This is a genomic window from Acinetobacter endophylla (assembly GCF_053543775.1).
Genome location: NZ_JBLVOM010000312.1, coordinates 1 through 113,128, shown reverse-complemented (window position 1 = coordinate 113,128; position 113,128 = coordinate 1). Strand labels below are relative to the sequence as shown.

Sequence of the window (113,128 nt, the reverse complement as noted above, 5' to 3'; positions counted from 1 at the left end):
CATATAAGCCCTTTCGTGTACAGGACTATCACCGTCTACGGTCGCACTTCCCAGAGCGTTCCACTAGAACTTATATGACTTAATGGGCTCTTCCCCTTTCGCTCGCCGCTACTGAGGGAATCTCAATTGATTTCTTTTCCTAAGGGTACTGAGATGTTTCACTTCCCCTCGTTCGCCTTGCAACACTATGTATTCATGTTGCAATACCTACCTTATGGTAAGTGGGTTTCCCCATTCAGACATCTCCGGATCACAGGATATTTGCCGCCTCCCCGGAGCTTTTCGCAGGCTATCACGTCTTTCATCGCCTCTGACTGCCAAGGCATCCACCACATGCACTTAATTACTTGACTATACAACCCCAAACAGTCGTTTATCCTTACAAGTAGGATAAGCAACAGATTGTGATGATCTCTCATCACGCTCATACAGTTGGCGTTTGTGCACTTAAGCACCGTACAGCTTCAATTAGATTCATATACCAAAACGCTTGATTCAGTTAATTTCGCTAGTAACTCATTTCTTTCATCTTCACATCACAGTAATAAATCACTGCTAGTGTTAATGTCAGTCATGAGTATGAACAAATTATTTCAACTCAAATATATTCTGTTAATGATTTTTCCAGCCTTCGTCAGGTCAGGAAACTGTGATAAATCACAGAGGTTATCAAGTGCGCGTATCATAACGCTTGTACTTGTTAATCTCTAGGATCTAAACACTTGATCGCTTAAGGACTAAACTAACAATCAATACTGTATTGATTACTATGTCTAACGTAGCTTTTGTTAACTTTCAAGTGATAGCATTATAGCTTTGCTTTATGCATTACGATATGAAGTATGGTGGAGACTAGGAGAGTCGAACTCCTGACCTCCTGCGTGCAAAGCAGGCGCTCTACCAACTAAGCTAAGTCCCCAGCTTATCAATAAGTCAATGTATCGTTCCGTTCTGTTTGCTTCAGCACTTTCATGCTTCGTTAGTCAGATTTGGTGGGTCTGACAAGACTTGAACTTGTGACCCCACGCTTATCAAGCGTGTGCTCTAACCAACTGAGCTACAGACCCTCAGATACATCGTATGAAGAACAACTTGTTGTGGATTCTTACCAATCGTCAATCTTTCGTTAAGGAGGTGATCCAGCCGCAGGTTCCCCTACGGCTACCTTGTTACGACTTCACCCCAGTCATCTGCCACACCGTGGTAAGCGTCCCCCCTAAGGTTAGACTACCTACTTCTGGTGCAACAAACTCCCATGGTGTGACGGGCGGTGTGTACAAGGCCCGGGAACGTATTCACCGCGGCATTCTGATCCGCGATTACTAGCGATTCCGACTTCATGGAGTCGAGTTGCAGACTCCAATCCGGACTACGATCGGCTTTTTGAGATTAGCATCCACTCGCGTGGTAGCAACCCTTTGTACCGACCATTGTAGCACGTGTGTAGCCCTGGTCGTAAGGGCCATGATGACTTGACGTCGTCCCCGCCTTCCTCCAGTTTGTCACTGGCAGTATCCTTAAAGTTCCCGGCTTAACCCGCTGGCAAATAAGGAAAAGGGTTGCGCTCGTTGCGGGACTTAACCCAACATCTCACGACACGAGCTGACGACAGCCATGCAGCACCTGTATGTAAGTTCCCGAAGGCACCAATCCATCTCTGGAAAGTTCTTACTATGTCAAGACCAGGTAAGGTTCTTCGCGTTGCATCGAATTAAACCACATGCTCCACCGCTTGTGCGGGCCCCCGTCAATTCATTTGAGTTTTAGTCTTGCGACCGTACTCCCCAGGCGGTCTACTTATCGCGTTAGCTGCGCCACTAAAGCCTCAAAGACCCCAACGGCTAGTAGACATCGTTTACGGCATGGACTACCAGGGTATCTAATCCTGTTTGCTCCCCATGCTTTCGCACCTCAGTGTCAGTATTAGGCCAGATGGCTGCCTTCGCCATCGGTATTCCTCCAGATCTCTACGCATTTCACCGCTACACCTGGAATTCTACCATCCTCTCCCATACTCTAGCCAACCAGTATCGAATGCAATTCCCAAGTTAAGCTCGGGGATTTCACATTTGACTTAATTGGCCACCTACGCGCGCTTTACGCCCAGTAAATCCGATTAACGCTTGCACCCTCTGTATTACCGCGGCTGCTGGCACAGAGTTAGCCGGTGCTTATTCTGCGAGTAACGTCCACTATCCAAGAGTATTAATCTCGGTAGCCTCCTCCTCGCTTAAAGTGCTTTACAACCAAAAGGCCTTCTTCACACACGCGGCATGGCTGGATCAGGGTTCCCCCCATTGTCCAATATTCCCCACTGCTGCCTCCCGTAGGAGTCTGGGCCGTGTCTCAGTCCCAGTGTGGCGGATCATCCTCTCAGACCCGCTACAGATCGTCGCCTTGGTAGGCCTTTACCCCACCAACTAGCTAATCCGACTTAGGCTCATCTATTAGCGCAAGGCCCGAAGGTCCCCTGCTTTCTCCCGTAGGACGTATGCGGTATTAGCATCCCTTTCGAGATGTTGTCCCCCACTAATAGGCAGATTCCTAAGCATTACTCACCCGTCCGCCGCTAGGTAATGTAGCAAGCTACATTTCCCCGCTCGACTTGCATGTGTTAAGCCTGCCGCCAGCGTTCAATCTGAGCCATGATCAAACTCTTCAGTTTAATACTATGTAGTGCCTTAAAGGGCACCAATCTTGGCTCATCAATTTTCTGACAAATATTTCTCAAATAAACTTCGAGTAATTTCTACCATCAATCAATGAAAATAATTTCGATCAATCAACCAGTAAAAATCCACACAAGTTGTTCTTCATAATCTCTTAATGATCTTCTTGCTAATTCGTCACCAGCAAGCTAGGTCGGCTATATTACTCTTTATTTCTAAAGAGTCAACAGGTTTTATTGATTATTTTTAAACTTCTTCAAGACTTCTAGATTTCACCCTTTAGGCTAAATCCTTGTTTCTCAACAAGTTTTAATCAACATCACCGCCGATGGATGTGCATTCTACAGCATTTCAGAGGGCTTGCAACACTTCTTGCAAAGATTTTTTACCGTGTGTTTATTTTTCAAACCAATAAAAATATAAGTAACTGTTATATATCGTTAATTTATTTTCATTATTTTTGAATTTTATTGAGCACATCCAACAAAACCCATCTATTAACATAATAAGATATTGTTTTATTTGAATTTAAATTATAAAAGTCTTTATCACACGACTTATATCGTTCAATTCACATTCTATTTTTGTTTGATTCTTCAACAACCTGGCGTTTATATACATAAAACTTGTTTTATCTGGTCTTCTTCCAAGATACATAGGCCCGATTTAAATATGGAAATTTATTGCAACGCTAAAAATTAAAAAGCCATCGCTATTGAGCAATGGCTTTTAGAATATTAAGCAATAATTAGAATTTCATACTGACACGTGCCCAGTAATTACGTCCCATATTATTAAACTGTTCGGTTATTGGTAAACCTGTACCGGAAGCACCCATTTTATTTAAGTGCTCGGTATAAGTCCGGTCTAGAACATTATCGACTCCGACTGATACATCCACGCTATCCATGACATGGTAGCTACCGTTTAAAGACAAAGTGCCAAAGCCTGCGCTCTGCTTGTTGTCATAACCCACAATATTACCTTCGTTAAGACTGATCCGGTTTTGACCATCCACTACACGCCATAGCAATCCAAAATTATATTTGTCTTGAACATAGCGCAAGTTAACACGGGCTTCCAAAGGAGAGATTTGTGGTAACGGCGTATTATCTGTGGTGTTTTCACCCCAAGCATACATGGCACTGATATCTGCCTGAATTGCATCAGTAAACTGATAACCAATTCCAGCTTCTGCGCCTGCAATGGTTGCATCGATATTTCTTGAATCCGCACTATTCATTTTTGTTGGCTGCATCCCCCCCATATCATTATTCATAGGATGACTATGCCCAGAGTTTCCAGACTTAGGATAAGTCATCAGAATAAAATCCTGAATCACACCGGCATAAGCCGATACCCAAGAATTAAACGCGCCATGATGATGTTGATAACCCAGATCGAGTTGTAAGGTCTTTTCCGTTTCCAGTTGCTTAAATGTATTTGCAGTTATTCCATGATAATCGGTCTTAAATAATTCCCAATAATCAGGCACACGCTCCACATACCCCAGTCCGATATAGGTTTTACCATCATCATGTTCTGGATGGGTATTTTCAAAACGAATGAAGCCGCTTGGCAAGGTTTCCTGACGGTTCTGTCCAGTTTTTAAGGCATCAATGTCCACTTGATCGACCCGCACACCAGTAACCAATTTATTGTTATCACTTAGTTCATGACTTAACTCAGCAAAAACCCCATAGGACTGGAATTTCATATCTGTTGTTACATGAGAGTTCATCATGGGTTTAGTCGAATGGTACATGCCGCCCGCATGTTTATTTAATTGAGAATCTACACCACTGACTAACTGTAGCTTATCCCACTCATGAGTCATTGATAGTCGTGAATTTAAAGTTCGACGTGTAACGGTCATGGCTTTATTAGGTTCATCAACTTGACGTAAGCTAAAATTATCCATGACATGGTCATTAAAATTGTAGTTGACCTGCGCTTCTACTTTCTTAAGTGTCTCTGTTAGGTTTTGTTTTTGTACACGCAAACCTAAACTTTCACGTGCAAATTGAGAGCCATCCATCGTACGGCCAGCATAAACTGATTCACCATCTGCCTTACCGCCACTTAGCTCGACCCAAGTATCTTCATCTGGTGTCCAGCCAATCGCCAAATCAGTATTCCAGCGTTCCCAGTCTGAAGGAACTGTATTTCCATCCCCATCTTGATAACTATTCGATACCGAACGATTGGTATTCAGACGGATATATTTCTGTTCATCGCCTGCTGCGACTTCGACATTATGATCAAGGCGCCCGAAAGATCCCATCAAGACACTGGCCTGACCACGATAGTTTTGATCTTGATCAAACTGTTCCGGTGTACGTTCGAAAATCACCGTTGCCGCAGAGCCAGTATTGGCATATTGCACCGTCTGCGGGCCTTTAATCACCGAAATACGGTCATAGCTTTCCGGGGAAATATAGGAGGTCGGCGAATCCATCCGGCTTGGACAGGCCCCCAGGTTTTCCGTGCCATCAGTCAGGATTTTAATTCGTGAACCAAACATGCCGCGAAACGTCACATCACCATTGGTGCCGGCACCGCTATTGACCGAACTAAAGCCGACAATACTTTGTAAATAATCCGCACCATCACTGGCAGGAATCGGTTGAATCGGCTGTTTAGGGTCGGCGCGGACAATCAGCCCATTGGCATCATTACCTGCTGCTGACGTCACTACAATCGGGGCAAACGTCTGCACCGGCATGGCATCATTGGCCATCACCACCGAAGAATAACAAGCAACACAAATCGCAGCCGCAAGTGGCTGTAAAGAAAATTTAGGCTGAGCCATTTCTCTATCTCACTAAATACATAAATTAGGCACGGCTTGAGTCAATACCAACCCAAGCTGAAAAATGCAGATTTATGCAGGTAGTGGTGGCGCTCGCCCCTGAGGAATTAAGAAGAGTTGCTGAAGGACAAACCAGACATGCTTAAAGGTTTTTTGATAAGCAATTAAACGGACATGAATCCGGTCAAGAACCTGTTTGATGTCCAGATCAGGCGGTAAGACTAAATTGGCATAAACCGTACAGTACTGACACTGATGATTGGCATCATGATGATCATGTTGAAGATGATCGGATTGGACAAGGTGGCTATGCTCGCCAGCGCTATACTGCGCATGGGCATCTGTGGCGATAAAAAGCGCACGCGTGATGATTTCACAGACCGGAGCAACTTGATATTGCTTCGGTAACAAAGGCTGTAAAAATACAGCAATCTGTAGAAACACAGCTGCAAATGCAAATAGCAGCCCCGCGCGTAAAAACACAGGCTATTCCTAAAACATGCTTATGTCGATTATAGCAAAGCCCAATCAGAATTGGGCTTTGCTAGACCATTTAAATAAACTTTAAAATGATCCTAGCGTTTCACTGCCACCTTGTCTTTATTACGTTGGCGGACCAGTTTTTCCACTTTTTCACGTGCACGTTGACGTTTTAATGGCGATAAATAATCGACAAATAATTTGCCATTTAAGTGATCCATTTCATGTTGGATACACACAGCGAGAAGTCCGTCAGCATCGAGCTCAAATGCTTGACCTTCCAGATTAATTGCCTCAATTTTTACGCGTGACGGACGATCAACTTTATCGTATATTTGAGGAACTGATAGACAGCCTTCTTCGTAAGGCTGCGTTTCTTCAGTCAATGGTGTGATTTTGGGGTTAATAAACACCATCGGTTGATCTTTATTTTCAGACAGATCCATAACAATCAGCTGAATATGACGATCCACCTGAGTCGCGGCAAGTCCGATACCTGGTGCTTCATACATGGTTTCAAACATATCCGCAGCGAGCTGACGAATTTCATCAGTCACTTCTTCGACAGGTTGTGCAATGGTACGAAGACGGGGATCCGGGAAACTTAAAATAGGTAATAAGGCCATACTGCGTCCTCAATTATGCCATTGATCAAAAAACCAAATGAAGGGAATGCTTCATCAAAAAAATGTGTGTAAGATCGTTATTATAACGCAACTACGCACATAATTTTAGGAATTATGATAATGAAAAAGGTTTTGAAGGGCATGCCATTTTTTAGTGCCTTGGGGTTTAAAAATCAGATGCTGGCACTTGCCGTTTGTGTAGGCGTCAGTATGGGGACCATTCATTCTGCCGAGGCAGCACCTGCACGCAACGTCAATCCACCGGCATTAAAAGCCAATGCACCGAACGTTTATGTGGTGAAAAAAGGCGATACGCTTTGGGACATCTCGAAACGTTTCCTGAAAAATCCGGTACGTTGGCCGGAAATCTGGGCCAGCAATAAGCACGTGAAAAATCCACACTGGATTTTCCCGGGTGACCGCCTGTTAATGTGCGATTACCAGGGCCGTCCAATTATTGGTAAAGACGAAGGTGATGGTTGTGAAGGTATTATCAGCCGCTATCTTGGCAGTACTTCTCTGCAACCCCAGATTCGGGTTGAATCTTTAAATAATACCATTCCAGTGATTCCGCTTGAGCATATCAAGCAGTGGCTGGAACGCTATACCCTTCTGGCACCTGATTCAGTTCAGGGCACACCCTACATTCTCGGAACTGCAGATCAGCGCGTACTGGCTGGCAAAGGCCAGAAAGTTTATGCACGTGGTCACGGCCTGGTAGTGGGTCAACGCTATGCGGTGTATCGTGAAGCTGAACCGTATGTATTTACGGATGCAAATGGCAAGAAATATACGTCTGCACTCGAGCTGCAACAGGTGGCATCTGGTATTGCGGTACGTGGCGAAGGTGATGTCACCACACTTGAACTGACAGATAGTTACAATGCAGAAGTACGTCGTGGTGATCGCGTCTTGCCTGAATACGATCCAATGTTACCGACCCTGTTCTATCCGACCAATGCAGAAAATATTGCTGCCGGTGGTCAGATTGTGCGTGTATTGGGGTCGATTGGTACAGCAGCACGTCATAGTGTCGTCACCATTGACCGTGGTACGGCACATGGGGTTCAGACGGGTCATGTCTTTAGCGTGAATCAAAAAGGTGAAGTGGTGACTGATCCGAAAACCAAAGAACGGGTGCAATTACCGGGCGAGCGTATTGGTCAGGTCATGGTATTTAAAACCTTCGATCAATTGAGCTACGCTTATGTGCTGGAAAGTGAATTACCAATCAAGGTTGGTGCCAACATTCAGCCGCCACTATTAGAAGACTAAGCTTTTAAACGGGATGATGTGGATTGATCGGCATCATCCCTCTTGTTTGAACTCATACCCATAATAAGAAGACACCGAAATAGGTCTCACCATGTTGAATACATTGTCGACAGCGCAAATCCATGCCATTACGCTGTGGTATTTACTGCAACACTCCCTCAGCAGCTTTTATAAAATCAGTCAGCATTATGCAGACCTCGCCCATGCAATTGATGGTTCTCAAACCGAAACCTGGCGTAAGTTGGGCATTCATAAAAACCACATTCAGCGCCTGCAAGATTTCCAGTCAAGTGAGTCGCAGCTCCATTTTCAGCGCAGTCTTGAGCAGATCCAGTTGCACAGTGACTTTGTGCTTTTACATACAGATGCCGAATATCCACAGCAATTGAGCCATTATGCGCATAAGCCGCCAATCCTGTTCGGGCAAGGGTATGCAGATCAATTGCTGCAACCGCAAATCGCGATTGTGGGGAGTCGCAAGCCAAGTCTGCACGGCCGGCAAGTCGCTTATGACTTTGCTTTTTATTTGAGTGAACAGGGTTTTTATATTAATAGTGGCCTGGCACAAGGGATTGATGAAGCAGCACATCAGGCCGCATTACAACATCGGCGAACGATTGCAGTGATGGGCACAGGCATTGAACAGACCTACCCTGCCGCCCATCAAACACTACGTCAGCAAATCATCGAACATGGAGGTACGGTCATTACTGAGTTTTTGCCATTTACTCCCCCCTTACAGCAGCATTTTCCACGGCGTAACCGAATTGTCAGTGGCTTAAGCCTCGGGGTGATTGTGGCAGAAGCCGCCTTGAAAAGCGGTTCATTGCTGACCGCACAATGGGCAGCGGAACAAGGCAAGACCACATTCGCCATCCCGGGGCATATTTACAGTGAACATCATCAGGGCTGTCATAAACTGATTCGTGAAGGCGCGATTTTAATTGAGCATCCACAGCAAGTAATCGAGGATCTGGCCTTAGCCACCCAGTGGCAATCAAATGCAAATCATTTAAAAAAAGACAGTCCGCCTGAGCAAGCAAGTACCATTCCACCGCATTTAATTCATCTTTATAATCAACTTGATTGGGTCGGACAGACCCTGGATCAGCTCAGCCTTCAGTTACAGCAAGAGGTCTCTGCTCTGACCAGTCAACTGATGGAACTGGAGCTGCTTGGCTTTACTACTCAACAAGCCGGCCTGTATCTACGTTGTCGGATTCTGAAATAAGGTTCACAATAGTGCTTTGTTGTTTAATATAAGGTATCCACATGATCACTACCTCTGTTGCCGAAGCAGCAGCATGGCTTAAAGACGGACAAGTCTTGGCATATCCCACAGAGGCTGTTTGGGGCTTGGGTTGCGACCCCTATAATAAACAGGCATTTCATCAAATTTTAGAATTGAAGCAGCGCCCGATTGAGAAAGGTGTAATTTTGTTGGCAGCTCATCTTTCACAGGTAGAACACCTGCTGCAGGATTTAAGCGAAGAAATGCGTGAAAAAGTGATTGAATCCTGGAGCAATGACAGGCCTGCTGAGCGTGCGACCACCTGGCTGCTTCCTGCAAATAAAGATATTCCTGACTGGATTAAAGGTCATCATCCTAAAGTAGCCGTCCGCGTGACCACTCACCCGCTCTGTGTCGCATTGTGTCAGGCCTTTGGCGGTTTTATCGTTTCTACCAGTGCCAACCCTGCCGGCATGGAACCTGCCCGCTCACTGCAGGATGCGATCCGCTATTTTGACCAGAACCTGAATTATCTGAATGGTGACCTCGGTTTAAGTCAGCAACCAAGCCGGATCATTGATGCAGTGACTGGCGTAGTTATTCGTGTCTGATTTAGTCGGGACACTCAAGCCCGACTAAAGTTTTAAGACAAAAAAAAGCTCAGCCATATAGGGATGGCTGAGCATAAAAAAGGATGTGCATAAATCACATCCAGAGGGTTCAGAAAATCTCTGGGAGTCTGATAAAACAAGGATTTTCTTGCTTGATCATTCTCGATGGGCGCATTATGAAAGAAACTGAGTACAACGACAAGTATAATAAAACAATCAAATAATACATATTTTCTATTAATAGCAAACAATTTTTGACCAATATTCAAAATATCTTGCTCTTTCTATTCTCTTTTTAAAATAAAACGATATTTTTCTATTTGTTTTAACATTTGAAAATTAGCATTTAAAAGGGGATTTCAATTAAAAAAAATTGTTCAAAAGATCAATATTTAATCAGAAAAAATTCTTAATCAGCTCTTTTAATTCCTGATTAAGCGGATCTTCCGGGATATTGTGCCCAGAGGATTCCGAGTAAAATGATGCCACCGCCGATACTGTGATACATGGTCCAGGCTTCGCCCAGCCACAAATATGCGACTACTGCGGTAAAGACAGGCATCAGATTCATAAAAATACTGCTGCGATTGGGACCAAGTTGTTGCACAGCCATCATCCAGAACAAGGGTGCGGCAATAGAAGGAAAAATTCCGGCATAGATAATGCTGGCTGCATTAGCATGATTGATGCTATCCAGACCTAAAATCAATACCAAAGGAATATGATAGAGAAAGGCCATAAAAATCTGGATATACAGGCTCACTAAGAGTGGAATCTGAATCTGCCATTTTTTCAGAAACACGCCATAACAGGCATAGAAAAATACTGCGATCAACATCAACAGATCGCCAATATAACTTTCACCGACAGTTAAAAACTGCAGGCCCTGCCCTTGTGCCATGACATACATCAAACCAATAAAGGACAAGAGACTTCCCAGCACTGCAGCCTGTGTCGGGCGAATCTTTAAAACAAAAATACCCACGATAATGGTAAAAATAGGAATAAAGGCATTGATCAGGCCCATGTTGGTGGCAGTAGTGTAGTGTGCCGAGCTATAAGCCAGCCCCTGATACAGCACCATTCCCAGCGCACTCAAAATGGCAAAATGTCCGAGATGCGGACGAATCTGCGGCCACGCTGCTTTGACTTTGGGCAACATGAATGGAGTTAAAATCAGTAAGGCCAAGGCCCAGCGGTAGAAACTGATACTGATGGGAGAAATATAATCTGCCACATAACGGGTAACCGTCATATTCAGAGACCAAATCAAAACTGCGGCCAGTGGTAAGGCCATGGCCCACCAGACTGCCTTTTGTTGCTGTGTCATACTTTCATCCATGAGTCGCTGGTCTTGTTATTAAGCTATGCCTATTCGCGCATCCTAGCATAATAGATTTTTCACATAATATTGAGGCAATTTGCAGCTTTAAGTAACTGAGCTCACCTGTTTTTACTTGTACTGAAAGCGAATACCCGTTAAAACAAATACCGTTCAGTCGCAATAAACAGGAAATCTAATGACTCGCTCTGTATATGACATTCCAGTCAAAACCATTGAAGGAACAGAAACCACTTTAAACCAGTACCAAGGTAAGGTTTTGCTGGTGGTTAACGTCGCATCTAAATGTGGCCTGACGCCGCAATATGAAGGCTTACAAAAACTGTATCAGGACAAAAAAGCGGAAGGTCTGGAAATTCTGGGCTTCCCTGCCAATAACTTTTTGGAACAGGAACCGGGTAGCGAAGCCGAGATTCAGGAATTCTGCTCAGTGAATTATAAAGTTGACTTCCCGCTATTTGCTAAAATTTCTGTCGCGGGTGAAGACAAGCATCCTTTATATGCCAACCTTACGCAGGCTGTACCGGAACGTATTGGTGAAGGCCCTTGGTGGAAAGATCTGGTCGATTATGGTTTAACCCCAAATCAGCCACCAGAAGTGCTCTGGAACTTTGAAAAATTCCTGATCAATAAAAATGGTGAAGTAGTGGCACGTTTTGCTCCAGATATTACTGCAGATGATCAACGGATTGTCGATGCAGCGAATGCAGAAATTGCAAAATAATTCTCGATTATTCTCATAATCATCAAGCTTGAAATAAGTATCTATTTTCTTGGTAGATACTTATTTTTTTATTTAAAAACGATTATTTAATTGCATTAAAATTCACCTAAAACATTTTCAAAATGATTGCAGGTCAAAAAAGCCAATTTGGTAAGGAAAGCGAACTTCAGAGTTCTTTTTTAATAAATTTTTTCCTATTTTTAAATAAGGAAACATTCGGAACCCAGAAGAATTGTTATGAGTTTGCAACAATCTTTTTTATCTCCATAGTTTGTCCTTATATTAGATACTATTAAAATTCCATCATCTGTATCGAGACCCTGATTCCATGTCCAAGATTCTTGCCAATGCTGTCCTTCCTTTCGCATTATTTAGCTCAGGAATTTTACTGATGGGCTGTGAACAGGCCGTCGAAGCACCGGCTGAACAGGCAGATACCACGACGTCCGATCTGGAACCAGCCTCTCAGCAACAGAGCTCAACAGCGCAAACCGAACTTAAATCGGGCAATATGTTTTATATGGTTCGTGATGTAGCCGACTTGCAGCTCAAGGCCGGCAGTTATGTGGAACAGTTAAAACAGACCCAGACCGAACTGCAAACGGCGGTCGAAGCCAAGGATACCCAGCAACTGCAGTCCACTGCGACTCAGCTTCAACAGCAACTCAGCAGTTTTAATCAGGTGCTGGGCAACCTGAACTTGAAAAGTCAGGAAATTGACCAGATTCGTGACAACATCATGACCGCTAATCAGCAAGTTCTGGCTTCTCCTCTTTTAAACGGCCAGGTAGATTTCAGCCAAGTAAACTTGAAAAAGATTGAATCGCAGATGGTGAATGTGCAATCCGAAATGGTCAAACTGGCCGGCTTGCTGATCCAGAATCCAGATCAGGAATCAGAGAGCAATACTGATCAGGACAATACTTAAAATACCTAAAAATCTCATTTTAAGGCGCTTAATCGAAAAGCGCCTTTCTTAACTGCGGTGCAGGCTATACACTGCAATGGATTATAAAAATTATATTTAGATCAGGAATTTTCATCTAATCAGATCATCAGGAGTTCAATCATGTCGAATTCAGTGCTGTATTCTATGGTTCCAGTCACATCCCGGCTTGATCTGAAAGATCCTTTTATTTTTACCGTTCATCATCAAGATCATTATCCACAAGGCAATGCCGAATTAGGCCCAGTTTCCCCGCCACAGCAGCATGAATATGACATGTATTATGGCGAGAGTATTCCCGGTTTTCCGGAGCATCCGCATACTGGCTTTGAAACCATTACCATTGTCGAGCGCGGTTATGTCGATCATTTTGACTCGCTGGGAAACTCGGGACGTTATGGCGCGGGTGATGTGCAATGGCTGACTACCGGCAATGGGGTACAGCATTGCGAGATGTTTCCTTTAGTCCATCAGGATCAGGACAATCCTCTGGAGCTGTTTCAAATCTGGCTGAATTCCTCACCGGAACAGAAAAAACAGCCAGCCGATTATAAAATGTTGTGGCGTGAACAGATTCCACATGTATTTTCAGCCGATGCGGGCGGACGTAAAGCGGAGATCCGGGTCATTTCAGGACAGTTTAAACAGACTCAGGCACTGGATCGTCCGCCACATTCATGGGCAGCCATGCCAGAGAATCAACTCAATATGTATTTAATCACTTTAAAGCCGGAAGCAGAATTAACCATTCCTGCCAGCACTGCTACTGCAACGCGTTTTTGTTATTTTTATCAAGGTAAAAGCCTGGAACTGGAAGGACAGAAGATAGCGCCGAAGCATCTACTTGAACTCAAACCGGATGCAGATATTCAGCTCAAAGGTGGGCTGCTGGAATCACATATTTTATGGCTGGAAGGTGAACCGATCGGTGCACCGGTGGCTATGCATGGGCCTTTTGTGCTGAATAGTGCGCAAGAGCTAGATACTGCTTTTCGCCGTTATCGCGAAACCCAGTTTGGTGGCTGGCCTTGGCCAAGTGCTGAACCGTCATTTGCACCAGAACATCCGCGCTTTGCCAGTTATGAAGGCGGCAAACGTGAAGAATATCCAGACCAACCAGACAAAGAAGCCACTGAATAGTGGCTTCTTTGACATCAGATCATATTATTTTTTCGGGCTTCTGACGACAACTAGTTTCTTCTGCACAAATTCTCTAAAACCATCAATCGATAGTTCATGCCCATAACCGGAATTTTTAATTCCACCAAATGGTAACTCAGGCGTGGTATCAGTAAACCAGTTGATCCAGATCATGCCAGTTTCTACCCGTGACGCTAGCTTTTTCGCCCGCTCGATATCCTGTGAATGAATCACACCACCCAGACCATAATTGGAATCATTGGCAATTTCGACAATTTCATCATCATCCTTCGCCACATAGATTTGTGCCACTGGGCCAAAAAATTCTTCATACCAGGCTTCATTTTCACGCGTGATATTTTCCAGAATGGTTGGTGCATAGAAATTGCCTTGATGTTCTACAGCTTTGCCGCCAGTGACCACAGTCGCGCCTTGTGCTACTGCCTTTTCGACCTGCTCGCTGAGTTTTTCCAGCGCATCTTTTGAAGACAGCGGTCCTAAAGTGGTTTCAGGATCGAGCGGATCACCCAGTTTTAACTGTTCAAAAGCTTTCAGCATGCCGGCCTTGAATTGTTCGGCAATTTTTTCATGCAGAATAAATCGCTTCGCCGCCGTACATACCTGCCCGGCATTATTGACACGCGCCTGACAGCCTAACTTGATCGCGCGTTCCAGATCTGCATCATCGAGTACGATGAACACATCATTACCGCCCAGTTCCAGCGTTGATTTTTTAAGATGTTTTCCGGCCTTTTCAGCGACTGCACTGCCCGCACCTTCTGAACCTGTCAATGCCACACCACGCACACGCTTGTCTGCAATCACCTCAGCGACCTGATCACCACTGATAAACAGATTGGTCCAGACACCTTTGGGTGCGCCTGCATCCAAGACCAGTTGTTCAAAGGCTTCCGCACATTGCGGTACAATTCCGGCATGTTTTGCCAGAACCGGATTACCGATGGCACAGTTCGGTGCAAACACTCGCATCAGTTGATAAAACGGAAAGTTCCACGGTTCAACTGCCATAACAATGCCCAATGGATGATGCTCGACCCAAGCTTCGCCCAGTTCCGTTTCATAGGACACGGGCGCTAAAAATTCTTTGGCATGATCAGCATAGTATTCTGCAATTTTGGCACAGGTTTCGATTTCGCCTTCACTCTGCTTGATCAGTTTCCCCATATCCAGAGTCATGAGCTTGGCCAGTTCAGACTTTTGCTCTCTTAAAAGCTCGGCTATGTTCTTTAATACTTTAATTCTTAAATCGGCCTGCTTCGACCATTCTGATTTTAAAATCTTTTCCGCACCATCCAGTGCATTTTGAATATCTTGATCGCTATGGGAGGGGTAGTCTTTCAATTTTTGATTGGTAAATGGATTAATAGATTGATAAGCCATGATTTTCCCTTTTTCAATTATAAGTTTCGCCTGTTCAAAACCCAATCGCATCAAGTTATAACAAGCGAGTATCTGTTCGAATTATTTAACTTATCATTGATTTATTTATGGCGTGTGCCTGCTTACAGATTGGTTCAAAACATTACTGAGAAAGGGTAAAAGTTATATCGAGTGGTACAAAATAAAGTTTTCGGTGGTGTATCAAAAAGTATGCTAAAAAAAAGCAGGTTGAATTTTGATAAAATAGAGAAATGCAAATAACTCTAGAAATCAAATGTCCAACCTGCCTCAGTGACAGTATAAAGAAAAATGGCATCAAAGTAGATGGGAAACAAAACTACCAATGCAAAGACTGCAAACGTCAGTTTATTGGTGACCATGCTCTGAGCTATCTAGGATGTAATTCTGGCATTACTCGTAAAATATTACAGTTAATGGTCAGAGGCAGCGGTATACGAGATATCGCTGAAGTTGAGCGCATTAGTATCGGTAAAGTCTTACGGACTTTAACTGAATCGGCCTATCAAATTCAGCCTAAACAAAGTCATTATGAATCTCTCGAAGTAGATGAATTCTGGACTTTTGTTGGAAATAAAAATAATAAACAATGGCTTATTTACGCCTACCATCGAGAAACAGGTGAGATTGTTGCTTATGTTTGGGGTAAGAGAGATTTAGCTACAGTCCAAAGGTTGAAGACAAAGCTTAAACAATTAGGTATTCACTACACCCGAATTGCAAGTGATCATTGGGACAGTTTCATCACTGCTTTTAAAAACTGCAAGCAAAGTATTGGTAAGTTATTTACTGTAGGAATTGAAGGTAATAATTGCAAAATAAGGCATCGAATAAGGCGTGGTTTTAGAAGAAGTTGTAATTTCTCCAAAAAGCTTGAAAACCATTTTAAAGCCTTCGACTTAACCTTCTTTTACATCAATAATGGCTTCATTTAATGTCAGCATACTTTTTAAAACACCACCAATTACTTTTCTTAGAATTACAGCTTGAATCTGCCAATACAAAATTATGACCTGTATCTGAGGGATACATAGACCATGGAATGAAATGATCGACTGCATAACTGCCTTTTTTCATTGGTTTATTGCAGTAGAAGCATTTACATTCTTGTAGTTCTACCAAGATATTTGCCACTGCATTCAACTGGTTCCTATTCGGCTCAAACATAAATTGTTCAAGGTTGGGTAACTGATTCAAAATTGGCGCATTGCTACTGTTCTTACGGATATAGTCAATCCAGCGTTTCTGACAAAGCTCTTCAATGATCTCACTGAATTGCCTTAAACAGAACATAACTTGAGGAATAAGTATAAGTTGCTTTCTACATTGATCAAGTAGGTATAAAAACTCAAAATTTTGACCATTCATATTTTGCAGGTAACGGACTGGCATGTCTTTTACCGTGCGTGCCACATCTTTCACTAGCTTCAACCATACCAATGAATCTTGCCTTAATAGTCCAAGAGATAAATAGCTCTGCCGAAGCTCAATAATTCGATTTACAATCGCTGCTTGCTTACCATTATTCTGATTTAAGATCAGTTGTCCTTGATCATTAAAGGTATACGGCACTGCTTGCTTCCAATACAACTCGATAAACTTTTCAGCAATCTCTGTATACTCAAGTGATAGACTTTTGCCTGAGTCTTCACCTTTTTCAATAGCCAATCGGCTAAGACTAATCAAGAGAGCGAATTTATAGGTACTACTAAAACTCCCTGATTGTAAAATCAGCTGAATATTTTTAAGGAACTTAAGCTGCTCCTGCGCTGTAGGAATAAAATTAGGCATATTTTTTCCAAAGCAAATTGAGCCATTTTTCTTGTCTATCAGGTCGCTGATCTACCGTGATCCACTGCTTAATTTGTTGAACATGATCAAACTGGCCTCGCAAAGCCCCTGCTTGTTCTTCATCTAAATCGGTAAATGCTCGACCGTCCTTTTCTCGATCACTATCGCCATACTTAAATGACATATATAGCACACCATTTGGTTTTAAGGCTGTTATCAACAGTCCAATGACCTTAGCTAAGCGATCACGCTCACAATGCAATAATGATGCACATGCCCACACGCCATCATAAACTTCATGCTCATCAATCTCATAAAAGCTCTGCAACTTCACTTGAATACCGGTAAGTAAGGTTGCTCTTTCTACAAGCTCTTCTGAGTAATCTATTGCATCGACTTTATAGCCTTTATTTTCAAAAGCTAAAGTGTCACGCCCAGCCCCACAGCCAACATCAAGGATATACGCTCTCTCAGGCAACTCAGCTAAAAATGGCTGATATAGGCTTTCCATATCAACTTCAAACGTTGAAGCTGTAAATTCTTCTGCATGTTTATTGTAGTAGTCTATTGTTTTCATTACGGAAACTTAGGCTAAAAGACATTTTCAGTCTACAAGAAAACAAAAAAATAAGGGAGCTAAGAGCATCCCTTATTCCCGACTCGCCAACTTACTTTCAATCCATTGATGGATCTCATAAGCTGACCAGCCGATACGATTTTGAGTAATTTTAACTTTCTTTGGAAAGGTTGGATCATAGTAAGGTGAGTCCTCATCCATCATCTCGTAGATGGTAGAACGCCCCACACCGACAAATTCCATGACTTGCTTGATACTAATCAGTTGATTCATTTGAAAAGTTTGACCTACAAATGCATTCATGATGTTTACTCCTATCTCATGATTTCGAGCAACTCGCTCATGAGATACGGCAATCTTGTAAGGTTTTACCTTGTCTGATTTAATTCAAAGCCGTCACAGATCCTTTCAATCCCTGTTGAATATCAAATGCAGTCTGAGTCTCTTCGATCTGCTGACCTCCGACAGGCTGATAAAATTCTTCAACCACATCCAAACCTTCTTCCATATCGACCTCCATCCTTCCATTCCCAAAACCCTTCCTTGCGGTAAAGTCTAAAGCTTCCTGATAAAACCCCGCCTGCTTGCTCTGTTCATCAATTTGCTTCGCCTGAATAATCGCTTCATTCAAGCTAATCCCTTCTCTTAAAGTCAGATCCACGTAATAGACCGGTTGACGATAACTCTGTGTCGTACTCTTGCCCCGCAATATCAATTGCAAGGGTAGACATGACAACAAGCCATTTGATGCTGCATGGTAATAACTCAGCCGTGCAGCCAAAGTTCGAATACTGTTAAAGCCTGTAGTTCTAAAGATGAAGGTGCCAAATTCATCCGAATCATCCAAGTTCACATGCAAACGCCCGTAAGGCTTGCAGTTCCCTCCTTGAGCCAATGGACATAAATCAGGGGATGGACAGGGATGTTGCTCTACACCTTGATTGGTTAATCGCTGGCAGGTTTCTCCATTACCAACACAGACTGGCCGTCCGGTCTGTCGGTCAAATAAGGTGTATTCAGCGCGCAAGTTCAAATCAGGATCATTAAAGATCATTCTGACGGGGATTGAGCGTAGCTTTTGATTGGGAGTATTCGCTCTAAGCTGATCATCTAATGGATGTTTGACCCAGCCTTCTTTGCTTTGAATCTGGGAAGTAATGGTGAACTGGTCATCCTTTTCAGGCAATCGCTTACCATTCTTCTCGATCATCCGACCGATACTGATCCGTCCCAGGATTGGTGGGGTAATTGCTAAACCTTTAATCATGTTGATATTCCTTAATGTATTAAGTTACAAATTTGGGTCTATGTATGTAGGTCGGAACAAGGACCAAATAAGTTACCCAAAGAATGTAGAGCCAGATAAAGTGCTACAGAGATCGCGACCGATTTGCTCTCTACCGAAGGGTAGAGAGCGGGGAGCGATTTTTGTGAATTTTCGATTTGGTGCTGTAGATCGGGCTTAGTCGGTATAGATGTTGAATCGACGACTGCCCTGCTTTTCAAGTGGATAAAGCTGGAGGAGTTCAGGCTGGTGCTGAAGCAATGCCTTGGTATTGAGGCTGATGGAGTCCTTGGCTTTCTTCCAGACCACTGAGCCATGAGCAAAGACAGCCCTTTCTTTGTCTTGCATCATCATCTGAATTTCATGTTTAAGCTGGTCAAAGCGTTCCTGCTTATGCTGAATCTCTTCTTTCATTTTGATGAGCTGATCAAACATCAAATTGGCATTTTCATTTTGCGAGAGATCTTCAACGCTCAGAGGGACATGCGCTGGATAAAGTTGTTGAATCGCTTTAGCTGCGGATTCACTGGCATCGACTGATGGCGGTATATCCTTTTCCACACATTCCCAGAAATATCGTTCTGCTTTAACAATATGCTCAATCACCGATTCAGACCGTGTCACTTTGAAGATCTTGGTTTCATGCCCACAAATCAAGACACAAACATGCGCTGCCTGTTTACCAGTCACTGCCAGTTGATGTTGCACCTGACAAAGCACGTATAAAGGCACACCATCACGCCACAATTTTGCTCCATGCTCACCTGCGGTTTTGCATTCCAGGATTTGAACGTCCTCACTGCCGACCACGCTGTAATCCAGATTGGCTAACATAAAGTGTTTATCGGGATCAGGATGCTGAAGTATCGCATTGATTCTGCGTACCTTGTTATTGGTGTGCATGCTATAGAACTCTGCCACCAAAGATTCCAGCTGCTTACCCCAATACAGCGGTGCTACACCTGAGCTTTCATCTTCTATGAATTGAGTCTGTCGTCCAGTTTTAATCAGCCAGAGTTCCAGCATCGACATATAGGGATTGAGACCACAGGCAGTCGCGGCATCACTGCTGCCAATGCCTTGCTTACGAACTTCGAGCCAGTCCTGATACTCCATCCCTTTGGTGTTAACCAGCCGCTTGGCTACTGTTGAGCGTTTGGTGGTGATGGTTGGATTGACTACGATCTTTGATCCTATAGTCGTAGGCTGATGTGAAATAGATACAATTTGATTCATGGGATTATCCTTATAAATTCTGATCTCTGTAAAAGAAACGCATAAAAAAGCCATACCCGACACAAGGTCGGGTATGGCGATTTGTTTGCTGTTTTAATTGAGAGGGGTTACATGAGTGCTATGACTAGCATTTGTTTGGGGTGACTTGATTTCAACATAAGTGAGTAAGTTAATTTCAGGCGATCAAAGCAAGCGCTTGCTCCAATCCTCGTTGTTTCACACCAGCACCTGCACCGAACCAAGCTGAATCAAGTCGGTGATCTTTACTCATGGCACGTCGTTCATGATCCACAAATTCTGTGATTGAACACAGTAAGCCATAAGCCGTGTCTTTGGCTGATGATAAGTCAGCGCCACGACCTTGACCATTAAACATCTCTAAAGCTTTATTCATGGCACGACCATTCGGTTCAGGCTTTTTCTCCTGAACTTGCTGCGCGACATTACGATAGAACTGAATAATGTTTTCTTCAGGATCGGAAATTGACATGGTGCTGTTGTTGAACACGGCATCAAAGTAGGCTTTGGCTTCTTGCTGACTTATCTTACGCTGTGTGAGCTGTTTCATCTCATACATGTGCTCATCCCATGCACGAACTGAAACACCCAATTGCTGCTTCACTTTCTCTGCATCAAACTTGGTACTATGCGGAACCTTCACCATACCTACACTACTGCTTTGTCCACGTAGAGCAATTGCTAAAGTGTTGTTACAGACCACTCGGATACTGGTGAACTGTGCTGTAGTTGCCAAAGTGCCATCACACGCAGTAGCCAGCAGAATATAACCATTACTGACATCCTTGACCTTTAATGCGGTACTTTGACCTGTACGTGCCAAAGCCCAGAACTTCTTCCCACCTTTCAAAACCCCTGCGGTTTCTAGCTCAAAGCCTGATTGCTCAGTCAGATCTCGGTAGAACTCCAGAATCTCTTTGGGTTGAACTTCCTGATAACGCTGACTAACCACAGACAAAGGCGCATGGGTATCTGAACGGTATAACACTCGCTGTTCTTCAAATGGCATGATGATGCTCTGACCACGTTCATTCTGTGCCATATAGCTGACATTCGAGGATTCAATCCGCCAGTCCATCCCAGCTTGCTGTGCCCAGACTTCCAATGGTTGATTCGGACTCAGCTGATTGCCTAGACCATGCCAAGGGGTTTCGCCAACATAGGCGATTTGTTCGATTTGATGTGCCATCGTTCTTATCTCCTAGGTTATTAGCGGAAGTTCTGCTGACATTGATTACAGTGATAGTAGGTCATAGTGATTGGCTTTTTAGGCTCATCAAACACACTGCTAAATAAACCACCAATCAGTGCACCAGCAAGCCCTCCAAGCAGTGGTGATACAGGTAAAGGTAAACCCTTTGAAATGGATGCACCGATGGTTGCGAATGATGCAGATGCTGCTAAGCCTGTAGAATCAGATCCACTCACCTGCTGATTGACAACCTGAATGACATGATCCGATAAACAATAAGGACAATTTAAGCTCATAATATATACCTCTAGAAATGACAAAGGCTCACCGATTGGCAAGCCTTGCAAAGTTAAAAAACTCGTTTTCATCTAGATAATGTATATCTGAGATTATTTTCAGATCAGATTATATAGCATCTCTAATCTTTGCTTTCTACAGATATTAAAGGCGACATCATGACTAGTCCTTACCTCTTCCTCCGCTTCTTCATAAGTCCAGTCTCCTGAAATATAAAAAAGCTCGATCAATTGCTCTTCATCTAAAGAACGAGTGAAAGCCTCTTTGTCACTGAATGTGTCTTTACCAGGAACCCATAATTTTTTGATTTGCTCGATATGACCTATAGTTAAATATTTCAGCTTATGTGTTTTCATTTCACTTTTGAGGATAATTGGATTTTCCCTATTATCCTCAAAAGAATCATGATTACAATATCTTATATTTTATTTTAGAACTTAATAAACAGAATGACTATTCACTTTTCCATTTTAGTCGTTCTAATGTCTTATCTACCCCTCGTCTCGAAGGTTTATAGAATCTGCCATGACCAAAGGTCTGCATATTCTTTACTTTTATCCTGAGATATTGTTCAATTTTAGCTGGCTCAGTAAAATAACGTACTATTTTTAGAACATTAGCTCGTTTTCCCTCATCCTGTCTATTTACACGACCAAGAGCATCATTGCCCGTAGCCTTGTAACTATCACGATTTTTGGCAGTATTACAGTTATACCCTATTCCCGTCTCATCTGTGATCTTCTTCCAAGTATCAATAATACAGTCTGCAACGTAACGATCTGCTTGTACTTTATTACCATCATAGAACAACAGGAAGTGAGCGTGATATCCTTTTTCAGTGCCTTGTTCTAGGGCATAGATATATCCCTGTAAATCATTGAAATGGCGATCCCCATCCTGTAATCGATCCAATAGTCTTCGAATATCTTTTCTGAAATCTGATATATCAATAAAGGTACGTTTATCCTGTCTATAAGAAAGATCAACACGAATAATAGCCAACTTAGAATAATGTTCCAGTAACATTTCCGTGTACTCTAGAGCCTTAATTCGATTTCTTAACTCATCCTGTTTAAATCGCTGTACCTCCCGTTGATGCCTTTTTTCAAACTTATCAAAAACAGACTGAACATCATAAAAACTCAGCTCAGCTAATATTGAGCTATCTATAACATCTGACTCCAAATTTTGTTCTAGTTCCAACATGAGTTCGATCATAGCTTCGTTATAGGCTGAATATCTTAAATCTGGATTATATTGGTCTTGCAGTTCTTTGAGTAAATCAACTAACCCGGACCAGTAACTATCCCATGGTTCTGTACGATTAATGGTATCTTCTACAAAGTTCTCAATTGCAGTAATAAGAGGAGAATGATTGATTCGAGTTTGTTCCATTGCTATGTACCTGTGGTTAATACATAGCAATAGGGCTAATCAATAAGAAATTACTTATAGATTATAATTAGATAAGAGCTCTATATAATGAGAGTGTATATAAAATCATATATTTAATAGATATTATTATATAGCTTTATATACCTCTTTAACCTTGGACTATTTTTTGTAAGTTGTACTAACTCAAGCTTAGAACTGACACATGTAATTCCTAATAAAACATAGTAAATATCCTATCTATATCGAAGCGACAATTTTTTTGTAATGCTACAAAATATTGATGATCATTATTAATCATCTGTTGATGTCAAAGGCTTCAGGTTGAGTAATGCATTTCGCACCCTTTCCTTCTTAATCTCATCAATTCTGTCCCAATCTTGTTTTTGATCATCAACAATTGCTTTTGAATTTTCATTATTTCGAATCCCCTCCTTCTGAAAGACCTGAGTATCAGATTGTTGTGATTGCTTATCTACTTCACTTTTCTCAATTGGCTTTCGATTTCTCCCTCTCAAAAATAGCTCAGGTCTTTTATGATTGCTATGTCCTGTATTTTTATATCCACCGAAGTATTCATATGCAGTATAGAAATTCACAAGATCATTTATCAGCTGTGGAATAAGCTTGTCTCTTTTATTTACAACAAAATACTGAGATCCGCTTTCTTTAAACCACAAACTAGGAATTATTCTCAAGACCGGTAATTCCTGGGTATCTTTTTGCTTAGCAGTATACCTCTTAGTAAATTCCTTCCAATAGTTCTCGAATTCAAATTTTACATCTTCTACAACAGCCTCTGTACGAAGGTAAAAAATAGCCGTGCAGTCAATAGAGTAGTATCTCCCATCAAGAAGAACAAAGTATCCAATATAAGCATCTAAATGTGCTCCTATACTCTTTGGAGCTCGTTTTACTTTCTTTAAAAACTGAGTAACAATGATTTTTAAGCTACTAATATCCAATCGACTTTCACTATTATCAATTTTAAAGCGCAGTAGAACTGTAGTTTCTTTAAAACTATTTTTTAAATAGTGCCTTGCTGATATCGCGTTCTTTTGTGCCAACTTCTCCATATAACATAGTTTGCTTGGAGGTATTGAGATATTGCTTTGCTTCACTATTTCTAGCTCTCGTGCTATTAGATCTGCCACCTCAGCCAGATTTCTATCATGTAATTGGCGTTTTAAAAATGACAAGCTTAAATTTCTCTGAAGCAATGAAGTATTGTAGATAGTCCAATTAGCTATTCCAGAAAAATCGATATCCCTACTATTATCTAACAGAGCTAAATACATCCTGACCATATTCGGCCATTTAGAAGGATTAGGGTTAATCGACAGTCCTGCGGCTAAATTGTCAATAGATCCATCCTCTAAATAAGCTAGGAACAAATTGACTCTTTGTAATATTTTTATTTGCCAGTTCTCTAATTCTTCAGAGTATTGTAACTTTCCATAAAACTGATGAATGGACTTCGCATATTCAGGGGCATATTTAACTAAACTGGTATCCTCCCATACTGAGTTAAAATCATATGACTTTTTCTCTAGATCATCTTTTTCTTGTCTTTTTGACTTTCTCTTATCATTTCGATCTTTTAAATGACAATCAGCTTTTCTTGTAATTAGACGTACAGGAACAGTAACTAATTTACTCTCGACAGTGTAATTATCAGGACTAATAATCTTTCCCATTCCATAAAACAATCCTACAAACCACTTCAGCATAAGAGACATTTTTTTACGATTGGGGAGTTTGAATTCTTTTATTTCTTTTACACCTAAGTGATCAAGAATTTGATCAATCGCAATGATTTTCGACTGAATAAAAGGAGCAATCTTACTACCATGAAAAAATGTATCTAAATCACTATGTAATGACTCCTTGATTTGATTGGTATCTATTTGATGTGTTGAACTGTCTAGAATAAATCCAAGCATTAATCGAACTTCACCATTCAGCTCTATCTCACCTTTTATAAGGATAGATAACCAAGGTAAATGATTCCCTAATTCAAGATCATTTAACTCCTCTACTAACAATTGTATTTTTCTTTCGACCGAAGCTTTAGCTAATATGTGATCTACTTGACTAGTTTGAGTTAGATTTTTAATCTCCTTATCAGAAAAATCTCGTACCTGAAATTTTACCAATACAAGTGCTTGTCTAATTTTCTTAACGCCATTTAGCACATCCAAAATTTCACAGGCAATTTTCTCATCTTTATTTTTATCTTGATCGAAATTAAATTTATAGTTGTTTTGATCACTTAAATAATGCTTATATTGATCAATCGTCTCAAATACATTCTCATGAGGAAAGTCTTCAACTTTCCACCTGTCAGATTGAATCTCACTTCTGAAGATACATGATCTTTCTTTATCTATAAAATCAATAAAAGCATGAATTTTTTGTAGTAACTTGTAATACGTAGTTGTTAGTTTCATAAGTGCAACATCTACTACTAGACCATTATAAAACTCAACTATCTGCTTTTTTCTCGCCTCATTTTTTGAAAGACAAGCGTCTTCCCAATCTACTTTCGTATAACCAATAAATTCTTCAACTAACTCTAAACGCTCATACAGTGTTTCTAAAGTTTCGATAGTCTCCAGAAATATGCCTTTATGAATTTTCCTATTTTGAGTAATTGAAAGCTGATAACTATCAGTATAGTAACGCTTCAAAAAACCAAAAATTTCTTTATCACTCAGTTTTTCTAATTGCCCAATTTCGGGGAGCTCCCTAAAAACTTTAAGATTTAATTTATTCATGATTGAAATATTCTAGTATTTTTAGATAATAGTTAAAAATTAACACCTTTGACCCTTATATTTCAAGCTTTCCGTCTTCTATCAATAAAAAATAAAAACTGTTATACCCCATTTATATACTTTTAAACCCTATGCTCTAAAATTTAGACTCCTATTTAAAAACTATTAAGACATTGCACCTACTGAGGTTTTAGTTATAACGATGAAAAAAAACCACGCTTTTTAGCGTGGTTTTTGTGACTTTTTTTAGTCATTTAATTCAGCCAATCCTTCACTTCCCCCTCATACCACTCCATCATTCTCACTCGCTCATCCCAATATTGCGCTCGGTTATATGCCGAGCGAATTCTATTTTGAGGCACATGAGCAAGTTGGCGCTCAATGGCATCTGGATTAAACAGATTCGATTCATTTACGATAGTACTGAATAAAGATCTAAAACCATGTGTGGTCATTCGTCCCGCATAGCCTGAACGTTTGATCACAGCCAAAATAGACTCACTACGCATCGGTTCTTTATTATTTAGACGATGGGGAAATAACAGCACTTGATTATGTGTTAAACGTAAAGCTTGAAGCTCAGCAATCATCATGTCCGTCAACGGTACACGATGCGGAAGACGGTTCTTCATTCGTTCTTCAGGGATATCCCACTTACGTCCTTCCAAATCAAATTCTTCCCAGCGTGCTTGCAGCAACTCACTAACCCGAACACCTGTCAGCATAATCAGAATAATCGCATGATGTGTCTGAGCATCACTTGGGTATGCTCTTACCCTTCTTAAAAATTCAGGCATTTCAGAAGCAGTAAGGGAAGCCAGGTTTTTGACTCTTTTATTCTTGAGAGCATAAACTAGATCACCTGCCGGATTATCATAACGATAACCATGCGCAATTGCATACTTCATGACCATGCCGCAACGAGATAAGGTACGTTTTGCAATTTCAAGTGAGCCTCTAGCTTCAATCTTCTTAACGATCTGCAGAATCTCAGGTGCCTGAATTTGATTAATACGCTTATTAGCGAGAGCAATATAAAGCTCATCCAATGAAGCTCGTACATTACTAATATGTTTCGATGACCAGGTTTCTTTTTGATTATTGAACCAATCCTCTGCGACTTCCTTAAAACAAGGATGCTCCTGCTCGACCTCAGTTGTATTTTTGAGTTTATATCTCAGATCAAGCGCGATCTCCCTTGCACGCTTTAAACTTAGCTCAGGATAGATACCTATTGCTTTGGACTTTCTTTGTCCATTTTCCGTATATCTGAGAGACCAATATTTTTTGCCATTCGGATCGATTCGTAAAGACAGACCATTACTATCAGAAAGGCGGTACTGTTTTTCCTGCGGTAGTGCTTTTTTACATTGCACATCAGTAAGTGACATATCTTTGTCCCACATAATTAAACTTATTTAGTGGGTCAAATTGTCCCAATTTTGACCCTCATAAAGCAAAAATAGGGTCAAACAGCTTAGAATAGGGTCGGACAATACAACCAATAAAAAAGCCTTTAAACATTGAGTTTAAAGGCTTTTTTAGATTCCGATGGATTACTTCGGAAAGAATTTTGGTGGAGGTGGCGGGAGTTGAACCCGCGTCCGCCAGCACTACGCTCGAGAATACTACATGCTTAGATATCGTCTATTGTTTTAACTCTTTGTGACCCGACGAACAGGGTACAAATCGCGATCCTCTTGATTTAGTACAAAGCCCCGAGGCTTGGCTTTATACGGACTTGTGTGCGTGCGCTTCAGTCGGACTCTCTAACCACAAGTATTCGGAGAGGCGGACAAGCTGCCCTTAGGCAGCTAGAGCGTATGATTCGTCGTTTGCGACTAAAAAATGCAAATTTGATTTACGAGAGAAAATGCGCTCTCGGCATGCATCTATGAGTTTCATCACCAGCGTCGAAGCCAGAAACACCCCCAAAGTACAAGGCAATCATAGCATAAATGTCAAAAATTACGATGTATTTTCTGAATATTTACACAACTTGATGCGCTTAATTACATTATTGCGCTAATATTTTACTTTTCAAGCCAAATAACAGAAAAATTATGAGCTATTTACTGGCACTAGATCAGGGAACTACGTCAAGTCGGGCCATTATTTTTAATGAACATGGACAAGTTCAGGCAACGGCTCAACGTGAAACGCATATCCACACCCCACATTCGGGCTGGGTGGAACAGGATGCTCAAGAAATCTGGAGCTCACAGATTGCCGTGGTACAACAAGCTTTGGCGACTGCAGGTATTCTGGCAAAAGATATTAAAGCCCTTGGCCTGACTAACCAGCGCGAAACGACCGTAGTCTGGGATCGTAGAAACGGCAAACCGCTCGCTCCGGCAATCGTCTGGCAGGACCGTCGTACATCTGACTGGTGTAACCGGCTGATTGAACAAGGCCTGATGTCCAAAATTCAGCAAAAAACCGGCCTACGGATTGATCCTTATTTTAGTGCGGGAAAACTGGTCTGGTTTTTAGAGCATGTCGAGGGGGTACGGGCACTTGCTGAACAGGGCCATGTGGCATTTGGCACTATCGATAGCTGGCTGATCTGGAATCTGACCCAAGGTGCAGAGCACGTCATTGAAGCCAGTAACGCTTCTCGTACCATGTTAATGAATCTGCAGCAACAATCGTGGGATGAAGAGCTACTCGAGCTGTTTAATATTCCGGTTTCGGTCTTACCGAAAATTATCTCTTCTGACTGTTATGTCGCTGACACGGCTTCTGGCTTACTGGGGGCCAATATTCCCATTACCGGAATTTTGGGGGATCAGCAGTCTGCACTCTTTGGCCAGTCCTGTTTTGAGGTGGGCAGTGCTAAAAACACCTATGGTACTGGCTGCTTTATGCTGTTCAATACCGGACATAACATTCAGCTTAGCCAGAACAAGCTGCTTTCTACTCTCGCCTGGCAAGCCCAGGGCCAAACTACCTATGCGCTCGAAGGCAGCGTATTTATGGCTGGTGCTGTAGTGCAATGGTTACGCGATGGCCTCGGAATTATTCAAAAAAGCAGTGATGTGGAAAAACTGGCGCATCAGGTCGAGCATAGTGACGGCGTGGTTCTGGTTCCCGCATTTACCGGACTGGGCGCGCCGCATTGGGATAGTGAAGCACGTGCCTTACTCTGTGGCATGTCACGCGGTACGACCAAAGCGCATATCGCTCGTGCCGCATTAGAATCAATCGCCTTTCAGGTATCGGATGTGCTCAGTGCGATGCAATCTGATATTGCACATCCTCTTAAAGAACTGCGGGTTGATGGTGGTGCCAGCAGCAATGACATGCTGATGCAATTTCAGGCCGATATTCTGAATGTACCGGTACTGCGTCCGAAAATGCTGGAAGCTACTGCTTGGGGCGCGGCCGCTATGGCCGGATTAAAAGCTGGCGTATTTTCAAACCTGGATGAAATTTCCCAGTCCTGGCAGCTGGACCGTGCTTTTGAACCCAAAATGCAAAATGACGAAAGAGAAATGCATTTAGCCAAATGGCAAAATGCCTTGAAACGGGCTAAATCTGATCTCTAAATCCTCTAGGTTCATATTTGATCATCATAAAAAAGCACTGTTAAACAGTGCTTTTAACTCCCTCAGTTCACGATTTCATTAATAGGCATAAGAAGCAATCGCTGTTGCAATCGCCTTATCTTCATCATTGACCATGGTCATGCGCATGGTGCAGCCCTTACGCCCCAAACGTAAGGTTTCTGCACGCGCGATAAAATATTTGCCACGTCCAGGCGCCAGATAATCCACCCGCATATCGACCGTCGCCAGACGCGATACTTTTTTAATGGTATCTGCAATCGTTTCCGGTTCAGCTTTTTTATACAGCTCGCCCATGGCCACAATACCACCGACACTATCCAGTACAGTTGCAGCCAGACCGCCATGCAGAATCTGGAAAGCCACATTACCAATCATGAAATCCTGCATTTCTACATAGGCCTCAATCTGGCCCTCGACCACCCGCATGGTCATGCCGTTATGCTTAAAAAAAGGAGAGCTATTAAAAGCATGTACCAGCTGGTTCAGGACTACATCAATATCCACTTTCGAGCCCAGATGTATATTACCCGTCCAGTTTCTCTCTGTCTTACTCATCACTCTGCCCGAATCCACCACAATAAAAAACCGCTAATTTATGCCCAAAAATTTGAGTTAGGGCTACAATAGAGGCCTAGTTTAATACTGATTACTGAGATTTTTATGACTTATACGTTCAATCGTCCCGCGTTTCCTGCAACTCGCATGCGTCGTATTCGTAAAAATGAACATTTACGTTCGATGGTTCGTGAAACCCATCTCGCGGCAGATCATCTCATTTATCCAGTATTTGTCCTCCCAGGACAAAACCAGACCCAAGATATTCCAAGTATGCCGAATATCCAGCGCCTGTCAGCGGACTTGTTGTTAAAAAAATCAGAACGTCTGCTGGAACTCGGTGTCAATAAACTGGCGTTGTTCCCGGTCACCCCACAAGAAGATAAAAGCCTGACTGCAGAAGCCGCATGGCGTGAAGATGGTCTAGTGCAAAACACCTTGCGTTTATTGAAAAAAGAACTGCCGGAAATGGTGCTGATTACTGACGGCGCATTAGACCCGTATACCACGCATGGTCAGGACGGCATTATTGATGAGAACGGTTATGTCTTAAATGATGAAACGGTCGAGTGCCTGATTAAACAGGGCTTGAGCCATGCCGAAGCCGGTGCAGATGTGTTTGCTCCAAGTGACATGATGGATGGCCGGATCGGTGCGATTCGTCAGGCCTTTGAGCAAAATGGTCATATCTATACTTCGATCATGGCCTATTCAGCCAAATATGCATCAAGTTTCTATGGCCCGTTCCGTGATGCAGTCGGTTCTGCCAGCAACTTAAAAGGCGGCAATAAATACAATTACCAGATGGATGTCGGTAACCGTGCTGAAGCCCTGCATGAAATTGCGCTGGATATTCAGGAAGGTGCAGACATGGTGATTGTTAAACCGGGCATGCCTTATCTGGATATCGTCCGCGAAGTCAAAGACACTTTTGGCGTACCAACCTTTGTCTATCAGGTCAGTGGCGAATACGCGATGCTGGCTGCGGCAATTCAAAATGGCTGGTTATCTGATAGCGTCATTTTAGAATCATTGATGAGCTGTCGTCGTGCCGGTGCAGATGGTATCTGGACCTATTTTGCTGAAGAAGCTGCGCTTAAACTGAAAGACATGAAGTAAAAGGATTTCGGCGCAATGCATATTGCCATTATCGGCGCTGGCATCACCGGTCTGATGTCGGCGCTGGAACTGCTTCAACAGGGATGTTCTGTTACCCTTTTTGATCAACAGGCCGCCGGGCAGGCTGCATCCTGGGCTGGAGGAGGCATCCTCTCCCCGATGTATCCGTGGCGTTATCCCGCTGCTGTAAATGCTCTGGCCCGACATGCCAAACCGCTGTATCAGGACTGGAATCAAAAACTGCAACCTGTCACTGGCATCGATTTCCAGATTCATGAAACAGGTATGCTGATTTTTGATGAATCCGATTTTGAAATCGGTTTAAGTTATGCCGCAACACATCAAGAGCCGCAGCAACAGGCAAAATTACTTGATCAAGCTAAACTGCAACAGATCAATCCCAGAATTAATCAGAGCAAATTCAAACAGGCGATTTATTTCCCTGAACTGGCCAATATCCGTAATCCACGGTTATTACAGTCGATCATTCGCTATTTGAAGCACCATCCTCGTGTCACCTGGCAAGAAGACTGTAAAATCACTCGGCTCAATATTCAGCAAGGCTGTGTAAACAGTATCTCAGATGAACATGGCCGGCTTTTTCAGGCAGATCAGTATGTGTTCACAACCGGAGCATGGTCACAATACTGGTCACAGCAACTTGGTTTGGAAATTCCGGTACAACCGGTGCAAGGTCAGATGCTGCTGTTTAAAACGCCAGAAAACTGGCTGCCGACCATGTGCATGCATAAGGTCATGTATCTGATTCCACGACAAGACGGGCATGTTTTATGTGGGTCCAGTATGCGTCAGGTCGGTTTTGACACCTCGCCTTCTAGCGAAATTCGGCAGGATATTTTACAGGCGTGCATCGAGATGGTGCCGGAACTGGCAGATTTTCCGCTGGTCAAGCAATGGGCCGGATTAAGACCCAGCTCACCCGATGGTATTCCTTATATTGGCAAAATTCCCAAGCTACAAAATGCCTGGGCCAATTTTGGACATTTCCGGAATGGTTTATGTATGGGGCCGGCCTCAGGCAAACTGCTCGCTCAACTCATCCTTGAACAAACGCCAATCGTTGATCCAGATCCTTATGATCCACTCCGTTTATTAGAGCCCAGTCGCTTAGCGCTTTAGGATATTATCCAGCGCCTCTTTCAGGGTTGGATAATGAAACTGGAATCCAGCCTCCTGCAAGGCTTTGGGCTGTACATACTGACCGTTTAATACCAGTTGGGATTGTTCTCCCAGCATTATTTTCAGACTGCATGCGGGTAATGGCAATAAGGGTTTGCGCTTCAGAATCTGGGCCGCAGTTCGTGCAAACTGGGCCTGACTGCTTTTTTCTGGCGCGACCACATTAAAGATCTGCTCGGTCGTATCCTCAAGCATCAAGAATTCAATCGCACGCAGTACATCCTCTAAATGTACCCAGGTCACTGGCTGACGTCCATGACCAATCCGCCCGAAGAGATTCAATTTAATCGGCAATAGCATCTGCGGAAGAATCCCGCCACCTTTGCCAAACACCACAGCAAAGCGAACAATCTTGGTGTTCTGGTTCGTATAGGACAAGGCCAGCTGTTCCCACTTCGCACAAAGTTCAGACATAAAAATATCTTGTGGCGGGCTTTGTTCCGTGCAGAACTGTTCCCAGCGCTCAGCCGGATCAATGCCATAATAACCAACGGCGGATGTCGAAATAATCCGTTTCGATTTAATCTGATATTTTTCTAAATAATCAAATAACTGTTTGGTGGTGTCTAAACGGCTATCCAGCAATTTCTTTTTACGCGCTGCTGTCCAACGGCCCTGACCGATGCTTTCGCCAGCCAGATTCACCACATAATCAATCTGATGCTGTTTTAATTCATCCAGCTGGTTAATCCAGTGGAAGTCTGGATGTAGTTCAGGTTTATTTTTCTGACGGGTCAGACCAATCACCCGATAATCACGCTCCAGTAAAAAACGCACGAGATGACTGCCAATAAAACCACTCGCTCCCGTCACCAGCACTACAGGTTTATACATTAGTCATTCTTCGCCTTATTATTTTCTTGGTTTAAATTATACGCCACTCATCTTCAGCTTTTTTAAAGCAGGAATATTTTTGTAGTGGAGAATTTGTATCTTTCATCATTCAATTAATTTATGAAGATCAGGTCACAAAATGATTCATCTATACTTACTGAGGTGGATGGCCAAACATTTTCTCTGCCATACGCTGGGCCTGCTTGCCATAAAACCAGTAGGTCAGCAGATACAGTGGAATTGCGATCATCAGGAACATGATCAGCACAATACTCATAAATTGTGGCTGCTGTAGATACAACAGAAAGTCCTGCCAGGCATTCGGATTGGAACGGGTGGCAATGACAATACCGAGCAAGAGGAATAATAAATTATAGCCCCAGTAAATCAGGCTAAAACCCAAGGTGAATTTTTTACGCTCTGCTTGGGTCGGCGCACGTTTTTGCTGTTTTAGAAATTTAAAAAGCACCCAAATCATGGCCACCAGATAGGGAACAATCGTCAAAACTGCGCCCATGCCCATCGGCAGCAAGGCTGCCAGTACACCGCAAATACAGGTAAAAATAAAACATATAACGAAAAACCAGATAAAATAACGACTTAGCGGCAACATATGCATGACTCAGTGATCTTCAACAAGCTAGTATAAAAAAAATCAGGTTTTTTTTCATTTTATTGTCAACCATCCACTACAGGGTGACGTTATATAGGGTACAAGGTACAAAAATTTGGACTGGCATCCACGAATTTTTGCTGACCTTTAGAGCTAAAGCAATAAGTCCAGTGTACAGGGAAATTTTGAATAGCAGCCAAAATCTTCATGTAACACAAATTTGACCGACGATTTCATCATCACTCGAATCGTCGGTTTTTATTTTTTTAAAATCCTTATTTTTTTAAAATCTGATAGCTTGCAGAGCCTTCGATATCTGATGATTTAGTTGTAATCCTTTGCTTATTTTCATACTGATCAAAATAAATTCAGCCCCCACATCACAAACAATTCGCTGAAATATCGTTTTCAAGTAGATTTTTACCTGTGCTTTTTCCTATAGTAGCAAGGCAGATATTAGGGGTTCATTACATGGCGGTTCATTTTCTTCACACTTCCGATTGGCATCTGGGACAATTTTTCCATAACCATGACCGTGAATTTGAACATGCGCAGTTTTTGACTTGGCTACTTGAGCAAATTAAAAAAAAGCAACCGCATGCCTTGCTGATTGCCGGCGATATTTTTGATGTGATCAATCCAGCTTCCAGTGCGCAAAGACAGCTGTACCAGTTTCTGGCCGATGCTCATGACTTGGCGCCGCATATGCAAACCCTAATGATTGCAGGCAATCATGATTCCGGTTACCGGATCGAACAGGTTGAACCCTTGCTGGCCAAATTTAATGCCAAAGCAGTGGGAATTGTAGGCCGCACGGCAGAAAATACCCTGAACCTGGATCGTCTGCTGATTCCTATTTATGATCAGGATAAAAATATCATCGCTTGGTGTCTGACCCTACCCTATTTACGCAGTGCCGAAATTACCGGACTGAATGAACATACCAGCAATAACCAGAACGCGATCAGTTATCTACATCAACAACTGATTGCCGAAGCCAGAGCCCGCAAACAGCCACATCAGGCACTAATTTTAATGTCACATGCGCACATGCAAGGTGGTGAGACCTCCGACTCTGAACGTCCGATTATTGTCGGCAATGAAGAGGCCCTGTCGACGGCGCTGTTTGATGACATGATTGATTATGTCGCGCTAGGGCATTTGCATAAACCACAAAAGGTTGGTCAGCCGCATATTCGCTATAGTGGCTCCCCAATTCCGCTGTCATTTAGTGAGATTAATTATAAGCATCAAATAGTTGAAGTCAGGATTGACCCTGAACAAAACCCGGAAAACCGCTTTCAGTACGATGCCTTAAGCATTCCGCGTACTGTCGAGCTGTTCCGCATTCGTGAAAAGCTGGAAAATTTAATAGCTACAATTCAGGCCTTGCCTGCCGGAGAAATCGAGCAGCTTTCTGCACGGCATTTTCTGGAAGTGGAATACACGACCGATGCGCCGCCTCCGGTAGACCTGCGTCAGCAAATAGAACAGGCCCTACCTGCTAACCGTTACCGACTGCTGCGCATCAGCCGGATTTACCAGCAACAGGTCGACCTTAGTTCAAGCCAGTCTAAAATTGATCTGGCACCCCCTACCCCGGAATCGCTATTTTTCAATATCTGGAAAAAAATGGGCTATGAGCAGGATCATTCGGTACAACGGGATTTTCAGGAATTACTGAATGAAGCCCAACACGAACTTGCACAAAAACAACAAGCCTAGGATCGGCCATGAAAATTTTACGTCTAAGTCTTCATAATCTGGCCTCCCTCACCGGCACTCATCATATTGATTTTGAATCGAGTCCTTTGGCTCATGCCGGCCTGATTGCCATCACCGGCAAAACTGGTGCCGGGAAATCCACCCTGCTCGATGCCATGTGCCTGGCGCTATATAATGAAATCCCCCGCCTAAAAGGTGCCACAGGCAGCCTCAAAGATACTGGCGGTCAGGATGTGTCCATCAAGGATTCCAAGAATATTCTGCGCCGTGGCTGCGTGCATGGTTTTGCCGAACTGGAATTTATTGCACTCGACAGCAAACGCTATATGGCACGCTGGGAAATTAAACGGGCACGCCAGAAAGTCGATGGCAATCTAAAAGTAGACCGCTACGTCAAATGTCTGGATGATGACACGACACTGACGCAAAAAATATCGGAAGTCACCCCCCTCATTGAAAAACTGGTGGGCTTAAGTTTTGAGCAGTTTACCCGCGCAGTTTTATTGGCACAGTCGGAAGTTGGTGCCTTTCTTAAAGCCAAAGATAATGAACGCGCAGACTTGCTGGAATATCTCACCAATTCACAGATTTTCAGTCTGGTTAGTCAGAAAGCTGCAGAGAAATTCAGCGAAGTCAAAAACAAGCGCAACGATCTGGAAAAGCTGATCGGGCATATTGAAATTCTGTCTGAAGAAGACATCAGCGCTTTACAACAGCAGCAGAGCTCTTTGTCTTTACAACTTCAGAATTTGCAGCAATCAGAAAAACTGCTGGAAAATGAGAAACAATGGCATCTGGACCGACATAAACTCTATGCAGAAGTCCATGCAAAAAAAGAAGTCTACGAAGTACAGCAGGATGCAGTAAATAAGTCTGCAGGACAGCAACAGCTACTGGAGCAGCTGGATGAATTCCAGTCGATCCGGGATCAGTTTGTCAGTCGTACCCGTCTAGCCCCTCAAAAAGAGCTGATTCAGCACCAGCACACCCAATTTACGCTGGAATTTGAAACGCTCAAACAGAGCTTTGTAGCAGAAGAAGCCAAACTTACAGCCTTACAACAACAGCAGCAACAGTTTCAGCAACACTTGGCAGACCTGAAACCGCATCTGGAAGCAGGTTTAAGACTGGATCATGCAATTGAGACGGTATCAGAGCAGTACAAAAAACTGCATGCAGAGCAAAGCCAGTTTCAAACTCTTCGTCTACAGCCTTTAGAAGAACAACTGCGACAGCAACAACAGACTTTGAATCAACTACAAGCTCGGCAAGAAAAAGTTGCACAGCAATTGGCTGAATCTGGCTTTTTAAATGTATTCGATCTGGAGCCGCAAAGTACCTTGCAACGCATACAAGACTTTATGCGTCAGTATCAGCAACTGCAGCAACAGAATCCGGACAGCCTGAAGCTGCCTTTGCCTGAACTGGAAAAAACCGTTACAGCACTTTCAGAAAATCTGAACCAGTGGATACAACAGCATCATAGTCTGGAACAGCTGGAAGAGCAGTTCAAAACCATTCAGGAAATGCGTCAGCAACGCCAAGCGGAACAGCGTCAGCTCGACCTGTTGCAAAAGCAGGTGCAACAAGTCGTTCAACAATCACAAGAATTTGAAAAACTGCACTCTGCTGTAGATAGCCAACAGCAGCAACTGAAAATGCAGCAAGAGGCCGAACAGGCACTGCATCAGCAGATTCAGGCTGAACAACAGGCCTATGAACACCTGGAACAAATACTAGCCCAGCAACGTTTATTGCATGCACAAAGTGTGCAGGATCTTCGTGGCCAGTTAAAACCGGATGAGCCATGCATGGTCTGTGGGAGTATCGTCCATCCTTTTGTCGATGCCGCCCATGAACGTCTGGAACAGAGCCTAAGCCAGTTACAGGAGCAACAGTTACGGCAGGCAAAACAGCAGCTCGATCAGCAACTGCAATCTCAGCAGCAGCAACGTATTGAAATATCCAAAGCACAAACAGTAATTGAGCAGCAGCAACAGCGTTGCCAGATCCTGCAAAACCAGATTCAACAATCCTCTGCTGACTGTAAATCTCAACTACTTAAACTGGAAGTGATTACCGAGCAGCACAATGATCTTCCTACATTCATCCAGCTACTGGCAAATCACACTCAAAGTCTGGTCCAGCAGCTAGAACTGTCCCAACAGCAGGAACAACAGCTCCAGCAACAATTACAACAATGGCGTCAACAACAACAGCAATTGCACCAATTACAACTGGCTCTACAGCAACGTCAGCAACTCGACCAGCTGATCCACCCAGTTTTAAGCATCCTGCCCGAGCAATACCAGTCGCAACCGCCTATGCTCTGCTTACCTCAGTTGCAACGACAATTAGAGCAGCGCATGCAGCAGTTGGCAGTACAAAAGCAGCTGGAATCCGACCTGCATCAACAGCAGCAGATCTTGGACAAAAGCCAGTATCGACTACAATTGGAACAGCAAAATTTTGCTCAATTGAGCCAGTCTGTAGAGCAGTTGATTCAGCAAGGCAAAGACTTGCGTCAACAACTGGCTGAACTGACCAAAGCGCATGCAGGACAAGTCTACCGTGTCACTGCAGAATGGCGTGATGCGCTGGATCAGCAAGCCAAGACCTTAGCGCAGGCTTTAGAACAACAGCGGCAATGCACGGTGCAGGCCGAAAAACAGTGGCATCAAACCCATTTAAAATTGCAAGAATTTATCAGCCAACTTCAGCAGATCGATCAGCAATTGGCTCAATATCAGCAAGATATTCAGGCATGGCAAGCAGCACATCCGCAAGTGACGGCAGCTCAAATTGAACAATGGCTCAGTATTGATCTGAGCAACCATCAACGCATTCGTCAGAATTTGGCCAGCCAGAAACAGGCACTCGAAAATGCCAGAACAGCCTGGCAATTACTGGAAGAACAATATCAGGCTCATTTAAAACTGCAGCCAGAACATGAATTTGAGGACATTGCACAAAAGCTGAGTACGCTGCATCAGGAAAAAATAACGCAGCAGGAAGTGCTCAATGAAACTGATGCCAAACTGCGTATGAATGCCAATAATCAAAACACCTATGCCAAATATCAGCAGCAAATTGAGCAGATCAAAGCAGAAGAATACCGTTGGGGTCGTATTTACGACCTGATCGGACATAAGGAAGGTACCAAATTCCAGAAAATTGCCCAGGAACATCATCTGGATATTCTGGTGGAATATGCAAATCAGCAGTTGCAACCGTTGGCACCCCGCTATCAGTTACACCGTATTCCGGATAGCCTGAGTCTGGCGATTATTGATCTGGACATGAATAGTGAAGTCCGCCCTGTGCTGTCCCTATCGGGGGGTGAAACCTTCCTGGTTTCATTGGCTTTGGCTTTGGCGATTGCCAATATGGCCTCCGGCTCCATGAAACTGGAATCACTGTTTATTGATGAAGGTTTTGGTACGCTAGATCCTGCTTCGTTACATATGGTGATGAATGCACTGGATCATTTACAAAGTCAGGGTCGTAAAGTTGTATTAATCTCGCATGTGCAGGAAATGCATGAACGTATTCCGGTACAGATTCAGGTCAAACCGGTTGGTGCAGGTGCAAGTACCATTCAGATTATAGGCTAAGGATCATGAACACTGCCCCGGACAAGCTCTCGCACTATTTCAGCCTACAGCTTGAGAGCCTACGGGGTATCAGTGCCATTGTGGTGTTATTCAGTCACTGCTTTCAGGCATTTATTGCGCCTTTCGATACCAGCATTTATTCATGGATACGCCTGCTTGGGCAGGCTGCAGTCATGATTTTCTTTGCCTTAAGTGGCTATCTGATCGGCTATTCAATCCAGTACAACATTCATCAGCATGGTCAGTTCAATCTGCACCATTATGCCCGACAGCGTGGCCGCAGAATTTTACCGCCCTTTCTGTTTGCCATGGGGTTGACCCTGGTTTTATATCTGCTTGCTCCACTATTATTTACCAGCCACACGCATGCTTTTCAACACAGTTTTGGCATGATGATCCGGACTGACTATAGTATAGACATGATGGAGTTTATTGGCTCGCTGCTATTTTTGAATAGCTTTGTGACGCCAACGGTTTCAGCCAATGCTGCGCTCTGGAGTCTGAGCTATGAAGTGTGGTTTTATGTGCTGGCCGGATTCTTACCTTTTTTAAAAAATTCGGAAATCGCCAAAATCGGGTTTTTTATGGTTCTGGCTATACTATCAGTACTGAACATCCAGTTTTTTATTTATTTTCTGGTCTGGCTCACTGCCTTTGCTTGTTCATTTCGATATATCCAGCTACGTTTTTTAAACCGCTTACAATCAGTCAAATTAACCCTATTCGGCTTGGCATTTCTAATCGCCTGTTTTGATGCTTACCAGTTTCAGGTGATTGATGAGGCCCAGCAATACCGCGCTGCGAATTTTGCCCCTTTTAATTTCTGTGTGGGTCTGGCCTTTAGCTGCTGGCTGGTACAGCTCCAGCATCGACGCAGTCATTATCATCCGGTCTGGGTTCAATCCGCAGACTTTTCCTATACCTTGTATGTCACCCATTTCCCATTACTTTTATTTATTTTGGGCTGTATTCCGGCAACTTTGGCCTATGGTCTGGGCGGAGCAATTTTAGCTTTGCTTGCCAGCATGTGCAGCTTAATAGTTTTTGCCTGGTTAATGGCCAAATGGCTCGAACCAGCCAGAAAAAAAGCGTTATCCAATACCCTGCGATAACGCTTTGCTGCAAAAAACTGACATTAGTAGTTTATACATCTTTTTTAGGCCGTGCACCAAATAGGGCTGTGCCAACACGAACCATGGTAGAACCCGCAGCAATCGCTTCGGTCATATCCCCAGACATGCCCATACTTAAAGTATCCCAATCTTCAGGGTGTGCATGCTGAACTTTGACTGCATCAAATAAAACTTTGGCATCAGCAAAGGCTTGAGGATTATTCGGTGCAGGAATCACCATCAGGCCACGTAAACGCACATTCGGCAGTTGGCTGATCTGTGCCACCAAATCTGCGACTTCTTCCGGCTGGCAGCCATCTTTGGTATCCTGGCCATCAATATTCACCTGAATACAGATATTCAGTGCGGACTGATTATCTCCACGCTGATTTGATAAACGCTCGGCAATAATCAGGCGATCGACTCCATGTACCCAGGCAAAATTTTCCGCCAGAGCCTTGGTTTTGTTGCGCTGCACATGACCAATAAAATGCCATTCAATCTCCAGCTCTTTCAGTGCCGTGATTTTTTCCAGTGCTTCCTGCAAATAGTTTTCACCAAAAGCACGTTGCCCTGCCTGATACATCTCTGCCAGCACGCTACTCGGCTGGGTCTTGGAAACGGCAAGCAGTTGCACCGTATCTGCTTCGCGGCCGGCCTGAATACAGGCAGTTTCAATTTGCACTAAGACCTGATTTCGTGACTGTTGCAACATATTCATTGATGGGGTTCTCATTTCATTCATCTTTTTTTCCCTTGCCCATGAACTAAGTGTTGGTTAAGCTGTGGGAAAGCCTTATTATTCTATCAAAATAATTAACATTTTAATGAACTCGGGGACCTTATGGATATCACAGAATTGTTGGCATTTTCTGCTAAAAATGGTGCGTCGGATTTACACTTGTCTGCGGGCTTACCGCCAATGATTCGTGTCGATGGGGAAGTTCGTCGCATCAACCTGCCAGCATTAGAACACAAAGAAGTGCATAAACTCGTTTATGACATCATGAACGATAAACAGCGCCGTGATTTTGAAGAAAATCTGGAAACTGACTTTTCTTTTGAAGTGCCTGGCGTGGCACGTTTCCGTGTCAACGCATTTAACCAGAACCGCGGTGCCGGTGCGGTATTCCGTACCATTCCCTCTAAAGTACTGACCCTTGAAGATCTGGGCATGGGACAGATTTTTAAAGATATCTGTGAATATCCACGTGGTCTGGTACTGGTCACAGGTCCAACCGGTTCGGGTAAATCAACCACCTTGGCGGCGATGCTGGATTATATTAATGACAACCGCTATGACCATATTCTGACCGTCGAAGATCCGATCGAATTTGTGCATCAGTCCAAGAAATGTTTGATTAACCAGCGTGAAGTGCATCGTGATACGCATGGCTTTAATGAAGCATTACGTTCTGCATTACGTGAAGATCCGGATATTATTCTGGTCGGTGAGATGCGTGACCTTGAAACCATTCGTCTGGCTTTAACTGCGGCAGAAACGGGTCACCTTGTTTTCGGCACCCTGCATACCACCTCAGCGGCCAAAACCATTGACCGTGTGATCGACGTATTCCCTGCTGAAGAAAAAGACATGGTACGTGCCATGTTGTCTGAATCCCTACAAGCCGTAGTTTCACAGGCTCTGCTGAAGAAAAATGGCGGTGGGCGTGTGGCGGCGCATGAAATCATGATTGGTATTCCGGCGATTCGTAACCTAATTCGTGAAAACAAAGTCGCACAAATGTACTCAGCAATTCAGACCGGTGCCAACTATGGCATGACCACACTGGACCAGACCCTGAAAACACTGGTGTCCAAAGGTTTGATCAGCCCGCAAGTTGCACGTACTTCAGCCAAACAGCCAGAAGCATTTTTATAAGAAAATTGAATTGTATTGGGGTTTATATACATGGATTTTAACGGCTTACTCGATTATATGGTGGAGAAAAAAGCATCGGATCTGTTCATTACTGCCGATGTCGAACCATCCATCAAGATTAATGGTCAGATTTTACCGATTGGCTCAGTAAAATTACCGGGTGCGGCAGTAGGACAACTGCTCAATTCCATCATGACCGAAAAGCAGCGTAAAGAATTTGCTGACAGTCGTGAATGTAACTTTGCCATCAGCACGCCGGATAAAAGTGCCCGCTTCCGTGTCAGTGCCTTTCAGCAACGCGATCAACCGGGGATGGTGCTGCGTCGGATTGAAACTGTTATTCCCACGATGGATGAACTCAAGTTACCGCCCATTTTAAAAGAACTGGCGATGACCAAACGTGGCATCATTATTTTTGTCGGGGCAACGGGTACCGGTAAATCAACCTCGCTGGCATCTTTGGTCGGTTATCGTAATGAAAATTCCAAAGGTCATATCATTACCATTGAAGATCCGATCGAATTTATTCACCAGCATAAGGGCTGTATTATCACCCAGCGTGAAGTCGGCATCGATACTGATTCATTTGAAATTGCCCTGAAAAATACCCTGCGTCAGGCACCAGACGTGATTCTGATCGGTGAGATCCGTTCACGTGAAACCATGGATTATGCGATTGCCTTCGCCGAAACCGGTCATCTTGTCTTCGCTACCCTGCACGCCAACAACGCCAACCAGGCAATTGACCGGATTATCCATTTCTTCGAAGCAGACCGGCATAATCAGCTGTTCATGGACTTGTCCCTGAACATGAAAGCCATTGTGGCACAGCAACTGATTCCAACCATCGATGGCAATGGTCGCCGTGCAGCGATTGAGATTCTAATTAACTCGCCACTGATTGCCGACCTGATTCGTAAAGGTGATGTGCATGAGATTAAGGACCTGATGAAGCGTTCCCGTGAACTGGGCATGCAGACCTTCGATCAGGCGCTGTATGATTTGTATAAAGCCAAACAGATCAGCTATAAAGATGCGCTGAAACATGCGGATTCACCCAACGACCTGCGTCTGCAAATCAAATTGTCGGAAGAAGGTGGTAGCCACTTATTACGTGCGCATTCCAATATTACCTTTGATGGTCAGTCCTGATCATCTTGAAAACATAAAAAAACAGGCTTCGCATGAAGCCTGTTTTTTGTTTGAACCAACGCTCAAATTATTTTTTACGGAAAACTTCCTGACAGGCAGGCGCATCGCAGTAGCCATACAGATTCAGTGAGTGACCGGTTAATTCAAAACCAAATTTCTCGGCAACGTCATGCTGCTCTTTTTCAATCGTGTCATTAATAAATTCAACAACTTTGCTGCAATTTAAACATACTAGGTGATCGTGGTGATCTTCCTGCATAATTTCAAAAACTGAATGATTATTTTCAAAATTATGACGTTCGATGATGCCCGCTGCTTCAAATTGCGTTAACACACGATACACAGTTGCTAAACCTACATCTTCGCCCTGATCGAGTAAAGTCTTGTAAATATCTTCCGCACTTAAATGATGTTGTTTTGAATTTTCTAGTAATTCTAATATTTTAATTCGTGGAAGGGTAACTTTCAGCCCAGCTTTTCGTAAATCTTGGTTTGAAATAGTCATGTAAAAAGGTCTCTCAACAAAATCAAAGTTGGAATATGCAACAAAGTTTAGATGCAGTATGATCTATCCTTGGATCAAATGCATCATAATTAATTTGGGATAGTTTAGCAAAATGCAAAAAATCATGTTGACGTTATTCGTCACTTCATTGCTCGTCGGCTGTTCGACATTAGGTGTTTATAAAGTAGATATTCCACAAGGAACCCCTTTAACCCAAGCACAAGCCGCTAAAATTCAGGTAGGAATGAGCCATCAACAGGTGCGTTTCTTACTGGGCAGTCCAACAGTAAGCGATCCACTGAATCCTTTACGTTGGGACTACATCTATAACTATACCCCAGGAACCTACGCTAAAAAAGCCAAGATCCCGGCAGCCCAAGGCCAGCATTTGAAAATCTACTTTAACCAGTCTGGTATCGTGGAACGTGTTGAAGGTCTGGAGACGATTCCAGAATCTCAACCCGGCTTACCAGGATCAAAAGAAGCAATTTTAAATGCTCCTCCACTATAGTCGGTTTCTCATGAAAAAGCCCCTGAATCATCAGGGGCTTTTTTGATTAAGGTGATTGATTGAGCAGATCCTTGAGACTACTGCTCATTCCAACCCCTTTCTATTCGGAAGATGGTTTCAGCTTTCTTAAAAGATTGCCTCTGGCATAACGACCCACCGGATTTTTCTCGGCGCGTTTACGTCGGATATCTTTAGGATTGATGGTCAGTGCTCGGTAAATTTCCACCCGATCCCCTGCTGCCAATAGCTGCTGATGATCTTGCAAACGCACGCCAAAAATGCCCAGAGATAACGGTTCAGGCAATTCGACCTGCTCACGGATTCTACTTTGCTGAATCGCATCCAGTGCCGTCATGCCAGGCTGAAATGGCACGGCTAGATGAAATTGTTTTTCTGACGTCGCATACGCTACCCAGATCATCGCCTCACTCATCAGACGAATTGTCCTAAGACAGCAATGATTGCCAGAATAATCCCGACCGGCAACACCACACGTACTGCAATACGCCAGATGTTATAAAACGCTTCAGAGCTAAAATTCATTGATTTACGCAAATGACTGATCTTCATGATCCAGCCGGCAAACAGTGCATAGATCAAACAAATCAATAGGCCCCAGACTAACAAGACCACATTGAAAATTGGGCTTAGATTTGGAATAGCCCAGATCAGTGTAACCGCCGCCACAATCGCCCATTGAATCGCAGGATGAAGCTGGCGTTGCTGTAATTGTTCACGTGCCATTTGCAGAATTAATGCGGCAGCTGCCACCATTGCTGCGACCAGAGTAAATGCAGGAATTTGTGCTTGTACGGCAAAGAAAGCAAATGCAATGACAGCAACGAGCTGCGCAATCCAGATCGGCAATACCGTCTTGCTGGCGACATCCTGTTGTTGTACAGCGCTCAGGCTAGATTGCCAGTACAAGCCCATGCCCAGACCACTTGCCACCAGTGCCAATACCGTGGCATTGCCCCATTCCGAGAACTCGACTGGCGTGATTTGCCATGCAGGTAGCACCGTTCCCATCACATTGGCTAGAACCAGAGACGCCAGTACGCCAATCGTTGTAAAAGCTAATAAAATTTGACGCGGCAGCAGTGACAAGACCAGCGCAGCAATTGCCAATCCGATCAACAAAAGGTTCGGTGCAAGATCAAGTGCAACAACCGCCAGAACATTGCTGGCATTGTTCAACATAGCACCTGCCAAAAACGGAATAAAAATCACACTTAACCAGCCGACAATACGCCATTTCTGTGACGCATCCGCTTCACGGGTCAGCGTCGAAAGCGCCTGTAATGGCGTTGTTTTAGAGCGCTTGGCCAAAGCAATTTCCAAGTAGCAGACTGGAAGTGCCAGAATCAGCATGGAGGCCAACCAGAGCATCCAGAAATCCATCTGACGATCAATCTGTATACCGGTTATCGGTGCGAGCGTCGCGATGATAATAAACGATAAACAGAAAGCCATCAGCGGCGATAACCATTTTGACATAGCATTGTCCTGCATGATGCATTCCTATAAAAATCTAGCGCTATTTTGCCTTGTGGAGCGGTGAAAATCAAAAACAAAAAGCAAACCACCATGACAGTGATTTGCTGCGCAAAAATTATAATTAGATTTTAATTTTTGTTATCTCGTTACGTCTTTTATTATGAAAAGAAACGAGCCAACCAGTTTTTACCTGTTTTCTTTTCTTTTTCCTTGATGATCCCCATCATATTTTCTTTCACGGCACCGACATAATCGGCGTCATCATGCTGAATATGGTTAATCAGCCATTTCGATAATACTTCGTGCAGCTCTGATTCAATGGACTGTCCCAGTTCAAAACGGTCACGATAAGACTCGATTTTTTTAATAAACAGGTCATGCACACGTTTATGCGGCACCCGATATTTATAGCCGGCTTCTTCCTGAAGAGATTCCTCAAAGGTGAAATGCGACTGGGTATAATCAATAATATTGTCGAGAATCTGTTTAATACGGGCACGCTCGGTATTGGCATCAATTCCATCAATTTCGTTGATATAATCGAGAATTCGTTTGTGCTGATCGTCAATCACATCGATACCAGTATTATAATCTGGAACCCATTTCATTTTCATTACGACCACCTATAAATATTAAGGACTTATAACGTGAAAATGAGCATATAGCGTATTGATTCAAATAAAAATGAAGCAAATTAGTCGGCTTTCCGCCTAAATCCGGCTTTTTCATTTTAAGTTTCTGTTATATATAATTAAAAATAATTTATCCTGAGTAAAAGGCTAAGATATTAATTAACCAAAATCCGCAATAAACCTTTATTTATTCTTAGATTTTTTCTTATTTTTTAAATATAAAAAAACGGAGTTTAAACTCCGTCTTTAATCGCATTTCAATATTGATCAGCTCGCGTGACGCGTTTTAAGGAAGGATCAAGACGTTCACGTTCCAGACGTTCAACATGCGTCAACTGAGAACGTACTTTCGCCCCATGCTGAAACAGGATCATTTCACCGGGCTGGAAGGCAGTCCATTCTTCATTCTGGGTCAATGGTTCAGTGGTAATCACTGCGACGCGATCTTCAGGGGTCGTGACCTGACTAAAGTCCACTTCGACATCAATATCAATCAGCTGAGCCGGTCTAAACGGGTATTCACGTACCAGCCAGTGGAGTTTAGTAATCGCATAGCTAAACAGCGCCTGACCATTCGACAGGCAGAAATTAAAGGTGCCATGCTCCGCGATTGCAGGTGAAATTTCAGCTAGAAGATCGAAAACCTGATCCAGTTTCGGCTCATGATAGCCAAAGCGTTTCACCAGTTGATCCAGCAGGTAACAGAAGGCACGCTCACTGTCGGTATTTCCGACTGGGGTAAAGCGCCCTGACAGTTCAGGAAAATAATCATATAAATCGCCATTATGGGCAAAAATCCATTGCCGCCCCCAAAGTTCACGGCTAAAAGGATGCGAGTTTTCCAGATTAATTTTGCCTTGGGTCGCTTTACGGATATGGGCAATCACATTGCGTGATTTGATTGGATAGTTACGCACTAGCTCGGCAATCGGAGATTCAACCGCAGACTGGTTATCGACGAACAGACGGCAGGCTTTATCTTCAAAGAAAGCAATCCCGAAACCATCCGCATGATCAGAGGTAATGCCCGCCCGCTGGGAAAATCCGCGGAAGGAAAAAGTAATATCCGTCGGGGTGGCACAATTCATTCCGAGCAGTTGGCACATGGTCTGGTTTCAGCTCTCTATTTACTTAGAAGCTTATTGTGCATGACTGTTCCTGTCATTTCAAATATCTGGGTTTGATAAATTCAAATAAAAAAGAGCCTCTATTGAGACTCTTTTTGGCAAAAAATGGATTATGAGCGATGCGGATTGGCACGGTTGGTAATGAGAGTACCAACACCATGATCGGTGAAAATTTCCAGTAAGCTGGCATGTGGTACACGACCATCCACGATATGTGCACTCACGACACCGCCTTTTACCGCATCCAGAGCACAACCCACTTTCGGAATCATGCCGCCATAAATCACGCCGGTTTCAATCAGACGATCGACTTCCTGAGTGGTCAAGCCAGTCAGCAGGTTTTTATTTTCATCCAGAACACCGGTGATATTGGTGAGTAGAATCAGTTTTTCTGCACCTAGGGCTTCAGCGACTTTACCAGCGACCAGATCGGCATTGATATTATAGGTATTGCCTTCTTCATCGACGCCTAACGGAGCAATGACTGGAATAAAGTCACTATTGGTGAACATTTCCAGAACATCCGTCTTCACACCAACAACTTCACCGACCAGACCCAGATCAATTTGCTGAACTGAACCATCTTCAGCCACTTTTTCCATCAGCAGTTTTTGCGCACGAATCAGGTTGCCGTCTTTACCGGTAAGACCAATCGCACGACCACCATGCTGGTTGATCAGGTTCACAATGGATTTGTTAACGCTGCCGCCAAGTACCATCTCAACCACTTCCATGGTCGCAGGATCAGTTACACGCATGCCGTCGATACGGTCTGACTCGCGGCCCAGCTGTTTCAGCATGGAATCGACTTGCGGGCCACCGCCATGCACCACGATCGGATTAATACCGACTGTTTTTAATAATACAATATCACGTGCAAATGAACTTTCCAGTTCAGGATCGGTCATCGCGTTACCGCCGTATTTTACCACCAGGGTTTTACCCGCAAAGCGTTGAATATACGGCAAAGCTTCTGTCAAAATCTGTGCTTTGTCGATGCCTGTTTGTTGATTTGGCATTCGCCTCTCCTTATTGAGCATCTAAAATGTCTTGAGCGATCTCTGGATAACGGTCACGCAACATGGCTACAAACAGATGACGAATTTCATTTAGACCTTGGGCATTATTGGCATCAAAGCGCACTGTGAAATACTCACCTGTATTGGATGCTCGAATGATGCCAAAACCATCCTCAAAATCAAGACGTATCCCATCAATTTTACTGATTTGCGCATGAATTCTTGCGGATTGTTGTTCAACGAAGTTTAAAAGCTCAACAGGACGTACTTGACGCGTTGAAATATAAAGATCTTCAGTACCATGTCGTTTTGGATAAGCCGCCAAGGCCTGCGCGAGAGTTTGCCCCGTTTGGTCGAGATATTCCATGACTCTGAGCGCTGCATAGAGGCCATCATCATAGCCCCAGCCGCGACCATCATTAAAGACATAATGTCCGGCATATTCCCCACCAAAAATCGCCTGATGCTGAGACTGGTTCAGATAAGTTCTGAGAAATGAACTGCCGGTACGAATCATCACCGGTTCCCCGCCCAGACGTTGCACTGTATCGCGAACCAAAGTTGAACATTTCACATCATAAACAAATTGGCGTGGTGCTGAATCGCTTAGGCAAATTTCGGCAAACAGACATAATAACTGATCGGCTGTGATAATCTGACCCTGTTCATCAACCAGAACCAGGCGATCGCCATCACCGTCCAGGGCAATACCGAGATCAGCCTGCTGTTGCATGACAGTTTGGCGTAAAGTCTCAAGATGTTTGTCCTGCGAAGGATCCGGCGCATGATCCGGAAAATGTCCATTGGCATCACAACGTAAAGCAGTCACTTCACAGCCCATTTTTCTGAGTACCAAGTCGGCACAACGTCCGGCGGAGCCATGCAGACCATCCAGAATCACTTTAAATGAGCGCTTTAATTGAATATCTTCTAATATTCCCTGCTGATACTGCAGGCAAAACTCTGGAATAATCTGATGCGGCAGTTCGGCTAAACCAAGTAGCTGGCTATCGCAATGCGACTTTGCCAGTTGGGCCACCTGTTGAATCATCTCAGGACAAGGTGGTTCACCATCAATAATCCATTTAATCCCATTATCTTCTTTAGGATTATGACTGGCGGTGACCATAATGCCATTGCCATCAAACTGGCGTGCGGTGAAATACAGCATCGGGCTGGAACAACAGCCTATAATAGTGGCTTCCAGCGAATAGTCTTTAAAAATACGGGCAATGATGTCGGCAAAAGCCGGACTACTGATGCGTGCATCATAACCAATGGCGACACGTGTCTGTCCCGCAGCCTGATACTGCTGGGCTAAACCGTGGGCAATTGCATCAATGATCCCGGCACCTAATAGACTGACTTTACCGCGTATGTCATAGGCACGAAAGATATGCATGGGGAATGGATGATTCATAGATCCCATAAAACTGTCTTTTCACTATTCGTTAAAATAAGGAGATTTAAAATGATGATTTCATCATAATGACTTTAAACATTTGTTTTTGTTTTAAGACCTGCTATTTTTAAACGATTTCAATGTAACAATCAATTATAAAAATATAATCTACAACTTTAGAATTATAGGGTTCTTGTAATTAAACAATGATTATTCAATTATATTTATTTTGAGTTTCATCTAATTAGACATTTGATAATTACATCAATTTTGGATTTAAATAATTCTACTTGGCCGAAAAAATAAGGTTTTATTTTTTAAATATATTTCAACCAATTCATTTTTTTTAATATTTAATCTAATCAACTAAAAATGGCTTACATCCAGTTAATGAATGTAAGCCATTATTAAAACTTAGTTTTTACCCGTATGACCAAAACCGCCAGCACCGCGTTCAGTCGCTTCGAATTCATTCACCAGATCGAATTCAGCTTGTACCACAGGAACCAACACATACTGCGCCAAACGTTCACCTGGCTCTAAGCTGAATGCCGTATGACTACGGTTCCAAACGGATACCATCAATTCACCCTGATAATCAGAATCAATTAAACCTACCAGGTTACCCAACACGATCCCATGTTTATGGCCCAAACCCGAACGTGGCAAGATCAGACCAGCAAATGCAGGATCTTCAATATAGATTGCTAAACCAGTTTTTACCAAAACCGTTTGGCCTGGTTCAATGATTGTGGTTTCTGCAACACACGCACGCAAATCCAGCCCCGCTGAACCTGTCGTAGCATAAGTCGGTAATGGCCATTCCTGACCAAGACGCGAGTCAAGGACTTTCACCTGAACTTTCATGTATTCATTCCTGTTGTTTCATTTAAAATAAGAGCAAGTCTTGTACCTTATCGTTTGATAAGATTACGCAAATTATCAAGATAATGTTGGGCTTGTAATTTTGGATCGATGTTACCGGCCAGCTTTTTCTTGCGGCCTAACCATTCCAGCTCATCTTCCGGTAATTCATCCAGGAAACGGCTTGGGGTCATTTGCTTCATCTGCCCACCGGCCTTGCGCTGTTCTGCCAGAGTAATGGTCAGTCCCTGACGTGCACGGGTAATCCCCACATACATCAGACGGCGTTCCTCTTCGACCGTTTCTGCAGCGATCGAGTTTTTATGTGGCAGAATTTCTTCTTCCAGCCCGATCAGATAGACATAAGGAAATTCCAGACCTTTAGACGCATGCAAAGTCAATAAATTGACTTTATCGGTGTCCTCTTCTTCCTGCTGCTGCTCGAGCATGTCCAGCAGCACCATTTTACGAATCACACTTTCAATATTTTTTTCATCAACATCTTCAGCGCGGTTAATCAGGCTTTGAATGCTGCTATAGAGCACTTCGATATTGTCGAGCTTGGTCTTTTCCTGCGCTGGTGTGGCTGCAGTTTCCTTGATGTAATCGATATAACCGGCTTCAATCATCATCTGGCGGATAATTGGCACTGGTTCATCATCATCCAGTAAATTGCGGGTAAAACCCTCAATAAAATCGGCAAACTCAGCCAATTGAGTCGTGGCCTTTTTCGGAATCGCCATGGTCAGACGCTGATCCGCAGCCGCAGCCAGAAGCGACAGATTATTTTCCTGAGCAAATAGACCGAGCTTTTCCAGCGTTACCGGACCAATTGCCCGTTTTGGCGTATTGATAATTCGTAAAAATGCACTGTCATCTTCAGGGTTAATGATCAAGCGTAAATAGCTCATCATGTCCTTGATTTCGGCACGTGCGAAGAAGGACTGTCCGCCAGATAATTTATACGGAATCTGCATCTGGCGCAGATGGGTTTCTAAAATACGCGCCTGGAAATTGCCGCGGTACAACACCGCATAATCTTTCCAGCTTTTACCGTTCATCAATTTATGCGTGATCAGGTCTTTAACCACGCGTTCTGCTTCATCATCATCATTGCGGCAGGTAATCACACGGATCACTTCACCATGGCCTTTGTCCGACCAGAGCTTTTTATCAAAAATATGCGGATTATTACCAATGACAGTGTTGGCTGCTTTGAGAATACGACTGGTCGAACGATAGTTCTGTTCCAGCTTAATCACTTTCAGATTAGGAAAATCCTGCTGCAGCAAGGCCATATTTTCCGGTTTAGCGCCACGCCAGGCATAGATTGACTGGTCATCATCGCCTACGGCGGTGAACTGTCCCATCACGCCAACCAGTAATTTCACCAGAATATACTGTGCTGTATTGGTATCCTGATATTCATCCACCAGCAGATAACGCACGCGGTTTTGCCATTTGTCACGGACTTCAGCATTTTCCTGCAGCAAGCGCGTCGGCATTACAATCAGGTCATCAAAATCCACGGCGTTATAGGCACGCAAATTACGTTCATATAATTGATATAAATGCGCAAACTGCACATCTTCGGCAGTTTCACAGGTAGTATGTGCCTGCTCGGGTGGAATCAGATCATTTTTCCAGTCCGAGATCATTTTCATGGCTTTGGCAATCAGTTCTTTGCTTTCTGCACCGGATAAATTGTCACGCTGCATCAGATCCATCAGAATGCGTTTACAGTCGTCAGCATCCAGAATCGAGAAATTATTTTTCAGTGGGGTATGTTTCAACTCCAGGCGCAGCATATTCAGGCCAAAAGTATGGAAGGTCGAAACTGAAACGCCTTTACTTTCTTCACGCGTCAACAATTTGCTGACACGCTCTTTCATCTCACGTGCTGCCTTGTTGGTAAAAGTCATCGCAGTAATACGATGTGCGGGAATCCCGCAATGCTTGACTAAATACGCGATTTTTCGCGTGATCACTGAAGTCTTGCCTGAACCCGCTCCTGCAAGTACTAACAAGGGCCCTTGAGTGTATTTCATGGCTTCAAGTTGCTTGTCATTTAACTGACTGGCGAGTGACATATGGCTTCCTCTTCTAGATTCGGCTCCGATTATAGTCATCTCTGCGTCAGTTGCCTAATTTAAAATACGATTAATCAGATCAATATTCAGATATAAAAAAACCACCCGAAGGTGGTTTTTTCTTAAGCGTTCAAGAATTATTGAACTGCATATACCGCGATTTCTACACGACGGTTTTGCTCTTTACCTGCGGCAGTTGTATTGTCTGCAATTGGGTTCGCTGAACCTAAACCTTGAGCATTAATACGTGTACGTGAAACACCTTGGCCTGCCAAGTAAGTCGCTACAGAGTTTGCGCGTGCTTGAGACAATGGCAAGTTAATTGAGTCATTACCCGTGCTGTCTGTATAACCAGTTACAAGAATACCGCTCTTGTTATCTTCAGTTAATACTTGCGCTACTTTGTTCAAAGTGCCATAAAAGTTTGGTTTGATATTTGACTTGTTCGTGTCAAATGTAATGCTGCCCGGCATCACAAGGTTAATCGAACCATCTGCATTACGGTTAACGTCTACACCAGTACCAGCTGTTGCTTGACGTAATTTTTTCTCTTTATTATCAAGATAAATACCTGCTGCACCACCTACAACAGCACCAATTGCTGCTGCACGGTTGTTTTGACGGCTAGTATTTGCATTACTTTTAGAAACGCCGTAGCCAGCTGCAGAACCAATTAAAGTACCTAGAGCCGCTTTATCATATTCTACACCACCGATGTTACTGCCAGTTGATTGACAACCTGTTAGTGCTACGGCCCCTGCTACAGCTGCTGAAATTACTAGTGCACGCATCGCATGACTCCTTGTTGTATGCTTTGTTGTATAAGCGAGATAATGATTTAAATTGAATGGTGTAACCATTGAATTTTTGTTAATAATAAATCGTTTAGTAATATTTTGTAATGTTTATATGTAACTAAATCAAAGTAGTTCATCACAATATCTTCATAGTTTCCTGTTCAGGCTTTTTTATTTGCCTAACTGTCTCTATATTACTCAAAATATGAAAAATTTAAGCGATTAATCTGTGGGGACTGTTTGGATATGTCATCGAATAGCAACAAGCAACCGACTTTAAAAAAACTGGCACGTGGCCTGACGGTCACTTCAGTCATGACTGGCAGTACTTTTTTTCATGGCCCCCCGGTGCTGGCCTTGGGTTTAACCAAAATTTTTAAAAAATCCGCAAAAGTGGATGAAACCAATATCAAGATTACCAACAGCTGGTTAGGGGTCAACAACTGGCTAATTGAGCATGTGCTGAAAAACACGCAATGGCAAATCAGCGTAGATGAATCACTGGATTTGAATATGCAGGGCCGTTATTTGATGACCTGTAATCATCAGAGCTGGGTCGATACTACTGTCAATCAATACTTCGGTCTGACCCGTATGCCCCTGACGCGCTTCTTTACCAAATGGGAACTTATTTTTATTCCTTTTGTTGGTCAGGCCTTTAAAATTTTGGGTTTCCCAATGATGAAACGGCATAGCAAGGAACAGATTGCTAAAAATCCTGCGCTGAAATATCGGGATATGGAAGAGGCACGTAAATCCTGTGAACAGCTGATCAGTCAGCCTTTTACCCTGTTAAATTATCTGGAAGGCACCCGCTTTACCCAAGAAAAACATGATCAGCAGCAGTCTCCCTATACACATTTACTGAAACCTAAAGCCGGTGGCCTGGCATTAGCGCTCAGTATTCTCGGCGATAAAATTGATGCGCTAGTCGACATGACCATTGTTTATCCTGACGGTATTCCGGGCTATGGTGAATTCTGGTTAGGTGAAGTACCACGTATTGCGGTAAATTTAAGAAAAATTGATATTCCAGACTGGGTACTGGGCGGCAATTATGAAGATGATGCTGAATATCGTGCACGCTTTCAAAAATGGATTGATCAAATCTGGACCGAAAAAGATCAGCTCATCGCACAAATGCAGCAGAACTTTGCCCAAGCCCCGGTCGGATCTGTAACTGAGTAATTATGAAGAACGACAACCCGGACATTACGTCCAGCTCCTTTAAATTTGTTCGTAAAGGAACCTGGGGCTGGAAAATTGCACTGATTTACGACATTTTCATGATGGTTTTAATCATCATCAATCTGTTCTGTCTCAGTGCCAACGCCATTTTAATGAGCGATTTTGGTCAGTGGTTGTTTGACTTCATTCGTTTACCGGAAATCTTGCAGTTTTATAAAAGTGATTTACGCCCTTGGGTCATCATTACCGAGGGCTGGTTTACCACCTTCTTGGTCTGTGAATTACTGGCACGCTGGGTTATCGCAATTGTCCTGCGTCATCATCGACGCTGGTGGTTCTTCCCTTTTGTACACTGGTATGAAATTTTATCCATTATCCCTCAGCTACGTTTTCTGCGCCTGCTACGTGCAGTTGCAATTGGCTACAACCTGCATAGTCATGGTTATAAAGTAATTCCCAACCGCTGGTATCGCCAAGGTAACTTTTATTACAACATGCTGATGGAAGAGCTTTCTAGCCGGGTGGTACTGACCGTACTGGACGGTATTAAGCGTGAACTGACCACGAGCACATCACATAAACAGTTAATTGATGATTTAGTGGAACATCACCGTAAATTACTGGCCATTGCCTTGGCAGATATCTTGCAGGAATCTTTAGGCAAGGAATTACAGGCACAACGTTCCATGATCGCTAAAAATGTAGGGCAAGTAGTGAATCAGGCGATTGAAGATACTCCAGAACTAACCCAATTATTACGTTTGATTCCAATTGTTGGCAGCCGGATTGAACAGCAAATTCAAAGTATTGGTCAACGTTTGGGCGAAAATATCACGCAAGGACTGATTGAACCATTTACCCACACAGGTCAAAAAGAAAATCCGACTTTTACCCTAATTTCAGATAAAATCAGCCAGATTCAGATTGAACATAATCCACATATTGATAAATTGGTCGAATCGGCTGTTTTTGAAACACTTGAAGCAATCCGGAAACAGGTGAAAGTCAAACAGTGGCAACAGATTTTAGAAGAACATGAGCAAAATCAGAGCTCAATAGATAAGTAAAGTTTAAAGTACAGAATCAGATCAATCCGTCCGGTTCTGTTCGCATAAAAAAATAACTGAGATCGCTAGAGAATTACTGCAATTTGTTCTAGGATTTGCACTATTTACAACATTGCTTCGACACAAAACCAGCACGTCAGAAGTATTTAAGGAAGAATTATGGCTGATATACGGATAAAAGGCAGAATGGTCAATGCGATACGCATTAGCCTAGATACCAATGATCATGATGCAATCCGCCAGCAACTTAGCCCAAAATTACAAGCAGCATTTCCACCCGGCACTTTGGCAGTCATTGAAAGTTCAGTTGAACAGGAACTCATTGCGCTGATTCAACTATTAATCAGTCTGGATGTACAGCCTATGGCTGTTACTGAAGGCTTACTTGGAGATCAGGCACGTGCCATTCAGTTCCCGGTACTGCCACCTGATCGCCAGTTAGAAGAAATTAAAGCCACCAAAGAACAGGTCGTGGAAGTTAAACCAGAACCTACAGCGGTGAGTGATGATCAAGCCCCTGCTGCCCCTATCGTCGCGCATATCACCTCATATCATGATGAAATCCTGCGTACCGGCCAATGTATCGTGCAGCATAATGGCGACATTATTATTAATGCCGGTATCAACAGTGGTTCAGAAGTGATTGCTTCTGGCAATATTCATGTCTATGGCAGCGCACGTGGCCGTGTGATTGCGGGTGCGGGTGGTAATACTGCGGCACGTATTTTCTGTCATAGCCTCGAAGCAGAACTGATTTCGATTGCAGGAACCTATTGTGTGGCGGATGATATTCCACCGCATGTAGTTAAAAAATCTGTGCATATTTACTTGAATGATCAACTAGAGCTTGTATTTGAAGCTCTACAATTTTAATGTATAAATAAACACCAAAAACCCCATTTTAAACAGGGGATTTGAACCATAACAGGAGTGGATTCGGTGGCGAAAATTGTTGTCGTAACGTCAGGCAAAGGTGGTGTAGGTAAAACTACAACGAGTGCATCTTTTGCAACAGGTTTAGCCCTACGCGGTCACAAAACTGTTGTTATTGATTTTGATGTAGGTTTACGTAACCTTGATTTGATTATGGGCTGTGAACGCCGTGTAGTTTATGATTTTGTGAATGTTTTAAATAACGAAGCACGATTACAACAAGCACTGATTCGCGATAAAGATATTGAGAATTTATATATTTTACCTGCTTCCCAAACACGTGATAAAGATGCCTTAACCGATGAGGGTGTAGCACGTGTAATGGATGAGCTTTCGCAGGAATTTGACTATATTATTTGTGATTCACCTGCCGGTATCGAGCGTGGTGCCATTCTGGCCATGTACCATGCGGATGAAGCGATCATTGTGACCAACCCTGAAATTTCTTCAGTCCGTGACTCTGACCGTATCATTGGTATGCTCGATAGCAAAACAAAAAAAGTAGAACAAAACGAAGGTCGCATTCGTAAGCATCTGTGTATTACCCGTTTCAATCCGGAACGTGCCGATAAACAGGAAATGCTGACGATTGATGATATTTCTAAGGATATTTTACGTGTACCGACCCTAGGTGTTATTCCTGAGTGTCCAAGCGTTTTACAAGCATCAAATGAAGGTAAGCCAGTGATTCTTTTCACTGAGGCTTCAGCGGGTCAGGCTTATGATGACCTGGTGGCGCGTTTCCTTGGTGAAGAGCGTCCTTACCGTCATATTGAGGTAAAACCTAAGGGCTGGTTAGCACGACTATTTGGAGCGTAGACATGGCAGGATTCTGGAGTAAACTTTTTAGTGGCGAGGATAAACCATCAAGCGCACGGACTGCTAAAGACCGTTTGAAGGTGATCGTTGCATCCGAACAAGGCTTGGGTCGTCGCTTGAGCCAGGACAAAATTGACCAGATGAAAACTGAAATCATGCAGGTGGTCAATCGTTATGTTCGCGGTGTCGATGAACAGCATATTCAAATGCAGGTTCGTTCTGAAGCCAATATTGAAATGCTTGAAATGAATATCAATTTACCTGAAGAACGATAATCTGATTTTTGATTGGTCAAGTAAATTGATTCAAGGCAAAATATGAGAGTGGTAGAAATAGTAGTTTAGCTATATTCCGCCCACTTGAAGCATAGCTTCAAGTCTTGCGACTAGGCAAAGCAGTGCTTTGCTAATCTAGTCTCATATTTTGCCTTTTTTCATGCCGAAAAAACTACATTAGATCAAGGAAATTGCGATGGCATTATCTCAACCAGCGACATTTAACGAAGAATGGTCAGATGAGCGTGTATTTGCCTATTTAAATCAGCTTCCTCCTGCAGGTGTTAATGCTGATTTTCACGTGCTGTATCACGCTTTCAAGCATATGCGTCCATTCGATTATGAACGCCTGTTGACGAAATTTGTCGCTGATGGCCGTGATGTCAATGCAACCAATCCGGAAGGACAGCGGATTCATGACGTGATTGCCACTTTCCCGCGTCAAAGTGCCGAGTTTCTGGATGTATTAGCGAAGTTTGCCTGAGTCAAAAATACATAAAAAAGCCTGCTTTGAAAGCAGGCTTTTTTATTGAAGATACACTGAAACTAAACCAGAATCTCGCGTTTGCCGTTGGCCCCCATGCCGCTGACAATGCCATTTTCTTCCATCTGGTCAATGATCCGCGCAGCACGGTTGTAGCCCAGACTGAATTTACGCTGTAAGGATGAAGTGGAAGCCTTACGGGTTTCTAGTACAAATGCCACACACTGGTCATATAACGCATCGCGATCTGATCCACCGTCGCCACCATCTTCAAAACCGCGACCCGATGGCTCTTCATCAAACGGTGTCAGGATCTCGTCGACATAGTTTGGTGAACCACGTTCACGCCATGCATCACAGATCCGGTTGACTTCGTCATCAGCAATAAACGCACCATGTACACGCTCAGGTTCAATCTTACCCGGGCCGAGGAATAGCATGTCACCGTGACCGAGCAAGTCTTCTGCACCACCCGCATCCAGAATAGTACGCGAGTCGATCTTGGAGTTCACTCGCAATGCAACACGCGTTGGAATATTAGCTTTGATCAAACCTGTAATCACATCTACTGATGGACGCTGGGTCGCAAGCAACAGGTGAATACCGGCCGCACGTGATTTTTGTGCCAGACGGGTAATCATTTCTTCGGCTTTCTTACCGACCTGCATGATCATATCCGCGAATTCATCCGCGACAATTACAATCGAAGGCAACGGGGTTAAACGCGGTGCACGTTCACCCACAACAGAATCGCTCGCTTTCCAGGTTGGATCGATCAGGTCTTCACCATTGGCAATCGCCTCTTCCACCTTGCGGTTATAGTCACTCAGTTTACGAATTTTCAGGAAAGACATCAGCTTATAACGGCGTTCCATTTCATTGACACACCAGTTCAATGCACTCACCGCATCTTTCATGTCGGTCACAACTGGCGTCAATAAATGTGGAATATCGTTATAGTTAGCCAATTCCAGCTGCTTTGGATCAATCAGAATCAAACGCAATTCATCTGGGGTATATTTCAGCAACATCGATAAAATCATCGAGTTCACCGCCACCGATTTACCTGAACCCGTGGTCCCTGCCACCAGCATATGCGGTGCTTTACCCAGATCAGCAATCACCGGATTACCGGAAATATCCTTACCCATTGCCATGGAGAGGATGCTATTCGGATCAGTGAAAGCTGGAATAGTTAAAAGTTCAATTAAACGGACCATTTCACGGGTACTGTTCGGTACTTCAATTCCAATATACGGCTTGCCCGGAATGACCTCAACCACACGCACCGATGCCATCGACATCGAACGTGCCAGATCACGCGAAATATTGGTCACTTTAGAGGCTTTTACCCCTGGCGCCAGATCCAGTTCAAAACGTGTTACGACTGGGCCTGGCTGTGCTTCTACCACCTTGGCTTTGACATTAAATTCTTGCAACTTGATTTCAAGAAGTTCAGATAAACGTGCCAGCTGCTCTTCGGTAAAATTCACTTTTTTATTGGGATCAACTTCATCCAGTAAATCCAGACCTGGAAGCGGCGATAAATCTTTACGGCGCTCAACCACCTGCATGGCACGTGACATCGGACGGCCTGAAGCATCAGTTAAAGGCGCATCAAAATCAAACTCGTCTTCATCCTGTGGCTTGCCAGCCGTTTCTTGCCAGGCTTCTACAAATTCTTCTTTAGATAAAGCTTCGCGTACTGCTGCATGAGTTGCAGAAGGAGGAGATACTGGTTGCTCTATACCCTGATGCTGAATTGGTGCCTGTACAAATGCAGAAGATTGGGCATAGCTTGATGCACGTACTGGTGGGCTTGGCTCATCTTCTTCAATCAGCAAATCACCCAGGTCATCCAGATCGGCCTGTAATGCGCTATTTTTCACGACATGTGCAGTCGCCATAGATGCAATGACAGGCGCAACATTGGTCATGTCTTCTACAATTCTTGCCGTCTTTTCGGCTGGCGCTGTATTGAATGGGCTATGCACATCAGTCGCAGTTTTGCCTTGCGGAACCGCAGCCAGAAGTTCATCAAAGATTTCATCATCATCCCAGTCCAGGCCTGTATGTGAAGCCGATGCGGTTCTGGTGTGAGCATGAGTCTGTGCTGAAACAGGTTGAGGAGCGGCTATATGTGAGACTGGAGAATTAAGCTGTTCTTCTTCGGCTGCTTTGAGTAAGGCATCAATATCCTGTTTATGGCGCTGATCTTCATTTGAATGTAAGGCACGCCACACCTCGCCTGTCGCTACCACACGATCCGGCTGTTGAGGCACTTGCTGTGCTTGCTTAAGTGTCTCGACTGGCTCAGCAGCCTGCTGCTCAGCTTCAGGAATATCATCATAAAACTGCGGTTGTTGTGATTCTTTATCGGCAAAATCATCAAATAAGCGTTCAGCCACCTGATCACGTACCACCGGATCTATTTCTACCAGTTGATGCTCAGGCGCAGGTGTTACTGCAACCGCTACTTTTTTTGCACTAATGACTGGCTCTTTTTTGGCGACAGGTGCAGTCCGATCAAAATCAGACATGCCTTCAGGCACATTACGGTAGAACAGGTCTTGTAGATAAGCAGGCGTTGCTTTGAGGCTGCTCCAGGTCTTGTTCCACTTCACGCCAAAAGCCAAGGTAAATAACACCACCCAAAGCACCAGCAGGAAGAATGCTGCACCATAGACTGTCAGCAATTGTTCAAGACTCTGACCTAATTCATAGCCAATAATACCGCCGGAAGAATTATCCAGCGTATCAGCAGGGACTTGCCAGAATAAAAACAACAGCGCTGAGGTGGTCAGCAACAGGAAGAATTGTGCAGCATAGCGAAATGGCCGGTTCAGGAAGCTACGCGGCCACCAGACCTGAATCGCTTCCATAAACAGATAGACAGGGATCAGCAGACTTGCCCAACCGAGAAAGCCAAACAAAAGGTCTGCAATCCAGGCACCCGCTACCCCACTGGCATTCGAAACGGTCTGCGTATCACTGGAGATATGCATCCACCCCGGATCAAATGGCGTATAGGTCACTGTTGCAAGAAACAGATAAATCCCAAATGAGACTAAAAATAATGTCATTACTAAGCGCTGTGCATAGGCACTCGACACCGCTGTCATATACTGTCCTGTAACCAATTCTTCATGAATATTCTTTTGCTTCAATGCTTGAAAAAAGCGACGCAATAAAATACATATTATGCACCTGTTCTGTGAAAAAAGATGCACTATTGTGCAAGCACAATGTTACTTATGCTATATAGCCCAAATCGATTTCAATGATCAATAATATCGACTTTAATCTCACACCACTGTTATACAGTTTCACGTATAATTCAATAAATTTCTAAATAAAAAAGGATACAGCTGATGAGCGCACGTCACTCACGACTGATTATTTTAGGTTCTGGCCCTGCAGGCTATAGCGCAGCAGTATATGCAGCGCGTGCAAACTTGAAACCTACCCTGATTGCAGGCTTGCAACTGGGCGGTCAGCTGACCACGACGACTGACGTCGATAACTGGCCGGGTGATCCCGAAGGTTTGACTGGTCCAGCATTGATGGAACGTATGCAGGCACATGCAGAGCGTTTTGGCACTGAAATCGTGTATGACCATATCAATGAAGTGGATCTTAGCCAGCGCCCGTTCGTATTAAAAGGCGATATGGAAGAGTTCACCTGTGATGCCCTGATCATCTGTACCGGTGCAACTGCCCAATACCTCGGTCTGGAATCTGAAGCAGCCTATATGGGTCAAGGTGTCAGTGCTTGCGCGACTTGTGATGGTTTCTTCTATAAAAACCAGAAAGTCATGGTTGTAGGTGGTGGTAATACCGCTGTTGAAGAAGCGTTGTACTTATCCAATATTGCGTCTCACGTGACTCTGGTTCACCGTCGTGATTCATTACGTTCTGAAAAAATCTTGCAAGATCATTTATTTGCCAAAGAAAAAGAAGGCAAGATCAGCATTATCTGGAACCATCAAGTCGATGAAGTATTAGGTGATGCGCAATCTGGCGTGACCTCGGTTCGTCTTAAATCAACTCAAGATGACTCTACTCAAAACGTCGATGTGACGGGTATGTTTGTGGCGATTGGTCACAAGCCAAATAGCACCATGTTTGAAGGTCAGTTAGAGCTTCGTGACGGTTATATCCAGGTACAAAGCGGTACTGCAGGTAATGCAACCCAAACTTCGGTACCAGGTGTATTTGCAGCCGGTGATATTGCGGACAGCATTTACCGTCAGGCCATTACTTCTGCCGGTTCAGGCTGTATGGCTGCGCTTGATGCAGAAAAATATCTTGATGCGATGGGCAAACTAGACTAAGCAGCAAGAATAAAAAAGCCGTCCATTATGGACGGCTTTTTTATTGCTAGAATGAGATGATGATTTATCTATAGATTTATGTCGGGTCTGCCATGTCTTTACTTCCTCCCTCAGAATTCATTTTTCCCAATCCGATCGAGATTGATCCTGAAGGTGAAGGACTGATTTGTATTGGTGCAGACCTCTCCCCTTCCACACTTTTTGAAGCTTATACGCATGGATTATTTCCCTGGTTTTCAGAAGGTGATCCGATTTGCTGGTGGAGTCCGGAACCACGCTGCATTATTCGCCCCGAAGATTATCATCCAAGCAAATCCCTGCTACGTAATATGAAAAAGCAGGATTATAAAATTACGGTCAATCATGCTTTTGAAAGAGTGATTCGTTCCTGTTCATTGCCTCGTGCTTATGCAGACGACACCTGGATCAGTGAAGATATTATCGCAGGCTATTGCGACATGTTCGACGCAGGATATGGCTATAGCATTGAGGTCTGGGATGAAGATCGCGTCGTCGGTGGACTTTATGGTGTGACCATTGGTCAAGGCTGTTTTGGTGAATCCATGTTTAGTACGCAAACCGATGTTTCTAAAATGGCTTTCTACACTTTAATGCTGATTGGACAGGAAAATCAGCTGCCCTGGATCGACTGCCAACTGGTCAACAATCACCTGTTAAGCCTGGGTGCATGCACACTTTCTCGCCAAGCCTATCTTAATTCTTTACAAGATATTGTAAAAAAGCCTGCTATCGATTGGAAAAAGTATCAGGAAGGTGTATTTTCAAGTAAAACAATAGCGCAAAACGCGCGCTTAAGTGAATGAAAATAACAGAGGGTAGTTGTTATGAACTCTTATCAGCCAAAGGCCCTACTGAACGATTTACAGTACTATATTACGCCGCCGCATGATTGTAGCTATTTGCCCAACAAGTCAGCGCGCATGGTTTTTCTGGATCCTGCACATCGTATTGATGTAGTAACTTTATCGGAACTGTCACGTACCGGTTTCCGCCGCAGTGGTGATTTCGTCTATCGCCCCGAATGTCATCTGTGTCGTCAATGTCTGTCTTCGCGTGTACCCGTTGCTGAATTCCGCATGAACAGTTCACAAAAAAAAGCCGGGAAACGGAATCAGGATCTGGTGATGAAAATTACCAGTCCAGAGCACGCCGGTGACCTGCATTATGCGCTGTATGAACGCTATATCAATGAACGCCACGCAGATGGCGATATGTTCCCACCCACTCGGGATCAGTTCGAAAAATTTTTATTACAAAGCTGTACCGACAGCTTCTTTCTAGAGTTATGGCAAGGTGAGCGTCTAATCAGTGTTTCAACCTGCGATCTGCTGGATGATGGCATCTCTGCCGTCTATACCTTCTTTGATCCGGATGAAAATCGCCGCTCACTCGGTGCTTTTGCGATCTTGAAACAGATTGAACATGCACAAAAGCTGGGCTTGCAATTTATCTATCTGGGTTATTGGGTACCGCATTCTAGCAAGATGAATTACAAATCTCAGTATCTGCCACTGGAACTCTTGATCGATGGACAATGGCGACGTTTAAATCATGCCCTGAGTGCCACGGAGATTCAGCACTTGGGAAACTCATTAATGACGACCTTACCCAGCGGATGGAATCACCAGATTATTAAATAAGGTCGTCAGCTTTTATGATTTAAACAGACTGGCAAAATCATCCGTACATGCTTTCACCATAATGATGGCATGTTCACGGCTTCCGTTGGCATTTGGATAATAGTTCTTACGCAGATCAATCTGATGAAATCCTGATTTTTCATATAGCTTGATCGCAGCCAGATTACTCTCGCGCACTTCCAGGAAAATCTGCACCGGATTATTTTTTAGCATGGCCACTGAAGCCTCCAGCAACTGATAGCCCAAGCCCTTGCCTTGCTGTGCCGGATCAATTGCCATGAGCAATAAATTGGCTTCATCCAGCACCGGTTGTAAAATACAAAATCCGACCACCTGCCCTTTTATTTCAATCACGGTACTTTGATAAGCTGTTACAGCATCTTCGAACTGTTTTAAAGTCCAGGGATGTGATTGAACCGACCTTTCAATCTTTGCCACGGCTTCTACATCCGCTGCTTGCATTAAACGAATCATCTTCGTTCATCTTATATAGAATCAACCTTCGCATTATAGAAACTTCATCCAAAAAATCGAGCAAAAAAAAGAGCGATTTTAATCGCTCTTTGATCTTCAGTTCTGTCACAGACCCAATTTGGCTTTCCAAGTCGCCAACAACTGATCTGTATGATGATCATTCGGATGGAATCCCGGTTTAAAATACATCAGCATTTCTTTCGCCATACCCGTAATGACACCTTTAGAAGGACTATAGGCATAGGTATAAATGGCTTTTAAGGACTCAAGATTAAACTGCTGATCCTGTTTAAGCAAACGGGCAAGGAAATAGCTTTGCACCACAAATAAGGTTGCCATTGCGATGACCAAGGAAGACGTACGCAGTGCATAGGCTTTTAGGCCTTTGCCAAAAACCCCCTCAAAGACATCATAAGCGACTGCTTTATGTTCATTTTCCTCGATGGCATGCCATAACCACATGGTTTTCATGGTTTCATCTGTCATCAATTCCTGAATGTGGCTATTGGTCAAAAGCTGTGAGGCAATGGTTGCAGTGAAATGCTCAAGTGCCGTGGTTGCAGTCAAATCTACCATTTCTTGGGTAATTCCCACAGGCTTACCCAGTTTAGCCATGACTTTACGTGTCGTTTGAATGACTTTATCGGTATAATGATCAAGCGTCTCGACATCATGCCCATGTTTTTGCGCAGATGCATTAAAGCCGATATGCTCGTGAGTATGCATGGCTTCCTGACCAATAAAAGCGGAAATTTCTTTTTGTAATGCTTCATTATTGGCAATTGCAGGATGTTTACGCACCGCACGGACTGAATCTATAAAAAACTTTTCTCCCGCTGGAAATAGCGCAGATAATGCCGTCATAAAATGAGTGAGACCTGCTGAACCATTCATCCAATATTCCGGTACAGCATCAAAATCAAAGTTCATGCGACGAACTGGAAAACTAGCACCGGCACGATTGGTAATATTTACTTTCGCATTCATGTGACCACTCCCATCAGGCCAATCCAGGCCCGAAAATTTAATATTCATATTCTTATCTGTATATTACGTGGTAATTTTTTTTACATAAGTGCAGTTTAGGTCAAGCCGATATCAGATAAGGACAGCTTTTAAAATCATTGTCAGACAATTTATTTTTAGTTTTATAAAAGTTTAGATCAAAAAAAAGCGCCTCAAAGAGGCGCTTTTCTTACACAATCAGCGATTATGCAGTTACTTTAGCAACTACACCAGCACCAACTGTACGACCACCTTCACGGATCGCAAAACGTAGACCTGGGTCCATTGCGATCGGGTGGATTAGCTCTACTGACATCTCAACGTTGTCACCAGGCATAACCATTTCCACGCCTTCTTTAAGCGCGATCGCACCAGTTACGTCCGTAGTACGGAAGTAGAACTGTGGACGGTAACCGTTAAGGAATGGAGTGTGACGACCACCCTCTTCTTTAGAAAGTACGTATACTTCTGCATCGAATTTAGTGTGTGGCTTGATCGCACCTGGTTTAGTCAATACTTGACCACGTTGTACGTCTTCACGCTTAGTACCACGAAGAAGAACACCACAGTTCTCGCCCGCACGACCTTCGTCAAGAAGTTTACGGAACATTTCTACGCCAGTTACTGTAGTAGTTTGAGTATCACGGATACCAACGATTTCTACAGACTCACCTACTTTAACGATACCAGTCTCTACACGGCCAGTTACTACTGTACCACGACCAGAGATTGAGAATACGTCTTCAATTGGCATAAGGAATGGAAGGTCAATTGCACGCTCTGGCTCTGGAATGTAAGAGTCAAGTGCTTCAACAAGCGCAACTACAGCTGGCTCGCCGTATTGGCTGTCATCACCGTTAAGCGCAAGAAGAGCAGAACCACGAATTACTGGAGTGTCATCACCCGGGAAGTCGTAAGTAGAAAGAAGTTCACGAACTTCCATTTCAACTAGCTCAAGAAGCTCTTCGTCGTCTACAAGGTCGCATTTGTTCAAGAATACAACGATATAAGGTACACCTACCTGACGAGAAAGCAGGATGTGTTCACGAGTCTGTGGCATAGGACCATCAGTCGCAGCACATACAAGGATCGCACCGTCCATCTGAGCAGCACCAGTAATCATGTTTTTAACATAATCGGCGTGGCCCGGGCAGTCTACGTGTGCGTAGTGACGAGTTGGAGAATCGTATTCTACGTGTGAAGTATTAATTGTAATACCACGTGCTTTTTCTTCTGGTGCAGAGTCGATTGCAGCGTAGTCTTTCGCTTCGCCACCGAATTTCTTCGCACATACAGTTGCAATTGCAGCTGTTAAAGTTGTTTTACCATGGTCAACGTGACCAATTGTGCCCACGTTAACGTGTGGCTTATTACGTTCAAACTTAGCCTTAGCCATGTTAATCTTCCTCGTTTACGTCGAACACAATTCTGAGTAAAACCCAGCTCCGACATATCGTTTAAAAAAACCGAACACCAAATACTTGAAAAGCAGACTAAATAGCCTGCTTTTGGAATTTCTTTGCAACAGAGTTGCTAAACTGTAATCTGGAGCTCTTATCGAGATTTGAACTCGAGACCTCTCCCTTACCAAGGGAGTGCTCTACCACTGAGCTATAAGAGCAAATATTAGTACTTCAATGGAGCGGGAGACGAGGGTCGAACTCGCGACATGTAGCTTGGAAGGCTACCGCTCTACCAACTGAGCTACTCCCGCACGATGTTGGTACAAACCACTTATTGAAGTCTTAAAATTGGTGGTGAGGGAAGGATTCGAACCTTCGAAACTTTCGTAGCGGAGTTACAGTCCGCCCCCTTTGACCGCTCGGGAACCTCACCATTTTTTACACTTACATCAGTGCTGTTCATTACTTCACACTACCAAACCTCTAAGATGGTGCCGGCACACGGATTCGAACTGTGGACCTACTGATTACAAGTCAGTTGCTCTACCAACTGAGCTATGCCGGCGTTTCTTAGTGTTTCGTACGTTTCGTATCGGAACGGTGTGCAGTTTAGCAAAACTCAGAATCCTTGCAAGTGTTTTTTTCAAAAAAAACCTCAAAAACTCATAAAATCAAACCATTTGATGATAATTCAACCGCTTTGATCACTGCGCGAGCTTTTATTTGGGTTTCATTCCACTCAGATTCAGGATTTGAGTCGGCAACTAACCCTGCTCCAGCCTGAACATAGACCTTATTTTCGCGAATGACACAGGTACGAATCGCAATCGACATGTCCATTTCGCCATGCCAGCCTAAATAACCAACAGCGCCACCGAAAATTCCACGTTTTACCGGCTCAACTTCATCAATAATTTCCATGGCACGGATTTTTGGCGCGCCTGAAAGTGTGCCTGCGGGGAAAGTTGCCTTAAAAACGTCCAGAGCATCGACATCATCACGTACTTCACCCTGCACATTGGAGACAATATGCATCACATGTGAATAACGTTCGATCACCATTTGATCAGTTACCTGCACTTTGCCAATTTTTGCAATGCGTCCCACATCATTACGTCCCAGATCAATCAGCATGACATGTTCAGCAATTTCTTTTTCGTCAGAGAGTAAGTCCTGCTCAAGTGCCAGATCTTCTTCTTTGGTTTTGCCACGTGGACGGGTTCCCGCTAATGGACGAACTGTGGCAATACCATTTTCCAGACGGGACAGAATTTCAGGAGAGGAACCGACAATATGGAATGGCGTGTTATTTTCCAAGGTCTGCCCTTGCACCAGGAACAAATACGGCGATGGATTGAGATGACGCAGCGCACGATACACCTGTAGCGGGTCACCGTCGAAGTCAGACACCATCCGGTGCCCGGGTACGACCTGCATTACATCTCCAGCACGAATATACTCTTTGACCTTTTCCACCGAAGCAATGAAGTTGTCATGTCCGGTGAGGGACTCAAAATGTGGCGGCGTATGTTTTTCAGCTTTAAGGCTGATGGGCGTGGCCAGAATATTTTCCAATTCATTTAATTGTTCATGTGCTTTTTCATAAGAACCCGGGGCAGTGGCATCCGCATGTACAATTAAGAACAAGGTATCTTTCAGGTTATCAAAGACAATCACTGTTTTAGAGAGCATCATCCAGATATCTGGCAAGCCGACCGGATCCGCTTCCGGCACATTTTTTAATTTCGGTTCGATATAACGCACCGCGTCATAACCAAAGTAACCGACTAATCCACCAGTAAAACTCGGTAGGTCCGGTAATTCTGCCTGGGTTGGCACCTTAAATTGCGCCTGAAAGTCGCGAATATATTGAAATGGGTCCGCACAGTGCTGCTTTTCAATCGAATCATCTGCGTGCTGTACCGTCAACTCGCCTGCATTGCAGGAAAATACCGTGGATTCACCTAGTCCAATAATCGAATAGCGTGCCCAGTTCTCACCACCTTCTACAGACTCGAATAAATAAGCCTGCTGATGCTGTTTAAGCCGAGCAAAAATAGAAAGTGGTGTATCGGTATCTGCCAGACGCTGACGATAAACAGGAATGAGGTTATAGCCTTGCGCAGCAAGTTGCTGGAATTGTGCTTGAGTGGTCATGCGGTTTTTCTCTTTAAATTAGGGTTACTCAGTATGTAAATAGAATTGAACTGAGCGACGCCATCGAAAAACCTTACAACTATTCATTTTCTTTCCTTAGTACGCGTATTAGGCAAGTAATTCTCTAAGATCATCCACAATCTGCTGTGGCTGACAATCTGCAATATTTTCACCATGATTATAGCCATAGCTGACTACAACACAATCAATCCCGGCGCGGCGCGCAGCTTCGACATCATTGGAAGAATCTCCAATAAGCAAAACCTGTTCTTTACTTACGCCATAATGTTCAACACAGTGCAGCAACTGGCGTGGGTGCGGTTTACGTTCAGTAAAACGGTCACCACCAATGGTATCGGCAAAATAATGAGCCATATCCAAGGTATCTAAGATACTGCGGGCAGGAAGTTCAGGCTTATTGGTCACACAAATCAGGGTTTTACCTTGGGCTTTAGCCCAGTCCAGAAATTTCAGGATTCCCGGAAAAGGAACGGTATCGACGCAGGGATCGACATTATAGATATCCAGAAAAGTCGTTAAGAGTTCCTGATGCTGTGCCGGTGTGACTTCACCCACCAGATGCTGGAGTACACTTTCACAGAATATCGACGTGCCCTTACCTATCCAGGTCCGTACCTGCTCTTCAGTTACCAGAGGCAATTGCAGCACATTCAGGCTCATATTCATGGCGCGATACAGATCATGTGCTGAATCCACCAAGGTACCATCCAGATCAAACAAGATCAGTTCACGCTTTTCTAATTGTGCAATAGACATCCCGACCCTCTTTTATAATGTGCGCAGCCACAAAAAAGGCATGCGCTATGCATGCCTTGATTGTAACCAATCATCAGCTTATTTGAACAACAACCAAGCCATAATTGCCAAAATAATCAGCACAATCACTGAAATCAAACCTACAGATACATTTTTCTGGGTTTCTTTTTCCTGTTCTACACGTGATACAGGCTGCTCAACCGGAATTGGGGTAGGCTCTGGTTTTACCGCATTAATGTCCACGCCTTCCGGAATAGGTGCCGGTTTTGGAATACCGACATTGGTTGGCATGCCATCACGGGTTAATTGTACCGTAGCATCACGATGTTTCAGTTCCGGCATTCCCTGATCATTCATTTGCTGTGCAGGTGTAGGCTCAGCGACTTCGACCTGTTCCACGACTTTTTCTGCCGTTGCTTCAATTTCTGCTGGAACCTCTACTGCAGCCGCAGGCGCCATTACTGAAAATTTCAAGCTGGCAAACTGAACAATGTCATCCTGCTTTAATAAGGTTTCTTGCGCAATCTGCACATCATTGACGAAAGTGCCATTCGATGAACCCAAATCCTGCACCCAGAGCGCATCATCCTTTAGTAAAAATGCCGCATGTTTACGGGAGATTTCCGCAGCCTGTAACACGATATCTGCCGCCTGATGACGCCCCACCAGCATGTCACGGTCAATGCTAATTTCCTGTCCTGTTAAGTCGCCTGTAATCGCGTGTATTTTCCAAGTCATGAAAGTTACTTCTCTGTTCTCTTTGACATTATCATAACATGCTGTCTGCAAATGCGAATGACTTAGCTTTTGGGTCTAAGTGTGGTTGTTGTAACGGTATTTTTACTTTTTTCTACCTGTTGGACGGGTTCTACCACTTGTCGCTGAATCACTGGTTCTATCGCTACCGGCGTAACAACTACATTGGCTGGCTGCGCCTGAACGGGTGCGGTCGGCACAGTTTGATAAGTCGAGTTTTGCAATGGCGTTCTGGATACTGGAATTCGCTGTTGATACACATCTTCAACACTTTCTGGCAGCTTGGCAAAGTTCCCGTCCGAATCGAGTGCGAGTTGCAGACTATATAGCTGACTATAGCGTTGTTGGGTCAGTTTACGCACTGCATTTTTATCGCCTACAATGGTTGGATGGATAAAAATCAGCAGGTTACGCTTCTGATTGGACTTACCTTCTGAACGGAATAAACGTCCCAAGCCTGGAATCGCACCCAGACCAGGTACAGCCTGACGCCCATAACTGGTGTTATCTGAGATCAAACCACCAAGGACAATGGTTTGTCCATGTTCGGCCAGAATTGAGGTTTTGATCGCTCGCTTGCTGGTGACCAGATCCTGTGCCTGCCCTTTACTGGCCTTGACATCAGAAACTTCCTGTTCCACTTCCAGGCGTACCGTACCATCTTCGCCAATATGCGGGACCACCTTTAAAGTGACCCCGACATCCTTGCGTTCAATGGTGGTATAGGGATTAGCAACTCCAGCAGCACCTGTAGACACTGAGCCTGTCACAAAAGGTACGTTTTCACCCACCACAATATAAGCTTCTTCATTATCCATGGTCACAATCGACGGCGTAGACAACAGGTTGGATTTAGTGGTTTCTTTGAGTGCCTGAATCATCGCACCATACAGACGACGGGAACCATCACTGCCTTCACGATAATCACCGAGTACCAGTGAACTGCCCGCGCCCACGGCACTTGCAGCACCTGCACCACCACCGGTGAGATAACCGGCCGCAATATTTTTCAGACTAGTCCCAAAATTATCGAAGTTCACCAGCCCAATCCCACTGCTGATATCACCCAAGGCCCATTGCACACCGAGTTGATCCGCATCGGTTCCTTCCACTTCAATAATCGCGGCTTCGATCAGCACCTGTTGACGACGGATATCCAGCTGGTCAATTGCTGATTCAATTTCTCGCATCAGTTGTGGATCCGCTTTCACCACCAGAGAATTTTGCGTGGTATCGGCAATAATACTGACGCCATTACCATTAAAACTGGTAATTCCGCCCTGCTCATTATTCATGCCGGTATTCAGCTGAATGCCTGAAGAGGTGTTGCTACTCGAACCCGTACTGGTATTGTTGTTATTTAAATTGCTGCTGGAACTGAGTGAAGACGAGGTCGAGGTTGTGCTACCTGAATTTGAATTACTACTGTTCACCGCCTGCCCGCTCACCAGCCCCTGCAAGATTTCCGCAAGATTTTTGGCACTGGCATATTTCAGACGAAAAACTTTTAAACCGCCCAAACGATCCGCAGCCGGCACATCCAGAGTTTCGATCACTTGACGCACCCGTTTGCGCGTCGTGGGATCACCTTTGATGATGATCCGGTTGGTACGAGTATCTGCAATCACCCGCACCCGTGAACCGCGGACATCTTTAGCTCCACCGGTGGCAGTCATGGACTCGATCAGTCCAATCATTTCTTCGGCCTGACTGGATTGTAAACTGACCGCTTCAATATCATTTTGACCGGTGCCATCCAGATTACGAATAATGGTTTCCAGCTGGTAAATATTGCTGGCACGATCCGACACAATTAAGGCATTCGTACCCGGCACCGCCGCCAAATGGGCAAACTGCGGCATTAAAGGACGTAATGCAGGAATCAAGTCATTCGGATTGGTATTTTCCAGCCACAACACTCGGGTCACAATCTGGTCACCACTGGCACGGCTTCTGGCATCATAGGGAATGCCTGAGCTTTTGACATTGCTGTCCGGAACCAGCTTGATGGTGTTACCCGAAGGAATCGCCACCACACCATTGACATTCAGTACGCCTAAAAACAGGTCATAGACTTCATTTTTATTCAGGGCTTTATTGGAGATGACCGTCACGTTGCCACGTACCCGCGGATCGACTGCGAAGTTTTTGCCGGTAATATCGGCCACTTCATTAATGAATGCAGTTAAGTCAGCATCTCGAAGGTTGATTTTCCAGGTTTGTGCATAACTCGCCGTACTGACCATAGCCATTAACGGTGCGGCCACACAGAATGCCCATGCTGATCGATTATTATTAAATAAAGCCATAAACTTTCGTGTTTCCTAACCCTATGCGTGATGACACATCACTTCAAATCTTGTTGTATGGTCATCACCTGATCACCACGTTTTATTTCGAGTTTGACCTGACCTTCACGTCGGGCCTGTTCCAGTAATTGTGCTTCGGTCTGTCCCTGGCTCAGCGTCTGGCCATTTAAAGACAAAATCCGGTCGCCCGGTCTTAAACCCAGGCGATTACGCAGTGCAGCCGGCGTCCGTGAAGTCACTTCATAACTACCATCTGCTGCACTCACCCCCATATTCTGTAAATACTGGTCTTTGTTTTCCTGCATCTGCTGGATGGCCCGACCAATTTCATTCTGTGGCGAAGGCTGCTCAGGCATACCACTATTAGAAGGCATAGCAGGCATTGAACTTGAAGATGCTGATGTTTCCGGCACAATCGGCTGATTCAAGCCATTTTCCAGACCTTTGAATAAGATTTCCTGAGTAGCACCTGTGGATCGACGCAAAATAACCCGATCCCAATGCACTTCAGCCAACTCAAAACCGCTATTGGCCAACATTTCCCCGACACGGTAACGATCGACCTGATCATTGATTTTCAGTACCGCAGAAGAGTTATAACTTGGACTGGCGACCATCACCCCTTGTAAAATGATATTGGCGGTTTCAACCACACCCGCAGACTGCCCAACTTCCTGAAACAGCGAAAATGCACCGATATTCGGAATTTGCGGCTGTTGCGAACCCAGTTCAACCCGATCCAGCTGCATGGCCTGGGGTGGAGCTATCAGCAACCAGAACAAAGCCGCCAGCTTCCAGCATAGATACAGGATGAGCAGTAACAAAACCACAGGTGCAGCACGATTGAGCTGTTTCAGTTCAATATTTTTTAAATCATTCAGAGAAACTGTCATCAATTCAAGCCTCCCATTAAGGGTTGGCGGGTACTGATCACATAGGTATCTAATCCGGCTTTACCTTCATAGGAAGGCGCATTCATTAAAAAGCGTTGGGTGAGCTGGATATCCAGCATCAGACTCGGATCAAGCTTGATATTCAGCATACGTTGATCGCGACTATCCCGAACACCAATTAACAGCTGTCCGCTTTCATCTGCGAGTTGTCCAGTCATGGCGGGTACATTCATGCGTTCCTGACGCTGGGCAAAGGTATAAATCAGCTCACCACCCACCCATTGCATTTGCCCGGCCACCTGACTAAAGCCCTGATCTTTTTTATATTTAAAATCCAGATCTTTAAACTGAATCGCAGTACTCGGCCATTGCCAGTCTGCAACTTTTTTTAAGGTTTCAGGCGCGACCTGCCCTTCAAGATTTTTGACAATTAAAGATTTATTCAGACCATAGGCCATGATCCCGGAAAGCTGGGTATTGCCACTATGCAAATCCATATGTGCTCCAACTCGCAGCAACAGCAAATCCAGCGGCCGTACTTTCCAGTTCAGACTGCCCCGAAGATTGCCTTTTTTCCAGTCCGCACTTCCCTGCCAGATATTTCCGTTTACATTATGCAACGTCTGGTTATTTTTATAAAATTTTGAAATTAACCAGGCTGCTGGCACTTGTAATACGACAAAAATAAAAAATGCAACAAGAGCAAGGATCAACCATCTTAAAGTTTTCGGTTTACTGCTCATCCCCACCACGACCAATCGCTCAAGTCCAAATCCCCCATTTATAATTTTCCCCTTATACCCACACATTATGCACACTTTTCTGCCAACGCCAATTCATAGATATAAAAAAACCAAGCAGGTATGCTTGGTTTAATGATCATAGACTGTCTGTATGACAGCCTAATGACCAGATCAAATGAAGGCTTAGATCAGGAAATCGTCCAGCTTTGCGCCTTTTTCCAATTCAGCCACCAACCAGCGCGGCTGTTTACCACGGCCAGTCCAGGTATCGTCCGGATTGCTTTTGCTACGGTAACGCGGTTCAACCGACTTACGTGACGATTTCTTACGCTTAGATGCACCAAATTCAAGTAACTGTTCAACCGTCATACCCACTTTCTCAGCAACTGCCAAGATTTGCTGATAAGCGTCTTCAATTTCTTGATCTTTTTTTGAAGCAATCAGCGATTCTGCTTCTGCTTGTAAACGTTTTAACTCTTCTACTGATAAATGCGTAATATCTGGCATAATGCTCTCCGAAAAATAATATTATTCATTTTATTAAATAATAGACCCATCATATTTATATTAAATAAAACATTCAATATAAAACCTTAAAGCAATAACAATAAAGTTTAAAAAAAATTACAAAATAAAATGCTTCATTCATTTTTAAATTTCATGTTGAACGCTTAATTCAAGTGCTTTGATTTTTTCGCGAATATGTTCCGGAATTTCTGTTTTCTGCATGGTCTTTTTATCGACACAGACAATCACTGCTTCTGAAGTAGCAACAATACTTTGCTGTTTTTCACTCCATAATAGATATTGCATTCTAACTGCACTATTTCGAATTTCTTCAATACGTGCTGCCACTTTTAAATGATCAGGAAAAACCACGGGTTTTAAATAACGGCACTGATTGGATGCCACTACGGTAGATACCGATTCAGTGAGAATTTCTAATTGGGTTAAATAAGCTAGACGTGCACTTTCGACATAACGGTAATACATGGCATTATTGACATGTCCAAAGGCATCCATATCGCCCCATGCAACTGTTTGTTCATAAATAACTGGATATTGTTTTAATTCTGACATCATTATTCTCAAGTCTTAATTTCTATAAAGTTTACATTCGATTCAAATACTGCATTTAACTGCTGTAGCAAGTCCTCCCGATCTTGTAAGGCAGCTTTAATTCTTAAATAACTCATCCGGATATCATCCGGATATAAGTCGAGCAATTGCTGAGCTTGATCTGTATAGCCTGTAGCTTGCAACACATGCCATTTCGCAAAGCTTAAAATCGGTAATGCCGGATATTTGGCTTCCCAGTGCGAAATCTGTTGTGCAATCGCATCATAATCTGGATTTTGCCGCAATAACTGTTGCTGGAACCACAAATAAAAGACATCCTGATTAAATTGCTGTTCCATTAAATGAATCGCAAGCACTTCATGCTCGGCACTCATTTCTGGCATTCTAAATAATAATTTCAACCATAATAATTTGACCGAATAGTCACGATCAAATATCTGAGGTTTTAAATCTAAATAACGTTGCTGTAAATAAAATAAATCGTCCTGTGTGGCTTGGTCATAGGCCAGTAATAATTGTTCCAGCCATGATTTTTTTACTTCTTGGTCTAAATGCCCATATTGAGTCGAGCGTAAATATAACCAGGGAAACTGCATGGCAAATACTCCCCATAATGCAACAAGGCGCTGCTCATAGGCTGTTTTAACCTGCATTAACCAAGGTGATAATTCATGCTGATTTAAAAACTCCAAATGGGTAAGTGCTTGTTCACCTTGCTGTTGTGATAAATAAATTTCAATCCGTTGCAATTCTGCCAATTCAAATGCCATGGGATTGGATTGGTTTAAAGCAGTTAATGCATGGGTATATTGCTGTTGTCCCCAAGATAAACGTGCATCAATAATATGCTTGAGTAAACCCGACTTGGTGAAAGACTGCTGAATAAAATCCCGCTGATCCTGAGCAGCGTTTAATAACCAGATGACTGCCAATTGTTCATAAGGGTGCAAGCGGGAAAAACTAAAGACTGTTTCAGTTTTACGCTGTTCACGGCTGCGATACTGCTTGATCGCATACCAGATGCAATGCATCAAAAAACTTACACTGACCAAGGATGCGGCCAAAAACCAGAGGGTGGTTTGTAACTGCCACTCGCGCCAATACAGATAGACATAGCCAGCCCCATGTCCATAACTCAGGATACTCAGCACCGCAATGCCAAGTAAGCAGACAAATAAATAGGCCAGCAGAATCTGTTTCATAAGCAATTAGCCCACTAGGGTGCGTGTGTTTAATAATGGAATCGGAGTAATCGGGGTGGCCTTAATTTGATTCAATTGCTGAATCCATTTTTGGCTCTGTGCATCCGGCAATTGCTCCAAGACTTCAATCACGGCATTCAGTGCTTGCTGAAAAGCGACGGATTGGTCTTTTTGCAAGGTATTTTGTGCGATGAGCAAGCGCAATTGGGCCTCTTTCAGTACCAGATGCCGTTGCATCAAGACTATGCTTGGCTGATCTGCGGATTCAATCTGAACCCAGCGCTGCCAGAAAGAGCGTTGAGTTTCTGGACGCTGACGATATGGTGTCCGAATTTCTTTTTCAATTTCAGTATCCATCTGCACCAAAACTTCTTTTACTTTATTTTGCTGCACTAATCGGCTGTTCACGAATTTTTTCAGCATGTCCTGATCTTTTGCAATTACTTGCTGCAAACTACTGACCAAGGCAGGCGCTAAAATATAATCATCCAGCTCATTGGATAACTGATTTAATTTCTCAATCGCAGTGGCGTATTGTTGCTGTTGCAGTGCAAATTCGATCAGATCCAGATGTTGCTGTACTAAGGCAATATCATTCTGTGTTTCATTAGCTACCGCTTCACTTACTGGCGCTTTTGCTGAAGTAGCCCTAGCACTTTCCTGCTGAGCAGAAATCTGGCGTTTTAAAGCCACGAACTGATCATTGAGATTGGCATTTTGCTGCTGTAACTGATTGATGCTTTGATTGAATTCAGTCTGTGCTGTATTCAGAACATGAAAGTCATAGCTAAGCTTGATGAGCCACGCCATACTCAAGATGAACACTACAATGAATAGTTTCTTCATGCGTTCCCTAATATCAGCCTCATTTTCTGCAAGATCGTATTTGCCTCTAAATCATCGACTTGTACGAATTGAAAACTTGCCTGATGCTGCTGTTGATATTCCCCAAGAATAGTGGCCAAACGTGGCCCCAAAACCAAATAACAGGCTTGCTGTATGAACTCTGCACTATCCTGCATAATTGCCAGCCAGTTTAACCAGCTTGCCTCACTAGTGATCAGAACTGCAAAACGCTGCTGCCTCTTAAGCAGCGACAAGTTCTCTGCCAAAATCGTTGCCGTCGTTTCAGGACATTGCCGCCGGTACAAAATAAAGTTTAAAACTTTAATATTGCTGGCACGTAAATGATCCATCATAAATTGACGACCGCCTTCTCCGCGCCAGAAGGCTACACCTGAGCCAGAAGCCAGTTGCTTCAACACAGGCAATTGCAGCATGCCTTCCGAGGTTTCGACCTCAGGCACATGACTATGAATGCCGTAGCTCGCCAATGCCTGTTCAGTGGCTTTGCCCACTGCCACCCAATGCACCTGCGCCAAGGCCGAGAGCTTAATACCCGCCTGTTGTAAATATTGCATGCCAATCTGAGCGGCCGTCGGGCTAACCACCACAATAATCTGTGCCTGCTCCAGCTGCTGATACAAACTCGACAGCTCATCGGAATAAGGCATGGCATGCAGTTCGAGCAAAGGCAATTCTAAAACAGACACTTGCGCTGCCTGTAACTGCTGGGTCAAACCTGCAGCACGATCACTGGGGCGGGTATTAATCAATAACATCAGTGTGAATAGAGTGCTTTCAGCAACTCGCCAGCACCTTGATCAAGCAAGTCTTTTGCCAGCTTCACACCCAATTGCTCTGCATCTGCCGTTTTTCCAGTCTGCTGTGCCCGGAGCAAAACTGCTCCATCGATACTGCCTACACGACCTTCGATTGAAATCACACCCTCTTTGAGCGTGGCATAACCGGCAATCGGCACCTGACAACCGCCTTCCAGATAGGCATTAAAGGCACGTTCGGCACGTACGCAAGCATCTGTATCTGCATGCAGGAGTGGCTGAATCAAGTCCAGCACCGTCTGATCATGAGTACGGCATTCTAAGCCCAATGCACCTTGTCCCACGGCCGGCAGACTGACTTCAGGCGTCAGAGTATGACGAATACGTTCTGCCAGACCTAAACGTTTTAAACCGGCACTGGCCAGAATAATCGCATCATACTGACCAGCATCCAGTTTGGACAAGCGTGTGCCGACATTACCGCGTAAATCGATAATGTCCAGATCCGGACGCTGTTTTAAAATCTGGGTTTTACGACGTAAACTTGAGGTTCCGACTTTGGCACCTTGTGGCAATTCTTCAAAACTAGTGTAGGTATTCGACACAAAGGCATCTAATGGGTCTTCACGTTCGCAGATTACTGCCAGACTCAGACCTTCAGGCAAGGCCATCGGGACATCTTTCATGGAATGCACAGCCAGATCTGCACGACCATCCAGTAAAGCGGCTTCTAATTCTTTTACAAATAGTCCTTTTCCACCAATTTTAGCCAGTGGTGTATCTAGAATTTTATCGCCCTGTGTAACAAAAGTGACTAACTCGACCTGCAAACCAGCGTGCAAATCTTGTAGGCGCGCACGGATGTGTTCCGCTTGCCAAAGCGCAAGTGGACTTTGTCGAGTTGCAATTTTTAGGGTCTTCATAAATTTCAATAACAGTAAATGAGAACAATAGTCTAAACTTAACCTGCTCACTTGAAAATGCAAGTGAATTTATACAAGTTTCAACTGAATGCTCTCATTCATCCCCTGCTAAAGCTTTTGAATCCGATCTCGTAAAAATGGTAAATGTCGCCGACTGACCGCCAAACGGTCGTCCAGCTCACGACAACGTACCTGATACTGACCTGAACTGACCACTTCCAGACCATCCAGATAATGCACCGAGATCAAGGCATTACGATGAATCCGGATAAACTGGCTCCCAAACTCCTGCTCCAACTCCTTTAAGGTTTCATCAATCAATACACTGCCGTTTTTATGACGCACAGTGACATATTTCTGATCCGCCAGAAAATAATAGATATTTTCAACTGGCACCAATTCGACACCACGATAGGTCTTTGCCGCAATCTGCTGGCGGCTGATATTGATTTCGTCCATATTTTCTTTTTGTTTTAGTTGGCTCATTTGAGCTTGGGTAAGTTTAGTTAAGTGCTCTAAAACCTGTGCCAATTCCTGTTGCATCACCGGTTTAAGCAAGTAGCCTTCGGCATTTGATTTAAATGCATCCAGCGCATGTTGGTCATAGGCCGTACAAAAGACAATGGCCGGCATTGGATCCAGTTGACGCAAATGTTGCGCACAAGCCAGTCCATTCATTTCAGGCATTTGAATATCTAATAGGATGACATCGGGTTCGTATTGGTGAGCCAGATCAATCGCTTGACGGCCATGGCTTGCTGTCGCCACCACATCATGCCCCAGTTGAGAGACCAAACGTGATAAACGCTCGACGGCCAAAGGCTCATCATCACAAATCAGGATGTCCATTTCTCCTCCTTACCCAGTTAACATCATCAGATGAATGATAAAGCTAACTGCGATTTCTTTGATTTATTTTTATTTATATTGATATCGCACTACCGTCGTAAACATCCCTTCGCCGGCAAAGGTTTGAAAAGTCACACTGGGTCCATAATAAGCTTGCAGACGCTGTCTGACATTTTCTATTGCAATACCATGTCCCTTTTTTAAAGTTTTATTATCCTGTGCATAAGGGTTGGTTATGATGATATTAATTTGATTTTGCAATATTTCAACCAATATGCTTATGGTACTCTTTGTAAGAATTTTTTCAACTCCATGGAAAATACTATTTTCTAACAAGGGTTGTAAAGTTAATAATGGAATTTGAACTTGTGAGTATAAGTCTTTGTTTTCTAACTTCCATTCCACATGCAAACGCTCACCTAGACGGATCTGCTCAATCTCCAGATAGCGTTGGCACAGATCAATTTCCTCCTGCAGGTTGACCAGTTTTAATTCCTGAAAACTGGCACGAAATAACCGTGACAAATTCAACAGCATGTGCTCGGCTTTATCCGGATCGATACTGATCAGGCTGATCACACTATTCATGCTGTTAAACAGGAAATGCGGCTGAATCCGTGCCTGCATGGCCTGAATTCTAGCATTCAGCTCGCTATGCTGCTGCTGCTCCCATTGTTCACGCAAGTAAAGATAACGAAAACAGAAGGTTCCCAGTAAAATTCCCAGACTTAAATGGAGTCCAACCTGATCCAGCGCAATCACCAGGTTTAAATCTTGAAAATTAAAATTCTGTCCAAAATGTATCAAGATATTCAGGTTCACCGTGGTCAGCAATACAATTGCCTGTAACAGCAGAAATCCGGAAGTTAACGCCAGTTTAATGCCCATACGCTGAAAGGACTGATGGAACAGTTCAACCAGTGCTGCAAAACATAACAGTATCCAGTTGATATACAGCATATATTGCAGCAGGTGTATCCCATTTAATGCCTGCCAGGATTGCGCTTCTGCAAGCGCCAGAATCATGGCGAGAATATTGCCGCCAGCAAACAGTTCCAGCAAATAGCGTAAATTGCCGATCTGGCTAAAAAAATAGGAATTTTGCGTTTGTTCGTTCATCGATGTAAAAGATTGAGCAGATGTGATTTCGGCAATGGGCTTTGAATTTGTTATACTCTTTTTCGTTCTACTGCTTTTAATCTGATTGAGCCGACATGACCACATCTTCTAATTCCTCTAATCCATCACACGCCCAGACTTCGGGTATGTGGGGCGGTCGTTTCTCTGAAGCGACTGATGCTTTTGTTGCTGAATTTACAGCATCTGTTCAATTTGACCAACGTTTTTATAAACAAGATATTGCAGGCTCGATTGCCCACGCAACCATGCTGGCAAAAGTGGGCGTACTGACCACGCAAGAACGCGATGACATTATTGAAGGTCTGACAGCGATTCAAGCCGATATTGAAGCTGGTAACTTCGAATGGCGCATTGATTTAGAAGATGTACACATGAACATTGAGTCACGCCTGACTCAGCGTATCGGCATTACTGGTAAGAAATTACATACTGGCCGTAGCCGTAATGACCAGGTGGCAACAGATATCCGTCTTTATGTGCGCGATGAAATCGATGGCATCCTGGAGTTACTGAAAAAATTACAAAAAGGTATTTTAAGCTTAGCGGCTAAAAATACCGACACCATCATGCCGGGCTTTACCCACTTGCAAACCGCTCAGCCAGTGACTTTTGGTCACCATTTGATGGCTTGGTTTGAAATGCTGGTACGTGATTCAGAGCGTCTGATTGATTGCCGTAAGCGTGTCAACCGTATGCCACTGGGTTCTGCTGCACTTGCGGGAACAACTTACCCGATTGAACGCGCCTATACCGCTGAACTGTTAGGTTTTGAAGCCGTTGCTGAAAACTCTTTAGATGCAGTATCGGATCGTGATTTCGCAATTGAATTTAATGCGGCTGCATCTTTAATCATGATGCACTTGTCACGTATGTCTGAAGAACTGATTCTATGGACGTCTGCACAGTTCAAATTCGTGAACATTCCAGATCGCTTCTGTACTGGTTCATCCATCATGCCGCAGAAGAAAAATCCGGATGTACCTGAACTGGTACGTGGTAAAACTGGTCGTGTCTATGGCGATTTGATGAGCCTGCTGACTTTAATGAAAGGCCAGCCTCTAGCCTATAACAAAGACAATCAGGAAGATAAAGAGCCATTGTTCGATGCGATCGATACAGTTCGTGGTTCACTCATGGCATTTGCTGACATGATTCCTGCACTGGTTCCAAACATTGCTGAAATGCGCGAAGCAGCGCTGCGTGGTTTCTCAACTGCGACTGACCTAGCTGATTACCTGGTGAAAAACGGCGTTGCATTCCGTGATGCGCACGAGATTGTAGGTAAAGCGGTTGCACTCGGTGTACAAGAATCTAAAGACCTGTCTGAATTGACACTCGAACAACTGCAACAGTTCTCTGACCTGATTCAAGCAGACGTATTTGAAAAAGCCCTAACTCTTGAAGCTTCGGTGAATGCCCGTAATCACATTGGTGGCACCGCGCCTGCTCAAGTGAAAGCAGCCATTGAGCGTGCACATGCGCGTTTGGAACAACTTTACGCATAATTTTGGAGTATGGATATGTCTCGACAAGTTTTTTGCCGTAAGTATCAGGCAGACATGGAAGGTTTAGACTTTGCTCCATTCCCGGGGCCAAAGGGTCAGGAATTGTTTGACACCGTGTCTAAACAGGCTTGGCAAGAATGGCTAAAACACCAGACTACGCTAATTAATGAAAAGCGTTTGAACGTGTTTGAAGCAGATGCGAAAAAGTTTCTTGAAGAACAGCGTGAAAAGTTCTTTAACAATGATGCATCCCTAGAAAAAGCCGAAGGGCTGAAGCCTGAGTAAAAAAGAAAGCACTGCTTTTCTTTTTTACGTAAGACAAGGACGAAGTCCGCGTAGACTTTAATCTAAAAGAATCTCCAACTTTGGAGATTCTTTTTTATGTGTTGTTCTAAACATTACTCAAGACCAGCTAAGCACGTAGTTTTGAATGTGAAGAGCTCCCAATGCAGGAACTTTTCACATTAAAGCCCTGCCTTTCTTTTTTACACAAAACAAGAATGAAGTCCGCGTAGGCATAAATCTATCCCCTATCTCAGGGGATTTTTTGACTAATTCTAACAAATCTTACTAACTCACACTTAGAGCACAAAAACAGATTTTTACTTATTCTATTTCGTTTATCTAGTCAGCCACTATCCTGCTGAAAAACATTCAGATTTGTATCAAAATAATAGATTGTAAAAGTAATATACAGAGTAATCACAAAACACAACATTCTGCTACAAGAAGCCACATGATTAAAAAAAACTGTCTCTCTATAATGATCCCTAAGAAGATGAGATATCTTTGAATAACTATAATAATAAGCAACAAATACCCCGATTTCATCCCAGTTCTTCCCCCAAAGGCTGGGTATTTTTTTGCCTGCAATTTGCCGATTGGCTTGATAATTTAAGCGCATAAAAAAAGCCCCCTTTCAAGGAGCTTCTCTTTTCATTTCGATTAAGGCTGTTTCAGATATGGCCAAGCCGCTTTCAGATAAATGAACATCGACCATAAGGTGAGTACCACTGCGGTGTATAGCAAGGCATAGGCCAGCATTTCCAGCGGTGGCCAATTTAACAGAAATACGGTGATGGCGATCATCTGGAAAGCAGTTTTGTATTTCCCCACCGTTGAAACCGCAACATTGGTCCGTGCACCCAACTCTGCCATCCACTCACGTAAGGCTGACACAGTAATTTCACGCGAAATAATCACAATCGCAGCAAAAGCCATCGACATGGAAGGCTGCCATTGCACCAGCACAATCAGTGCAGCTGCGACCATCAATTTATCTGCAACTGGGTCGAGAAAACGTCCAAAAGCAGAAGTCTGGTTTAATGTACGTGCCAGATAGCCATCAAACCAGTCCGTTACTGCAGCCACCACAAAAATCGTGGTCAAAATAATATGCCGCGTCATGTCGGGGTTATGGGCATCAAAGCCCATTGCAGGTGGCCAGTAAGCCACCAATAAAAATACCGGAATAAGAGCGATACGCGCCAAGGTCAAGATATTTGGAATATTCAGGATACGACCTGTAGTCATAGACACCGCCAATTTTTCCCCTCATGTACGATGAAAATGCACACTTTTTTAGAGGTTTGATCCATCATTAATAGGCTTCACTTTATACGAATTGACTTGCAGTGTCACTAGGCAAACACCGTCACTGTTTGTCTTGCCATCGCAATCAGGCGATTTTCGGCATCCCAGAGATAGGCATGCTCCGTCGCATAACCATCCGCAGCATAGTCGGTAAATACTTTATATTTAAACCAATCATGCAATTGATGTTGAACCGGATGCACATAGGTCACTGTCCAGGTCAGACTACTCGCAGGCGCCATGTTTTTAAACATCGGCAACACCCCAGGTGGCCAGATATCAAAAATAGCCATCAAGTCTGCGACCAGAAATTCACGGTTGTGATGCTTTTCAGGATGAAACCGGCACCAGCCACCAAAGTCCGGACGAGGACTGGCACTACAAGGTAGATTGACATCCGCCCAGGCTACTTCGAAATGGTCATAACAGTCTGGCATACCATAGCCAACAGGAATCTGAAACAGCTGCTCTGGCGCAGCATAGTCGGGTGCCTGAACTTGTTGCTTTACCTGAATCTCTGAATCACGGGAAATACCAAAACTGGCAATCAGAATACTTTGCACCGCGTCGTCCTGCCATAAGCGCACTTCAATCGTGGTCACCGACTTGCCCTGCCGCAGGATTTCGGCACTCAGTCGTACTTTGGCTTGCTGAATCGGGCCGACAAAGGTCACACTGCAACTCAGCAAATGCTTGGCCGGATCATTGATGTGAGTGACGGCTTTTTGCATCATCATCGCGGCAGCCAGACCACCATACAGAGTACGACCCTGTAACCATCCCTGTGGAAACTCTACCCATTCCTGTTCGGCAATTTGTGCATAAAGTGCATGCAAAGACATGTTGATCCCTCAGTAAGTCTTGATGCTCAGTATATTCGGCAAAATTCTTCAGGTTGTGAATGTCACGTGACCCAAGCGTCAATGCGCACTTTGGCCCTTGCATTTAAGCCACGCGTCATTCATGCAGCACTTTATAAATCATCCGGGCCATGACTGAACCCAGTCCCGGTACCAGTTGCAGATCTCTTTCTGAGGCTTTCAGTACGCCCTGAATCCCGCCAAAATGGGTCAGCAAATCCCGACGGCGTTTTGGTCCGAGCCCCGGAATAACTTCCAGCACTGATGAACCTCGTTTCTTGTCACGTTTAGCACGATGCTTGGTAATCGCAAAGCGGTGTGCTTCATCACGTACCTGCTGAATCAGATGCAGCGCCTTATGATCCTCCGGTAATTGAATTTTACTGCCATCGGTAAAGTGCAGGGTTTCCAGACCGGGCTTACGTCCCTCACCTTTGGACACACCGACCATAAAGGCCTCTAAGCCTAGTTCCTGCATGACTTCCATCGCCATATGCAATTGCCCCTTGCCACCATCAATCAGCAGCAAGTCCGGTAACAGGGCTTTCTTATAACGACGGGTCAGCGCCTGACGCATGGCGGCATAGTCATCACCTGCCTGAATATCATGAATGGAAAACTGGCGATAGTCGCGCTTGCGCGCGCCCCCACTATCAAAGACCACACAGGAGGCCACGGTATCTTCACCCATAGTATGCGAAATATCGAAACACTCAATCCGATCTACAGGACGGCCGACCACCTGCTCCAACTGATGAAAACGCTCATTTAATTCTATATGATTGGCCAGCTTGCCCTGAATCGCGTGCTGTACATTCATCTGCGCCAGTTCCAGCCATTCGGCGCGGGTTTCGCGGACTTTGGACTTGATCTGGATTTTCTTGCCAAAATGCTGCGACAGTGCCGCTTCCAGTTCTTTACGGTCAGCCACTTCCAGATTGACAATCAGTTCAGCCGGGATTTCATCGGCTACCTGAAAATAAAAATTGGCAATAAAATCGGCCAGCATCTGCCCTAGGTCATCACTAAGCATATCCGGGAAATAACTTTTTCCACCTAGCATTTTACCATTGCGCACATGCATGATCTGCACACAGGTCACCCCGGCCTGATAGGCAATCGACAGGATATCGGCTTCGCCTTTGAGCTTATAGATCGCCTGCTGCGACTGTACGTCTCTTAACAATGCCATCCGGTCACGATAGAACACTGCTTTTTCAAATTCCAGCGCTTCAGCGGCCGCTTCCATTTTTGCGATCAGTTCCTGATTCAGCTCCTTGGTATCGCCCTGCAAAAATCGGATCGAGTTATCGACATCTGCCTTATAGTCTTCCGGAGAAATAAATCCGACACAGGGCGCAGAGCAGCGTTTGATCTGGTATTGCAGACATGGCCGGGTCCGGTTGGCAAAAAAACTGTTTTCACAGGAACGCACATTGAACAGTTTTTGTAGCACCACCAGAGTATCCCGGGCGGTATACGCACTCGGATAAGGTCCAAAAAACTTGCCCACCTGGTGCTTGCCCTTGCCGCGCCCACTGGCTAAACGCGGATAGGGTTTATCTGCCGAAACAAAAATATAGACATAAGATTTGTCATCACGCAGCATGATGTTATAGGGCGGATGATGCAGCTTGATCAGGTTCTGTTCCAGCAACAAGGCTTCAGTTTCAGAACGTACCACCAGGGTCTGGATATCATAAATCCGTGCCACCAAGGCCTGGGTTTTGGGATGATCCAGCGTTTTGACAAAATAGCTGGAGACCCGGTTTTTCAGGTTTTTGGCTTTACCCACATACAATAATTCACCGTCTTTGCCATACATCCGGTAGACCCCGGGCAGGCTGGTCATATTCGCCAGGATTTTTTCAATATGGGGGCGTGCGTTTTCGTTCACCTAAAGCCTATTTTTCACCTACAATCTGCAGATATATGTGATGATTGTTGCGTCATTTTCAAGCAAAAACACAAAATTCCCCTGAAGCTGCCACTTAATCTTAAAGTTCCTGTCGGGTTATCCCCCCAATCTATAATCCTCACGACATAAACTGATTGTTAAAAGCTATAAGTTTCAACCTTTAACTTTGTTATGCTCAAAAAGTCTAGTTTTGAGATGATTCGCATGACCCTGCAGCAATCGGGCATTCATATTGTTCAACCCTCCACCTCCACCCATCACCCGTCTGAACGTGCTCGCCTGATTGGTAAACCGCGTTTTCATTTCGAGCCGAGTAAGGTAATGCAACTGCTACGTGAACGGATTATTGGGCAGGATGCAGCCCTGAATGAAATTGAAAAAATGTTGCATGTGGTCAAGGCAGATTTTTCCAGTCCGGATCGCCCTTTGTCGGTTACCTTGATGCTGGGCCCTACTGGCGTCGGTAAAACAGAAACCGTGCGTCTGATTGCCGATGCGATCTATGGCCGCCCGGATGCCTTTTGCCGGATTGATATGAATACTCTGGCACAGGAACATTATGCGGCGGCTTTGACCGGCGCACCGCCCGGTTATGTGGGATCAAAGGAAGGTCACAGCCTGTTTGATGAAACTGCGATTGCCGACAGTCATACCCGTCCCGGCATCATGCTGTTTGATGAGCTGGAAAAAGCCAGTAACGAAGTGATTCGCGGCTTGATGAACGTGCTGGATACTGGCCGGCTGACCTTGAAAGCGGGCACTAAAACTATCGATTTTCGCAACTGCATGATCTTTATGACCAGCAATGTCGGGGCACAGGCGGCGCAGCAATATCTGGACAAACTCAGCTATCTGCCTGAGAAAATGCAGGCACTGTGTCTGAAGCGCGTTCCCACCCAGCGCATCATTGAAAAAGTCATGCAGCGTAAATTCGACCCTGAATTTCTGAACCGGATTGACCGCAGCCTGCATTATCAGGCGGTACAGCATGATGCCCTGCCACGTCTGGTCGAAATTGAACTGGATAAACTGAACAAGCACTTGCAACATCAGCAACGCAGCGTGCATTTAAGCGCTTCAGCCAAAGCCTATTTCTATCAGGACCATGATATTCGTTACGGCGCCCGACATTTGGGCCGCAAGATGCGTACCGAACTGGAGCCGATTCTGGCGCTGTATTTTTTAAACCAGCCTGAGCAGTTCAGTCTGCATCTGGACTGTGTCGATGGACAGCTGGTGGTTCTGCCTGAGCAAGCAAAAGCTTAACTAAGGCAGACTCGATATCAGTTTTTATTCGGCTGAAGCACCTGTATAAAAGCAGTTTGATCTTTGGGTGAAACCAATATAAATTTCTGCACGCCGCCTTCCGTATAGTCAATCCGCAGACGCTTTAAGGATAAGGCTGGCGCAATGATAGAGTGGTCTGTGGGCTGAATGGATTGGATTTCACTTAACGGAATCTTCCAGCTTAACCACAGGCTTTTTATGGTCAACACCCCATTGTCTACCACATAGCGCGTACTCCAGAGCGGCCACCATAGAATAAGAATGGTCAGGATATAAACCGCAGTGTGCAGCGGATATTGCTGCATGGTCCCTTTGGCCTGCATGGTTAGCAGCAGTTGCAGCAGCAGGCCACTCATACAAATCACAAAAGCCAGCAGCCACCAGTCTTTTTTAGAACGAAATACGTGCATCGATATCCCCCATATCTAAGTGCAAGATCATCATAAACAATTCCATAGCAGATGACAGGGATTCAACCCGGCAGGATGGAAATTATTTTAAATCACACATCGACAGGATCGTTCCCATTTTCGATCTCATCAGAAAAGTTCAGTAACTCAAATGATCTAATACACTGTTATTTGTGCTGATTAAATACTATCAGCAAAGACCTGAAAGCCCTGCGCTCAGCATACTTCGAGGCTAAAAATGGCAAGTTCAAGGATAGAAATTGACTGAATTGACAAAACTCCGCTAGAAATACACCTTGAAAATCAGTCACCCTGCTCCATATCTATCAGGCTGATTGATAAAAAATAATGAATTGAAACAGAATCTTTGGTTCATCGGGCTATAAGAAACTGAAAGGAAAAATTATAACCGGTCGGATCAAGCCGGCAGAAATTGATGACCATTGCGTCACGGCTTGATACAACTTGTTATGTTCTTTTTGGATATAGTTATCGTAAGATTAGCGAAGTCAAAAAGTGCGCGGGACATGCGCACTTGCTTCACAACATCAACTTAGAAGTCCTCCAAAATAAAGGAGATCAGGGCATGATCCACGCTGGCAATGCCATTACCGTCCAAATGCTTGAGGACGGGATTGCAGAATTCCGCTTTGACTTACAAGGTGAGTCCGTTAACAAATTCAACCGTGCAACGATTGAAGATTTCAAGGCTGCTATCGAAGCCGTCTCCCATGCCGATATTCAAGGTCTGATTGTGACTTCAGGCAAATCTACATTTATTGTAGGTGCTGATATCACTGAATTCGGCGACAACTTTGCTCAGGGTGAACAAGCGATTGTTGACTGGGCAATGCCAGTACATGAAATTTTTAACAGCTTCGAAGACCTCGACATTCCTAAAGTGGCCGCCATTAATGGCATGGCACTCGGTGGCGGTTTCGAAATGTGCCTGGTGTGTGACTACCGTGTCATGTCAGAGCAGGCGCAAGTGGGCCTGCCTGAAATCAAGCTGGGGATCTTCCCGGGCTTCGGTGGTACAGTACGTTTAAGCCGTCTGATCGGTATCGACAACGCGGTAGAATGGATGGCAATGGCCAATCCTAAAAAGCCTGCTGCCGCACTGAAAGACGGCGCAGTCGATGCTGTCGTTCATGCTGACAAGCTACAAGATGCTGCACTTGATCTGGTAAAACAGGCGATTCATGGCCGTTTAGACTGGAAAACCAAGCGTCAGGAAAAACTCGATCCAGTTAAACTCAGCCCGATCGAACAGATGATGGCGTTTAACTCATCGAAAGGCATGGTTCTGGCAAAAGCTAATCCGGCTCAATACCCTGCGCCAAAATTATTACTTGATTCATTACAAGCCGGTGCGAGCCTGCATCGTGATGACGCGCTGAAAGCGGAAGCTGAAGGCTTTGCCAAAGCAGCGGTAACACCACAAGCAGGTGCCTTGATCGGTTTGTTCCTGAATGACCAGATCGTGAAAAAAACCTCGAAGCGCTATGAAAAAGGTGCGCATCCAGTGAACCAGGCGGCTGTTCTCGGCGCAGGTATCATGGGTGGTGGTATTGCTTACCAGGCGGCAAGCAAAGGCACACCGATCATCATGAAAGACATCGGTAACCCGCAACTTGCTTTGGGCATGAAAGAAGCCAACGGTTTACTGACCAAACAAGTTGAACGTAAGAAGATGAAGCCTGCTCAAATGGGTGAAACTCTTGCTCGCATCCGTCCAACTTTAAGCTATGACGAGTTTAAAGAAGTGGACATCGTGATCGAAGCCGTGACTGAAAATCCAAAAGTCAAAGGCATCGTACTGAAAGAAACTGAAGCGAAAGTTCGTGAAAACACGATCATTGCATCTAATACTTCTACGATTTCAATCACGCGTCTGGCTGAAAATCTGGAACGTCCTGAAAACTTCGTGGGCATGCACTTCTTTAACCCGGTACACATGATGCCACTGGTTGAAGTGATTCGTGGTGCGAAGACTTCTGATGAAGCGATTGCAACAACTGTGGTGCTTGCTCAGAAAATGGGTAAAACACCAATCGTGGTGAATGACTGCCCGGGCTTCCTGGTGAACCGCGTATTGTTCCCTTACTTCGGTGCATTTGACCTGTTGCTTAAAGATGGTGCTGACTTCCAGCAAATCGATAAAGTCATGGAAAAATTCGGCTGGCCAATGGGCCCTGCTTACCTGATGGACGTTGTCGGTATCGACACTGGCGTACACGGTGCAGAAGTGATGGCTGAAGGCTTCCCGGATCGTATGAAACCTGATTTCAAAGGTTCGATTCAGGTGATGTACGAAAACAACCGTCTGGGTCAAAAGAACGACGTTGGTTTCTACAAGTATGAACTTGACCGTAAAGGCAAAAAAGCCAAAGTGGTTGATCCAACTGCGTATGAGCTTGTGGCCTCTGTTGCAACTGCGGAAAAACGTGAATTTGACGCTCAGGAAATCATTGACCGCATGATGCTGGCTTTCTGTAACGAAACGGTTCGTTGCCTGGAAGACAACATTGTAGCCACTGCTGCTGAAGCAGATATGGCGATGATCATGGGTGTTGGTTTCCCTCCATTCCGTGGTGGTCCATGCCGTTACATCGATCAAACCGGTGTAGCTGAGTATGTTGCGCTTTGCAATAAGTATGCGCACCTTGGTAAAGCTTATGAAGCGCCAGAAATGTTGCGCGAAATGGCTGCTAACAACAAAAAATTCTACGGTTAAGGAGCAACGTGAATGGCTACTTTAAATCCACGTGACGTTGTCATCGTTGATGGCGTACGTTCAGCAATGGGTAAAACCAAAAACGGTATGTTCCGCAATGTACGTGCCGACTCGATGTCTGCTGAGCTTGTCCGTGCCCTATTGGTACGTAACGAATTCGACCCGCATGAAGTTGAAGACGTAATCTGGGGCTGTGTGAACCAAACCCTAGAACAAGGTATGAACATTGCCCGTAATATCGCATTACTGGCAGACCTGCCGAAAACTGTTGCAGGTCAAACGGTGAACCGTCTTTGTGGCTCGTCTATGCAGGCGATTCACACTGCGGCTGCGCAAATTGCGACGAACCAAGGTGATATCTTCATCATCGGTGGTGTTGAGCACATGGGCCATGTGGGCATGATGCACGGCATCGACCTGAACCCTGAAGCGTCTAAGCATTATGCTAAAGCGTCGAACATGATGGGTCTGACTGCTGAAATGCTGGGTCGTATGAACGGCATTAGTCGTGAAGAACAGGATGCGTTCGGTGTGGAATCACATCGCCGTGCCTGGGCTGCGACTGAAAACGGTCTGTTCCAGAACGAGATCGTTGGCATTGAAGGTCATAATGCAGATGGCTACAAAATCCTGTGTGATATCGATGAAGTGATCCGTCCGGATGCGAACCTTGAATCGTTCAAATCTTTGCGTCCAGTCTTCGATCCGAAAGGCGGTACAGTAACTGCAGCGACTTCTTCAGCATTGTCTGATGGTGCTTCTGCAATGTTGCTAATGTCTGCTGAACGTGCTCAAGCTTTAGGTCTTAAGCCACGTGCTGTAATTCGCTCTATGGCGGTTGCAGGCTGTGATGCGGCGATCATGGGTTATGGTCCGGTTCCAGCAACGCAAAAAGCGTTGAAACGTGCTGGCCTGTCAATTGCTGATATTCAGACTTTTGAATTGAACGAAGCATTTGCTGCACAAGGTCTGTCTGTTCTTAAAGGCTTAGGCATTTATGACAAGCAAGACATCGTGAACCATAACGGTGGCGCGATTGCATTGGGTCACCCATTGGGTTGTTCTGGTGCGCGTATCACAACAACATTGTTGAACGTAATGGAGCAACAAGATACGCAAATTGGTCTTGCGACGATGTGTATTGGCCTTGGTCAAGGTATTGCAACAGTGATCGAACGTGTTTAATGCTTAATTAAATACCGAGATCAAAAGAAACCCCGCTTATTGCGGGGTTTTTTGTAAGCAAAAGATTCAAACAATTGATTTAAATATATTAATGCCTACCTTCATGTTATAAAAATGATATTAAACAAAAATATGAGGGTTAAAATTTGTCAAATCGTGAACTTTTTTCTCAAGAAGAGCAAGAAAATTTCAATACACAATTCTTTGAAAATGATCAGGCACATGAAAAAGCAAATGAGCTTGGATTTTTTGATTGCAACTTGCTATTTAATGCTTTGGAAATTATCGATAATGCTTTTGAATTAAAAGATGAAAATAATGATATGAAGTTTGTGTCACGTTCTGGTGACTTCAAACAGGCTATCGGGCTGGCGTTAAAAAGGTCCCTTAATACAAATTGGCAATTCAAAAATATAGATGGTCAAAGATGTTTAGTTTCAGACGAAGAAAAGAAAATTATTCTTTTTGCTTCTGCTAATCATGCACTAGGATATAGTGACTCACAACTAACTACTGCCTCCCCTAAAGGAATAAAGACTAAAGATAAAGTTCATAAGAATTATGGCTCTTATACTGATAAAGACTTATTTAAAACTTGGATATGTTTTTATCCCTCAAGAAAAGACATTCGCTACCTTCAAGATGATAGATCTCAAATAAAAATAGAATTAGCCTTTCCAACATCTTATACAATTGTGAAAGAGTCAGGAAAAGATAAATTTTTAGTTAAAAATTATTTAATTAGACTCATACTAAACAATCAAAATCCTAATAATGATTTTAATCCAAAGTTAAGAAAACCTAGTCCTGATCTCACTACATCTAGTACAATCACTGAAGAGGATTTACCTATTAACTTGAAAGCCGGCTAGAGGAAATGCAAGTAATTGATCGAACTAGATTAAAGGTTGCGAAGGATTTGCGACGCTTGTCCAATAAAGATTTTGCTAATCTTTTAGGTTGCTCTGAGCCTAAAATTCGTAAAATTTTAACAGATGGAAAATATCCTATTAGTTGTGAAGATTTTCAGCAAATAACTGAAAAATTGGGTTTGCCTGCTAGCTTTTTTTTAGCGGACGATAATCTCGAATTAGTCAATTCGTCCGACATTTTTTATAGGTCAGCAGCTAGAATTAAGGCTGAATATAGAAATGCAAATGAAGCCTATATTCTGTTAGCAAAAAAAATTAACCTTTACTTTGAGAGTAAATTAACTCTTCCTAAATTTAGTTTCCCTGATCTTGAAATTTTTGAATCTAATCACCCAGACTATCCATCAAGTGTTGCAAATAATTTAAGAGGTTTTTGGGGATTAGGCATCCAACCCGTTAATAATATTATTGCGCTACTTGAGCTAAAGGGTTTTCGCGTCTTTCGCCTACCTTTTGATATAAAACAAATGGATGCACTTTCTTTTTTTGATGAACAAAGTGGCAATCCTTTTATATTCTTAAATGATTTTAAATCATTTGAAAGACAACGCTTTGACGCTGCTCATGAACTTGGTCATATGATTCTGCACAAAGATGATAATGCCGAATACAATCGAACAAAAGAAAGTGAAGCAGATCAATTCGCTTCAGAATTTCTGATGCCTTATGAAGGCTTTACCAGTAATTTACCAAAAAATTTAAGTATTCAATCTATGATTGAGTATAAAAAATATTGGCGTGTCTCACTTAAAGCTGTGAATTATCGTTGCCATAAATTAGATTTGATTTCTGATTGGATTTATAAAAACAACTCAATTCGTATAAATTCTTTTGGATATCATTTGAATGAACCTGATCCAACTTATGGTGATCAATCTCTGTTTTACTCAAAAATTTTAAAAACTTTAGCCACTCAAGATGGTTTTAGTATTTCTAAAATGCTAGATGGAATCGGCATTTCTCGTTCAGATTTCAATGATCTAACATTTTATTCAATAGATAAATTTGAAGAATCTAAACCTAGACCTAAACTTTATGTCGTTAGTTAAAGCTCTTCGGAGCTTTTTTTATTTAAATTAAAATGTTATCTATTTGTAAAATTGGTTTATTTTTCAGTCACTTAAATCTTGATTATGAATCACTTAAATTTTATAAGCGTATGATCAAGCCTCTTTTTCCTATTTCCTTAAAAGGGTTTATATGAACATGCTTAAAACAATGATCGCAACTGCAATCGTAGCGACTTCTGCATCTGCAATGGCAACTGAAGCTCAAGTTACACCAGCAATTGTTGTAACTAAAACAACCCAAACTGTTGCCAAAGAAGCTGCTGCACCTGCACAAGCGAAAGTTGAAGCTGCTCAAGCGACTGTTGCTGCAACTCAACAAGCGGCTGAAACTAAAGCTAAAGCAGTAAAAGCAGAAGCGACAACTCAAGTAGAAACGGCTCAAGCTACAGCAGAACAACACGTTGAAGCTGCGAAAACTGAAGCAGTAGAAACCAAAGACGCTGCTGCTGAAAAAGCAGAAGTAAAAGCCGAGAAAAAAGGCTGGTTCTCTTGGTTTAAAAAAGCGGCTTAAGCTTTTTAAAAGCATAAAAAAAGATGTCAGCCTGACATCTTTTTTTTGTTTTATGTAGTCTCATTTAAGCTCAAGAATTTAAAAAAATCCTCAATCTTCTATTCAACCTTCTGCGCCAGCATGGTGGCAAAGTGCTGTTTAATCCGCTGACCCTGCTCATCGACACGATACAGCTCACCGACATTTTCATTATATTTCACAATATGCCAGCCCTCATAATACCCTCGCAACTCCCCCGGCTGAAAAGCAAATGGAAAATCGACTTGTGCCGGAATATCTGGCGTATCCATGGCACAGACAATCAGGTTATAGCCACCTGGCACGGTCGCCTGCTGCATCTGTGCAATAAGCGGTGGAATGGTTTTCGCCTCAAGAAACATCATCACCACGGTACAGTAGATAAAGTCATATTGGCCTGCAATGTTGGTATCCGTGTTAAGGTCGCGGCGCTGTACTTGCACATGATCAATCTGCTCAGTCTGCACGATCTGTCTTAAAGTCTGCAAACTGTTTTCGTTGACATCCCAGGCATCGACATTAAAGCCGTTCTGGCTCAAATAAAGCGCATTACGCCCTGTACCGCAGCCGACGTCCAGCGCACGGCCACCTTTTAAATAGGGCATCGCTGCCAGCACTTCAGAATGGGTAGGATTTAACTGATATTTCTTGATAAAGTAATCCTCAGGCTGGCAGTAAAAACGTAACTGACATTCGACATCTTCACTGGCAGAGACAATTTTGTGCCAGGCCTCAGGCTCAATAAATGGCGGTTGCTGCTCTGGTGTAAACACATGCTCGGATTGCACTGCACCAGATTCTTCCAGCATGGCAAAACGCAGCTCACCTTTTAATACTGTCAGTTTCGCCCAGGTGCCGGCTTTAGTATTGTGCTGATTCTTAAAGCCCTGGGGAATACTCTGCTGGTTCCAGACTGGAAGTTCCTTATAACATCTCAACTGTTGCATAATTTTTGCCCTCCATATCATCCATGCTCCGCCTGCCATTCTTTTGGCAGCAGTAATTAATTCAGCATAGCCTGTTCAAATCGGAATTGGAATCAGCGCCTGTTCGCGCTGTGCCGATGCAACAGCAAGATCAATACCAGTTTTCTATCAAAATAAAAAAGCTGCCTCTCTTGAAACAGCTCGGTTGTATATCAATCAGGAATTTGATGACTTGATTAATGCAGCAGTTCCGACTTTAGCCAGTTGATGTATTTATCCTGATCCATAAAATCCGGTGCGCTCCCCAGATCCAGACTGAAATACTGCTGATTGAACTGAATCACAATCTGTTCGGTATAGTGCCAGTCCTCGATCAGCGTGAAATATTGATCCAAGAACAACCGGTTCTTGTCCCCGTTATTCATCCTTTGTAATTTTGGACATGTTTTATTTGCGACAAACTCACCGTACACCTGCTGAATATCAGCAAAAACCTGAATTGTTTGCATGACTCACCTGCTTAAATGTTATGTCGTGATCTGTGCGACCCTTTCAATTTAGCAAGCGAGTTTGAACAGCAGATGACAGTCCTATGGCAATCCTGTCATCTCAGTCAGGCTACAACTTGTTTTCAACCTCTTTCTGGTTAGCGCTCGCCACTCGTTCCGTCTGTTTATTCAGGTGCAGCATTTCTTTATACAGCGCATTAAACTCTTGCACGGCTTTATCGTCATAGAACATAAAGGTGTTATTTTTCTTTTGCCATTTATGCTTTTTCAGTACTGCAAATAAGGCATCAGCCTTGGCCAGCGTCTGTTTTTCAATTTCAAAAATGACATGTGCATTACTATTTTGCTGACTGTCTTTCAGGGTCAGGCTCAGTTGCTGGCGATAACGGTTCTTAATATCCAGTTGCTGTGCCTTGTCGATCAGCTCGGCATCGCGCTGCTGGATTTTCTGCTGATAGCTATTCACAATTTGATGGACTTGCTTGAGCATGGCTTCAGTTTCTTTATAGCCTTGTGCCTGATCCTTAGCCAAGCGGTCGATATTCAGAAAATTCTGCCAGTTGGCGGCTTTTAAGTCGCGTAGATACTGATTACGTTCCTCGGCACTGTCGCGCAATTGCCCCAGCATAAATTCAGCCATGATGGCATAGTCACCATCCAGACGGTCATCCTCAAGTTCAATCTGAATCGGTTTAGACCAGTCCTGTGCCTGCTGCGCAATACTCTCGGTTTTTTCTTCAAGCACAGTTTCATATTCGAGCAGCTCGGCCTGATGTTTTTGCTGAACTGAATTCTGATAAAACAGCCCAATAAAAATTGCCAGTGTCACAGCGGCTACAATCATAAAAACACGCGGCATGCACATGCTCCCCTGCTGCAGGTTATGTATAGATTTCCTTTTTATCAATATGCTTATTTTTTAAGCATAAATCAATTCTTCTATACAAAACCCCTATGCAAAGGCACGGACTGTTCCAAAAGGAAATCAGATCGAAATCCTGTTTTAAGCTCGCGCTGAATCGTTTGACTTTATCTAGCAACCGTTCGCCGAACACCATTCATTCAGCAGCGTCCGGTCAATATTATTCAGGTTGAACTGTTCTCGGGCAGCCTGAACTGATGTTGCATCACGGTTAATGCCAAATGGCACCAGCATCAGATAAATCCCATCACGTGGGTCAGCAGAGCGCAAACCATCTGCGATGGCCTGTACATACTGTTGCAGCCCCGGTGGCAGGCTATCCAGTCGTGCCGGATTGCTGCTCGGTAGAATGTCGAGATCACCCGCGAAATCAGCATTGACCGAGTAGTCCTGCAATTCACGTTCAATCTTCATCATTCGCATCTTTAACGCCTTTTTCTGGCTGGATTGTTCTTGCAGCGGCAGCATGAATTCCGTTTCTTCACGCAATTCACGATCTGCCATCACGGTCAGTGTCGGTAAAGTGACTGACTCTGGGGCGGCATGCGCATTGACCAGATGCAGCAAAGAAAACAGGCTTATTAATACAAGGAAAGTTGTGCTAAGGGGACGCATAAGGAAAACCTCCGCATCATCATTTCAGGGGGAGAGACCTTATTGTTCCTTAAACTTGTGTAAATATGATCAGCATTACTGTGAGGATTGATACACGGTCATGTCAGCCTGATTACTGGCGCATATTTCGAGCTGGTTTTAAGCGGGCGATTAGAAATTAATGCTCCTTTTACCGTAAATTCAAGCAATAAAAAATCCCCGACTGGCGGGGATGGATAGGTAGTATTGAACAGTATTTCAGGGCTGCCTCGGTAATTGCATAACAGGCGGTAAATTCAGGTGATTTTCAAGCAGGTCGATATTCACCCTGTCCAGATTGATCTGGATCTTCATATTGCGATCTGGCTGCATGCTATTACTCCGATCAATGCCAAAATTCTCCAGAATGGTATACAGCCCCTGGGTTGGATCACTGGATTGCAGTCCTTGGGCAATGGTCAGCACATACCGCTGTAGTGCCGGTGACAGTGAATCTAAATCAGGTGCTTTTATGGGCTGGATCTCGAGGTTTGCCACCATCTCGGGATTAACCATGAAATTCTCTGCATCCCGGGTTCCACGAATCACCTGATGCTGTAAGGCGCGCAGATTCTTTTCTTCCTGTACAAAAGGCACATAGCCGGTTTCATTACTCATTTCAGGTTCAGCCATCACGGTCATAGTGGGCAGAGTCACAACCGCTTGCTCGTCCTCGGCTTGTGCTCCGATGCTGTAAACACCGAGCATGAGTCCGAATATAGACATTTTCATGATATTCATTGATCTGCCTTTCCCCTATTATTGATGGCCCAAATACTGCAACTGATGATGATCCAGTCAATTTCCAATATTCTTATCTACTAGATTACATTGATTACTTGGATAACTCATGCTTGCTCAGATGAATGGCAACTCATGTGAATCATCCCGGAAATAGCAGAGCACAGACTCATCGCCTGAACACCAGATAGTGAGGCAAAACCACTGTTTTCAGCTGAATGACAAAGTGACAGGCGAAAAAAAACCTCAAACACTGTTTGAGGTTTTTTCGAATATGGTGGCGAGACCCAGGATCGAACTGGGGACACACGGATTTTCAATCCGTTGCTCTACCTACTGAGCTATCACGCCGATGCGGTGTATTAAGCCGTATCTGGCCTCATTAGTCAATCAAAATTATGAAAAAAATATTTGAGTGGCTGATTTTTGGCCTAAAAAAAATCCCTGATGGGATCAGGGATTGAAAACTTTGAAATCGTTTTTAAATATGGTGGCGAGACCCAGGATCGAACTGGGGACACACGGATTTTCAATCCGTTGCTCTACCTACTGAGCTATCACGCCGATGTCGCGTATTAAACAGTTTCGGCTTGAAATCGTCAAGAGCAGAGAGAATAATTTTCGTTAAATGTTTACTTTTCCATCAACTCGCGTCAATTTGAGTCAAAAATCGAACAGTGTTTACCAAAGACCTCAGCAATAAAACAGATTTAAGCGCTTATTTACATAAAAAAGCAGCCTAATGGCTGCTTATGGTTGATCGATTTTCAGATTTTTTCTAGATTGGCCAGACAACGATGAATGGCCCCACAGCCCGGCACAAAGTTTTTCACGCCTTTTTCTTCTTCCATGCGGCAAACTTCGCTCACCAGCCTTTCTGCAACGCCACGACCACGGTTGGCCGGATGTACGACGATATTTTCCAGAATCCGGCTTTCACCCTGTCCGGTGCACCAGATTGCCCCAATAATTTTGCTATTAAATTCTGCGCTATAAACTGAGGTATACTGTGCAAGGTTTTGCTCTAGTTGTTCCATGGCATCTGCCCCGTCACTAAATTCAGGGCTCGTGTCATACAGTCGCTCAAGCTGGCTGCGCACTTCGTCATTTTCTAAAGAAGTATAAGCATGTACGGTGATAGGCATTGATAAACCCTCCTGAGCAATCTAATATGCGGTGACTTCGTCACGGCGAAAATATTTTCTACATCAATCATTTTGACGTATTTGAGGAACGTGTCTATGACAGATCGTATCAGTGAAGTGGTAAGAAATACCAACGAAACCAAAATTCGAGTTCGTTTGAATCTCGACGGTACTGGTCAAGGCACCTTAAACACGGGTATTCCCTTTTTAGATCATATGATTGATCAAATCAAGCGTCATGGCCGGTTTGATATTGATATTCATTGTGATGGCGACTTGGAAATCGATGACCATCATACTGTGGAAGACTGCGGTATTACGCTGGGTCAGGCTTTCGCGCAAGCACTAGGTGATAAAAAAGGCCTGAAACGCTATGGTCATTTCTATGCGCCACTCGATGAGTCTTTAAGCCGTGTCGTGGTGGATCTGTCTGGCCGTCCGGGTCTGTTTATGGATATTCCATTTACCCGTGCCATGATCGGCCGTTTTGATGTGGATTTATTCTCTGAATTTTTCCAGGGCTTTGTGAACCATTCCTTGATGACGGTACATATCGACAACCTGAAAGGCAAAAACAGCCATCACCAGATCGAAAGCGTATTTAAAGCATTTGCGCGTGCGCTGCGTATGGCCTGTGAAGTGGATCCACGTGCTGCCAATACGGTAGCTTCAACCAAAGGTACACTGTAATGACCCGTATTGCCCTTCTTGATTATGGCATGGGAAATTTGCACTCTGCGGCAAAAGCGTTAGAACATGTCGGTGCCACAGTGGATGTCACCAATGATCCAAAACTGATTGCTCAGGCAGACAAGATTGTCTTTCCGGGTGTAGGTGCCATGCGTGACTGCATGCAAGGCATGCACGAAGCCGGCATTGATGAAGTGGTACGCAATGCCGTGTTTAACAAGCCGGTACTGGCTATTTGTGTCGGTATGCAAGCCTTGATGCAACATTCTGAAGAGAATGGTGGTACCGATGCACTGGGTATTTTCGAAGGTGCGGTTAAGCATTTTCCGGAAATGGCGGGCTTAAAAGTGCCGCATATGGGCTGGAACCAGGTGCATCAGGCTGATCCTGACCATCCGATGTGGAACAATATCGAACAGGATGCACGTTTCTACTTTGTACATAGCTACTATGTAGAGCCACAAGATTCAGACCTGGTGGCAGCTACTTGTACCTATGGCATCGAGTTCTGTACTGCAATTCATAAAGAAAACCTGTTCGCGACCCAGTTCCATCCGGAAAAGAGTCATACCGCCGGTTTACAGTTATTGAAAAACTTTGTGGACTGGAAAATCTGATTTTCCTTTCGCCTAAAAAGCTCGCAGATTGCGAGCTTTTTTATTCATTTAGATTAGTTCACTGCTAGTGATTCTGACTATTTTTTAGTCATTGAAATTGTTATGATGTTGAAGTAACTCATTATATTTAAAAATAATTAGACTCAGGGAAAATACAATAATGAATCCACACTATCCAAACAATGAATCAGCTTTAAGCCCAAATGGTCGTTTTGGCCGCTTGTCTTATCTCGGCTGGAACATGCTAATGACCTTTTCGCTCCTGATCATCATTGGGATCATTGCAGCTTTTTCACCTGGCCTATTTATGGATAGCTCTGCCTTGGCAGGCTCATCCATGGTTGCAACTGTTCTCATCGGACTCGCTTACTTGGTCATGCTTTATTTTAGTTTTGTTTTTACTATTCGCCGTCTACATGACCGCAATCATACTGGATGGTTATCGCTGCTGATCTTGGTTCCGCTACTCAATCTGATTTTTATCCTTTATCTGATTTTTGCCAAAGGTGATGACAGAAGCAATCAATACGGCCCGCGACGTACCACCAAAGCTTGGGAAAAGGTGTTGGGATTGATTTATGTACTTATTTTTCCAATCGGTATTTTAGCCGCGATTGCAATCCCAGCTTATCAAGACTATGTGACGCGTGCTCAACAGGCGCAGATGGAACACAGTAGCTATCACACTGATTAATCCTATTTAAATTTTGTATAAAGCTCATTCTTTATGGGCTTTATTTTTACCTAGAACAGGAAAAGTGATTAAGCTGAACGCATTCATTTCATGATTGAAGCTTATGCAACAGCTGCTGGATACTTTACCAAGCAAGGAACAAATTCAGACCTTTCCTGTATTTAAAAATCTTCCGATGCAACAGATTCAGGTGATTAATCGTCTGGAACAGTGTCATGCCCTTGCACAGGAGCTAAAAAGCCATGCAGTCCTGGGTTTCGATTCTGAATCCAAACCGACCTTTAAAGTTGGTGAGGTTTCTACCGGGCCACATCTGATTCAGCTGGCCACTTTAGATAAAGCCTATTTATTTCAAATGAATGATTCGATCTGGGATTTTCTTAAACCGATCTTTGCCAGTCGCGAGCAGATCAAGGTCGGTTTTGGCCTGAAAAATGATGCGCACCTGTTCCGTAAAAAAGGCATTGAACTGAATAGTGTGATTGAACTGTCCAAATGTTTTAAAGCTTTTGGTTTAAACAATCCGGTCGGATTAAAAAATGCCATGGCTTTGCTATTTCAAGTAAATTTTCCTAAATCCAAACGGATTAGTACCTCGAACTGGGCCAGCAAGAAGCTAAGCCCGGCACAAATTGATTATGCAGCCGCAGATGCCTACGCGCCCGTGCTGGTATTTGAAGAATTACTACGTCGGGATTTATTACCCAGAGAGATTCCCAATACTTCATTAAAATTAAGAATCCGTCCTTCATCGACGGCTTAAGCGCTTAAGTGGCGTGTTGGTTCTGGTAACTTGATGTACGCATAAAAGCTGTGATGAGCGCGTTCGATGAGAGAGCTGTGACTTTAACAGGTCTTACAGCTTCGGTTATCGACCAGCTCAGTACACGATCCGTTATGGAAAATCTGATCTCCATTCAAGAGACGGATCATTAAAATCATTAAAACGAGCAAAATAAATTACCTCACTGCTACCTATCTATGGACAGGTTTTCTTTATTCATACCGTTTAAGAGTTAGAAATTTCGACTTTATTTGCTAAGATGAATACACTCAAATTCATTCTAAAGATTAAGCAAGGAGCGAAAGCATGCTGATCATCCCTGCAATTGACCTGAAAGATGGCAAATGTGTCCGTTTAAAGCAAGGTCGTATGGAAGACGATACCGTATTTTCAGACGATCCGGTCGCAACAGCACAGCATTGGGTAAATGAAGGCGCTCGCCGCTTACATTTAGTAGATTTAAACGGTGCTTTCGCAGGTACACCAATCCATAAGCCAGTGGTTGAAGCCATTGTCCGATCTCAACCTGATTTGCCGATCCAGATTGGTGGTGGTATCCGTTCTCTGGAAACCATTGAGCATTATCTGCAAGCCGGTGTTTCTTTTGTGATCATTGGCACCAAAGCAGTTCAGGATCCTGAATTTGTTGAAGAAGCATGTCGAAAATTTGCTGGTCATATTATTGTTGGGATTGATGCCATGAATGGCATGGTAGCAACAGATGGCTGGGCCAATGTGACTGATGTCAAGGCTACTGACCTGGCGAAACGTTTTGCCGATGCTGGCGTGTCAAGCATTGTCTACACGGATATCGCGCGTGATGGCATGATGCAGGGTGTGAATATTGAGCAAACCGTGAATCTGGCGCAATACTCAGGTTTGCCTGTGATTGCTTCAGGCGGCGTGACCAATCTGGATGACGTGCGTAACCTGAAAGACCAACCGGGTATTTTAGGTGCAATTACCGGCCGTGCGATTTACGAAGGTACATTAAGCTTGCGTGAAGCACAGTTATTGCTAGATGAGCAACAGGCGCTATAATTAAGTCTGCTGTAAAAGAGGTCTTCGGACCTCTTTTTTATTTTTTTAATTTTCTGATCTCCTGGCATGTCTACACTTATTTCCAAAAATCACTCCGGCTGGATGGTAAAAGCACCGCAACTCGCCCTGATCCTGATCACCATTATCTGGGGCGGCAGTTTTATTACTGTGCAATACGGGCTAAATTTTAGCAGTCCGATTATGTTTGTCGGCCTGCGCTTTGCTGCGGCAGCGCTTGCTGTCACCCTGATTTCACTGAAGTCGCTAAAAGGCATGAACCTGAAAGAAGTGTTCGCTGGCGCGGTGATTGGCATCATGATCGCCATTGGCTACGGCACTCAAACTGTGGGCTTGCAGACCATCAGCAGCAGCGAATCGGCTTTTTTAACCGCCTTGTATGTTCCACTGGTTCCAATCCTGCTCTGGTTAATGTTCCGTAAAAAACCGCATGTCATGACCTGGATCGGAGCACTGTTTGCCTTTATCGGTCTGGTGTTTTTGACAGGAAATGGCTTTGCTGCGATTCAGCTCAGTTTCGGGCAAACCCTGACTTTGCTCGGTTCGATTGCGATTGCACTGGAGATTATTTTTATCAGCCATTTTGCCGAGCAGGTGAATGTACGCCGGGTCACCGTGCTGCAACTGATTTTTGCGTCCCTGTTCTGCTTTATGATCGCACCTGTTTTAGGTGAATCTCAGCTACCTGAATTCCACTGGCATCTGGCAGGGATTTTAGTCGGTTTGGGCATTGCCAGTGCCTTGATTCAACTGGTGATGAACTGGGCGCAGCGCATGGTCGACCCATCACAGGCAGCGATTATCTATGCCGGCGAACCGGTATGGGCAGCCCTGTTTGGCCGTCTGGCCGGAGAACGGCTACCTGCACTCGCGCTAGTCGGTGGATTGATGGTGGTGCTTGGCGTGATTGCCAGTGAATGGAAACCAAAGTTTTTAAGAAAAGAACCCACAGAAGAATTAAAGCAAGATCTTTCTTAATTCCGCTAAATCCCCCTTAAAAAAGGGGGATTTTTTTCTCTAAGGAAATACGGCTAAAATTATTTGCTATACATCGGTCTATTGTCATTTAAGCGCATGATGCCGCGAATCGCCCGATACACAATCCAGATCCAGGCCAAAACCACCACCACTAAACAGAACGCCGATGCGCCAAATGCGACCCCTGCAAACAGGTTAGGATCTTCGCCGGTAAAGAACAAAAAGAAAAATGGAATAAAGGCGACGATATTCCAGAACAGATACCACCAAAAACTGCGGATCTGCCAGGTGAAGTGGCTTTCAAAGATTGAACCGCGCACATCACGACGTTTGACATAGTTAATGATTAAAGCCACGACAGCCAGTAGGCCAGCACTAAAAATGGCCACAATATATAAGATGTACAGGACAAAAGTCAGCGTGCGATTTGGGTCTTTATCAATGGAATAATTCACGTCCCCTCCTAGTGTGTTCCCCTAGATATTTAAACTATTCAATGGGGAAATCAGCCATATAATCAAAATGATGTTAAAGGCTATGGTACAAAAATATATCTGCCGGAAAGGTTGTTTTTGTGTTTTATGCCGTAATTTCTGCTGGGCCAACCAGGCTGCTGGCCAGCCACCCAAGAAGGCCACCAGATGCAGGGTATTTTCCGGAATACGGCGATTGCCCAGCTGGGCCGCTTCCTTATCTTGCGCATAAAGCCAGTAGCTGAGCGCATTCATCAGGCTGACCAGCAACAACACCAGTCCACTGAGTAAACCGCCCAAGGTCAAAGCCACCAGAAAGAGAATATAGAGCACACATGCAATTTGCATCGGCTGTAATTTCTGTGCCTGTTGTGGCTTGGACGGTTTGAGTTTTGCTTGCAGACTTTTGGCCTGAGAGGCTTTCAGGTACATGACCTGCTGGGCACGATAACGTCCGCGTTCATCCAGAATCACCAGATAATCCAGCGCACAGCCGACAATGGGACGTGGGCCAGGTTTGACAAAATCCTTGATATGCAGAAATACGCGATCTTTGGCCAGATCATTGGGCTGGATAAAACCATAACCTTTGTCATCAAACCATTCCACCAAACGCCCCTGATCGCGCATATCCCCTGTCCTTTTTGATTTGATTGTTTAAGCGGTGACGAATTTTAAGCGTTCAATCAGCATATTACGCATTTCATCCGGATTTTTTTGCAAAATATCTTCGCCCGTCCGGCCTAATGCTGCATTACGCTGAGCCACCTGCAGGCGCATCATCCAGAACCGTCCTGCCGCCATGGCCAGATACAATTCCAGACAGGCGCGTTCATCACTGGTTAAAGAACGAATCGTTTCATAGGCATTTAAAAAGGCAATCGCTTTTTCTTCGTTTAAGATTACGTCAGGATATTCGGTACAGAAGTCATTTAACGTAATGGCGATATCAAACAACCACTCATCTTTATTCAGCTCATAAAAATCCAGAATGCCATTCAGCTGATCGCCTTCAAATAAGGTATTGTCACGGAACAGATCGGAATGAATGAAACCGCGTGGACGGTCTGGATATACCGCCGTCAACGCCTCATATAAACCTAATAATTTGCCGAGCAAGACTTTATCGGCCGGACTTAAACTCGGTTTGATCTCTTGAGAAACGGCTAGCCAATACGCATGATCACGCACGAAATTACGTTGCAGTTTAAAGTCTTTGAGAGCCACATGCATTTTTGCCTGAGCCACTGCAATCGCTTCAACTTGTGCGACGGTAGATGGCATCGGATGCTCACCCATCAGGCGCGGTGCAATCTGTGCCGGTTTATCTTTAATGCGGTGAATGGCCTTGCCTGAATGCGACAAAGGCACAGGAACGGCCAACCCGGCCTGACCCAGATGTTCCAGAACCGGAACCAGTTCGCCTGCTGCCTGTTCATCCATATCTTCAAATACGGTCAGTACATATTGCTGATCTTCGCAGACTAAAAAGTAGTTGGTATTTTGAATACCGCCTTGAATGGGAATCAGATCAATCGCCTTTAAACCATAAGGCGCTGCAAAATCCTGAACTTCCTTTAAAGTCAAAGTGGTATAAACCGACATAGAAAACCTGCGAAAAAACTTACATAATTTTGCTAGAATACCGTTTCCATCTGCCAAGGTGTAGCGCTTGCGTGGGTGAGTTTCATAATCGGCTGTAATAATTGGAAAAATTTATGCTAGCTAAACGTATTATTCCTTGTCTGGACGTGGATAACGGCCGCGTGGTCAAGGGTGTCCAGTTCCTTGATATTCGTGATGCGGGTGACCCGGTCGAAGTGGCGCGCCGATATAATGAACAAGGTGCCGATGAAATTACATTCCTTGATATTACAGCTACACATCATGGACGCGACACGACTTACCGAACTGTTGAACGTATGGCCGAATCTGTATTCGTGCCTCTGACTGTCGGTGGTGGTGTCCGTAAAGTTGAAGATATCCGTTTACTGTTAAATGCTGGTGCAGACAAAGTCAGCATTAACTCGGCAGCAATTTATAATCCCGAGTTTGTGCAGGAAGCATCTCAACGCTTTGGCGCACAGTGCATCGTGGTGGCGATCGATGCCAAAAAGACTGGCGACCATAAATGGGAAATTTTCACCCACGGTGGCCGTAAAGAAACCGGGATTGATGCGATTGAATGGGCTGTGAAAATGGCTGACTTCGGCGCAGGCGAGTTACTGATTACCTCGATGGATGCCGATGGTACCAAAGCCGGTTATGACCTCGCCCTGATGCGTGCCATCAATGACCGCGTCACGGTGCCGACGATTGCTTCTGGCGGTGTGGGTAATTTACAGCATTTGGCCGACGGCATTATTCATGGCGGTGCCGATGCGGTACTGGCAGCTTCAATTTTCCATTTTGGTCAACACACCATTCCGGAAGCCAAAGCCTATATGGCAGCCCAAGGCATTGAAATGCGCCTCTAAGCCGTTTTAGATGATGATTTGATTAAAGAGTGTTTTTTTATAAACACTCTTTTTTATGACTCAGCTAAAACAACCAGGCAAATACGAGACAAAAAAAAGGAGTCTTTCGACTCCCTATAAAACCAAGATAAGACTACAGCACTTGGTATTCAAAATAACTCATTACACCCAGAAACATTATCAGTATGAGGCTTTGCTCACCGACAGAAGCAAATATAAGTGAAATCCACAGGACAATATTGACAATACAATCGTATTTTATTGACAAATCACGACAAAGCCCTGTTTTTACTCCCCAACCTGCGTATTTAACTGCTTCATTAGCGTATTTTTTGCAGTATTTTTCGACATATTAGTGGAAGCATCTGCCCATTTAACCGGAAAATATTGTTCTGCCCAGTGGTTCAGTTTTTTCGAGATCGGTGCCGGTAAGCTCAGACCCAAAGGATTCTGTTCCTGCAAATCTGCCGGGGAAATCACCCGGGTACCGAGCAGATAGTCAAACCAGGGCTTGGTCACGCACCAATTAGCATCCTGATTGCTATTCATATGGTGATCATAATGCCAAGGCAGTGTCTTTTTAGCCCATTCCGGCTCCAGATGCGCCCGGCGATGTAAATAATAATAGTTGCCTGCACTATACAGGGTAGCCAGTGACATGCCTTTGGAGAAGGGATAAAAACTGAGTCCAAAGACGGTCGCGACCACTGCCAGTGAGACAATTTCATTGCGGGTACGCCAGTTGTCCAGTCCCTCTACATAGCCGAAATCGGAAAATTCCGTTTTTCGCACAATCCGGTGATGCTCCCAGTGTGAGCGCATACTCTCGGGTACCGGACTATAACGGCTCTTTCCCGGCCGGTGAACACCATGCAATACATATTTATGCGCAAACCATTCAAATCCATTTGCGACGACAAGTCCTGCCAGAAAACCTTTCCACATAATCTTTTACCTCTTGGTCTATTTTTAATATAGGCTAAGTAAAAGACTAGATATTGACCAAAATATTCAATATGATTGACAAAATACGACAAAATAAAAGAATTAAAAAATGCTGGTTCTAAAAAACTACGTAGGCTCGATATACGGTGGTTTAGGACATTTACTTTTGGACTATTATCAGCTGAAACAGCTCGAAGTCCCTGAGAAATTATTGGCCATTCAAAATCTGGAACGCTTTGATTTTACTCTGTGGCGTGATCTGCTGACGACACTTGATCAACAGCTGCAACGACCGGCTTTAGGCTTGGAAATCGCCCAACTGGTTGAAGCTAAACACCTCGGTATTATTGGCTATCTGGCACTCTCAAGTGAGACCTTGGGTGAAGCCTTTATGCGCTATCATGATTATCATCGTCTGATTTATGATGGCGGCCCACTTCAGCTGCAATGGCAAGGCGATTATCTGTCGATTGGCTGGGTTGAAGTTCCCTTTCATCTGAATACCCAACTGACCGATGAAATCGCGATTGCGCTAATGACGGAATTCGTAAAAGCCAATGTTCAGAACCCGCACGGGGTTCAGTTATATGAAGTTCATTTCCAGCATGTAATGCCTAAAAATATTGCACTCTATGAGCAGTATTTCGGCTGTAAAGTCCGCTTTTCTCAAGCCAGAAATCAGGTATTGATGCATGTCAGTGAACTGTCCAGACCGCTAAAACAGGGCGACCAGACCTTGCAGAAACTGCTGATGCAGCAGGCCAAAGCACTCTTAGAAAAATTTCCGCACTCCACTCTGGTAGATCAACAGCTGCAACAGGCGATTCTGATTGGCCTGCAAAAAAACCTGTTCCAAATCGAGCATATTGCCGAGCAGATGAATTTTTCCGTGCGTCAGTTACAACGCCATTTGCAAAAACAGGGCAAAACCTATCAGCAACGTATGCAGGAAATCCGCTGCATGATGGCCATGCAATATCTGAAAGATCCGCACTTGAGCTTGCAGGAAACCGCCATGTTACTCGGTTATTCTGAACAGAGTGCTTTTCAGCGCGCCTTTAAGCAATGGACTCAACTGACGCCGCAGCAGTGGCGCCAACAGAATATGTCAGCCGCTTAAACCACTAACATGTTGGTTTAATATACGGGCTTCAAGCAACGTTGATAATTTAAATCCCTTGTCCCTATGACCTAATAATAAATATAAAAATAAGGACTTAGAATATGGATAAATATCTTGCCGAATTGCTCGGCACATTCTGGCTGGTGTTTGGAGATATTGTGGGAGCAGAAAATTAGGCTTTTTAATAAAAACCCTCTAAAAAGCCAGGATTTCCAAATACCATTTTTCTGCATGTTTCACATGGAGCATGCAGATCATCGCGCTTAAAAATGCTTATAAAAATGGATTTTCAATTTCATCCAGATCATCACGCTGAATTTTTTCTGGCAAGTCCTGCGTGTTTTCCAGTTGTTGTACCACATCATTCAGAAAAGCCTGCAAGGCTTTGGCCACTTTCAGTCCCTGCTGATCCTTGGTGATTTGCAAGTTGCCATACAGGCTGACGCAGTCCAGATCATTTTCCAAAGTCAGATCATGAATGGCATGGGATTCGCTGCCATTTTCAAATGCTTTAAACATATCCTCTTCACCTGTCTTTGTTATTTTCAATGAACGTCTGATGTCGATGCTACCCGAATCCCGGTTTTTTCAGCAAGCTTATTTCAACAGCTGCAAAATATATTGCAACAAGGCATCAATCAGCTGTTTCACAATGGCATCTTGCGTTGCATTGTCTATCGCACCGCCAGTCGCAGAGGAGGCCGAACTGCTTGAACCGGAAGACTTAAACTCGCGTTGTAATGCCTGCAGGTTTTCTTCAGAAACATCTTCGGCACACTGGCTTTCTGCATCCCAATTAGAATATTCGATTTTCTGGTTGGCTTTTACTGCATTTCCAGTCAGTGGCAGCTTATAGGTATTGCGTTTCTGTTCTTCGGTGAGCTGCGGGAACAGATTAATTCCAAGCTGTTCTTCCAGATAGCAGACACTAACAATACGCACTTTGAGCGAATTGTCATTCGGTGCATAGTAAGCACCAATGGCACCGGTTTTCGGCATATAAACTGCCTTATAGACCGCAGTTGGCACAATCACGCCATTGCCAATGGTTTTCAGCTTCTTCCCGGCAAAGATCGGCCCGGTCACCACATAGACATCCTGTTTCTGCTTGGTCACAATGGCACGGGTGGCCTCTTCCAGCTCACGCCAGACTTGCTGATTATTCTTGGGCGCTTGCGGCACCATATTGGCCAATGAAAAACTGTCAGACTGCGCGGCCTTGTTAGGCATATCCGCATTCGGCGCCATATGACCGCGGTCATAACCTGAACCACGATAATCCGCCAATGTGGCACGATGCTTCGCACTGACCCGATCTTCTTCATGAAAATTATCTTCACGGGGAATTTTCTGGCTTAAGCGTGCTGGCGTTAAGGCTTCTGCAACCCAAAGTGGCGTTTTAGATACCCCGGAATAACCGACATTAAAGCCATTAAAACACAGCGAATAGCTGTCTTTTTTCAGGCTGTCTTTCATCAAATATGGCGGTACATCACGATAAAACTGGTTCAGACAGGCAGAATCACTGGAAGAGGATAGTGACACCCACTGACTGATTTTTTCCTGACCAAAAGCGATGGCGAAGCTGCTCGAAGCCACCACGCCCAGAATGACTTTAATACTATTATCATTTAAAAACTGAAAAAAAGAGTTCTTGGGTTTACGCTGCTTCTTGGCCATTCTTACACGTACTTTTTAGATCAATACAGATTTTGACCGAGCTTAACAAGCTGTATAAGTGAAGTATATCTTGGCTCTACCATTCGTTTACTAAATAAACAATAAGTATCTAGGGCGTGTCCTCATTTGAAGAATTGGTTTTAAATACTTAAAATCCTCCTTTGAGTTATTTTTATTTCTATATTTTCAATGGCACGTACTCTTCTTACCGATGATATCTGGCAGCAAATTCAAGATACTATGCGATTACACGGTTGTTACTGTTCAAAGAATAGTAGAAATATCATGGAAGCGATCTTATGGAAACTTCGTACAGGCGCCACATGGCGTGATATTCCCCAAGAATTTTGTCCTTGGCAAACTGCTTACAATCGTTTTAATCGTTGGGCAAGCAAGGGATTGTGGGATAAATTTTTTTTAGATTACGAGGCATCTTGGATCAGGAATGGGTATTCATTGACGCAAGCTACATACGCGTGCATCAACATGCAAGTGGAGCTCGGCATGGTTTCGAAAGAGCAATTGGACAATCACGCGGTGGACGAACAACAAAAATACATCTTGCAACCGACGCGAATGGATTACCGATTGATTTTAAAATCACTGAGGGTGACGTCCACGACAGTCAAGTTGCAAAACAACTGATTGATACGGTAGACGAGGCAACTTATCTCATTGCTGATAAGGGGTATGATGCTGAGCACATTAGAATATATGCCAAGAACAAGAATATGATTCCCATTATTCCATTGAGATCAAACAGTAAGAGATCGAATAAGGAGTTTGATAAATATCTATATAAATTAAGACATTTAGTTGAAAATGCATTTTCGAGATTAAAACATTTCCGTGCTATTGCAACTCGATTTGATAAACTGGCACGCAATTATAAATCTATGATCCGTATAGCCTGCATATTTATTTGGTGCAAAGCCAAATGAGGACACACCCTA

General features: G+C 44.0%; 105 protein-coding genes, 8 tRNA genes, 2 rRNA genes, 1 other RNA gene and 1 pseudogene. 42 read left to right on the top strand and 75 right to left on the bottom strand.

What is annotated here, in order from left to right; genetic code table 11:
* From ACNPNW_RS17040 to def, 7 genes are all read right to left on the bottom strand, one after another.
* Nucleotides 1-353: ribosomal RNA gene (locus tag ACNPNW_RS17040) — 23S ribosomal RNA — on the bottom strand; the annotation flags it as partial.
* 490 nt (nucleotides 354-843) lie between these two features.
* Nucleotides 844-919, bottom strand: a tRNA-Ala gene (locus ACNPNW_RS17035).
* A 71-nt stretch (nucleotides 920-990) separates the two neighbouring features.
* Nucleotides 991-1,067 (bottom strand) — tRNA-Ile (locus ACNPNW_RS17030).
* 60 nt (nucleotides 1,068-1,127) lie between these two features.
* Nucleotides 1,128-2,665: ribosomal RNA gene (locus ACNPNW_RS17025) — 16S ribosomal RNA — on the bottom strand.
* A gap of 752 nt (nucleotides 2,666-3,417) precedes the next feature.
* The gene (locus tag ACNPNW_RS17020) at nucleotides 3,418-5,481 is read right to left on the bottom strand and encodes a TonB-dependent copper receptor (protein WP_004732586.1); all 2,064 of its coding nucleotides are present in this window, start codon (nucleotides 5,479-5,481) and stop codon (nucleotides 3,418-3,420) included.
* Between the two features lie 72 nt (nucleotides 5,482-5,553).
* Nucleotides 5,554-5,964 carry a DUF2946 family protein gene (locus tag ACNPNW_RS17015; protein ID WP_004732588.1) on the bottom strand — a complete coding sequence of 137 codons (411 nt, stop codon included), beginning with the start codon at nucleotides 5,962-5,964 and terminating at the stop codon, nucleotides 5,554-5,556.
* A 92-nt stretch (nucleotides 5,965-6,056) separates the two neighbouring features.
* Nucleotides 6,057-6,587, bottom strand: coding sequence for a peptide deformylase (gene def, locus ACNPNW_RS17010; RefSeq protein ID WP_004644875.1), 531 nt, complete (start codon nucleotides 6,585-6,587; stop codon nucleotides 6,057-6,059).
* Nucleotides 6,588-6,707: 120 nt separating this feature from the next.
* Here def and ACNPNW_RS17005 point away from each other — a divergent pair, with 120 nt between their 5' ends.
* The 3 genes from ACNPNW_RS17005 to tsaC all read left to right on the top strand — a co-directional run bounded on the left by ACNPNW_RS17005 (nucleotide 6,708) and on the right by tsaC (nucleotide 9,704).
* Nucleotides 6,708-7,862, top strand: a complete 1,155-nt coding sequence (locus tag ACNPNW_RS17005; protein ID WP_004644874.1) for a LysM peptidoglycan-binding domain-containing protein — start codon at nucleotides 6,708-6,710, stop codon at nucleotides 7,860-7,862.
* 91 nt (nucleotides 7,863-7,953) lie between these two features.
* Nucleotides 7,954-9,093, top strand: coding sequence for a DNA-processing protein DprA (gene dprA / locus ACNPNW_RS17000; RefSeq protein WP_005245292.1), 1,140 nt, complete (start codon nucleotides 7,954-7,956; stop codon nucleotides 9,091-9,093).
* A gap of 41 nt (nucleotides 9,094-9,134) precedes the next feature.
* A complete protein-coding gene (tsaC, locus tag ACNPNW_RS16995; RefSeq protein ID WP_004732594.1) occupies nucleotides 9,135-9,704 on the top strand; it encodes an L-threonylcarbamoyladenylate synthase type 1 TsaC in 570 nt (189 codons plus the stop codon).
* A gap of 433 nt (nucleotides 9,705-10,137) precedes the next feature.
* Here tsaC and ACNPNW_RS16990 read toward each other — a convergent pair whose 3' ends face one another.
* Nucleotides 10,138-11,034, bottom strand: coding sequence for a DMT family transporter (locus tag ACNPNW_RS16990; RefSeq protein ID WP_253114787.1), 897 nt, complete (start codon nucleotides 11,032-11,034; stop codon nucleotides 10,138-10,140).
* A gap of 190 nt (nucleotides 11,035-11,224) precedes the next feature.
* Between ACNPNW_RS16990 and ACNPNW_RS16985 the strand changes: the two genes are divergently transcribed.
* From ACNPNW_RS16985 to ACNPNW_RS16975, 3 genes are all read left to right on the top strand, one after another.
* Entirely contained in the window at nucleotides 11,225-11,770 is a 546-nt protein-coding gene (locus ACNPNW_RS16985; RefSeq protein WP_448767215.1) for a glutathione peroxidase, read from the top strand.
* A 328-nt stretch (nucleotides 11,771-12,098) separates the two neighbouring features.
* A complete protein-coding gene (locus ACNPNW_RS16980; protein WP_004732599.1) occupies nucleotides 12,099-12,698 on the top strand; it encodes a PM1805 family lipoprotein in 600 nt (199 codons plus the stop codon).
* Nucleotides 12,699-12,839: 141 nt separating this feature from the next.
* The gene (locus ACNPNW_RS16975) at nucleotides 12,840-13,856 is read left to right on the top strand and encodes a pirin family protein (protein ID WP_448767214.1); all 1,017 of its coding nucleotides are present in this window, start codon (nucleotides 12,840-12,842) and stop codon (nucleotides 13,854-13,856) included.
* A gap of 24 nt (nucleotides 13,857-13,880) precedes the next feature.
* On the opposite strand, the gene ACNPNW_RS16970 is transcribed toward ACNPNW_RS16975, so the two are convergent.
* On the bottom strand, nucleotides 13,881-15,257 hold the full coding sequence (locus tag ACNPNW_RS16970) for an NAD-dependent succinate-semialdehyde dehydrogenase (RefSeq protein ID WP_004281002.1): 1,377 nt from the start codon (nucleotides 15,255-15,257) through the stop codon (nucleotides 13,881-13,883).
* Nucleotides 15,258-15,508: 251 nt separating this feature from the next.
* Between ACNPNW_RS16970 and ACNPNW_RS16965 the strand changes: the two genes are divergently transcribed.
* Nucleotides 15,509-16,210: an IS1 family transposase gene (locus tag ACNPNW_RS16965; protein ID WP_005005861.1), complete on the top strand. Its 702-nt coding sequence runs from the start codon at nucleotides 15,509-15,511 to the stop codon at nucleotides 16,208-16,210.
* Nucleotides 16,211-16,238: 28 nt separating this feature from the next.
* Here ACNPNW_RS16965 and ACNPNW_RS16960 read toward each other — a convergent pair.
* From ACNPNW_RS16960 to ssrA, 12 genes and pseudogenes are all read right to left on the bottom strand, one after another.
* Nucleotides 16,239-17,066, bottom strand: a pseudogene (locus ACNPNW_RS16960) (DUF8808 domain-containing protein); the annotation flags it as partial.
* Nucleotides 17,059-17,643, bottom strand: a complete 585-nt coding sequence (locus tag ACNPNW_RS16955) for a class I SAM-dependent methyltransferase (RefSeq protein WP_314295953.1) — start codon at nucleotides 17,641-17,643, stop codon at nucleotides 17,059-17,061. The pseudogene ACNPNW_RS16960 and the gene ACNPNW_RS16955, both read right to left, overlap by 8 nt.
* 72 nt (nucleotides 17,644-17,715) lie before the next feature.
* Nucleotides 17,716-17,946 carry a helix-turn-helix transcriptional regulator gene (locus ACNPNW_RS16950; protein WP_178866616.1) on the bottom strand — a complete coding sequence of 77 codons (231 nt, stop codon included), beginning with the start codon at nucleotides 17,944-17,946 and terminating at the stop codon, nucleotides 17,716-17,718.
* A 79-nt stretch (nucleotides 17,947-18,025) separates the two neighbouring features.
* Entirely contained in the window at nucleotides 18,026-18,910 is an 885-nt protein-coding gene (locus ACNPNW_RS16945; protein ID WP_314295954.1) for a recombination directionality factor, read from the bottom strand.
* 195 nt (nucleotides 18,911-19,105) lie between these two features.
* Entirely contained in the window at nucleotides 19,106-20,164 is a 1,059-nt protein-coding gene (locus tag ACNPNW_RS16940; RefSeq protein WP_314295955.1) for a YqaJ viral recombinase family nuclease, read from the bottom strand.
* Between the two features lie 175 nt (nucleotides 20,165-20,339).
* Nucleotides 20,340-21,371, bottom strand: a complete 1,032-nt coding sequence (locus ACNPNW_RS16935; protein ID WP_151984805.1) for a DUF932 domain-containing protein — start codon at nucleotides 21,369-21,371, stop codon at nucleotides 20,340-20,342.
* Between the two features lie 20 nt (nucleotides 21,372-21,391).
* A complete protein-coding gene (locus ACNPNW_RS16930) occupies nucleotides 21,392-21,670 on the bottom strand; it encodes a hypothetical protein (RefSeq protein ID WP_151984803.1) in 279 nt (92 codons plus the stop codon).
* Between the two features lie 99 nt (nucleotides 21,671-21,769).
* A complete protein-coding gene (locus tag ACNPNW_RS16925) occupies nucleotides 21,770-22,027 on the bottom strand; it encodes a hypothetical protein (RefSeq protein ID WP_228273099.1) in 258 nt (85 codons plus the stop codon).
* 97 nt (nucleotides 22,028-22,124) lie between these two features.
* Nucleotides 22,125-23,066: a YagK/YfjJ domain-containing protein gene (locus tag ACNPNW_RS16920; RefSeq protein WP_314295956.1), complete on the bottom strand. Its 942-nt coding sequence runs from the start codon at nucleotides 23,064-23,066 to the stop codon at nucleotides 22,125-22,127.
* 290 nt (nucleotides 23,067-23,356) lie between these two features.
* Complete coding sequence (locus ACNPNW_RS16915; RefSeq protein WP_151984797.1) at nucleotides 23,357-25,840, bottom strand: hypothetical protein; 2,484 nt, start codon at nucleotides 25,838-25,840, stop codon at nucleotides 23,357-23,359.
* Between the two features lie 254 nt (nucleotides 25,841-26,094).
* Nucleotides 26,095-27,231: a tyrosine-type recombinase/integrase gene (locus ACNPNW_RS16910; RefSeq protein ID WP_151984794.1), complete on the bottom strand. Its 1,137-nt coding sequence runs from the start codon at nucleotides 27,229-27,231 to the stop codon at nucleotides 26,095-26,097.
* 183 nt (nucleotides 27,232-27,414) lie between these two features.
* Nucleotides 27,415-27,773, bottom strand: a transfer-messenger RNA (tmRNA) gene (gene ssrA / locus ACNPNW_RS16905).
* Nucleotides 27,774-27,903: 130 nt separating this feature from the next.
* On the opposite strand from ssrA, the gene glpK reads away from it, so the two are divergent.
* Nucleotides 27,904-29,388, top strand: coding sequence for a glycerol kinase GlpK (glpK, locus tag ACNPNW_RS16900; RefSeq protein ID WP_420938001.1), 1,485 nt, complete (start codon nucleotides 27,904-27,906; stop codon nucleotides 29,386-29,388).
* A 78-nt stretch (nucleotides 29,389-29,466) separates the two neighbouring features.
* On the opposite strand, the gene ACNPNW_RS16895 is transcribed toward glpK, so the two are convergent.
* Entirely contained in the window at nucleotides 29,467-29,964 is a 498-nt protein-coding gene (locus ACNPNW_RS16895; RefSeq protein WP_004646146.1) for a thioesterase family protein, read from the bottom strand.
* 105 nt (nucleotides 29,965-30,069) lie between these two features.
* On the opposite strand from ACNPNW_RS16895, the gene hemB reads away from it, so the two are divergent.
* Complete coding sequence (gene hemB / locus ACNPNW_RS16890; protein WP_004646145.1) at nucleotides 30,070-31,083, top strand: porphobilinogen synthase; 1,014 nt, start codon at nucleotides 30,070-30,072, stop codon at nucleotides 31,081-31,083.
* Between the two features lie 15 nt (nucleotides 31,084-31,098).
* A complete protein-coding gene (thiO, locus tag ACNPNW_RS16885) occupies nucleotides 31,099-32,223 on the top strand; it encodes a glycine oxidase ThiO (protein ID WP_420938000.1) in 1,125 nt (374 codons plus the stop codon).
* On the opposite strand, the gene ACNPNW_RS16880 is transcribed toward thiO, so the two are convergent.
* Both ACNPNW_RS16880 and ACNPNW_RS16875 read right to left on the bottom strand, forming a co-directional pair.
* Nucleotides 32,212-33,117, bottom strand: a complete 906-nt coding sequence (locus tag ACNPNW_RS16880; RefSeq protein ID WP_420937999.1) for a TIGR01777 family oxidoreductase — start codon at nucleotides 33,115-33,117, stop codon at nucleotides 32,212-32,214. The two genes, thiO and ACNPNW_RS16880, sit on opposite strands and share 12 nt — an antisense overlap.
* A gap of 154 nt (nucleotides 33,118-33,271) precedes the next feature.
* Nucleotides 33,272-33,730 carry an ABZJ_00895 family protein gene (locus ACNPNW_RS16875; protein ID WP_005107697.1) on the bottom strand — a complete coding sequence of 153 codons (459 nt, stop codon included), beginning with the start codon at nucleotides 33,728-33,730 and terminating at the stop codon, nucleotides 33,272-33,274.
* A gap of 471 nt (nucleotides 33,731-34,201) precedes the next feature.
* Here ACNPNW_RS16875 and ACNPNW_RS16870 point away from each other — a divergent pair, with 471 nt between their 5' ends.
* From ACNPNW_RS16870 to ACNPNW_RS16860, 3 genes are read left to right on the top strand one after another with little or no spacing between them, the layout of a single operon-like run.
* Nucleotides 34,202-35,455 (top strand): exonuclease SbcCD subunit D, encoded by a 1,254-nt coding sequence (locus ACNPNW_RS16870; protein WP_420937998.1) that lies wholly within the window; start codon nucleotides 34,202-34,204, stop codon nucleotides 35,453-35,455.
* Nucleotides 35,456-35,463: 8 nt separating this feature from the next.
* Entirely contained in the window at nucleotides 35,464-39,069 is a 3,606-nt protein-coding gene (locus ACNPNW_RS16865) for an AAA family ATPase (RefSeq protein WP_420937997.1), read from the top strand.
* Nucleotides 39,070-39,074: 5 nt separating this feature from the next.
* Nucleotides 39,075-40,181: an acyltransferase family protein gene (locus ACNPNW_RS16860; protein WP_420937996.1), complete on the top strand. Its 1,107-nt coding sequence runs from the start codon at nucleotides 39,075-39,077 to the stop codon at nucleotides 40,179-40,181.
* Between the two features lie 31 nt (nucleotides 40,182-40,212).
* Here the strand turns inward: ACNPNW_RS16860 and ACNPNW_RS16855 are convergent, their stop codons facing one another.
* A complete protein-coding gene (locus ACNPNW_RS16855; protein ID WP_420938002.1) occupies nucleotides 40,213-40,902 on the bottom strand; it encodes a YggS family pyridoxal phosphate-dependent enzyme in 690 nt (229 codons plus the stop codon).
* A gap of 123 nt (nucleotides 40,903-41,025) precedes the next feature.
* Between ACNPNW_RS16855 and ACNPNW_RS16850 the strand changes: the two genes are divergently transcribed.
* The gene (locus ACNPNW_RS16850; protein ID WP_420937995.1) at nucleotides 41,026-42,063 is read left to right on the top strand and encodes a type IV pilus twitching motility protein PilT; all 1,038 of its coding nucleotides are present in this window, start codon (nucleotides 41,026-41,028) and stop codon (nucleotides 42,061-42,063) included.
* 30 nt (nucleotides 42,064-42,093) lie between these two features.
* Entirely contained in the window at nucleotides 42,094-43,215 is a 1,122-nt protein-coding gene (locus tag ACNPNW_RS16845; RefSeq protein ID WP_004646138.1) for a PilT/PilU family type 4a pilus ATPase, read from the top strand.
* A 67-nt stretch (nucleotides 43,216-43,282) separates the two neighbouring features.
* On the opposite strand, the gene fur is transcribed toward ACNPNW_RS16845, so the two are convergent.
* Nucleotides 43,283-43,720: a ferric iron uptake transcriptional regulator gene (gene fur / locus ACNPNW_RS16840; RefSeq protein ID WP_004279276.1), complete on the bottom strand. Its 438-nt coding sequence runs from the start codon at nucleotides 43,718-43,720 to the stop codon at nucleotides 43,283-43,285.
* A gap of 112 nt (nucleotides 43,721-43,832) precedes the next feature.
* Here fur and ACNPNW_RS16835 point away from each other — a divergent pair, with 112 nt between their 5' ends.
* Nucleotides 43,833-44,231, top strand: coding sequence for an outer membrane protein assembly factor BamE (locus ACNPNW_RS16835; protein WP_004279275.1), 399 nt, complete (start codon nucleotides 43,833-43,835; stop codon nucleotides 44,229-44,231).
* A gap of 100 nt (nucleotides 44,232-44,331) precedes the next feature.
* On the opposite strand, the gene ACNPNW_RS16830 is transcribed toward ACNPNW_RS16835, so the two are convergent.
* The 9 genes from ACNPNW_RS16830 to ACNPNW_RS16790 form a co-directional block, all read right to left on the bottom strand.
* Nucleotides 44,332-44,664 carry an RnfH family protein gene (locus ACNPNW_RS16830; RefSeq protein ID WP_420937994.1) on the bottom strand — a complete coding sequence of 111 codons (333 nt, stop codon included), beginning with the start codon at nucleotides 44,662-44,664 and terminating at the stop codon, nucleotides 44,332-44,334.
* Complete coding sequence (locus ACNPNW_RS16825) at nucleotides 44,664-45,743, bottom strand: hypothetical protein (RefSeq protein ID WP_138742935.1); 1,080 nt, start codon at nucleotides 45,741-45,743, stop codon at nucleotides 44,664-44,666. The genes ACNPNW_RS16830 and ACNPNW_RS16825 overlap by 1 nt, the downstream gene beginning before the upstream one ends.
* 143 nt (nucleotides 45,744-45,886) lie before the next feature.
* On the bottom strand, nucleotides 45,887-46,342 hold the full coding sequence (locus ACNPNW_RS16820) for a bacteriohemerythrin (protein WP_164543218.1): 456 nt from the start codon (nucleotides 46,340-46,342) through the stop codon (nucleotides 45,887-45,889).
* Nucleotides 46,343-46,617: 275 nt separating this feature from the next.
* Nucleotides 46,618-47,466 carry a class II glutamine amidotransferase gene (locus ACNPNW_RS16815; RefSeq protein ID WP_004646129.1) on the bottom strand — a complete coding sequence of 283 codons (849 nt, stop codon included), beginning with the start codon at nucleotides 47,464-47,466 and terminating at the stop codon, nucleotides 46,618-46,620.
* A gap of 131 nt (nucleotides 47,467-47,597) precedes the next feature.
* The gene (gene argB / locus ACNPNW_RS16810; RefSeq protein WP_005104791.1) at nucleotides 47,598-48,506 is read right to left on the bottom strand and encodes an acetylglutamate kinase; all 909 of its coding nucleotides are present in this window, start codon (nucleotides 48,504-48,506) and stop codon (nucleotides 47,598-47,600) included.
* 10 nt (nucleotides 48,507-48,516) lie between these two features.
* On the bottom strand, nucleotides 48,517-49,935 hold the full coding sequence (locus ACNPNW_RS16805; protein ID WP_420937993.1) for a phosphomannomutase/phosphoglucomutase: 1,419 nt from the start codon (nucleotides 49,933-49,935) through the stop codon (nucleotides 48,517-48,519).
* A gap of 387 nt (nucleotides 49,936-50,322) precedes the next feature.
* On the bottom strand, nucleotides 50,323-50,775 hold the full coding sequence (gene dut / locus ACNPNW_RS16800) for a dUTP diphosphatase (RefSeq protein WP_420937992.1): 453 nt from the start codon (nucleotides 50,773-50,775) through the stop codon (nucleotides 50,323-50,325).
* A gap of 47 nt (nucleotides 50,776-50,822) precedes the next feature.
* Complete coding sequence (locus tag ACNPNW_RS16795; protein ID WP_004730583.1) at nucleotides 50,823-52,862, bottom strand: UvrD-helicase domain-containing protein; 2,040 nt, start codon at nucleotides 52,860-52,862, stop codon at nucleotides 50,823-50,825.
* 137 nt (nucleotides 52,863-52,999) lie between these two features.
* Nucleotides 53,000-53,653 carry a YiaD family glycine zipper/OmpA-like lipoprotein gene (locus ACNPNW_RS16790; RefSeq protein WP_420937991.1) on the bottom strand — a complete coding sequence of 218 codons (654 nt, stop codon included), beginning with the start codon at nucleotides 53,651-53,653 and terminating at the stop codon, nucleotides 53,000-53,002.
* Nucleotides 53,654-53,905: 252 nt separating this feature from the next.
* Here ACNPNW_RS16790 and yihG point away from each other — a divergent pair, with 252 nt between their 5' ends.
* The 6 genes from yihG to ACNPNW_RS16760 all read left to right on the top strand — a co-directional run bounded on the left by yihG (nucleotide 53,906) and on the right by ACNPNW_RS16760 (nucleotide 58,425).
* The gene (gene yihG, locus ACNPNW_RS16785) at nucleotides 53,906-54,847 is read left to right on the top strand and encodes a 1-acylglycerol-3-phosphate O-acyltransferase, YihG family (RefSeq protein WP_005247110.1); all 942 of its coding nucleotides are present in this window, start codon (nucleotides 53,906-53,908) and stop codon (nucleotides 54,845-54,847) included.
* Between the two features lie 2 nt (nucleotides 54,848-54,849).
* Nucleotides 54,850-55,914, top strand: coding sequence for a preprotein translocase subunit SecA (locus tag ACNPNW_RS16780; RefSeq protein ID WP_420937990.1), 1,065 nt, complete (start codon nucleotides 54,850-54,852; stop codon nucleotides 55,912-55,914).
* Between the two features lie 159 nt (nucleotides 55,915-56,073).
* Nucleotides 56,074-56,787: a septum site-determining protein MinC gene (gene minC / locus ACNPNW_RS16775; protein ID WP_420937989.1), complete on the top strand. Its 714-nt coding sequence runs from the start codon at nucleotides 56,074-56,076 to the stop codon at nucleotides 56,785-56,787.
* Between the two features lie 66 nt (nucleotides 56,788-56,853).
* The gene (minD, locus tag ACNPNW_RS16770) at nucleotides 56,854-57,666 is read left to right on the top strand and encodes a septum site-determining protein MinD (protein ID WP_004646120.1); all 813 of its coding nucleotides are present in this window, start codon (nucleotides 56,854-56,856) and stop codon (nucleotides 57,664-57,666) included.
* Nucleotides 57,667-57,668: 2 nt separating this feature from the next.
* Nucleotides 57,669-57,941: a cell division topological specificity factor MinE gene (minE, locus tag ACNPNW_RS16765; protein WP_004279256.1), complete on the top strand. Its 273-nt coding sequence runs from the start codon at nucleotides 57,669-57,671 to the stop codon at nucleotides 57,939-57,941.
* A gap of 196 nt (nucleotides 57,942-58,137) precedes the next feature.
* On the top strand, nucleotides 58,138-58,425 hold the full coding sequence (locus tag ACNPNW_RS16760; RefSeq protein ID WP_004279254.1) for a PA4642 family protein: 288 nt from the start codon (nucleotides 58,138-58,140) through the stop codon (nucleotides 58,423-58,425).
* A 62-nt stretch (nucleotides 58,426-58,487) separates the two neighbouring features.
* Here ACNPNW_RS16760 and ACNPNW_RS16755 read toward each other — a convergent pair whose 3' ends face one another.
* Nucleotides 58,488-61,547 (bottom strand): DNA translocase FtsK, encoded by a 3,060-nt coding sequence (locus ACNPNW_RS16755; RefSeq protein WP_420937988.1) that lies wholly within the window; start codon nucleotides 61,545-61,547, stop codon nucleotides 58,488-58,490.
* Nucleotides 61,548-61,796: 249 nt separating this feature from the next.
* On the opposite strand from ACNPNW_RS16755, the gene trxB reads away from it, so the two are divergent.
* The 3 genes from trxB (at nucleotide 61,797) to ACNPNW_RS16740 (ending at nucleotide 64,420) form a co-directional block, all read left to right on the top strand.
* A complete protein-coding gene (gene trxB / locus ACNPNW_RS16750) occupies nucleotides 61,797-62,759 on the top strand; it encodes a thioredoxin-disulfide reductase (protein WP_004646117.1) in 963 nt (320 codons plus the stop codon).
* 92 nt (nucleotides 62,760-62,851) lie between these two features.
* Nucleotides 62,852-63,583 carry a leucyl/phenylalanyl-tRNA--protein transferase gene (gene aat, locus ACNPNW_RS16745; RefSeq protein ID WP_168386746.1) on the top strand — a complete coding sequence of 244 codons (732 nt, stop codon included), beginning with the start codon at nucleotides 62,852-62,854 and terminating at the stop codon, nucleotides 63,581-63,583.
* A 21-nt stretch (nucleotides 63,584-63,604) separates the two neighbouring features.
* Nucleotides 63,605-64,420 carry an arginyltransferase gene (locus ACNPNW_RS16740; RefSeq protein WP_005251129.1) on the top strand — a complete coding sequence of 272 codons (816 nt, stop codon included), beginning with the start codon at nucleotides 63,605-63,607 and terminating at the stop codon, nucleotides 64,418-64,420.
* Nucleotides 64,421-64,432: 12 nt separating this feature from the next.
* Here ACNPNW_RS16740 and rimI read toward each other — a convergent pair whose 3' ends face one another.
* The 21 genes from rimI to ACNPNW_RS16635 all read right to left on the bottom strand — a co-directional run bounded on the left by rimI (nucleotide 64,433) and on the right by ACNPNW_RS16635 (nucleotide 81,837).
* Complete coding sequence (rimI, locus tag ACNPNW_RS16735) at nucleotides 64,433-64,894, bottom strand: ribosomal protein S18-alanine N-acetyltransferase (protein ID WP_420937987.1); 462 nt, start codon at nucleotides 64,892-64,894, stop codon at nucleotides 64,433-64,435.
* Nucleotides 64,895-64,999: 105 nt separating this feature from the next.
* Nucleotides 65,000-65,881, bottom strand: coding sequence for a metal-dependent hydrolase (locus tag ACNPNW_RS16730; RefSeq protein WP_005251126.1), 882 nt, complete (start codon nucleotides 65,879-65,881; stop codon nucleotides 65,000-65,002).
* Nucleotides 65,882-66,104: 223 nt separating this feature from the next.
* Entirely contained in the window at nucleotides 66,105-67,295 is a 1,191-nt protein-coding gene (gene tuf / locus ACNPNW_RS16725; RefSeq protein WP_004646112.1) for an elongation factor Tu, read from the bottom strand.
* Nucleotides 67,296-67,445: 150 nt separating this feature from the next.
* Nucleotides 67,446-67,520: transfer RNA gene (locus tag ACNPNW_RS16720), tRNA-Thr, on the bottom strand.
* Nucleotides 67,521-67,537: 17 nt separating this feature from the next.
* Nucleotides 67,538-67,613: transfer RNA gene (locus ACNPNW_RS16715), tRNA-Gly, on the bottom strand.
* A 38-nt stretch (nucleotides 67,614-67,651) separates the two neighbouring features.
* Nucleotides 67,652-67,735, bottom strand: a tRNA-Tyr gene (locus tag ACNPNW_RS16710).
* Nucleotides 67,736-67,791: 56 nt separating this feature from the next.
* Nucleotides 67,792-67,867: transfer RNA gene (locus tag ACNPNW_RS16705), tRNA-Thr, on the bottom strand.
* Between the two features lie 98 nt (nucleotides 67,868-67,965).
* The gene (gene trpE / locus ACNPNW_RS16700) at nucleotides 67,966-69,459 is read right to left on the bottom strand and encodes an anthranilate synthase component I (RefSeq protein WP_005102822.1); all 1,494 of its coding nucleotides are present in this window, start codon (nucleotides 69,457-69,459) and stop codon (nucleotides 67,966-67,968) included.
* Nucleotides 69,460-69,567: 108 nt separating this feature from the next.
* Entirely contained in the window at nucleotides 69,568-70,236 is a 669-nt protein-coding gene (locus ACNPNW_RS16695; RefSeq protein ID WP_005102820.1) for a phosphoglycolate phosphatase, read from the bottom strand.
* A gap of 78 nt (nucleotides 70,237-70,314) precedes the next feature.
* Entirely contained in the window at nucleotides 70,315-70,974 is a 660-nt protein-coding gene (locus ACNPNW_RS16690; protein ID WP_004729299.1) for an FHA domain-containing protein, read from the bottom strand.
* A 62-nt stretch (nucleotides 70,975-71,036) separates the two neighbouring features.
* Nucleotides 71,037-73,301, bottom strand: coding sequence for a type II secretion system secretin GspD (gene gspD / locus ACNPNW_RS16685; RefSeq protein WP_005102817.1), 2,265 nt, complete (start codon nucleotides 73,299-73,301; stop codon nucleotides 71,037-71,039).
* Between the two features lie 38 nt (nucleotides 73,302-73,339).
* Nucleotides 73,340-74,194, bottom strand: coding sequence for a type II secretion system protein N (locus ACNPNW_RS16680; protein ID WP_005250460.1), 855 nt, complete (start codon nucleotides 74,192-74,194; stop codon nucleotides 73,340-73,342).
* Entirely contained in the window at nucleotides 74,194-74,937 is a 744-nt protein-coding gene (gene gspN, locus ACNPNW_RS16675; RefSeq protein ID WP_005250453.1) for a type II secretion system protein N, read from the bottom strand. Before gspN ends, ACNPNW_RS16680 begins: the two co-directional genes overlap by 1 nt.
* Nucleotides 74,938-75,120: 183 nt before the next feature.
* Nucleotides 75,121-75,447, bottom strand: a complete 327-nt coding sequence (locus ACNPNW_RS16670; RefSeq protein ID WP_026055760.1) for an H-NS histone family protein — start codon at nucleotides 75,445-75,447, stop codon at nucleotides 75,121-75,123.
* A gap of 141 nt (nucleotides 75,448-75,588) precedes the next feature.
* On the bottom strand, nucleotides 75,589-76,017 hold the full coding sequence (locus ACNPNW_RS16665; RefSeq protein ID WP_086044203.1) for an acyl-CoA thioesterase: 429 nt from the start codon (nucleotides 76,015-76,017) through the stop codon (nucleotides 75,589-75,591).
* 8 nt (nucleotides 76,018-76,025) lie between these two features.
* Nucleotides 76,026-77,219, bottom strand: coding sequence for a hypothetical protein (locus tag ACNPNW_RS16660; protein ID WP_005250450.1), 1,194 nt, complete (start codon nucleotides 77,217-77,219; stop codon nucleotides 76,026-76,028).
* 6 nt (nucleotides 77,220-77,225) lie between these two features.
* On the bottom strand, nucleotides 77,226-78,065 hold the full coding sequence (locus tag ACNPNW_RS16655; RefSeq protein ID WP_005105429.1) for a hypothetical protein: 840 nt from the start codon (nucleotides 78,063-78,065) through the stop codon (nucleotides 77,226-77,228).
* Entirely contained in the window at nucleotides 78,062-78,841 is a 780-nt protein-coding gene (locus tag ACNPNW_RS16650) for a uroporphyrinogen-III synthase (RefSeq protein ID WP_005105426.1), read from the bottom strand. The genes ACNPNW_RS16655 and ACNPNW_RS16650 overlap by 4 nt, the downstream gene beginning before the upstream one ends.
* The gene (gene hemC / locus ACNPNW_RS16645; RefSeq protein ID WP_004647306.1) at nucleotides 78,841-79,764 is read right to left on the bottom strand and encodes a hydroxymethylbilane synthase; all 924 of its coding nucleotides are present in this window, start codon (nucleotides 79,762-79,764) and stop codon (nucleotides 78,841-78,843) included. The genes ACNPNW_RS16650 and hemC overlap by 1 nt, the downstream gene beginning before the upstream one ends.
* A gap of 108 nt (nucleotides 79,765-79,872) precedes the next feature.
* The gene (locus ACNPNW_RS16640) at nucleotides 79,873-80,613 is read right to left on the bottom strand and encodes a LytR/AlgR family response regulator transcription factor (RefSeq protein WP_086044204.1); all 741 of its coding nucleotides are present in this window, start codon (nucleotides 80,611-80,613) and stop codon (nucleotides 79,873-79,875) included.
* A gap of 69 nt (nucleotides 80,614-80,682) precedes the next feature.
* Complete coding sequence (locus tag ACNPNW_RS16635; protein ID WP_086044205.1) at nucleotides 80,683-81,837, bottom strand: sensor histidine kinase; 1,155 nt, start codon at nucleotides 81,835-81,837, stop codon at nucleotides 80,683-80,685.
* Here ACNPNW_RS16635 and argH point away from each other — a divergent pair.
* Nucleotides 81,828-83,258 (top strand): argininosuccinate lyase, encoded by a 1,431-nt coding sequence (gene argH / locus ACNPNW_RS16630; protein ID WP_222110601.1) that lies wholly within the window; start codon nucleotides 81,828-81,830, stop codon nucleotides 83,256-83,258. The two genes, ACNPNW_RS16635 and argH, sit on opposite strands and share 10 nt — an antisense overlap.
* Nucleotides 83,259-83,273: 15 nt before the next feature.
* On the top strand, nucleotides 83,274-83,543 hold the full coding sequence (locus ACNPNW_RS16625) for an oxidative damage protection protein (RefSeq protein ID WP_004278636.1): 270 nt from the start codon (nucleotides 83,274-83,276) through the stop codon (nucleotides 83,541-83,543).
* Between the two features lie 660 nt (nucleotides 83,544-84,203).
* Here ACNPNW_RS16625 and pgsA read toward each other — a convergent pair.
* The 3 genes from pgsA to uvrC form a co-directional block, all read right to left on the bottom strand.
* Nucleotides 84,204-84,791 (bottom strand): CDP-diacylglycerol--glycerol-3-phosphate 3-phosphatidyltransferase, encoded by a 588-nt coding sequence (pgsA, locus tag ACNPNW_RS16620; protein WP_016806864.1) that lies wholly within the window; start codon nucleotides 84,789-84,791, stop codon nucleotides 84,204-84,206.
* Between the two features lie 107 nt (nucleotides 84,792-84,898).
* Complete coding sequence (locus ACNPNW_RS16615) at nucleotides 84,899-85,693, bottom strand: thioesterase family protein (protein WP_086044207.1); 795 nt, start codon at nucleotides 85,691-85,693, stop codon at nucleotides 84,899-84,901.
* Between the two features lie 115 nt (nucleotides 85,694-85,808).
* The gene (gene uvrC / locus ACNPNW_RS16610; protein WP_005250444.1) at nucleotides 85,809-87,608 is read right to left on the bottom strand and encodes an excinuclease ABC subunit UvrC; all 1,800 of its coding nucleotides are present in this window, start codon (nucleotides 87,606-87,608) and stop codon (nucleotides 85,809-85,811) included.
* A 225-nt stretch (nucleotides 87,609-87,833) separates the two neighbouring features.
* Between uvrC and ACNPNW_RS16605 the strand changes: the two genes are divergently transcribed.
* Nucleotides 87,834-88,895 carry an AAA family ATPase gene (locus tag ACNPNW_RS16605; protein ID WP_448767213.1) on the top strand — a complete coding sequence of 354 codons (1,062 nt, stop codon included), beginning with the start codon at nucleotides 87,834-87,836 and terminating at the stop codon, nucleotides 88,893-88,895.
* A 17-nt stretch (nucleotides 88,896-88,912) separates the two neighbouring features.
* Here ACNPNW_RS16605 and ACNPNW_RS16600 read toward each other — a convergent pair whose 3' ends face one another.
* Nucleotides 88,913-89,326, bottom strand: a complete 414-nt coding sequence (locus ACNPNW_RS16600) for a PH domain-containing protein (RefSeq protein ID WP_005250440.1) — start codon at nucleotides 89,324-89,326, stop codon at nucleotides 88,913-88,915.
* Nucleotides 89,327-89,912: 586 nt separating this feature from the next.
* On the opposite strand from ACNPNW_RS16600, the gene fadB reads away from it, so the two are divergent.
* The 5 genes from fadB (at nucleotide 89,913) to ACNPNW_RS16575 (ending at nucleotide 95,761) form a co-directional block, all read left to right on the top strand.
* Nucleotides 89,913-92,063, top strand: a complete 2,151-nt coding sequence (gene fadB, locus ACNPNW_RS16595; RefSeq protein WP_005250438.1) for a fatty acid oxidation complex subunit alpha FadB — start codon at nucleotides 89,913-89,915, stop codon at nucleotides 92,061-92,063.
* A 12-nt stretch (nucleotides 92,064-92,075) separates the two neighbouring features.
* Nucleotides 92,076-93,248, top strand: coding sequence for an acetyl-CoA C-acyltransferase FadA (fadA, locus tag ACNPNW_RS16590; protein ID WP_004729264.1), 1,173 nt, complete (start codon nucleotides 92,076-92,078; stop codon nucleotides 93,246-93,248).
* 146 nt (nucleotides 93,249-93,394) lie between these two features.
* Complete coding sequence (locus tag ACNPNW_RS16585; RefSeq protein WP_004729261.1) at nucleotides 93,395-94,120, top strand: hypothetical protein; 726 nt, start codon at nucleotides 93,395-93,397, stop codon at nucleotides 94,118-94,120.
* Nucleotides 94,121-94,125: 5 nt separating this feature from the next.
* On the top strand, nucleotides 94,126-95,229 hold the full coding sequence (locus tag ACNPNW_RS16580; RefSeq protein ID WP_004729258.1) for an XRE family transcriptional regulator: 1,104 nt from the start codon (nucleotides 94,126-94,128) through the stop codon (nucleotides 95,227-95,229).
* Nucleotides 95,230-95,380: 151 nt separating this feature from the next.
* Complete coding sequence (locus tag ACNPNW_RS16575; RefSeq protein WP_005250432.1) at nucleotides 95,381-95,761, top strand: hypothetical protein; 381 nt, start codon at nucleotides 95,381-95,383, stop codon at nucleotides 95,759-95,761.
* A gap of 98 nt (nucleotides 95,762-95,859) precedes the next feature.
* Here the strand turns inward: ACNPNW_RS16575 and tehB are convergent, their stop codons facing one another.
* From tehB to ACNPNW_RS16535, 8 genes are all read right to left on the bottom strand, one after another.
* Nucleotides 95,860-96,726: an SAM-dependent methyltransferase TehB gene (tehB, locus tag ACNPNW_RS16570; RefSeq protein ID WP_086044208.1), complete on the bottom strand. Its 867-nt coding sequence runs from the start codon at nucleotides 96,724-96,726 to the stop codon at nucleotides 95,860-95,862.
* Nucleotides 96,727-96,941: 215 nt separating this feature from the next.
* Entirely contained in the window at nucleotides 96,942-97,214 is a 273-nt protein-coding gene (locus tag ACNPNW_RS16565; protein ID WP_004278649.1) for a hypothetical protein, read from the bottom strand.
* 109 nt (nucleotides 97,215-97,323) lie between these two features.
* Nucleotides 97,324-98,073 carry a hypothetical protein gene (locus tag ACNPNW_RS16560; RefSeq protein WP_005108098.1) on the bottom strand — a complete coding sequence of 250 codons (750 nt, stop codon included), beginning with the start codon at nucleotides 98,071-98,073 and terminating at the stop codon, nucleotides 97,324-97,326.
* A 174-nt stretch (nucleotides 98,074-98,247) separates the two neighbouring features.
* Nucleotides 98,248-98,751, bottom strand: a complete 504-nt coding sequence (locus tag ACNPNW_RS16555; protein WP_148334663.1) for a hypothetical protein — start codon at nucleotides 98,749-98,751, stop codon at nucleotides 98,248-98,250.
* Between the two features lie 237 nt (nucleotides 98,752-98,988).
* Nucleotides 98,989-99,510, bottom strand: coding sequence for a hypothetical protein (locus ACNPNW_RS16550; protein ID WP_005250420.1), 522 nt, complete (start codon nucleotides 99,508-99,510; stop codon nucleotides 98,989-98,991).
* A 275-nt stretch (nucleotides 99,511-99,785) separates the two neighbouring features.
* A tRNA-Phe gene (locus tag ACNPNW_RS16545) sits at nucleotides 99,786-99,861 on the bottom strand.
* Between the two features lie 137 nt (nucleotides 99,862-99,998).
* Nucleotides 99,999-100,074, bottom strand: a tRNA-Phe gene (locus ACNPNW_RS16540).
* 203 nt (nucleotides 100,075-100,277) lie between these two features.
* Nucleotides 100,278-100,655 (bottom strand): GNAT family N-acetyltransferase, encoded by a 378-nt coding sequence (locus tag ACNPNW_RS16535; RefSeq protein ID WP_004278652.1) that lies wholly within the window; start codon nucleotides 100,653-100,655, stop codon nucleotides 100,278-100,280.
* 96 nt (nucleotides 100,656-100,751) lie between these two features.
* Here ACNPNW_RS16535 and hisB point away from each other — a divergent pair, with 96 nt between their 5' ends.
* The 6 genes from hisB (at nucleotide 100,752) to ACNPNW_RS16505 (ending at nucleotide 105,477) form a co-directional block, all read left to right on the top strand.
* The gene (gene hisB, locus ACNPNW_RS16530; protein ID WP_005250418.1) at nucleotides 100,752-101,345 is read left to right on the top strand and encodes an imidazoleglycerol-phosphate dehydratase HisB; all 594 of its coding nucleotides are present in this window, start codon (nucleotides 100,752-100,754) and stop codon (nucleotides 101,343-101,345) included.
* The gene (gene hisH, locus ACNPNW_RS16525) at nucleotides 101,345-101,962 is read left to right on the top strand and encodes an imidazole glycerol phosphate synthase subunit HisH (RefSeq protein WP_005250416.1); all 618 of its coding nucleotides are present in this window, start codon (nucleotides 101,345-101,347) and stop codon (nucleotides 101,960-101,962) included. The genes hisB and hisH overlap by 1 nt, the downstream gene beginning before the upstream one ends.
* Nucleotides 101,963-102,122: 160 nt before the next feature.
* Entirely contained in the window at nucleotides 102,123-102,656 is a 534-nt protein-coding gene (locus ACNPNW_RS16520) for a DUF805 domain-containing protein (protein ID WP_005250414.1), read from the top strand.
* Between the two features lie 103 nt (nucleotides 102,657-102,759).
* Complete coding sequence (locus tag ACNPNW_RS16515) at nucleotides 102,760-103,419, top strand: 3'-5' exonuclease (protein WP_044113079.1); 660 nt, start codon at nucleotides 102,760-102,762, stop codon at nucleotides 103,417-103,419.
* 327 nt (nucleotides 103,420-103,746) lie between these two features.
* Nucleotides 103,747-104,481, top strand: coding sequence for a 1-(5-phosphoribosyl)-5-[(5-phosphoribosylamino)methylideneamino]imidazole-4-carboxamide isomerase (gene hisA, locus ACNPNW_RS16510; protein WP_004278658.1), 735 nt, complete (start codon nucleotides 103,747-103,749; stop codon nucleotides 104,479-104,481).
* Between the two features lie 66 nt (nucleotides 104,482-104,547).
* Complete coding sequence (locus tag ACNPNW_RS16505) at nucleotides 104,548-105,477, top strand: DMT family transporter (RefSeq protein ID WP_420937965.1); 930 nt, start codon at nucleotides 104,548-104,550, stop codon at nucleotides 105,475-105,477.
* A 59-nt stretch (nucleotides 105,478-105,536) separates the two neighbouring features.
* On the opposite strand, the gene ACNPNW_RS16500 is transcribed toward ACNPNW_RS16505, so the two are convergent.
* The 3 genes from ACNPNW_RS16500 to ACNPNW_RS16490 are packed head-to-tail and all read right to left on the bottom strand — an operon-like array spanning nucleotide 105,537 to nucleotide 107,555.
* Nucleotides 105,537-105,932, bottom strand: a complete 396-nt coding sequence (locus ACNPNW_RS16500) for a DUF4870 family protein (protein ID WP_278357823.1) — start codon at nucleotides 105,930-105,932, stop codon at nucleotides 105,537-105,539.
* Nucleotides 105,933-105,953: 21 nt separating this feature from the next.
* Nucleotides 105,954-106,580: a DUF1294 domain-containing protein gene (locus ACNPNW_RS16495; protein ID WP_195725268.1), complete on the bottom strand. Its 627-nt coding sequence runs from the start codon at nucleotides 106,578-106,580 to the stop codon at nucleotides 105,954-105,956.
* A gap of 27 nt (nucleotides 106,581-106,607) precedes the next feature.
* Nucleotides 106,608-107,555 carry a homoserine kinase gene (locus ACNPNW_RS16490; RefSeq protein ID WP_219308121.1) on the bottom strand — a complete coding sequence of 316 codons (948 nt, stop codon included), beginning with the start codon at nucleotides 107,553-107,555 and terminating at the stop codon, nucleotides 106,608-106,610.
* A 113-nt stretch (nucleotides 107,556-107,668) separates the two neighbouring features.
* On the opposite strand from ACNPNW_RS16490, the gene hisF reads away from it, so the two are divergent.
* Nucleotides 107,669-108,427, top strand: coding sequence for an imidazole glycerol phosphate synthase subunit HisF (gene hisF / locus ACNPNW_RS16485; RefSeq protein ID WP_278357824.1), 759 nt, complete (start codon nucleotides 107,669-107,671; stop codon nucleotides 108,425-108,427).
* Between the two features lie 288 nt (nucleotides 108,428-108,715).
* On the opposite strand, the gene ACNPNW_RS16480 is transcribed toward hisF, so the two are convergent.
* On the bottom strand, nucleotides 108,716-109,372 hold the full coding sequence (locus tag ACNPNW_RS16480) for a sterol desaturase family protein (protein ID WP_278357825.1): 657 nt from the start codon (nucleotides 109,370-109,372) through the stop codon (nucleotides 108,716-108,718).
* 109 nt (nucleotides 109,373-109,481) lie between these two features.
* Here ACNPNW_RS16480 and ACNPNW_RS16475 point away from each other — a divergent pair, with 109 nt between their 5' ends.
* Nucleotides 109,482-110,492 (top strand): AraC family transcriptional regulator, encoded by a 1,011-nt coding sequence (locus ACNPNW_RS16475; RefSeq protein WP_448767212.1) that lies wholly within the window; start codon nucleotides 109,482-109,484, stop codon nucleotides 110,490-110,492.
* A 276-nt stretch (nucleotides 110,493-110,768) separates the two neighbouring features.
* Here the strand turns inward: ACNPNW_RS16475 and ACNPNW_RS16470 are convergent, their stop codons facing one another.
* On the bottom strand, nucleotides 110,769-111,014 hold the full coding sequence (locus tag ACNPNW_RS16470; RefSeq protein ID WP_005105385.1) for a hypothetical protein: 246 nt from the start codon (nucleotides 111,012-111,014) through the stop codon (nucleotides 110,769-110,771).
* Between the two features lie 78 nt (nucleotides 111,015-111,092).
* On the bottom strand, nucleotides 111,093-112,175 hold the full coding sequence (locus ACNPNW_RS16465; RefSeq protein ID WP_180039138.1) for a DNA/RNA non-specific endonuclease: 1,083 nt from the start codon (nucleotides 112,173-112,175) through the stop codon (nucleotides 111,093-111,095).
* Nucleotides 112,176-112,364: 189 nt separating this feature from the next.
* Between ACNPNW_RS16465 and ACNPNW_RS16460 the strand changes: the two genes are divergently transcribed.
* A protein-coding gene (locus ACNPNW_RS16460; protein ID WP_448766392.1) for an IS5 family transposase occupies nucleotides 112,365-113,116 on the top strand; the annotation gives its coding sequence in 2 pieces (ribosomal slippage) (nucleotides 112,365-112,599 and nucleotides 112,599-113,116; 753 coding nt in all).
* Nucleotides 113,117-113,128: the final 12 nt, after the last annotated feature.

Coding starts and splice junctions, on each gene's coding strand:
- ACNPNW_RS17020 (WP_004732586.1), bottom strand. CDS start 5,481: ATGGCTCAGCCTAAATTTTCTTTACAGCCACTTGCGGCTGCGATTTGT.
- def (WP_004644875.1), bottom strand. CDS start 6,587: ATGGCCTTATTACCTATTTTAAGTTTCCCGGATCCCCGTCTTCGTACC.
- ACNPNW_RS17005 (WP_004644874.1), top strand. CDS start 6,708: ATGAAAAAGGTTTTGAAGGGCATGCCATTTTTTAGTGCCTTGGGGTTT.
- dprA (WP_005245292.1), top strand. CDS start 7,954: ATGTTGAATACATTGTCGACAGCGCAAATCCATGCCATTACGCTGTGG.
- tsaC (WP_004732594.1), top strand. CDS start 9,135: ATGATCACTACCTCTGTTGCCGAAGCAGCAGCATGGCTTAAAGACGGA.
- ACNPNW_RS16990 (WP_253114787.1), bottom strand. CDS start 11,034: ATGACACAGCAACAAAAGGCAGTCTGGTGGGCCATGGCCTTACCACTG.
- ACNPNW_RS16985 (WP_448767215.1), top strand. CDS start 11,225: ATGACTCGCTCTGTATATGACATTCCAGTCAAAACCATTGAAGGAACA.
- ACNPNW_RS16980 (WP_004732599.1), top strand. CDS start 12,099: ATGTCCAAGATTCTTGCCAATGCTGTCCTTCCTTTCGCATTATTTAGC.
- ACNPNW_RS16975 (WP_448767214.1), top strand. CDS start 12,840: ATGTCGAATTCAGTGCTGTATTCTATGGTTCCAGTCACATCCCGGCTT.
- ACNPNW_RS16970 (WP_004281002.1), bottom strand. CDS start 15,257: ATGGCTTATCAATCTATTAATCCATTTACCAATCAAAAATTGAAAGAC.
- ACNPNW_RS16965 (WP_005005861.1), top strand. CDS start 15,509: ATGCAAATAACTCTAGAAATCAAATGTCCAACCTGCCTCAGTGACAGT.
- ACNPNW_RS16955 (WP_314295953.1), bottom strand. CDS start 17,643: ATGAAAACAATAGACTACTACAATAAACATGCAGAAGAATTTACAGCT.
- ACNPNW_RS16950 (WP_178866616.1), bottom strand. CDS start 17,946: ATGAATGCATTTGTAGGTCAAACTTTTCAAATGAATCAACTGATTAGT.
- ACNPNW_RS16945 (WP_314295954.1), bottom strand. CDS start 18,910: ATGATTAAAGGTTTAGCAATTACCCCACCAATCCTGGGACGGATCAGT.
- ACNPNW_RS16940 (WP_314295955.1), bottom strand. CDS start 20,164: ATGAATCAAATTGTATCTATTTCACATCAGCCTACGACTATAGGATCA.
- ACNPNW_RS16935 (WP_151984805.1), bottom strand. CDS start 21,371: ATGGCACATCAAATCGAACAAATCGCCTATGTTGGCGAAACCCCTTGG.
- ACNPNW_RS16930 (WP_151984803.1), bottom strand. CDS start 21,670: ATGAGCTTAAATTGTCCTTATTGTTTATCGGATCATGTCATTCAGGTT.
- ACNPNW_RS16925 (WP_228273099.1), bottom strand. CDS start 22,027: ATGAAAACACATAAGCTGAAATATTTAACTATAGGTCATATCGAGCAA.
- ACNPNW_RS16920 (WP_314295956.1), bottom strand. CDS start 23,066: ATGGAACAAACTCGAATCAATCATTCTCCTCTTATTACTGCAATTGAG.
- ACNPNW_RS16915 (WP_151984797.1), bottom strand. CDS start 25,840: ATGAATAAATTAAATCTTAAAGTTTTTAGGGAGCTCCCCGAAATTGGG.
- ACNPNW_RS16910 (WP_151984794.1), bottom strand. CDS start 27,231: ATGTCACTTACTGATGTGCAATGTAAAAAAGCACTACCGCAGGAAAAA.
- glpK (WP_420938001.1), top strand. CDS start 27,904: ATGAGCTATTTACTGGCACTAGATCAGGGAACTACGTCAAGTCGGGCC.
- ACNPNW_RS16895 (WP_004646146.1), bottom strand. CDS start 29,964: ATGAGTAAGACAGAGAGAAACTGGACGGGTAATATACATCTGGGCTCG.
- hemB (WP_004646145.1), top strand. CDS start 30,070: ATGACTTATACGTTCAATCGTCCCGCGTTTCCTGCAACTCGCATGCGT.
- thiO (WP_420938000.1), top strand. CDS start 31,099: ATGCATATTGCCATTATCGGCGCTGGCATCACCGGTCTGATGTCGGCG.
- ACNPNW_RS16880 (WP_420937999.1), bottom strand. CDS start 33,117: ATGTATAAACCTGTAGTGCTGGTGACGGGAGCGAGTGGTTTTATTGGC.
- ACNPNW_RS16875 (WP_005107697.1), bottom strand. CDS start 33,730: ATGTTGCCGCTAAGTCGTTATTTTATCTGGTTTTTCGTTATATGTTTT.
- ACNPNW_RS16870 (WP_420937998.1), top strand. CDS start 34,202: ATGGCGGTTCATTTTCTTCACACTTCCGATTGGCATCTGGGACAATTT.
- ACNPNW_RS16865 (WP_420937997.1), top strand. CDS start 35,464: ATGAAAATTTTACGTCTAAGTCTTCATAATCTGGCCTCCCTCACCGGC.
- ACNPNW_RS16860 (WP_420937996.1), top strand. CDS start 39,075: ATGAACACTGCCCCGGACAAGCTCTCGCACTATTTCAGCCTACAGCTT.
- ACNPNW_RS16855 (WP_420938002.1), bottom strand. CDS start 40,902: ATGAATATGTTGCAACAGTCACGAAATCAGGTCTTAGTGCAAATTGAA.
- ACNPNW_RS16850 (WP_420937995.1), top strand. CDS start 41,026: ATGGATATCACAGAATTGTTGGCATTTTCTGCTAAAAATGGTGCGTCG.
- ACNPNW_RS16845 (WP_004646138.1), top strand. CDS start 42,094: ATGGATTTTAACGGCTTACTCGATTATATGGTGGAGAAAAAAGCATCG.
- fur (WP_004279276.1), bottom strand. CDS start 43,720: ATGACTATTTCAAACCAAGATTTACGAAAAGCTGGGCTGAAAGTTACC.
- ACNPNW_RS16835 (WP_004279275.1), top strand. CDS start 43,833: ATGCAAAAAATCATGTTGACGTTATTCGTCACTTCATTGCTCGTCGGC.
- ACNPNW_RS16830 (WP_420937994.1), bottom strand. CDS start 44,664: ATGAGTGAGGCGATGATCTGGGTAGCGTATGCGACGTCAGAAAAACAA.
- ACNPNW_RS16825 (WP_138742935.1), bottom strand. CDS start 45,743: ATGCAGGACAATGCTATGTCAAAATGGTTATCGCCGCTGATGGCTTTC.
- ACNPNW_RS16820 (WP_164543218.1), bottom strand. CDS start 46,342: ATGAAAATGAAATGGGTTCCAGATTATAATACTGGTATCGATGTGATT.
- ACNPNW_RS16815 (WP_004646129.1), bottom strand. CDS start 47,466: ATGTGCCAACTGCTCGGAATGAATTGTGCCACCCCGACGGATATTACT.
- argB (WP_005104791.1), bottom strand. CDS start 48,506: ATGCCAAATCAACAAACAGGCATCGACAAAGCACAGATTTTGACAGAA.
- ACNPNW_RS16805 (WP_420937993.1), bottom strand. CDS start 49,935: ATGGGATCTATGAATCATCCATTCCCCATGCATATCTTTCGTGCCTAT.
- dut (WP_420937992.1), bottom strand. CDS start 50,775: ATGAAAGTTCAGGTGAAAGTCCTTGACTCGCGTCTTGGTCAGGAATGG.
- ACNPNW_RS16795 (WP_004730583.1), bottom strand. CDS start 52,862: ATGTCACTCGCCAGTCAGTTAAATGACAAGCAACTTGAAGCCATGAAA.
- ACNPNW_RS16790 (WP_420937991.1), bottom strand. CDS start 53,653: ATGCGTGCACTAGTAATTTCAGCAGCTGTAGCAGGGGCCGTAGCACTA.
- yihG (WP_005247110.1), top strand. CDS start 53,906: ATGTCATCGAATAGCAACAAGCAACCGACTTTAAAAAAACTGGCACGT.
- ACNPNW_RS16780 (WP_420937990.1), top strand. CDS start 54,850: ATGAAGAACGACAACCCGGACATTACGTCCAGCTCCTTTAAATTTGTT.
- minC (WP_420937989.1), top strand. CDS start 56,074: ATGGCTGATATACGGATAAAAGGCAGAATGGTCAATGCGATACGCATT.
- minE (WP_004279256.1), top strand. CDS start 57,669: ATGGCAGGATTCTGGAGTAAACTTTTTAGTGGCGAGGATAAACCATCA.
- ACNPNW_RS16760 (WP_004279254.1), top strand. CDS start 58,138: ATGGCATTATCTCAACCAGCGACATTTAACGAAGAATGGTCAGATGAG.
- ACNPNW_RS16755 (WP_420937988.1), bottom strand. CDS start 61,547: ATGACAGCGGTGTCGAGTGCCTATGCACAGCGCTTAGTAATGACATTA.
- trxB (WP_004646117.1), top strand. CDS start 61,797: ATGAGCGCACGTCACTCACGACTGATTATTTTAGGTTCTGGCCCTGCA.
- aat (WP_168386746.1), top strand. CDS start 62,852: ATGTCTTTACTTCCTCCCTCAGAATTCATTTTTCCCAATCCGATCGAG.
- ACNPNW_RS16740 (WP_005251129.1), top strand. CDS start 63,605: ATGAACTCTTATCAGCCAAAGGCCCTACTGAACGATTTACAGTACTAT.
- rimI (WP_420937987.1), bottom strand. CDS start 64,894: ATGATTCGTTTAATGCAAGCAGCGGATGTAGAAGCCGTGGCAAAGATT.
- ACNPNW_RS16730 (WP_005251126.1), bottom strand. CDS start 65,881: ATGAATGCGAAAGTAAATATTACCAATCGTGCCGGTGCTAGTTTTCCA.
- tuf (WP_004646112.1), bottom strand. CDS start 67,295: ATGGCTAAGGCTAAGTTTGAACGTAATAAGCCACACGTTAACGTGGGC.
- trpE (WP_005102822.1), bottom strand. CDS start 69,459: ATGACCACTCAAGCACAATTCCAGCAACTTGCTGCGCAAGGCTATAAC.
- ACNPNW_RS16695 (WP_005102820.1), bottom strand. CDS start 70,236: ATGTCTATTGCACAATTAGAAAAGCGTGAACTGATCTTGTTTGATCTG.
- ACNPNW_RS16690 (WP_004729299.1), bottom strand. CDS start 70,974: ATGACTTGGAAAATACACGCGATTACAGGCGACTTAACAGGACAGGAA.
- gspD (WP_005102817.1), bottom strand. CDS start 73,301: ATGGCTTTATTTAATAATAATCGATCAGCATGGGCATTCTGTGTGGCC.
- ACNPNW_RS16680 (WP_005250460.1), bottom strand. CDS start 74,194: ATGACAGTTTCTCTGAATGATTTAAAAAATATTGAACTGAAACAGCTC.
- gspN (WP_005250453.1), bottom strand. CDS start 74,937: ATGAGCAGTAAACCGAAAACTTTAAGATGGTTGATCCTTGCTCTTGTT.
- ACNPNW_RS16665 (WP_086044203.1), bottom strand. CDS start 76,017: ATGTCAGAATTAAAACAATATCCAGTTATTTATGAACAAACAGTTGCA.
- ACNPNW_RS16660 (WP_005250450.1), bottom strand. CDS start 77,219: ATGAAACAGATTCTGCTGGCCTATTTATTTGTCTGCTTACTTGGCATT.
- ACNPNW_RS16655 (WP_005105429.1), bottom strand. CDS start 78,065: ATGAAGAAACTATTCATTGTAGTGTTCATCTTGAGTATGGCGTGGCTC.
- ACNPNW_RS16650 (WP_005105426.1), bottom strand. CDS start 78,841: ATGTTATTGATTAATACCCGCCCCAGTGATCGTGCTGCAGGTTTGACC.
- hemC (WP_004647306.1), bottom strand. CDS start 79,764: ATGAAGACCCTAAAAATTGCAACTCGACAAAGTCCACTTGCGCTTTGG.
- ACNPNW_RS16640 (WP_086044204.1), bottom strand. CDS start 80,613: ATGGACATCCTGATTTGTGATGATGAGCCTTTGGCCGTCGAGCGTTTA.
- argH (WP_222110601.1), top strand. CDS start 81,828: ATGACCACATCTTCTAATTCCTCTAATCCATCACACGCCCAGACTTCG.
- ACNPNW_RS16635 (WP_086044205.1), bottom strand. CDS start 81,837: ATGTGGTCATGTCGGCTCAATCAGATTAAAAGCAGTAGAACGAAAAAG.
- ACNPNW_RS16625 (WP_004278636.1), top strand. CDS start 83,274: ATGTCTCGACAAGTTTTTTGCCGTAAGTATCAGGCAGACATGGAAGGT.
- pgsA (WP_016806864.1), bottom strand. CDS start 84,791: ATGACTACAGGTCGTATCCTGAATATTCCAAATATCTTGACCTTGGCG.
- ACNPNW_RS16615 (WP_086044207.1), bottom strand. CDS start 85,693: ATGTCTTTGCATGCACTTTATGCACAAATTGCCGAACAGGAATGGGTA.
- ACNPNW_RS16605 (WP_448767213.1), top strand. CDS start 87,834: ATGACCCTGCAGCAATCGGGCATTCATATTGTTCAACCCTCCACCTCC.
- ACNPNW_RS16600 (WP_005250440.1), bottom strand. CDS start 89,326: ATGCACGTATTTCGTTCTAAAAAAGACTGGTGGCTGCTGGCTTTTGTG.
- fadB (WP_005250438.1), top strand. CDS start 89,913: ATGATCCACGCTGGCAATGCCATTACCGTCCAAATGCTTGAGGACGGG.
- fadA (WP_004729264.1), top strand. CDS start 92,076: ATGGCTACTTTAAATCCACGTGACGTTGTCATCGTTGATGGCGTACGT.
- ACNPNW_RS16580 (WP_004729258.1), top strand. CDS start 94,126: ATGCAAGTAATTGATCGAACTAGATTAAAGGTTGCGAAGGATTTGCGA.
- ACNPNW_RS16575 (WP_005250432.1), top strand. CDS start 95,381: ATGAACATGCTTAAAACAATGATCGCAACTGCAATCGTAGCGACTTCT.
- tehB (WP_086044208.1), bottom strand. CDS start 96,726: ATGCAACAGTTGAGATGTTATAAGGAACTTCCAGTCTGGAACCAGCAG.
- ACNPNW_RS16565 (WP_004278649.1), bottom strand. CDS start 97,214: ATGCAAACAATTCAGGTTTTTGCTGATATTCAGCAGGTGTACGGTGAG.
- ACNPNW_RS16560 (WP_005108098.1), bottom strand. CDS start 98,073: ATGCCGCGTGTTTTTATGATTGTAGCCGCTGTGACACTGGCAATTTTT.
- ACNPNW_RS16555 (WP_148334663.1), bottom strand. CDS start 98,751: ATGCGTCCCCTTAGCACAACTTTCCTTGTATTAATAAGCCTGTTTTCT.
- ACNPNW_RS16550 (WP_005250420.1), bottom strand. CDS start 99,510: ATGAATATCATGAAAATGTCTATATTCGGACTCATGCTCGGTGTTTAC.
- ACNPNW_RS16535 (WP_004278652.1), bottom strand. CDS start 100,655: ATGCCTATCACCGTACATGCTTATACTTCTTTAGAAAATGACGAAGTG.
- hisB (WP_005250418.1), top strand. CDS start 100,752: ATGACAGATCGTATCAGTGAAGTGGTAAGAAATACCAACGAAACCAAA.
- hisH (WP_005250416.1), top strand. CDS start 101,345: ATGACCCGTATTGCCCTTCTTGATTATGGCATGGGAAATTTGCACTCT.
- ACNPNW_RS16520 (WP_005250414.1), top strand. CDS start 102,123: ATGAATCCACACTATCCAAACAATGAATCAGCTTTAAGCCCAAATGGT.
- ACNPNW_RS16515 (WP_044113079.1), top strand. CDS start 102,760: ATGCAACAGCTGCTGGATACTTTACCAAGCAAGGAACAAATTCAGACC.
- hisA (WP_004278658.1), top strand. CDS start 103,747: ATGCTGATCATCCCTGCAATTGACCTGAAAGATGGCAAATGTGTCCGT.
- ACNPNW_RS16505 (WP_420937965.1), top strand. CDS start 104,548: ATGTCTACACTTATTTCCAAAAATCACTCCGGCTGGATGGTAAAAGCA.
- ACNPNW_RS16495 (WP_195725268.1), bottom strand. CDS start 106,580: ATGCGCGATCAGGGGCGTTTGGTGGAATGGTTTGATGACAAAGGTTAT.
- ACNPNW_RS16490 (WP_219308121.1), bottom strand. CDS start 107,555: ATGTCGGTTTATACCACTTTGACTTTAAAGGAAGTTCAGGATTTTGCA.
- hisF (WP_278357824.1), top strand. CDS start 107,669: ATGCTAGCTAAACGTATTATTCCTTGTCTGGACGTGGATAACGGCCGC.
- ACNPNW_RS16480 (WP_278357825.1), bottom strand. CDS start 109,372: ATGTGGAAAGGTTTTCTGGCAGGACTTGTCGTCGCAAATGGATTTGAA.
- ACNPNW_RS16475 (WP_448767212.1), top strand. CDS start 109,482: ATGCTGGTTCTAAAAAACTACGTAGGCTCGATATACGGTGGTTTAGGA.
- ACNPNW_RS16470 (WP_005105385.1), bottom strand. CDS start 111,014: ATGTTTAAAGCATTTGAAAATGGCAGCGAATCCCATGCCATTCATGAT.
- ACNPNW_RS16465 (WP_180039138.1), bottom strand. CDS start 112,175: ATGGCCAAGAAGCAGCGTAAACCCAAGAACTCTTTTTTTCAGTTTTTA.